The following is a 115,343-nucleotide window of genomic DNA, read 5'->3' as shown; positions in this document are numbered from 1 at the left end:
AGCGGGGACGGGATATCTGTACTGGTATCGACGCCTTACATGGATGAAGCCCGGTTGTGTGACCGTATCGGTTTGATTTTCCACGGGGGTATGTTGGCGGTGGATACGCCGGATCGGTTGAGCCGGAAACACGATAAAAAGCTGGTCGCCTTCCGGGCACGGGATATGTACCGCTTATTGCGGGACATCCGGGAAGAACCGGGGGTTTATTCCTGTTTCACGTTCGGGGATTCGCTTCACACCACGTTCAAGGAGAACGATTATCCCGTGGAACGGTTCGCGGCTTCCTTGAGAGGCGCGGGGCATACCGGGGTGGAATGGAACGAGATCGAGGCGGGTATAGAAGATTATTTCATGATGTTAACAAATGATACTAGCGATGGAACGGGTTATTGAAGTAGAGCGGCTGGCGAAGAAATTCGGGAGTTTCACAGCGGTGGACCATATCAGTTTTCACGTAGAGCGTGGAGAGATATTCGGGTTCCTCGGGGCGAACGGCGCGGGCAAGACCACTGCCATGCGGATGTTATGCGGGTTGAGCAAACCGACTTTCGGGACGGGACGGGTGGTGGGATTCGATATTGCCCGGGAGTCGGAAAAGATAAAGAGCAGAATCGGTTACATGAGCCAGAAATTCTCGTTATACGAGAGTTTGACGGTGCGGGAGAATATACGCTTGTACGGGGGAATTTACGGGATGCAACGTTCGGAGATTCGGGATAAAATGGATAAGGTGCTGGGGAATCTCGGTCTTTTGAAGGAACGGAACACGCCGGTACGTTTGTTGCCGCAAGGGGTAAAGCAACGTCTGGCGTTTTCGGTGGCGGCATTCCACGAGCCCCAGATCGTGTTTTTGGACGAACCCACCGGTGGGGTGGACCCCGCCGTGCGCCGGATGTTCTGGGAATTAATCTATCAGGCGGCAGCGGACGGGATTACCGTGTTTGTTACCACCCACTACATGGACGAGGCGGAGTATTGTGACCGGGTGTCGATCATGGTGGACGGGCGTATCGAGGCATTGGGTACTCCTGCTGTGTTGAAGCAACAACATGGTGTTCCGGGGATGCAGGAGGTTTTTTATTTGTTGGCACGGAGGGCTCAAAGAAAGGACGGATGAGATGAAGATAAAGACATTTATAGATCAGTTTTTCGCTTTCACGCGGAAGGAGTTTTATCATATTCTTCGGGATCGGAAGACTCTATTGGTATTGGTGGTTTTGCCGATCTCGCAGTTATTGATTTTCGGTTTCGCGTTGAATAGCAGTTTGACAGAAATGCCCACGGCTGTGCTGGATATGTCGAATGACGCGATGAGCAGGCAGATCGTGGCGGAGATTGACGCGAGTTCCACGTTTAAAGTGGTAGAACATGTGCGTTCAATGGATGAGGTGGATGAACTGTTCAAGGGGGGACGCTTATCCCAAGTGTTCGTCTTTATGCCCGGTTTCGAGAAAGAGATCAAGCGGACGGGAGTGGGAAATATGCAGGTAATTATGGACGCGAGTTTACAGATCAATGCATCCACGTTGGAATCCTATATATTGGCAACATTATTGAGCTATCAACAGAAAATCAATGCCGGAAGGGAATTGCCGATACAGATTATTCCGGAAGTAAAGATGCGGTACAATCCCCGGTTGGACAGTGCTTTTCATTTCGTGCCGGGAGTGATCGGAATCGTGTTGATGCTGGTATGCTCGATGATGGCTTCTCTCGCTATCGTGAAGGAGAAAGAATCGGGTACGATGGAGGTGTTGCTGGTGTCGCCGGTGCGCCCGCCCGTGATTATTCTGGCAAAGCTGGTACCGTACTTGTTGGTCGGGATGATTAACATCGTGGTGATCCTGTTGATTTCGGTCACTATATTGAAAGTCCCGATAACGGGAAATATCTTCTTACTGTTTTTTGTCGGGACTATTTTTACCCTGTCTTCGTTGGCATTGGGGATTATGGTGTCGGTGTTGACAAAGACACAGCGGAGTGCCATTATCATTTCTATCGCGGGATTGATGCTTCCGGCTATCACGTTATCCGGGTTTATCTTCCCGTTGGATTCATTGTCTTTGGGGATGAAAGCGATAGTGCACATGATGCCGGTGACCTTGTTTATCTCGGCAGCGAGAAATATTATGATCAAAGGATTGGGGATGGATGCCGTTTACCCGGAATTGTTCGGGTTGGTGGCGATCACGGTGGTTTTGATTGTTATTAGTATCAAATGTTTTAAAAATCGGTTGTCATGAGGATGCTGGGATTTTTGTTACAGAAGGAGTTTATCCAGATATTCAGGGATAAAACGATATTGCTGATTCTGTTTCTGATCACGTCGATACTGTTGTTTATTCTTCCCCCGGCAGCGAAGGTAAGGACATCCACGATCTCTTTGAGCGTGGTGGATCATGATCGCACGAGTACCTCTGCCAATTTTTTGCGGAAGTTGACGAGTTCGAACCAATTTCGGATAGGGGCTTATGCGGACACCTACGAGGAGGGATTGAAAGTGCTGGAGAAGAATAAGACCTCAGGAATACTGGAGATACCGAAAGGTTTCGAGAAAAATGTCATGGAGCGTACAAAAGCCCCGATTATGCTGGAAATAGATGCCGTGAACGGCGTGACGGCAGGGCTTTCTTCATTTTATTTTTTGCAGATACTGGAGCGGTATATATGGGAGTACGTGGACGGGTTCGGTTTTCAGCCGGGTTTTCGGATGGAGTCACAGGAAGAGATCATGGCTCGGGTGGAAGCGGAAGCGCAAGCCGAAATGACGAAACGGGCTAAAGCGGAAGTCGCGTCACAGGCTCGATTGGCACAAGCGCGACAAATGATGCTGGCACGGGCGGAAGCGGAAACCCGTTTGCAGGAAGGGGTTGAAATGCCGCGAGCGAACCAATCCCCGGAAGCCCGCGTGACGGCAAAGATGAATGAATGGGAGAAAGGAGAAGAAATCACGGTACCCGGATTGATGATTGACGCGGGAGGTGCGGATGTGAATATTCCGCTTATCGAGAAACCGACGGAACCGGGATTCGAACAGATCAATATGGTCGTGAATCACCGTTATAATCCGGACGGGGAGTCCAGTCTATACCAGATACCTTCACTTTTAGCTATTCTGGTGTGTATCATCGGGGCGGTGTTGTCGGCATTGAATATCGTGACGGAAAAGGAGAACGGCACCATAGAGCAGATGAACGTGAGCCCGGTGAAACGGAGTGCCTTTATCTTCTCGAAGATTATTCCCTCGTGGGTAATCGGGATGGCGATTCTTACGCTTGGATTGATTATCGTGTGGGCGTTGTACGGGATTGTGCCCCAGAGTAGTTACTGGAGCATTTACTTGGTTTCGTTCCTTTTTCTCGTGTCGATGGTCGGGTTTGGCGTGTTGATCTCCACGGCTTGTCGGAATCAACAGCAGGCAATGTTGCTTTGTTTCTTCTTTTTGTTGATTATCTGTTTGTTGTGCGGGATGTGGACGCCGATTGACAGTATGCCGGGATGGGCTAGGGTGATAGCGGATATTAACCCGTTGCGCTATTACATCGAGGTCATGCGTCTGTTTTTCGCCTACGGCAGCGAGTTAAGGCATGTATTACCCCAGATTGGCGCTTTGTGCGTTTTTATTGTCGTGTTTAATGGTTGGGCGATTTGGAACTTCCGGAAAGCCAGATAGATATTTGTAATGTTTAAATATTGTATGTATGAAAAAGAGTATTGTATTTTTATTGGTGTCTTTGCTTTTGTTCTCTTTTTGTGAAGTGACGTCGGGTGCCGGACAATCGAAAAATGAGAAGGAGAAAAAAAAGGGCAAGGTTGAAGCGGTATCGACAAAAAAAACGCCGGACAAGCCTAAGGCAAAGCCGGTAAGCAAGTATGATAAATTGTTCAAAACCAAGGGGCATGTTGCCACGAAGGGAGGTTTCATGACCTTGCATAAAGTGGACGATAAATTGTACATGGAGATTCCGTTGAAATACATGGGGCGCGAGATGTTGTTAGGGTCCACGGCATCGGAATCCAGTAACCCGATGTTCTGCACGAACGGTTTCAAGACCAACACACCCCGGCATATTAAATTTACCTTTGAAAAAGATACAACCGTGTACATGCGCAGTGTCAACGCGGCGTTGGATTTACAGGTAGATAAGGAGCGCGGGGAATTGTTGAAGCAAAGGAATTTTATAGACCCGATGCTGAAAGCCTACAAGGTGGAGGCATTCAATAAAGACCGTTCCGCCGTGGTGATCAACGTGACTTCCTTGTTCACGGGCAACGAGTCGGATTTATCGCCGGTAAATGAAGGCGGGGGACAAATTACGATTAGCGCGTCGCCTTTAAAGGAGGGAACAAAATTGGATGAGATAAAAGCATTCGAGGATAACGTTATGGTCTCCACGTGGTATGCTTATAACGTGACGGTAAAGAGAGGGCGTTCCACTTTGGTAAGTAATGCTCCGTTGTCGGTAAAAGCTACCCGCTCGTTGTTATTGTTACCGGAAAAGAGAATGCGTCCGAGATACCCGGATTTCAGGTTAGGTATTTTCCAAACAGGAAAACATTGTATCACGGAAGCCGAGGACCAATTACTCAATTATTCTCTCGTGAATCGTTGGAGATTAGAACCCAAGGACCCGGAGGCTTACAAAAAAGGTAAATTGGTAGAACCCGTGAAACCGATCGTGTGGTACGTTGACGATGCTTTTCCCGAGTCGTGGAAAGAACCGATCAAGAAAGCCGTTTTGCGCTGGAATCAGGCCTTCGAGAAAATTGGCTTTAAAAATGTAATGCAAGTACATGATTTCCCGAAAAATGACCCGAATTTTGATCCCGACAACTTGAAATATTCTTGCATACGGTATATTCCCTCGAACACGCAGAATGCCATGGGACCCTCTTGGGTTGATCCGGTGACGGGTGAAATTATGACCGCTTCGGTGATTATTTACAACGATATAGTTAAGTTGATTAATCATTGGCGTTTTGTTCAAACGGCACAAGTGGATCCTCGCGTGCGGGCTAAAAAGATGCCGAAGGACGTGATGGACGAGTCAATTACTTACGTGGTGGCTCACGAAATCGGACACACGCTGGGATTGATGCACAACATGGGTGCTTCCAGTACTTACCCGGTGGATTCTTTGCGCTCGGCAAGTTTCACTCGAAAATATGGAACTACGCCTTCTATCATGGATTACGCCCGGTTTAATTACGTGGCTCAGCCCGGGGACAAAGGGGTGAAATTGACTCCGCCGGATTTAGGCCCGTACGACGAATTTGCCATCAAATGGTTGTACACCTATTTCCCCGGGGCAAAAAATTCGAAGGAAGAATTTAAAATACTGGAAGGTTGGGTAGACGAGAAAGTCGGGGATCCGATTTACCGTTTCCGCAAACAACAGGTGGCTTTACGCATCGATCCTTCGGCATTGGAGGAAGATTTGGGTGACGATCCGATGAAAGCGGGTGAATACGGGATTAAGAATCTGAAATATATTATGAACCATTTGAACGAATGGATCAAGGATGACCCGGAGGCTACTCACCGGAGAGCGTTGTACCAGAATATTGCCAACCAGTATGCCCGTTACTTGATGAATGTGGTTTATAATGTCGGTGGCATTTATTTGACGGACGTGAAAGACGGAACTTCCGGGAAACGGGTAGAGCCGGTTAGCCGCGAGAAACAACAGGCTTCTTTGAAATGGGTATTGAAGCAATTGAATGATTGCGATTGGTTGGATAACAAAGAGGTGACGGAAAAATTCGGCTTGGATGTGGCAACTTCTGCACGCCTTCAAAATATGGCAGTTATGGCGTTGTTCAATGCGAGCCGGAATGTCGTGTTGTCATCGCATATCTCTAAAAACCCGTACACGTTGCAAGCCTATTTCGATGATTTGTACAACGGGGTATGGGAGAGTGCAATTTCTAACCGGGAAGTGACTCAAGCCGATAAGATTATGCAAAATGGCATGTTGGCCTTCATGAAACAATTGTTGAAACCGTCACCCGGTCTGGCAGGACTTTTAGGAGGGATCACGAGTGAGGCGGGAACTCCTTCCTTAGACGAAATGAAATTGTACGGGTTGGATGAAATGATGGTAGTGGAATCGGAACAAGAATCCGCTTACGATGAGGAAGATTGTGAAATACTGAACAGCTTCGGTTTAGGATACGGCTACGGTTGGCAACGTCCGGTGAACACCTCTCTTATCGATGAAACTGTAGCCAACTGTTGTGGAATCGGTTTGAAATTGAGAACCTTATTAATGAGCAGAGCGATGGATGCCCCGGATCAGGCTTCCAAGCAGCACTATCAAGCCATGTTATTTATGTTGATGCAAATGACAGAAGGTATAAAAATCTAGTATAATATGAAAAGGATCATAATGTTGTTATTTGTCGTGATGTCGTTGGGCATCACGGCAAATGCCCAAGAAGGGGTTAAGTTTGAGGAACTAACGTTTAAAGAAGCGTTGGCTAAGGCAAAAGCGGAGAATAAACTCGTGTTTATGGATTGCTACACCTCGTGGTGTGCTCCATGCAAGAGAATGTTGAACACGGTTTTTGTGACGAAGGAAGCGGGAGATTTTTTTAATCCCCGGTTCGTGAGCGTGAAATATGATATGGAAAAAGGGGAAGGGATTGAATTGGCAAAACAATTTAGCGTGAAGAGTTTCCCGACATTTTTTATATTCCGTCCCGACGGTAGTATTCAACACAAGATCGGCGGGGCAGGCTCGTTGAAATCTTTTATCGCTTGGGTAGAAAGAGGTTTGAACGAAGAAACCTCTTTTGATTACTTGAATAAGCAGTACGACAAGGGTGCGATCACGAAAGATCAGTTATTGACTTACTATTGGGTACTTATTTGTGCCGGGGAACAGGCAAAAGCGAACAAGATTCTGGAAGAATTGAAAAAGCAAGTTGTCGATAGCGACAAGTTGAAAGCCGACTATTGGTTTTTGATAGAAGGGACGTCCTATGGCTCTGCCGATTTTAATTTTATTTTGAACAACTTCTCCAAATTGAAAGAGAGTGTGGGATTGGAAAAATTGGACAAATATTTGGCAGAAAATTACAATAAGACTATAAATGAGGCCATTCAAAAGAAAACGGTAAAGGATGAGAATGGCATGAAGAAATTATTCAGTCAAATTTCTAAAGAATGGGCTTCTTGCAGTTGGACTCCGGACAAGAGATTGCAGAATAAATTGAAATTATTGGAGGCTTGTGCCGCTCAAGATTCAAAGCGCATTATTTCTTGTATGGACTCCGGCTTGAATAAGCAGGAAAACACGAAATGGAACTTCGATTTGTGGGTGATTTTGTCTGCCTTGGATTTCGTTAACGTGAGTGGGGAGAAAGTGGATAACGCGAAGGTATTGGCTTTGGAAACGAGGATTAACGGGTATTTCGCTTCTTCCGAGAGCATGAAAAAAAGACTTGAACCATACTTTGAAAAATTCAGATAATCTCAGAAAGGCTTCTTCTGATCAATTTGTTATGTGAACGAGAGTTAGGTGTTTAGGCACCTAGCTCTTTTTTATTCATGATATCCGTTTGTCGGTCGATAGAAGCTTGGTGAATGGCTTTGAACACCCGTTCCACGAGTTCCACGGGGAGATTATTTTCACGTGCTTCTTCCGTGACGCGGGAGAGAATGCTTTCCCAGCGGTCGGGTTGGAGAATGGTGATGTTGTTTTCCTTTTTGTAAAGACCGATTTCCTCGATAATTTTCATGCGATTCGTGAGGGCTTCCATGATGGAAGAGTCAAGGGTATCTATTTTTTCCCGGAGTTCCTCGATGATTAAATGATTGGCAGAGTTGTTCGGGTGTGCTTCCCGGATAACCAGATGCTCTAGAATTTCCTTTAATTGCACCGGGGTAATTTGTTGTGCTGCATCACTTAGTGCGCAATCCGGATGAACGTGCGATTCCACGATCAGACCATCGAAACCGAGATCCATGGCTTTTTGAGATATCTCTTGAATGTATTCCCGGTGCCCGCCGATGTGACTGGGATCACAAAAGAGGGGCAATTGTTTAACGCGTCGCTTTAACTCGATAGGGATTTGCCACTGTGGTGTATTGCGATAGCGAGCGCTATTGTAGGAAGAAAAGCCGCGGTGTATGGCTCCCATTTTTTTGATCCCGCGCAAATAAAGGCGTTCAAAAGCCCCAATCCAAAGTTCTATATCCGGGTTGACGGGATTTTTGACGAAAACGGGAATATCCACACCTCGAAGAGCTTCGGCAATCTCTTGAACGGCAAATGGATTAGCGGTCGAGCGTGCCCCTATCCAAAGCATATCTATGTCGTGTTTCAAAGCGGCCTCGACATGGTGGGCGTTGGCAACTTCGGTGGATATCTTCAACCCTAAAGTTTTTTGGATATGCTGTAACCAAGGTAATCCTTTCATTCCGATTCCCTCGAAACAATTCGGGCGGGTACGCGGTTTCCATATGCCGGCACGCAGGACTTCTATCCCGTTGTTTTTCAATAGGGTTGCTGTTTCAAAAAGTTGTTCTTCACTTTCCGCACTACAAGGTCCGGCAATGACTAGCGGACGCTGTAATCGCGTGAACAAATTCCATTCCGGACAAGGTTGTATATCCAATTGATAGGTCATTTAATCTTTTCTTTCTTTGTTTGCGAGTTCAAAGATATTCTTTTCTTTTAAAAGAGGAACGTGATTTCGGATTTTAGACATGGCAACCACATCAAAATAGAATTGAAGGAAAAATTACCTCCTTTTTTCTCTTGAATTTAGGATAAGATAAGTTAAATAATATATAAATATAAGGTATCTACTTTATACTTGATTTATATCAACTCCTATTCATCTCCCATTCATCTCCTATTCAACTCCTATTTCAAAGGTAAAATAATAGTATTTTAATTGAAATTGAATAAAATTTGATAATATAAAAGTACATGGTATATTCATTATTTGTTATAGTAAAATAACTGAATATACCGAAACCTCATCTCGAGAAAGGGAGGATAACAGCAAAAAATATTTTGACACGATTGTCATGGATTTTGGATGAAAGACTCCACGACAGTCGGAACTATCATGGAGTGTGCGTTTGTAGGGAGGGCTGTAGACTTTGATATTACGCGTTTCGCGTTACGCGAAACGCGTAATTTTGATGTCTTTTTTTCAAAGTAGCTATCCGTGTAAAAGAAAAAGGCTAACTTTGTAAGAAATAATTTGAAAAGGAAAGATGATGACTAACGAGGAGAAAAAATTATACTTGCTGGATGCTTTTGCACTGATTTACCGTTCGTATTACGCGTTTATAAACAATCCCCGGATTACTACCACGGGAATAAATACATCGGCTACTTTCGGTTTTTTTAATTTTTTGCTGGAAATTCTGGAGTTGGAGAAGCCGACACATCTGGCTGTTGTTTTTGATCCGGAGGGACCGACATTCCGTCACGAGATGTTCCCGCAGTATAAGGCACAGCGTCCGCCCATGCCGGAGGACCTGAAAAAGTCTATTCCTTATATCAAAAAAATTATCGAGGGGTTGGGGATAGCTTGTGTCACCGTGGACGGATTCGAGGCGGATGACGTGGTGGGAACTTTGGCAAAACGAGGGGAAAAGGAGGGTTTTCAAGTGTATATGATCACGCCGGATAAGGATTATGCGCAGTTGGTGAGCGAGAAAGTTTTCATGTATAAACCGGGAAGATCGGGGAATAAATCGGAAGTGTGGGGTATCCCGGAGGTGCTTGACCATTTCGGGATAGAGCGGGTGGAACAGGTGATAGATATCCTTGGTTTGATGGGAGATACTGCCGATAACGTGCCGGGATGTGCCGGTATAGGACCGAAGAGCGCGGCGACCTTGATTTATAAATACGGGAGTATCGAGGGGGTGTACCGGCATATCGAGGAATTGAAAGGAAAACAGAAAGAGAGTCTGTTGTGTTGTCAAAATACCGTGTTTCTGTCGAAAGAACTGGTGACGATCAACACGGAAGTGCCGACAGACGTGAATGTTGCAGATTTATTCTTGGGCGAGATAAAAGACGATGTTTTAAAACCGATTTTCAATGAATTGGAATTATTCTCTCTGGCGAAGCGAGTTTTCGCGATAGAGCATGAGGAGAAATTAGTCGATACGATACATCCCGAGGAGGTGGAATACCGGGAATTGACGACGAAAGAGGAACGGGAAGAGTTATTGCAGACATTGAAAGAAGCCCCGGAATTTGTGTTGAACGCGATCTTCGGGGACGGGACAATTTATAATTCTTACCCGGATTACCTGTGTTTTTCCACGGCATCGAATAGTGCCTGTTATTTCCGGCTTCCGTCCGGGAAAGCGGAGGCGGAATGGGTGATACGGTCGCTCTCCCCGGTTTTTGAAGATGAAGGGAAGATTTTGATTTCCAATGACGTGAAAGACGATATTATTTGGTTGAGAAGGGTAGGGATCGAGGTGAAGAACCGGATTTTCGATATCAAGATAGCGCATTACGTGTTGCAGCCGGACAGTTCGCACGAGTTGGAGCGGGTGGCTTTGGAGTTATTGAATTATCGTTTGATTAAAGGTGATAATACCGAGAACCCGCAATTGTCTTTATTCCCGGAAGAAGGAAGCAAAAAAGACAAGGATTACGCGGAGAGAACGGATATTCTTTTCCGCTTGAAGAGTAAGTTGGAGGAGGCTTTGAAGGATGTCGGGCTCTACAAATTGTTTGAAGAGTTGGAGATGCCGCTTGTCGGGGTGTTGGCGGATATGGAGTACGAGGGTGTGTCTATCGACAAAGGTGCATTAAAAGAATTGTCGGAAGAATTGAAAGAGAAAATCGCGGAGTCTGAAAAGATTATATACGAGATAGCGGGGGAGGAATTTAATATCAGTTCACCCAAACAACTCGGGGAGGTATTGTTTGACCGGATGAATATAGACCCCGGGAATAAAAAGACAAAAACGGGGCAGTACAGTACTTCCGAGCAAGTGCTCTCGAAATTGGAAGAGGCTCATCCTATCGTGGGGCATATTTTGAATTACAGGGGATTGAAAAAGTTACTGACGACTTATGCCGAGGCTCTGCCTACATACATAGACCCGGGAACCGGAAAAATCCACACGCATTTTAATCAGGCAGAGGCTGCCACGGGACGATTGAGCAGCTTGAACCCGAATTTGCAGAATATCCCGATCCGGACGGAAGAGGGACGGAATATCCGGAAAGCGTTCATCACGGGTGATCCCGATTATGGCTTTTTCTCTGCCGATTATTCGCAGGTTGAATTAAGGTTAATGGCTCACTTGAGCGGGGCTCCCGGGTTGATTGATGCTTTCCTGAACGGGGAGGATATTCACGCGGAAACGGCGTCTAAAATATATCATGTACCCTTGAACGAGGTGACTCCCGAGATGAGACGGAGGGCTAAAACGGCGAACTTCGGGATTATTTACGGTATCTCGGCATGGGGATTGGCAGAACGGTTGAAAATCTCCCGAAAAGAGGGAAAAGAATTGATTGACGGGTATTTTAATTTGTACCCGGGGGTGAAACGTTACATGGAGGAATCCGTGGAAAAAGCCCGCAAGCAAGGGTACGTGGAAACGATCATGGGGCGTCGCCGTTACTTGAGGGATATTAATTCCAGAAATGCCGTGGTACGCGGAGTAGCGGAGAGGAATGCCGTGAATGCCCCGATACAGGGGTCCGCGGCTGATATTATCAAGAAAGCTATGATTTGTATTCATCAGAAAATCAAAGAGCGGGGGTTGCGTTCCAAGATGATATTGCAGGTACATGACGAGTTGAATTTTAAATGCCACCACGAGGAGATCGAGGAGTTGAAGCAATTGGTTATAGATTGCATGGAGCACGTGGTGAGTCTGGCGGTTCCCTTGACCGTGGGCACCGGGTACGGGAAAAGTTGGTACGAGGCACACTAAATGATGGTTGAATATGTTAGAACAAGTCGCGGATAGTGTGGTGCGGGATTCGAGCGTGTTTCCGGCTTTTTTATTGGAAGAATCGGTTTCCCGGATGCCGGCACCACCGATGGATACCTTGACGAATTACATCGGGTTGGTGGATGCAACCCCGCTGGAAGGATGGGATTTTCATCTTACCACTGGGATTTTAACATACATGGTAGTTTTTCTTGTTCTTGTCGCTTTACTTCGTTTACAGGGACGAGGATTTTTGTTGGCGGTATATTTCTATTTCTTCAGCAGGAAAAGGGATGTGGCGTTGATATCAGAGGGTACCCGTCAGAATTATTCCTTTGTACTTTTATCTATTTGCCTGTCTTTCTCGTCTTTGGCAATGTTGATTGCTTTTATGACGAGTGAGCCTTTCGTTTTTTCGAATGCGTTGTTTTATTTTCTGATCATATTCGGGTATTATATCGTGTTGCTGGGAACGGTGCGTCTTCTGGGCTGGACGTTTAACAGTCGGCATTGTGCTTCGGATATTATACTGAATTTGCGAGTTAGCGGTATCGTGTTGGGATTGTCTGTTTCACCTTTGGTCTTGGCTTTGTTTTTCGTGAAATCTTCTGCTGTAACAACCCTGTTTCACGTGATATTCGCCTTGTTTGTCATCCTCTTGATTTTTAGATTTATAAGATTGATTAAAATATTATATGGTTACAAAGTTTCAATTTTGTATATGATTTTGTACCTTTGTGGGCTCGAAATTGTGCCGATGCTTGTGTTATACAAGCTGTTGGTGTAATCGAGAAAGTTTGGTTAAATTTAAAAACAGAAAGTCTTGAAAATTAAGAAGATATTAGTTTCGCAGCCCAAGCCGACAACTGACAAGTCTCCGTATTTTGATCTGGCTGAAGAACTCGGTTTGAAATTAGAATTCAAGTCATTTATAAAGGTTGAAGGCGTAACAGCAAAGGAATTCCGACAAGAAAGAATTAATATATTGGATTTTACCGGAATCGTTTTCACGAGTCGTACTGCTATTGACCACTTCTTCAGAATTTGTACGGAAATGCGGGTAACTGTTCCCGATACAATGAAATATTTCTGTATTTCAGAGGCGATAGCGTTTTATTTGCAGAAGTATATCGTGTACCGTAAACGGAAGATTTTCTACGGGGATAAGAAAGTGGAGGATATGACGAAAATCTTGTTAAAGCATAAAACCGAGAATTTCCTTGTTCCGGTTTCTGATGTTCACAAGGAGAATATTCCCGCTTTAATGGACGAGTTAAAGCTGAAATACACGAAAGTCGTGTTTTACAGGACGGTAGCTAATGAAGTGGCAAATGATATCCCGGACTTGAAGGAGTTTGATATTATCGCTTTCTACACGCCTGCCGGAATCAAGTCTTTATTCCAGAATTATCCTGATTTTGAACAGGGTCAAACGATTATCGCGGCCTTTGGAGAGGCGACAGCCGAGGCTGCCACTGAATCCGGGTTAAGGCTGGATATAAAAGCCCCGACGGAGAAAGCTCCCTCGATGACGATGGCTTTGGAACAGTTTATTAAGGCTTACAACAAAGAAAATAAATCAAAATAGGAGGGTGTGTCAAACATACCCTCTCGTCTATAAGGTCCATAACGTCCGTAAGGTCATAAGGTCAAATCACGTCTATTATTTCATAATCATATCCACCGACTTTATAAACTTTATGAACCTTATAAACCGGGGTGTTTTACACCCCTTATCACATGGAAGAAACGATCAAATACACGTTTAGCAAAGAGGAACGCTTGTGTCACAAGGCAGGTTTCGAGGCATTGTTAGCCTCGGGACAAAGTTTCGTGAGTTATCCTTTGCGCGTTGTATACCGTTTCTACGCGAGGGATGAGAAAGATGCCCCGGCACGCGTGGCAATCAGTGTTTCGAAGAAACGTTTCAAACGGGCGGTAAAACGTAATCGGGTAAAACGTTTGGTGCGTGAGGGGTATAGATTGAACAAACAAACATTGTATTCCGCTATCCCGGAAGGTAAAACAATCGACATCTTGTTTATATATTTGCAGGATGATATCTTTGAATTTCATAAAATAGAAAAAGCAATCACCGGTGCTATTAAAAAAATTCTGGTCTATATTGAAAAAGATAATGGTAGGAATATTGCTGATTCCGATTAAGTTCTATCAGCTTTGTATCTCACCATGGACGCCCCCGAGCTGTCGTTATACCCCGACTTGTTCGCAATATGCAGTGGAGGCGTTACGCAAGCACGGACCAATAAAAGGATTGTATCTGGCAATAAAACGGATATGTTCCTGTCACCCTTGGGGTGGTTCCGGTTACGATCCGGTGCCTTAAAATTTGCTATTTTGTCGGATATATACTAATTTCGCTAGATTTTGATATTAAAATAAGGTTATGAGAAAAAATACACGCGTTATTATTATCATCTCGGGAGTGTTGTTATTGGCTTTCGGGATGTTGGGATTGAAGGAGGATAACAAAAGATTCCAGATTAGCAAGGGATTGGATATTTTTGCCACGCTTTTCAGGGATGTGAATCTTTTTTACGTGGATGATGTTCAGCCGGAGAAAATGGTGAAGGACGGTATTGACGCTATGTTGAAGAAATTAGACCCTTATACCGAGTTTTACCCGGAGTCCAGAATAGATGAATTTAAGATGATGACTACCGGAGAATATGCCGGAATCGGTTCTATTATCGGGATAAAAGGAGATTACGTGGTTATCCGTGAACCTTATCGGAATTCACCTTCCCATAAGGCAGGCTTGCTACCGGGTGATTTGATTTTATCCATCGACGGGGAAAACATGAAAGGAAAAACCGTTGAATACGTGAGTTCCCGCTTGAAAGGGCAACCGGGTAAAGAGGTCGTTTTGAAAGTTCAGCGGGTGGGTGAAGACAAACCCATGGAAAAGAGGGTGTTGCGCGAAATCGTGCAAATGCCGAGTGTGCCTTACTACGGGATGTTGAATGATCAGACCGGGTATATCTATTTCACCAGTTTCACGGATAAGGCTGCCGATGATGTACGGAAAGCGATCATGGAGTTGAAAAATAAAGGGGCACAGTCTTTGGTACTTGATCTCCGGGGTAACGGGGGCGGATTGCTTGATCAAGCGGTAGAGATCGCCAATTTCTTTTTGCCGAGAGGTTCTCTGATCGTGAGCACCAAGGGCAAGATGAAGCAGTGGGATAAAGAATATACCACGAGCAAGAACCCGTTATTGCCCGACATGAAGCTTGCCGTGTTGATAGACCGGGCTTCAGCTTCGGCTGCCGAGATATTATCCGGCTCTTTGCAGGATTATGACCGGGCTGTCGTTCTGGGAGAGCGTTCTTTCGGGAAAGGCTTGGTTCAGACCACTCGTGACCTCGTGTACAACACGAAATTGAAAGTCACCACGGCAAAATATTACATCCCTAGCGGACGTTGTATTCAAGCGGTGGATTACGCGCATCGTAACCCGGACGGAAGCGTGGGCGTGATTCCCGATTCTTTGATAAAACCGTTTAAGACAAAAGCCGGACGCACCGTGTATGACGGTGGGGGTATCACGCCGGATATCAAGATCGAGCCGGAGAAATACGCCCGGGTTTCACAGGAATTGGTGATGCAGGATATGGTGTTTGATTTCGTGAACGAATACGCGGCAAAACATCCTACATTGCCTGCTCCCTCGGAATTTGAATTGACCGATGAATTGTTCAACGAGTTCAAGGAATACTTGAAAACGAAGAAATTCGAGTATGAAACAGCCACTCAAGCCATGTTGGATAAACTGGTAAAGACCGCACGGGATGAGAAATATTACGATCAGATATCCGGTCAGATTGAAGCGTTGAGAAATGACCTCGGGCATTCTATAGATCGGGATCTGGATTCGTTTAAGAATGAGATTTCCGATATATTGGCCGATCAACTTATGGAGCGTTATTATATGCAGGAAGGAGTGCTGGAATATCATATCCGTAAAGACAAACATATCGCCAAGGCGTTGGAAGTGTTGGCTAATGACGACGAGTATCAAAAAATATTGAAGTGAAATGAAAAAATAGATAGTAGTTTTTTGAAATCCCAAAAAACTACTATCTTTGCACCGCAATAAAACAATTGCCCTATTGTGTAATGGTAGCACTACAGATTCTGGTTCTGTCTGTCTGGGTTCGAATCCTAGTGGGGCAACAAAATGGAACAAAGCCTTGTGACGATAAAGTCATGAGGCTTTTTTATTTGAAGTATTGTTACTATTTTTGCCTTCATGAAGGAGGCGTCATTATATTCACGTAAAACGTTTAAGGAAAAGGAACTTTTCGAAGAATATTTTTCTTTATATCTGCAATTTGCTTTAAAATATATTGCGGACGAAGATGTATGTAAAGATATTGTTCAGGAGGCATTTATTAATTACTGGAAGCAGGAGAACAGTTTTAACGATGAGGTTGCCTTAAAAGCTTATTTGTACAAGAGTATTCATCATGGTTGTTTAAATCAGTTGCGGCACAAAAGTATTCGGGAGAAATATTTTGAATCTTTGCCGGAAGATTGGGAGTCCGAGGATTATTTCATGGAAAATGTGCTAAAGGAGGAAGTTGCGAGTATTGTCCTTAAAGAGATAAATAATCTTTCGGAAACAAGTCGGGATATTCTGTTACGGTCATTAGAAGGTTATTCTAACGAAGAGATAGCCAATGAATTGAGTGTGTCTATCAACACGGTAAAAACCCATAAAGCAAGAAGCTACATAATACTTCGCCGAAATTTAGGACATTTGCGAGCTCTGTTGTTTTTCTTGTTTATCTGATATTTTTTCAAAAAAAATAATTGTTACTGTCATTCTTATTTTCTTGAGAAGTGTTTTATATATGAAAACACAAGATAATAGGAATGAAATCGAAGGTACAAACATGGATTCGGCTGGCTCGAAAAATCGGAAAGCAGGTTTTGGCTTCTTCAGAAGAGCGTACGGATGAGGGGGTGGAAGAATGGATGAATCAATCTTCAAGGAATGAAAGAATCTTTAAAGAATTGAAAGAGCCCGGGTTTTACTTGGAGAAGATGGCTAAGAAAAAAGAAATAGAGCAACGTTACACGTGGGACGAATTTGTGAAATGGAGGGGGCAACGAGAACGTCGGCAGAAGTTGTTTATCGTGCGTTACGTGGCTGCCGCGGTTATTCTATTTTCTTTAGGGACGTTTGTATGGGGACTGAATAGCCGGTTCGAAAAGCAACAAGTGACCTTAACATCGGGTATAAAACCGGGAGGTCCCCGGGCATCATTGATATTGAATAACGGGCAAGAGGTCTTGCTGGACAAACAAATGTGCATGGTAGAGGCTGATAGTTCCGTCGTGCTGAATAATAAGGAAGGGGAGTTATCTTACCGGAATATACGGGAAAATCAACGAGAAACGGGTTTTAACACGCTAAAGGTGCCGTGTGGCGGGGAGTACCAGTTGATTCTGGCCGACGGGACAATGGTACGGGTAAACTCCGGGTCGGAGTTAATTTTCCCGACACGATTCAACGGGGAAAAACGAGAGATTTTTTTGAAGGGAGAGGCTTATTTTCAAGTGGCATATGACTCGAAGAAACCTTTTTACGTCCGGGTACATGATTACGCGGTTAGAGTGACGGGAACGGCTTTTAACGTGACGTCGTACTCGGATGAATCACGCGTGATGACGACTCTGGTTGAAGGGAGTATTTCTGTTATCGGTAATGATTCCGCGTGGAATTATGATTTAACCCCGGGACATATATTGTCATTTGACAGGGAAACGTCACGGGTGACAACAGAAACGTGTGACCCGAGGATTTATACCTCGTGGGTGGACGGGGAGTTTAAGTTCCGTGATATGAGGCTGGAGGATATCATGAAGAAATTGAACCGTTGGTATAATTTTCAAGTAGAATTTGAAGACGAAGCGTTGAGAGACTTTCGTTTTAGCGGGGCCGCGGAAAAATATAATCCGCTTGAGTATTTTTTAAAGATGATAGAATCTATTACTAAAGTAAAATTTGATATTAAAGGAGAGAAGATAGTGATTAAAAATAACAAGAACAGGGAAGACTAAACTTCCCTGTTCCGGAAAATAATTTCATAACAGCAGTAATGTTTGCCGCATCTTCTGTTATGAGCATTATTAATAATAATAACAAATGTATGGAGAAAAAACGGAAAATTAAAATCCGGGGACAACTACATGGTGTGTTCCTGTTGATTTTGCTTTCTATCTCGGTTTTTCACGCGAATGAGGCTTATGCTCAAGAAAAGCGTTACACGCTGGAGATGGAAAATGCGACGTTGGGGCAGATTTTCGAGAAGATTTGCCAGCAACAGAATGTTGAGTTTGTGTACAAGACGGATGTCGTCGACGTGAGTGAACGAATGTCCGTGTCCCTGCAAAATCGTACGCTAAAAGAGATGCTGGATGTCATTCTGGCAAAGAAGTACTCGTACACGATTCAAGGACGGTACGTGTTGATTCGCAAGGTGGACGAGAAGGGGAATCAGGAAACGGTCGTCTATGTCGAGTTGAAGGGGGTGGTGAAAGACGAGAACGGGGAACCTTTGCCGGGAGTATCGATTGTTCTGAAGGGTACGACTATCGGGGTTACGACAGATGTAAACGGTACATTTAAATTATTGGCTCCTAAAAATGTGACTCCTGTACTGAAGTTTTCCTTTATAGGAATGCAGGCTGTCGAGTGTGAATGGTCGAAGGAGAAGAAAGAACTCGTGATGCACGAGGATGCCACTGCGTTGGAGGAGGTGACGGTTACAACGGGATACCAGACGATAGAGAGGAAAAGAATGACGGGAGCCGTGGATGTTATCACCGCGAGAGAAATCGAAAATAAGGGGTATGCATCCGTGGGAGATGTGCTTCGGGGTGCGATGGCAGGGGTTTCTACACGGAATATTTCCGGTAAACCCGGAGTTCTGCCCGAAATACGTATCCGGGGATTAAATTCTTTATACGGCTCGATGCAGCCGATGTGGATCGTGGACGGAACCCCGTTCTACGGGAGTCTGAATGATATAGAGCCGGAAGATATCGAGAGCATAACCGTGTTGAAGGATGCGGCGGCAACGGCGATTTATGGCTCTCAAGCTGCCAACGGGGTGATTGTGATCAAACGGAAAAGAGGACAGGAAGGGAGTGGTTCTATCCGAATTACATCTAATTTTTCAATGGATGAAGCCCCCAAGAATAAATTGGATCTCATGAATTCGGAGGAGAAAATAGCTTTTGAACGTAGTGTATACGAGGATTTTCCTAATTTCACTTCCGGGGGACGGGTGATCACGTTATTGAGGAACGCGGATATCGGTAAGATTTCCCGGGAGGAAGCGGAGGCTGAAATCGAGCGGTTAAGTAAAATCAACACGAATTGGTACGATGAGATTTTTCGGACCGCTTTTTCACAAAATCATGCTGTTGCTCTTTCCGGAGGTTCGGAAAAGAGTCAATACTACGCTTCTTTGAGTTACCGTAGAACAGAAGGGGTTGTACCCTCGAATGTTTACTCGAATTGGAGTGGGGTTTTGCGATTGAGCTATCAATTCAACCCGTTTCTTGGTGTAAATTTCGATATGTCTTCTGCCGTACGGAATGACAAGGATTCCGAAATGTCCGTGTCCCCCTTGCGTTATGCTACTTACGCTAATCCTTATGAACGACCTTATGATGACGAGGGAAATTTAGAATACGATCGTTCCTATACTTCCGAGTTGAGTTCGTTGAAAGACGGTTACAAGTATGATTTCAATATTCTGGATGAGATGAAACGAAATACATCTACCCAAAAATCAACGGATAATAATATTTCATTGGAATTGAATTTTCAGATTATGAAAAATCTGAAATTTACGACAAGGGGAAGTGTGTTTAATAATTCTCACGAAACTCGTACTATTTGGGAGCCGGGTTCTTATTCCTCTAAAGTAAATAATTGGATTGCACGTGTTTATACGGAATTGCCCGATGAATTGAATAATGGCGGGTTGGCAGAAAGTAATTCCCGGTCGCAAGGTTGGACGTGGCGCAATAACATTGAATTTAAAGATGGTTTCGGGGAAAAACATTTTGTGAGTCTTTACTTCGGTCATGAAGTTTCCGAGTACAAGTCCAATAGTAATTACGTGAAGTATCCGGAATACGATCCGGAGAAAGGATTGATAGGGGTACCGGAATTGGACGGAGTGCTTAGTGTTAATTCAATGGTTATGAATTTATTGGATGGGGTGTCGGAATCAAAGAGTCGTAGCGTTTCATTTTTTGTTTCGGGTTCGTATAGCTATTTGGATAAATATGTCGTTTCGGGAAGTGCCCGTATGGACGGTGCGAATATTATCGGTACCGCTAATCGTTTTTCCCCGTTATGGAACGCTAGCTTCAAGTATAATATGCATTCGGAGGAATTCATGAAAAAACGGTCATGGATAAATGAACTGGCCTTTCGATTTTCTTACGGGTATACCGGAAGTATAGATAAGAATGCTTTACCTTTTGGTGTGATGACTTTTAGTTCTACGGCCAAATATTTCGGGTATGATATTCCGACCTATATTCAACCGAAGAATCCGTCTGTGAAGTGGCAGAAAAAGGAAGACCGGAGTCTTGGGATGGATATTGCGTTACTGAGTAACCGGATTCGGGCGACGATTAATTATTATAATAACGTGACTCGCAATTTGTTGGATACGAAGGAACTTCCTATTTCGGTAGGGGTGAGTAGCATAAAGTATAATAGTTCGTCGGTGAGAAATTACGGTTGGGAGTTTTCCATGAATTCACAGATTATTCGGGTAAAGGAACTCATGTGGTCGGTTGGTTTCAATATGGGAATAAACAAAAGTAAGGTCATCGACACTTATTACAAGGATATCTCGGAGGTGCCGAAGGGATTTGATAGAACTACTCCTATTGAGGGAAGCTCCACGAGTGCTTGGTTCGGTTATCGTTTTGCCGGAGTGGATCCTCGGACCGGTCATACTTTGGCCTACGTGGACAATAGCAAGCGGGAGGAACCTATCGGTTTCCAACGGGAGGATGGTAAATGGGTTTTGGATATGGATGATTTGTATAATACGGATAAAGAGAATATCAAGGAAGAGTTGGGGGATAGCTATCCGTCTATAGCGGGAGGATTCCAGACCAATTTATCGTGGAAGAGGTTCACGTTGAGTTCGACATTCTCGTTTATGGCAGGGCATAAGATTACTGCTGCTTATTACGCGACATCCGTGGGTGGTTCGGTTTCTGCCGCTAAACAAAATGTATTGAAAAAAGAAGCATCCCGTTGGCGTAAGCCGGGGGATATAACTGATGTCCCGGGGTATTCTTCTGAAGGAACATTCTCTTCACTTTACAGCGAGTGGTATGATTTGAAACTGGAACGCGGGGATTTCTTGAAATGCACGAGTATTTCATTGGGATATCAAGTGCCGTCTAAAATATGCCATAAGGTTTTATTGACCTCGTTGCGGGTGAATTTGAATATTCGGGATGTGTTCACGATCTCCAGTTACACGGGACTAGACCCGGAGAATTTCGGCGGGTTTAGTTATCCGAACTCAAGGAAGTATATGATTTCTCTGAATATTGGGATTTAATGATTGTATGTTATGAAAAAAGGACTGATTGTAATATGGATACTGCTATTGATAAGTAGTGTCAGTTGTAAGGATTTTTTAAATCTGGTACCGAAGAACAAGAGGATTGTGGCAAACGTGGAGGATGTGAAAACAGAAATGTTGACTTACCTTGCCGCGATAACTTATTCGGCAGGGCTAATTCAGCCGTCTTACGGGGGATCTGTATTTCGTTTCCCTTTGTACAACGATATGGCTACCCGGTTGTGTTTGTACGAGGACGATATTGATATGTCTTATTATTCCGATCATACGGATATTGACGAGAAGAGCATGGGTGTGTATACCGAGTGTATTGACTGGAAAGGGATCTCTATAGCTAATGTTTTGTGGGAAAAGTGTTACGGCGCTATCGGTTTTATGAATGTGATTATCGACGATTTGGAAAAAGCGGGTGGATACACGGAAGCCGAGTATGAAACTATCGTGGGAGAGGCGAAGACCATTCGCGCTTATTATATCTTTAAGCTAATTCAATTTTTCGCTCCTTATCAGAATGACCGGTTGGGAATACCTTTGAATCTGGATTCGGAAAATGTGACTCCCGGTGATCGTTTGTCCCAGAAAGAAGTGTATAAGATTATCATCCGGGAGTTGGAAGAAGTGTTAGGCTACCGGACGGCGAGGGAGGATTGGAATATGTTCTATCATCCCGGAATCATGAAAGCTATTTTGGCACAAGTATACATGTTTAAGGCGGGTTCGGCTGCCGCGGAGAAGAATGATTGGGCGAACGCTGAAAAATATTCAGGAGAATTGATAGAAGGATACGAGCCGGAGAGTCTGTCGGAACAGCTTGCGGGGATGTTTTCCGGGAGTGTGCGGGAATATCAGGTAGGTGCTTCTAATTATCAATTAAGAATGACTTACCGGAGACAATTTGATTTCGGGAATATTTTTACAGGTATTTGGGCGGAGGGTAAGGCTCAACGGGTTGCAAACGAATTGCTTACCATGTATGATGATGATGATATTCGTTTGGCTGCATGGTTTAAGACAAGTGATGAAGAAGGAAGAACAATACATTATATCAATAAACCGGGTTACACGAGTTCAATAAATGAAGTGACCGTTCTTTTCCGTACTGCTGAAATGTATTTGATTAATGCCGAGGCGAAATGTAGACAGGATAGGGTACCGGAAGCAAAGGTTATGCTCGAGAAGTTCAAGAAAGCCCGGATACCCGGTTGGAGCGAATACACGGGAGCGAACGTGTTGGATGAAATTTTGAACGAGAGACGGAGAGAATTTTGTTACGAGGCGGGAACACGCTGGCTGGACATGAAGCGTTTGGGCGTAGAAACCAGTAGAGTCGGCGCGAGCAAGGAAGGACAGGGTGTCGAGACTTATACGCTAAAGAAAGATGATTACCGGTACGCGTTGCCTATCCCGACAGATATAGAACTGAACTTAAACAAAATGGAACAAAATCCCGGTTGGGGAAACTTGAAATAACTATCGTGAATAAAATAAGTATTTATGAATAGACTATTATTATTTATTATATCGCTCGTTTTGTTCGCGTCGTGTGACGAAGACGAGAAATATTACGAGAATCCCTTTTCATTGGGCGATATTAAATTGTTGAAAATCCGGGCGGATCATAAAACATTGCTCCCGGATGGGAATGCGAAGATGCAGTTTTATATTACTGCTTTCGGGATAAAGGAATTGCCTAATTACACGACGGAATACACGGGCGAAAATCAAGATACGGCGGTATATAACCCCAAGGTTGTCTGTGATACATTCGAGATTCCGGGAGATGCTATTCCTGCCGGGGTTATCAAATTATATGACGCCTCGGGGAAAGAGGTTTCCGATGCCGTTTATTCCACCACGGATGCAACGGAAAGGACGATCTATTTTTATGCCGGAGCGGGAGAATTGGAAAGTGAGAAAATAGGCGTTCAGATTCGTAAACTACCGGAGCAGGAGTACGAAGAACTGGTATTTCCTGTTATCTTCCACGTGCTAAATCCGGCAAAGAAGGTAGGTACTCCCTCGTTTGAAATAACGGCAGAAGCGGTAAACAAGAATATCGAAAGGTTGAATAACGTGTTCAATCGTTTGGTCACGACCGATCCTAACGGGGGAAACGCGAAGATTAAATTCGTTGCCGCGCAATATGACATTTCCGGGATAAAATTAAAGGTTGCGGGAATTCACCGTTGGGATATTAACGAATCGGAAGAGTTTGAGGATATTGGCGATTATGAGGCTTATATCCTGAAAAATCAATTGAATTTAATATATGATTACCGACATTATTTGAATATATGGTTGATAAATTATCCGCAAGGAGCTAATTTTTCAGTCATGGTACCGACGGTGATACTGGCAGGGGAAAGTATACCGGGATTGACAGCTGAGGAATGGCCATTAACAATATTCCCGAAAAAGCCAAGAGATGTCGGATTTTTTATTAACATGTCGGCATTCCTTAACCCGATGAGTTCTGCGGATTTCTTCGAGATATCCAATCCTTTCGCCCAGTTCTTCGGGTTGTTGACAACTCAGGCGACCGAGGATAAAACAACAACTAATTTGATTGATGGGGATACGGATTATTGTCCCGATACGTACTATTATTGGAATGACGGGCGGTCTGTTTTCAAGAACACGAGTAAGGAAGAAGACTCCGTGGATGAAGATACCGAGTATTTTACCTCTTATAATATTATGGATCGGTATAGCCGGAAAAATTCGGTCACAGTAGATCAGGTTGCCAGAATCCGGGAGCATATAAAAAAATGTCCTTCCCGTTGGATGTATAAATCGAAATACGCGTTGACGGGACTTCGGGAAGATTGGGATGCAGTTAAGTAAAATGAAAATAAAATAGAAGAATTATGAGAAAAATGTTATTTCTAGCAATTTGCTTGCTAATGTTCGAATGTGTGGTTTTTGCCGGAGAAAAAGGGATGAAATTAACGGTGAATCTGAAAAATGCCTTGATTATCGACAGGGCGTACGTGATGATGGGTGACACGAAAGAAGAGATCGTGCTGGGGGAAGATAAAACGGGAAGTCTTGAAATCGCGCTCGACGAGGGGCAGTACGCCACGTTGAAAATAGGATACGCTAAAAATTTACTTTATATTGAACCGGGGAAGAATCTGACCTTGACCTTGATCGCGAATAAAGACGGTTCTTTTTCTTTTCAAAAGAATGTTTTTGAATACGAGGGAGAAAAGGAGAATGAGAGGATTAATAAATATTTGAATGAGAATGGACTAAAATTTCTAGAAACTATTGATTTCGTGTTGGATGAAGATGAATTTTTAAACAAGTTGGCTGAATTCGATAAGGAGAATAGTAAATTAATCAAGAAGGCTAAATTCCCGAAAGAGTTTGAGGAGCAAGAGTTATTGCGGGTAAAATATCTGGTGTACGATCCGTTGGTACGTTATCCGGTTCAACATTTTTGGAAAAATGGTGGCGAGTGGTCCGGGATGGAACAATACGAGGAAACCCCAAAAGTGAAAGCACTTATACCCCAATTGTTTATGGACAGTGAACAAGCTTGGAATATTTATTCTTACCGAGGATATTTACAGGGAGGAATCGGAATCATCGCACAATCGGAATTTATGAGTAATGACAAGAAAAAAGCTACACTGGAACAGTTAAGCTATCTGACGGAACATTTTAAGACACCGATAATACTAGAGGATATTACTCAGGATTTGACATTGCGATATATTGAAGTCACGGAAGGAAAACCGTTGGGAGAGATAGAAACGTATTATAATCGTAACGTGAAAAGTGAGGCTTGTCGTCAGGAATTGGAGCGGGCTCTAAAGATGTGGGCGAAATTTTCCAAGGGAACGGAAGTGATGTCTTCTGACTATAAATATCAAGATATTAACGGGAAAATGGTTTCTTTGGACGACTTGAAGGGGAAATATGTTTACATTGATGTTTGGGCGACGTGGTGCGGACCTTGTAAAGCAGAATTACCATACTTGAAGGAATTGGAAAAGAAGTTTGAGGGAAAGAATATCCATTTCGTGAGCATATCTGTTGATGCCAATAAAGCGGCGTGGGTTAAAATGGTGCAGGCGGAGCAATTGGGAGGAATACAACTCCATGGAGGAAGTAAGGCTCAGATCATGAAAGATTATATGATCAAGGGTATTCCCCGTTTTATTTTATTGGACAGGGAAGGAAAAGTGATCGAGAAAGAAATGACTCGTCCCTCGAATCCGGACACGGAAAAGACGTTGAATGCATTGGAAGGTATTTAAATCAGAAATTATGAAGGCAAAAATTTATATATGTTTCACGTGGGTTTGTCTTGCGGTTTGTGTCGCCTGTCATTCCGGGAGCGAGAATGACGGGACGGAAGAGGGACAAACTAGAGAGGTGAGTTTTGCCGTTTCGCGATCCGACGATCTGTTTGCCCGGTCGGTGTCTTCGGGTTTTGAGGTGGGGGATTCAATAGGGATATATGCTGTAAAGCGGGATGTATCCGGGGAGATCGGTATCCCCGGCAAAACAGGAAATCAAGCTCATAATGCCAAATGGATAAAAACTTTAGAGGGTTGGACACCGGCATCCTTGAAGGATAAGATCGTTTACCCGCAAGATGGGGCGGAATTGGACTTTTACGCTTACTATCCTTATGACCGGAATGCAACTGCTCCCGACGAGATCTCTATGGCTGTGCAGACAGAGCAAGGGACGGAAGAGAACTTAAAGAAATCTGATTGGATGCGTGCAAGCAACACCGAAGGGATAAGCGAGGGTGAAGTCGAACTGAAATTTCAACATGTATTGTCATGTGCGGAAGTGCAGGTACAGACGGGAGGTGTTGCTCCGGATGCAGGTTTGGAAGTACACGTGACGGGAGTGAACACGGTATGTACTTATAATCTGGGGGCAGGTACGTTTCTTGGAGAGAGTGAAGTGGGAACAATCGTTATGCAGCGTTTGGATGCACCGGGGGAAAGTGGTTCTCTTACTTTTAAAGCGTTATTGCCCGCGCAGGCAATTGCGGCGGAAACACCTTTATTCCGTTGTTTACAAAACGGGAAAATATATATCTACCGGAGCGAAGGGATTGAGTTTACCGAGGGGAATCGTACCCGTTTTATTTTTACCTTGAAAGGCGGGGGAGAATAAATGTATCATGAAGAATGAATATTATGAAAAGATTATTATTGATTTCAATAGGAATTATTTTACTTCTTGTCACGGCTTGTGATGATGATGACAAGGGAGTAAAATTGTCCGGTACCCCCATTCGTTTATCCGGTAAAATAAGCGGCATGGATAACGCGAGTACCGAAACACGTTTCCGCGGAGGTGCCGGTGTGGGTGTTTATATTGCAGATAGAATAGCAGAACAGAGCGGTGATCTGACCGGAGCCCGTGTCAGAAACGGGAAATTCATGCAGAGTGCGGATGGTCTGGTAGGCGACCCTCTTGTTTACTGGGAACGGGCGACCCGGATAGATGTCGCGGCTTACTATCCTTATGCACGAGGCGGGGAGGATACCCCGGAAGCTTACTTGTTTCAAGTCGCGGAACGTCAGGACTCAATGCTGGACGGTCTTTCGAGATACGATGAAAGTGACTTCCTGTGGGCAAGAAAGAGTGCCGATTATCAGGAAGAACATATCGCCCTTTCTTTTCAACATTTGATGAGCAAAGTGATCATTAATCTGAAAAGTGATGCAATGATTCCGGGTGATATGGTCGGGAGTGAGGTGAATATACTCGGAATGTTGACAAGCGCATCGATTGATTTGAACACGGGTGTTGTAGCTGCTGTCGGGCAACCGGGTAGAGTGGTGGCGATACAGGATGATGTGGTGAAAAGCGGGTTTGAAGTTGCCATGAAAGTTATTCTCGTGCCACAGACCGTGGAAAAGGGGATAACGTGGTTGGAAATTAAAACCTTGGGAGGGTATTCTTATTTTTACGAATTACCTGAAAGCTTCACGTTTCAGTCCAGTAAACAAGTGACTTTGGACGTGAGTATAGAGAGTGGTGAGTGTCACGTGACGGTTGGAGAGATCGAGGATTGGACGGAAACGGGGAATCCTGTTTTGGGCGAGGCTGTCGAGGATTTGCCCGTGTTCGAATTGTACGACTTTTATAACTTGAACGGTGTGCAGGGAATTGTGATAGCCTTGGATGAAACCGGTAAACACGGGACATTAGTCTCTCTTGACGAAACGATTGAGCAATGGTGTACCGATCCGTCATTAATGGCACAGGCGTATAGTGATGATCCGATGGAGAATTTGGAGGAGGTGTTGAAATGTGATCCGACACTGGAGTATTTTCCGGCAATGAAATGGTGTATGGATAAGAACAAAGATGGTATTTCCGGTTGGTATATGCCTGCTTTACCCGAGTTGAAGAATTTCTGGAATCTGTTGAACACGGATTCGGAATTGATAAATGGCAAGATTCTGGCAACGGGAGTCCCCGGGGCTGTCGCTATTGAAACAGATCCTTTCGAAACTGATGGTTATTTCTCTTCAACATTGTCATTCTCAGACAATGTTCGGACAATGAATTTTTCTTGGTTTGGAGGAATCAGTACGGTTTTAATGGAACAAACGGATTATTGTAGCGTCAGAGCTTTTTACAAGTTTTAGATGGAGAAGATTGTCTGAAACTTGAGCAAGATGAAGAGGTTGTCCTAAAGAATTTTTGGGACAACCTTTTTACATTTCCATGTATCTTCCGTGGTGTTTTAGTTTAGACAGGTATTATCTTTACCCTAGACAAAATCCGGTGAAATAAACAGGGAAATAGGGGGAAGTAAGGGATTAAGTTCGATATGCTATCTATATACAGACTTGATACAGCTATCGGTGGACGGTTATAGTACAGGAATAATTTGAAAGCAAAACAGGCGTGTTCGCTTATCATTCTCTTGTTTCAGCCTTATTTTAAGGGGACATCACCGGGTGGAAATTTATCTATCAGGGGAGAATAATGAATATAAATTCTGTTATCTTTGTGAAAACGTGTGTAGGTAAGATGTTAAATGAATGATAGATATATGATGAACGACAGCGTGCTCCGGGTATCCGGTTTAAAGAAAAGTTTTCGGAAGGGGAAAGAGGAACTGCAGGTCTTGAAGGGAATAGACATGGAGATTTGCGCGGGAGAGGTGATTGGTTACCTTGGGAGTAACGGGGCGGGTAAATCCACCACGGTGAAGATCATGTGTGGGCTGATGGAGGAATATGCCGGAGAGGTTAATGTATTGGGATACGACTTGAGGAAGAACGATATAGAAATCAAGAAGCGGATTGGTTATATTCCGGAGAACGCGATCATGTACGAGCATTTGACTCCGATGGAATATCTCGAATTTATAGGTACGTTGTACGGGTTGGAGCGGGCGGATGTGGTTAAGAAGGTGGAAGAATTACTTTTATTGTTCGAGATGCGGGATAATGCAAACGAACGGATGTTGAGTTTTTCCAAGGGGATGAAACAAAAGATACATATTATTTCCGGCTTGTTGCATAACCCGGAGGTTATTTTTATGGATGAGCCGTTGAATGGTCTGGATGCCAATGCCGTTATTATCGTGAAGGAGATGATTGCCCGACTGGCGAAAGAGGGGAAGACGATTTTTTACTGTTCTCATCTGATGGATGTCGTGGAGAAGATCGCGACACGGGTGATTTTGCTCAACGAGGGGAAAATTATAGCTAATGGAACTGTTCATGAATTGATGGAACAAGCGGGTGTCGGTTCTTTGGAGAGCCTTTTCACGAGTCTGATCGGGGCATCAGGGCAGGTGGTTCAAGCGGAACGGATGGTTGATGTGTTTGAAAATAAAGAACAATGATTAAGGCTGTAATTTGGATTTTGCGACTTTTCCGTGGAGTGTTCACGCGTATGGGTGTTGACTTTGACAGGATGGTGGCTATCGTGACAGTGAAACTCACGGAATATGATCGTATCGACAGGTCTAAACGGAAAAAGGAAAGCTCGAATACGTTATTGCGGCAAGGTATCGCGTTCGGGATATACGGTACCGTGTTTTTCCTGTTCGGGGTCATGTCCGGGACGTTTGAAGTGTCGCTTTTGTTGTTTCATTCCTACTTGATGATCATGTTTATGATGAGTTTTATGATGGAATACTCACGGTTGCTTTTCGACCGGAATGATAATCAGATTCTACAACGTTTGCCCGTAAATTCCAAGACAATCCTGACTGCCCGTCTGGTGACGATGTTATCATATATGTTTTTTCTATCGGGTTGTATGTCTTTGATTCCTGCTATTGTTGTCTTTTTTTGGCAGGGAGTGTTGACGGGTGGACTCTTTATTATATCTGTTTTCTTGAATACGCTTTTTACTTTATTACTGGCGAACGTGATTTATCTCGGGGTGATGCGTTTTATTGCGGTAGATAAATTTGCACGGGTGATGAGTTATGCTCAGGTTATTCTGGTCGTCTCCGTCGCGTTGAGCTATCAATTGGTGGGAACGGTGATTCGGGAGATACAACTGGATATGTTTCATCCGTCAACGTGGATGTATTTTACCCCTTCCTGTTATTTTATGGCGTTCACGTTGATTATACAGCACTTTACTATTCCTGTTTTGGTGATGGCGTTATCCGGGGTAACAGGGGTGTTGTTGTTCGGTTGGATCGCAGTGGTTTATCTGGCACCCTATTTTTCGAGAAAAATGGGAATAATTGATGAATATGCCGCGATCGCGGGTAAGGGACGGAAAAAAGGCAAGGACGGTTGGCTTTACTCGCTGGCCCGGCTATTCGCGTGGAGTCCCGTGCAGGTTTCCGGTTTCGTGCTGGGATGGCGGTTGACGCAGGGGAATCTGAAATTCCGTCAGGCAGTGCTCCCGATGATTATCTACACGGTGTTTCTGGCGGTATTCTTTATTTACAAAGGACGCGACACCGGGGGGATTGGGTTTTATATCCCGTTTTACATGACATCGATGGTGAGTATCGGGATATTGATGGCTATGTCGATCATGGAGAAAGGGGATTTGCTGTGGTTGTATCGTTCAAGACCGCTTGCCCGCCCGGGGGCGTTGATCCTCGGCAGTTACAAGGCGTTGTACGTGAAGTATTATCTTCCCGTGTATGTCGCATTGTCTGCTGTTCTCGTCGTGAGGTTGCATTGGGTGATTATTCCGGATTTGCTGATGATTCTTGCCGTGAATACGCTTGTGAGTTACGTGTATCTTTGGTTTTCCGGGTTGCTTTTTCCTTTTTCCAAGGAGAAGGGAACGACCGATTCGGGACGAAATATATTGCGGATGCTGGCATTGATCTTCGTGTGGCTCGTGATAGGGGGAGTACATACCCTGTCCCAGCGCTTGTCGTGGTATGGCATTTGGATAGCTATCGCGAGCATGTGGGTATTGGCGGTGTTGATGGAATATGTTATTTGTCGTGTGGCTTGGAAAAAGGTGTTGGCTAATTACTAATTGATTTATTTACAATAAATAAAGGATGCCTTTTGTTAGACATCCTTTATTTATGTGTAAGGGACTTTTTATTATAGTCCGAGGACTTTTGTTCCTTGCTTGAAGAAAATATCTTTCGGGATACCTGCTCCGGCGATGCGGTCAAGGTCTTTTTGCAGTGTCGGGGGTACAACGCCTTTCTCTGCAACGAGTTTCGTGGCAGTTGCGATATCTCCGTTACCCTCGATCGTGATGTATTCCCCGGCGATGACTTCGATGTCTTTTTTCATCTTTTCGAAGTCGATCGTGTAGTATCCGGTCGTTTCGTCTTTCGTGATGGCTCCGCTTTCCATGAAATGGTTGAATTGCATCATGTTCGCTTTGCCATGTGCGCTGGCAGCACCGAAACGTACGGAACGGAAGATACCGGCGATAAAGGTCACGTAATTATCCATGAGGTCTTTGTTTTCAAGAATACCCCATTCCGCTAATTTCGTCACGCAGAATAACCCGAGGATATCCGCTTTCCCTTCCTCGATGGAAGTGTAGTAGTTTTGTAGGGCAGAACGCACGTCTTTTTTATCTTTAATCGTGTAATTCACTCCAAGACCGTGGGCAACTTCGTGGAACATTACGTTCTCGAAGAAGGCGTCGAAATTCACGTATTTCTGTTGCTCGGGTGCGATAACCAATTTAGAGATAGGAACAACCATTTTCTCGAACTTTGCCTGCATGGAGTTTTTCAATTGCAATTTGCGGCTTCCCTTGGCAGCGTGTACTCTCGGGTCGTTCGGCAGGTTGATGGCGATATTCTTGCTTCCGGCATTGCAATCTCCACCATAGTAAATCACGTCGTACGCGTTCATGTCCGGGTTGGCGTTCGCTTTCTCTTTCTTGTAAGCGGCGGGCACGGGAAGGTTGTTTTGTAGCTTGGGCAAGTATTGAGCGTATTCTGACAGGCGTTTACTCCATTCTTTATCTTTCACGAGGATTTGTCCGGAATGGGATGCCTTGTACCCGTAAAGTTGGTCTTCGTAAGTTTCGATAGGACCAACCACGAAATCCAGCGTGTTGTCTTGCATATCCATCCAAGCGAGGTCACTGGCAAGATAATCGTCATCAAGAAGGGCTTGTGCTCTTAATGACAAGTATTTCTTCAAGCCGGGATCTTCTGCCAACTCGGAGGCTTGTTTCAATAACTCGGAGGCTTTGGCAACTTCTCGCGGGTATGCTTCATGGAAAGGGATCACGACGAGATTCCCTTTGTCATCCCGGCGGATGATACTGTACCAATCCGTCTTGCGAGGGTCTTTCAAAGCGTCGAATTCTTCTCTTGTCATATCCGTCGGGTAGAAGTTCGCTCCCAGCGGTTTCGCTCCCACGCCGTCAATGAAAGGCTTGTTGGCATTCAAACGATCCCACGGTCCGTAATTAATAGAAAGATATTTCAAGGCTGCCGAGTCTTGCGCGAATGGTTTCATCAACGCAGCCTTGTCGCCATAAGCGTTTTGCCAGAAAATATTCTCCATGATGTCCGCCACTTCGATAAGGATGGGAATCATCTTTTTCTCGTTTTCCGTTAGTTTGCTAACGTCAGTTGTCAAGGTGAACTCCGCGTATTGGTCAGCAAGTGGCTGATAGGGACTGGGTTGTTTGGTTTCTTTCTTTGCCTCTTTGCAAGAGAACAAGAAAATACCTAAGGATAAGAATAGGAATAGTTTTCTCATTTTTATAAAATTTGTGTTGAGTATTTGAGGGACGAATTTATAAAAACAAGCGGACTATTGAAAATATTTGGAATTAAAGATTATGATTCTGTGATTTCGATGGGGGCGATTGAAGGTAAATTAAAAATTCATGAGGTCAATAGATACATCTATTGACCTCATGAATTTTCAAAACAGAATGGCAGCACCGAAACTTACTTGATGTAATTCCGGACCTTTATTTTTCTCGAATAGAGGGGTTATTCCGTAGCGGGCCCATACGGCAAAGTGATTACCACCCATTTGTGCCATGAGGTCAAAATTGAAACGGGGCATATTCAGGTTTCCCCGGTTACTGATCGTTTTGCTTTTGTGAGGAAATTTATTCTCTGTAATTTTTACCTTGGTTTGTGTGATGAAATTGTATGAACCCACGACTCCCATGTTGAAATGGAAACGGCTTGTTTTATTGGACGGGGATTGAAATTCGAGCATTAACGGGATGTTTGCAGAGAGTACTCTCAATCTGCTGGAAGAGATGGAGCCCTCGTCATAGGTGAAAGGTTCTATGATGCCTTTTTTATTTTTATGGATAGCGATTTTGTTGTCGAACTCCATGTTTTGGAATTCGGCCCCGATGCCTGCCACGATACCAACAGTGTTTTTTTGTTTTTGTAGCCCGATGTTGATTTCAATGATGTTGAGAGCCACGGTGTAGGAGGTTTGTAGCTTTAGTTTCATGAAATCTTTGTTCTTGTAAGCGGAATAATCGCTTTTACCAAAGGTGATGAATCCACCGTAAATCCCTGCCACGTGTCCGTTGAAACGGACTTTCTCTTCTTTCTCATTTTTGAAGACACTGTCTTGACGGACGTTGGATGCCGATGTGGACGAGTTGGCATCCTGAGCCTTCAAGCCGTTTATGCCGAAAAGGCATATAAACAGCGCTAATAGTATTGTTTTCATCTCTTTATGTATATTTATATAACGTATAAGTTCCGATCTTTAGAACGGGCGAACCGTTGGTCGAATGGAGGGTACTTTTTGGAGTATCCCGGAAGTAATAGTTTTTACGTCACAACGTATGAAATGTTGTGACACAGTGATTTAAAAAGGTGAAAAACAACTCAATAAAGATTATTAATTCTGTGATTTAATGATAACTCTAAATTTTAACTTTAAACGTTCTTAGAAGTTTACCCCGAACCCGATAACATACGGGTGTAAATCAGGAGCTTTGCCTGATTTCATCATACGGTTGAGGGTATAGCTGCCCCACAGTGCCAGTTTGTCGTATCCTACACGGGCAACAATGTCTGCTTTTACCGGGTTCATGCTGTAATTTCCCGCTTTTTTGTAGCGACGTTTGTCCCCGTTCTCGTTTTTGTACACGACTTTGGTTTTCGTGTGTAATCTTAACCCGCCCATGATTCCGGCTCCCACGTATGCCCGGCGGTGATTTTTCGCGGGGAATTGCCATTCACAGATCAAGGGAACGGTGAGATAAAGGTTTTTCAATGAACTCTTCTTTACATGATCTATTTCCAACGGATATATTTTCCCGTTTTCTCCCCGTTGAATACTGTTTTTGTGCTCGAAACGGAAGCGTTGGTATTCTAATCCCAGTCCGGTAACAAGCCCGAAATTATTCAATTTATTCAGACGCATACTGTATTGGAACATGTTGAATTGCATTACCAGTGAATTCTTGCGTTGCAAGTCCATGAATGGAGAGCCGCCCGGAACAATATCATAATCCCCGAAATCGGCAAATCCAAGATTAAATCCGCTCCAGTGTCCCCGGAACCGTGGATTTTGGCTCCGTTGGTATATGTGTCGGTGGATGGGAGCGCTTAATATTTCCGATTTCTTGACTTGTCTGCTTGTTTCTCTATCCTGCAAGTGTATTTCTTTGACGTCACGTCTTAGAGTGTCGCTCGTGCCTGTCCCGTTGTCCCGCGCCATAACGGGAATCGACAGCAATAATGCCAAGGGAATGATAATACTTTTCATGGTGATTTATTTTTTGTTGGTTGTGTTTCTTATTTATTGGAGTTGTCCAAAAAAGTAATAGAATTGAAGAATTTATTTTTCTGCGGGATGAGTTCTTCCAAGTCTTTCGTATTCGCACCTATAGATACTTGATACATACAATTATCTCTGAAAATAAATCTTTTATAGTACGTCATCTCTTCAAGCTCTTTCATTATCGTGTAGGTAATCTCCCATATCTCGACATTTTTTGATGGTATACGCTTTTCGCTGGTGAGTTTAGCGGTCGGCATTGAAACTGATTCTTTCTTCATGGCGAGATATAGCTGGTTGACCGTGTAAGCATCGAGGATGCCTTTTTCTTTCGTCAATTGCGTGCATACAACCCCGAAAACACAGGTTACGTTTTTCGTTTGGTATATCCATGAACGGATGTCATTCACGTCTTTTTTCAGACGTTCGCCCCGGCTAGGGAAAAGGAACGTGATTTGGTAGTCGCCTCTTATTTTTACCCATTCCTCTTTCTGTGGGGCGAAAGTTGCAAGTAATCCGATAAGAATAAATTTTATTATAGCCATATCCGTGCTGTTTATTTCGTGTGTTAAAGATAGAAATTATTATTTTTGTGGCAAAACTTATTTGATTGAAGATGATAGTCGGAGGAAAAGACGTAGGTGAGCGGCCGTTGATTTTGGCGCCGATGGAAGAGGTTACAAATCCCCCTTTCCGGAAATTCTGTAAGCGATACGGGGCGGATTGGCTCTACTCGGAATTTGTATCGGCGGATGCGTTGGTGCGTTCCATAAACAAGACCGTGAAGAAGTTGACGATAGAGGAGTCCGAACGTCCGGTAACCATTCAGATATACGGTCGCTTTATTGATTCGATGGTCGAGGCGGCAAAGATTGTTGAAGAAGTGCAGCCTGATTTTATAGATATAAATTTTGGGTGTCCCGTGAAAAGGGTTGCCGCGAAAGGGGCGGGAGCAGGAATGCTTCGGGATGTACCTTTAATGGTGGAAATGGCAAAGCAGATCGTGCAGGCCGTGAAGATCCCCGTTACGGCAAAGACTCGTTTGGGTTGGGATTGCGAGAATATTATCATTGACGATGTGGCAGAACGATTGCAGGATGTCGGGATTAGTGCTTTGGCTATTCACGGGCGCACCCGTTCCCAGATGTACAAGGGTGAGGCAGATTGGGAGCCTATCGCCGGAGTGAAGCGAAATCCCCGGATAAAGATCCCGATCATCGGAAACGGTGATATCGACACCCCGGAAAAGGTAAAAGAAGCTTTCGAGCGTTACGGTGTGGACGGGGTAATGATCGGGCGTGCCACGATCGGTAAGCCGTGGATATTTCAACAGATCAAACATTATATGAAAACGGGGGAGATTCTACCCGAATTGCCCCTGCACGAACAAATAGAGATTATCAAGGAACAAATACTGTTATCCCAAGAATGGTTGGATGAAGTGCGGGGATTATTCCACATGCGTCGGCACATGGCTTGTATGTTCAAAGGATTGCCCCATTTCCGTGATTTGCGGATTCAAATGCTGCAAGCCCCGACCATAGAAACGTTGTGGGAAGTGTTTGATAAGATTGAGGAGCGATACAAGGGAGAGGGGCTATAAAACCCCTCTATACAATCATATAAATTACTGCTGCCACAAGTGAGCCGGCTAATGGCCCTAAGATAGGAATCCACGCGTAATCCCATTGACTGCTTCCTTTTCCCGGAAGCGGGAGGATGGCATGCATTACACGGGGTGCGAAATCTCGGGCGGGATTGATGGCATATCCGGTGACTCCGCCTAAAGAAAGTCCGATTACCCATACGATAAAGGATACGGGAATTGCACCGACTGAACCCAATCCGATAGGGGTGGTTGTATCGACATCGGCTATCAGTTCAGCCCCGGTAATATAGAATATCGAGAACATCAATACGAAGGTGGCGATAAGCTCACCCCCGAAGTTTACCACGTTATGTCGGATTTCGGGAGCCGTGCAGAATACACCGAGTTTTGCCCCGGGGTCGTCCGTGACCTTAAAGTGGTCATGGTAGACAATCCACACGAGGAACGCACCCATGGCGGCACCCAGCATTTGAGCGATCACGTAAGAAGGTACACTTGCCCACGGGAATTTTTCCGCGATGGCGAAACCTATTGTAATGGCGGGATTCAAGTGGGCCCCGCTATATGGACCGGCGATGACGACTCCTGCAAAAACAGCAAGTGCCCATGCCGTGGTGATGGTAATCCAACCACCTTGAAATCCTTTGGTCTTTTTTAGCACGACGTTGGCTACTACGCCGTCACCCAAGAGGATCATCGTCATTGTTCCGAGTAGCTCTGCTATAAATGGTGACATGGAGAATTTATGATTTTAGATTCATGATTATCGTTTTACAGTTCTTCCCAGTTACGGGCTCTTTCGATAGCTTTATGCCACATGTGAAGGAGTTTGTCGACCTCTTCTTCTGTCGCAACAGGGGAGAACTCCTTGTTGATGTTCCATTGTTTGCGCAGTTCTTCCGTGTCACGCCAGAAACCGATTGCCAATCCGGCGAGATAAGCCGCACCGAGAGCTGTTGTTTCCAGAATCTGGGGGCGAACCACGTGTGTTCTGTTGATGTCACTTTGGAATTGCATCAGGAAATTGTTGGCAACAGCACCTCCGTCTACCCGTAATTCGAGAGATTGGCGGTGAGTGTCATGCTCCATGGCTTTTAAAATATCGTACACTTGGAATGCAATTCCTTCCAGTGTTGCCCGGGCAATATGTGCGGGAGTTGTTCCTCGTGTGATTCCGAGAATGGCACCTCTGGCGTATTGATCCCAGTAAGGGGCACCCATTCCCGTGAGAGCGGGAACAAAATAAACTCCCCCGTTATCTTGAACGGATGTCGCGAGAGCCTCGCTTTCCGAGGCAGTCCTGAGCAGTTGCATCCCGTCCCGTAGCCATTGGATGGCTGCTCCCCCCACGAATACACTTCCTTCCAAGGCGTAAGTAACGGAGTCACCGATTTTCCACGCGATGGTGCTTAACAGGTTGTTTTCCGATTTTACGACTTCGCTTCCGGTATTCATGACCATAAAACATCCGGTACCGTATGTCGTTTTCGTCATTCCCGGTTCAAGGCAGAGTTGCCCGAAGAGGGCGGACTGTTGGTCGCCGGCTATTCCGGAGATCGGGATTTTCGTCGAGAACAAAGTTGTACTGGTTTCCGAATAGACTTCGCTGCTGCTTTTTACTTCCGGAAGTATAGCTTCGGGAATGTCGAAAAGTTCCAGTAACTCTTTATCCCATTGCAACGTGTGAATATTGAACAGCATCGTGCGGGAAGCATTGCTGACATCCGTCACGTGTACCCGTCCGTGCGTGAACTTCCACACGAGCCAACTGTCTACCGTACCGAAACACAACTTTCCTTTTTCAGCCCGTTCACGTACACCTTCGACATTATCGAGAATCCATTTGATTTTTGTGGCGGAGAAATAAGCATCAATCAGTAATCCCGTTTTCTCCCGGATCATTTCAGTATATCCGTTTTCTTGCAATTCCCGGCAGATATCGGCAGTACGCCTGTCTTGCCATATGATGGCGCGATAGACGGGCATAGAGGTTTCCCTGTCCCAAATGATCGTGGTTTCACGTTGGTTTGTGATACCTATACAAGCCACGTCCAGTCCCGTGAGGTCTGCTTTGGCGATAACTTCGGCGGCCACGGAGGATTGCGTGTACCAGATTTCGCTAGGATCGTGTTCCACCCAACCCGGGTGAGGGAAGTGTTGTTCGATTGGTTTCTGTGACATGGCAACAATATTTCCGTCATGGTTGAAAAGCACGGCGCGGGAGGAGGTTGTCCCTTGGTCTAGTGCAAGTACGTATTTCGCTGTCTTCATGATAATGTAATATTATATGTTTTTCATTTGTTGTGACAATAAATGCTATATTTCTTACGTAATTTTTAAAATTCGGTTACATTTATAAAAATGAATAGTCGTTTAACCGGAAACATTCCCGATATTGAATTTAAATATGGATTTGCAAGTATCTTTTATTTTGTAAGAAGTTTAAGGGGGGAAACCGTTTTTTTCGTATATTCGAAGTTGCAAACTGTAAATTAAGCTTATGAAAACAATTGTATTAATACTTGCGGTTATTTTTTCCGCGGGTGCTTTAAATGCAGAGAAAATGGAAAAAGCAAAGAATTCAGGAAATGTAGTGATCTTGTTGGCTCACCCGAATTTCAAGGAGTCACAGGCGAATAAGGCATTGATTGATGCCGTGAAAGATATTCCGGGAGTGGTAATTCTGGATTTGTACGCCAAGCCTTTTGACGCCGAGGCGCACAAGAAAATTTTATCGGAGGCGAAAGCGGTTGTGTTTCAATTCCCGTTTTATTGGGCGAGTGCGCCTTCACAGTTGAAAAAGTGGTTGGATGAGATTTTCACGCCCTTGGCACAAACCGAGGTGGTGAAAGGGAAACCGTTAATGGTGGCCACGACAACGGGTTCGGAATACGAGGCGTATCGTTCCGGAGGTAGGAATCATTTTACGATGGACGAGTTATTGCGTCCTTATCAGTTGACGGCTAATCATTCGGGTATGGTCTGGCAAACGCCTCACGTGGTCTATGGCGTGGCGACACCTGCCGGAGCCGAGAACGTGAAAGAAGGTGCAAAGGCTTATCGTCAGCGGATAGAAGCGTTATTGAAAAAATAAATGAAGAAAAAAATGAAGAAATTTAATACCTTTTACGTTCTGCTTGCCGTAGTATTGGTGATTGTATTTTTAAAAACATCATGTATGGGAGACGCGAAACAACAAGATGATCCGGCTTTGAAGACCAAGGCTGTTTTGGAAAATATCGCGGCACGCAAGAGTGTACGCAAGTATTTGAAGAAAGAAGTAGAGGAAGAGAAGGTTACCGCTATGTTGAAGGCGGGGATGGCTGCACCTTCGGGAATGGACAGACGTCCGTGGGAATTTGTCGTGGTGACGGATCGGGCTGCGCTTGATTCGATGGCTGCAAGCCTGCCTTATGCCAAAATGTTGGCACAAGCACCGATGGCTATTGTCGTTTGTGGTGATTCTACCCGTTCTTCTTATTGGTACGTGGACTGTTCGGCAGTAACGCAGAATATTCTCTTGGCTGCTGAGGCTCTCGGGTTGGGAGCCGTATGGACGGCGGCTTATCCTTACGAGGATCGCATCGGGGTTGTCCGGAAATACACGGCTATGCCCGAACAATTTGTGCCGCTTTGTATCATTCCTGTCGGTTATCCCGATGGTCCGCAAAAAGCGAAAGATAAATACGATGAAAGTAAAATTCATCGGAATAAATTCTAAAGATAAAGGCTCGGTTAAATCGAGCCTTTATCTTTAGAACAGTAACAGGCTAAAAGCCATAAGCCCCATTCCGGTAACGAGTCCGTAAATAGACAAATGATGTGCGCCGTATTCTTTGGCGGTAGGGAGAAGTTCGTCAAGAGAGATGAATACCATGATGCCTGCTACAAGGGCAAACAGAACGCCAAGGACAACGGCATTAATCCCGATGAAGAAATAGATTAGAACGAAGCCGATAATAGCTCCGAGGGGCTCGGACAAGCCGGAAAGAAAAGACAGTTTGAATGCTTTTTTTCGGTTGCCCGTGGCAAAGAATATGGGAACCGATACGGCAATCCCTTCCGGGATATTGTGAATGGCGATAGCGAATGCGATCGGGTATGCTATTTCCGGGTTAGACAGTCCGGCAATAAAAGTAGCCAGACCTTCCGGGAAGTTGTGGATACCGATGGCGAGAGCCGAGAATATCCCCATGCGCATTAATTTCTTGTCATGAGGTTGTTGCGCCATGCTCTCGACGGATTTTACCTCGTGCGGGTTCTCGTAGGAAGGAATCAATTTGTCGATAACGGCAATAAGTCCCATGCCGCAAAAGAAAGCGATAGCCGTGATAATATCGGCAATCTTGCCGTCGTACACTTCCTCGATGGATTCTTTAGCGGTAGGAAACAACTCCACGAAAGAGACGTATATCATCACTCCTGCGCTGAATCCCAGCGAGAGGGACAGGAATTTCTTGTTCGTTTTCTTCGTCAGAAAAGCAATGGCACTACCAATTCCGGTCGATAGTCCGGCAAATAAAGTTAGCGTGAAAGCCAGCAACACGTTATTCCAAGAGATATCCATGCGTTTCGGTATTAAAAACTAAAAGTTAGAAAGGGTCAGTGTGATCTTTTCCAACTTTTAGTTTTTGGTTTTTGTTTAATAGAGTTATCGCAATATATCTATAATACGGTGAAGTCGTGTTAAAGTTTCTTCTTTCCCTAAAATTTCAATAATGTCAAATAAATGAGGACCATCGGCGGCACCGATAATAGCCAATCGGAACGGACTCATAACCTTACCGAAACCCATTTCTTTTGCCGTAACCCATTCCCTCACGGCTTCTTCCGTGTTGGGGGAGGTAAAGTCTTGTACGTTTTCCAGTACTCCGACTAGCTCTTGCATCAGCGCGGGTGTTCCTTCTTTCCAGAATTTTTTCACCCCTTTTTCGTCATAACTTTGCGGGGCTTTGTAGAAATACTGTGACGAATTGTAAATATCTGCCACGAAGTTTGCTCTTTCTTTCAGTAAATGGCAAATCTTCTCCAGTTTCTTCATATCGTAAGAAATACCGTCCTTTGCAAGTAATTCATTTAACATGACAGCCAAATCGGCATCGCTCTTTTCCACGAGGTACTTGTGATTAAACCATTTTGCCTTATCCGGGTTGAAGCGGGCGCCTGATTTATTTACGCGTTCCAGCGTGAACTGCTCGCACAATTCGGACAGAGAAAATATCTCTTGCTCCGTGCCGGGATTCCAGCCCAATAGGGCAAGCATATTGATAAAGGCATCGGGCAGATAACCGTCTTCCTTGTAGCCGTGCCATTTTTCACCGGTTTCCGGATCGGTAAATTCCATGGGGAACACGGGGAAGCCCATTTTGTTACCGTCACGTTTGCTGAGTTTCCCGTTGCCGACGGGTTTCAGGATCAACGGTAGATGTGCGAACTCCGGCATGGTATCTTCCCAACCGAAAGCCCGGTACAGGAGTACGTGTAGCGGGAGGGAGGGTAACCATTCTTCACCGCGGATCACGTGCGAAATCTTCATCAGATGATCGTCCACGATGTTTGCCAAATGGTATGTGGGCATTCCGTCTGCTTTAAACAGTACTTTGTCGTCCAGAAGAGAGGTATTGAAATGTACTTCTCCCCGGATAATATCGTGTAATAGCAAATCTTCGTTTTCCGGCATCTTGAAGCGAATCACGTAATTTGCACCGCTATCCAAAAGGGCTTTTACTTCGTCCGCGCTCATGTTGAGTGAATTCTTCATGTGCTTGCGGGTGGCGGCATTATACATGAATGTTTCCCCTTTTGCCTCATGTGCTGCACGTTGCGCGTTCAACTCGTCGGCACTGTCGAACGAATAGTACGCGTTGCCCGACTCCACGAGTTGGAGGGCATATTGTTTGTAAAGCGGTTTACGCTCGCTTTGGCGATAAGGTCCATATTCTCCCCCTGCACCTACACCCTCGTCCACGGTCAATCCGCACCATTTCAATGATTCGATGATGTATTCTTCGGCTCCCGGTACGTAGCGGGTTTGGTCAGTATCCTCGATTCTTAACAGGAAATCACCCCCGTTATGGCGGGCAAAAAGGTAATTAAAGAGGGCTGTTCTTACACCACCCAAGTGAAGGGCTCCGGTGGGGCTGGGAGCAAATCTTACTCTGACTTTTCTATCGGAAATCATATCTTTAATATTATAATAGCTCGTTTTCTCCTTCTTGTGCTTTTTTTTCTTCTTTTTCCCGTTCGATGAGTTGTGTCAGAAGGTTTTTGGCATAGGTAATCGCGTAACGTTCGGCTTCCTTTTTGGATGGGATGCCGCTCTTGATAGGCTCTGCATAGCTAAAAGGCTTATCAGGACCTTCCGTGAGAACGTAAAGAGTAAAATTACTATGTTGATTGCGGCTTTTACTGGTCAACCCGAACCACATTTCCACCGAGCGGTCTTTGAGATGTATATTGCGTTTGAACTTGTACATTACATGTTATTTCTCGGGGTATTCTTGAAATTGATGACTCCGACGGCAACAGCGAGTGCTGCCATGGCGCCCACGTTCACATACACGGCAGTACGACTATTTTGCGGGGCAAAAAGACTAATCGTACTGGATATCATAATAAGGAATGCTGCTAGTATCAGCAAATATCTGGCTATTCGCATATATGTCTTTCTAAAGCGTTTTTAACCGGGTTAGCGTAGATTTCAAGGAAAATGTTGTTCAGCACGGAACGGTTTCCCTCGAGTTTATCCAACTTTTCAGTCATCACGCGGATGAAATTATCTTTTTCCTTCTCGCTGTATTTGGAGGTGAACTTGTTCGTGCCGTGAAGTAAGTCGTAAGCGACGTAATTATTCTCCCACAATTTGAAGTTACCTTGTATTCTGGAATCAATAAGCGTTGCCAGTTCAGCGATACGGTCGCCGTTATTGTCCTTGGCGTCAATTTCTTCCAGTTCATGGTCAATCGGGGGGGTGATGGCAAAATGCACCCGTCCCTTGTATCCGGACAGACCTTGTTGCATACTTCTCATATCTGCGGCGGGAGTCTTGATATATTCACCGACAGTCTTTTGATATAATTCGTCGGTTTTCAGATCGTCACAAGGTTCCCACTCGTAGGAGATGGATACAGGCACAACCCGTAATTCACTGAAATTCTCCACGAAACCTTTCGGACCACTCATGCGGAACATTTTCAGCAAACTGTGTTGCGTGCGGTCATCCCCGTTTTTGGTTCTTCCTTCTTTTTGAGCAATCCACACGGAATCCTCATTCTCGTGAATGACGTCACGCAAATAATGAGAACGCATATTCGCGCTGGTAATCATGTCACGCACGGGAAGTCCCCGCTCTATGATAAAGCAGGCATCCAGCTTCACGAGATCGGTCACCCATTTGTTGATTAACAAGTTGCTGCCGATAGCCGCTTCGCAATAGTGGCAGCCCCGCTCTGATAGCAATACGTTGAGTATTGCCGAGTCGAGGATAATATCCCGATGATTTGAAACGAAGAGATAACTTTTACCCGGTTCGATATATTCTAACCCCGTTGCTGTCACCCCGTCGGTCGTTCCTGCTATCAAACGCTTCATCGTGGGACCGAAAAAACGTTCCTGAAACTCTTTTCTGGTAGTGATACCTTTCAGTTGCTCTTGTATTTTAGTCTTATCAATCCTTGTCATTTGGGAAAAAAGTGCCAAAAACTCTTCTGCTTGGCTCAGTCGCTCCACGGCGGCTGGAATCTCTTCCCCCATGTAGGGTCTGATACTATTAAATTGGGAATCCGATGTCATGTCGTAATTTTAAAATTAGAAATCACGTGGCAAATATAGATAAAATGTTTTATAAAAGTGTGTCTGATAAGCTTATATTCGGTCTAAATGAGTGAAACGCCTTATTTTCTGTAAAGTTATGGTCGAAAAATGAGTCTTTAAAGTCGTTTTGCCGGATGCAGTTTATGAAGTCTGTAAGGTCCATAAAGTCTATAAGGTCTGTAAGGTCACAGAACAAGGGTCTAAGGACCTTTGACTTTATAGACTTTACAGACCTTATGAACTAGAAGGTGTGCCAAAGCACGCCTTGCTTATTTTCTACCGGGATAAACTTCAAGAGCCTTTGCCAATGTTTCCATGGCACCCTTGAGGTCTTCAATCTTCAACACGTAAGCAATTCTTACCTCGTCTTTACCGAGTCCCGGGGTAGAGTAGAATCCGCTCGCGGGAGCTACCATAACGGTTTGCTTGTTGTACTCGAAATCCTCGAGCAACCATTGTGCGAATTTGTCTGCATCGTCAACGGGTAATTTTACCACGGCATAGAAAGCTCCTCTCGGTTTCGGGCAAATAACTCCCGGCATTTTATTGAGGGCTTCAACCATGAAATCACGTCTTTCGATGTATTCGTTATACACGCTTTCAAAATATTCGGCGGGGGTATCAAGTGATGCTTCGGCAATGATCTGACCGATTGCCGGGGCGCACAAACGAGCCATACCGAATTTCAAGGCAGCCGTCATAACGTCTTTGTTGCGGGTAACCAATGCACCCACGCGAAGACCGCACTCGCTGTATCTCTTGGAAACAGAATCCAACAGGATCACGTTCTGTTCGATGCCTTGCAATTGCATCGTGGAGAAATGTTTGTATCCGTCATAGCAGAATTCACGATACACCTCGTCAGCGTACAGGTAAAGATCATGTTTCTTCACGATGGTAGCGAGTTGTTCCAGTTCTTCCTTGGAATACAAGTATCCCGTCGGGTTATTCGGGTTCACGATCACGATACCTTTCGTGCGGGGAGTAATTACTTTCTCGATCTCTGCAATCGGGGGCAAAGCGAAGTTTGTTTCGATAGAAGAGGTAACCGTTTTTACCTTTACGCCGCACATAAGAGCAAAAGCGTTATAATTGGCGTAGAACGGTTCGGGGATAATCACCTCATCACCCGGGTTCAACGTGGACATGAAAGCGATCGTGATAGCCTCGGAACCTCCGGTAGTTATCATGATATTCGTTTCGTCGATATTGATACCGATATTCTGGTAATATTTGGCTAATTTTTTTCTGTAGGAAAGATTTCCGGCAGAATGGGTATATTCAATCACCTTCTCGTTACAGTGTTTTAAAGCTTCTAAAGCGACCTCCGGGGTTTGAATATCCGGTTGACCGATATTCAAGTGGTACACTTTAATCCCTCTTTCTTTTGCTTTATCCGCGAACGGAACCAATTTGCGAATCGGCGAAGAAGGCATCGCCATCCCTTTTTCTGAAATCTGTGGCATAAGTTATTCGAGTTTAAATTTATCTTGCACAAAGATAGACATATTGAATGATTTTAAATCAATCAGCCAATCTTTTTAATTTATCATGATCTAATAATTTTATTTTCCTTCCTTTGGCTTCTACCAGTCCCTCGTTCTTCAAATCGGAGAGCAGTCGGATCAGTGTTTCGGTAGCGGTTCCCACGAAATTACTCAAGTCTTCGCGAGTGATATTCAGTCGTAAAGTCCCGTCTTCTTCAACACCGAAATCGGAAGCGATAAGCAAGAGTATTTCTGCCAGCCGGGCTTTTACCGATTTCTGAGCGATATCACGGATATGACGATTGGCTTCTTCCAGTTCCTTGCAGGCGATTTGCATCATTTCATAAGCGAAATCCGAACTGTGTTTCATCATGTGTGTCAACGATGTATAAGAGATATAACACAATATACAGTCGGATAAAGTTTCCACCGAGGTACAAGCTAATTCATTACGGATGACAGAACGAAATCCGAACATTTCGCTCTCTTTCCCGAAACGAATAATTTGCTCTTTTCCGGTAATTCCGGTTTGGAAGATTTTCACGACACCTGAAAAAAGAAAATAACATCCTTTAATGCGAGAACCTTCTTTATAGATGTATTCGCCTTTTTTATAGAATTTTACCGTGTCATCCGTGAATAATGTTTCGAGGTACTCGTCAGGCACACCTTTGAATGTTAGCTTGAATTTGCTAATACATTCCGATAATTTTGGTATTGGAGCCTCTTCTTTCATGCTTTCCTTTTATATCGAACAAATTGCCCGGAATATAGATTCGCAATCATAACCACATTCACGGTATAACTGTTGTTGTGTACCGTGTTCCACGAACTGATCCGGAACACCCAAGCGCACAACCTTGGCGGAATACCCGAGATCAGACATAAATTCAAGCACGGCACTACCCAGTCCGCCCACGATTGTTCCGTCCTCTAAGGTAATGATTTTTTTGAATTTATGAAATATTGAATGGAGTAATTTTTCATCCAGAGGTTTGAGGAATCGCATATCATAGAAGGCAACCGAACGCCCCGTTCCCTTTTCAATAGCTTTGAGAGCCTCGTTCCCGATAGCTCCGATGGATACGATGGCAACATCCTCGCCTTCAATAATACAACGTCCTTGCCCGATAGGCAATTCCTTGAACGGAGTACGCCACTTGATCATTGTCCCGTTACCTCGCGGGTAGCGAATGGAGAAAGGTCCTTTGTCCGGCAATTGAGCCGTGTACATCATATCGCGTAATTCTTCCTCGTTGAGGGGAGAGGCTATTGTCAGGTTCGGGATGCAACGGAAGCTGGCAAGGTCAAAAACGCCGTGGTGTGTAGCCCCGTCAGCCCCGACCAATCCTCCCCGGTCAAGACAGAAAACGACGTTGAGTTTTTGCAATGCCACGTCGTGTATTACTTGATCGTATGCTCGTTGCATGAAAGAAGAATAGATATTACAGAAAGGCACGTACCCCTGTGCCGCCAATCCTGCAGAGAACGTAACGGCATGTTGTTCGGCGATGCCGACATCAAAACAGCGATCGGGCATCTCTTTCATCATGATATTTAACGAGCAACCCGATGGCATGGCGGGAGTAATTCCCACGATTTTGGGATTGGTATGAGCCAATTCCAGTATGGTATGACCGAAAACATCCTGAAATTTAGGCGGAGTATTTTCCTTGCATTCTTTGATGATTTCCCCGGTTTCTTTATTGAATTTCCCCGGTGCGTGCCAAGTCGTTTGGTCTATCTCGGCTTGTTTGAACCCTTTCCCCTTGACTGTGATACAGTGGAGAAGTTTAGGGCCTTTGATTTGTTTCAGGTCACGGAGAACCTTGACCAAGTGGTTGACATCATGCCCGTCCACGGGGCCGAAATACCGGAATCCCAGAGCCTCGAACAAGTTGCTCTGGCGTAGCATCAATGATTTGACACTATTATCTATTTTCTGGATGAAGTTTCGGGCTCCCGGGCTGATTTTATTGATGCGCCCGAGAATATTCCAGATATCTTCTTTCAGTTTGTTATATGTTTTGGAAGTCGTGATATCGAGAAGGTATTCATTCATTCCGCCCACGTTGGGGTCAATTGCCATGTTGTTGTCGTTGAGAATAACCAGCAGGTTGGCATTATTAATACCCGCGTTATTCAATCCCTCGAAAGCCAGTCCCCCGGTCATCGCCCCGTCCCCGATAATTGCCACCGATAGGCGGTCTTCCTCCCCGTTCATTTTTGCCGCCACGGCCATTCCCAGTGCGGCGGAAATCGAGGTCGAGGAGTGTCCCGTCCCGAAAGCGTCATATTCGCTTTCGCTTCTTTTGGGAAACCCGCTGAGTCCCTTGTACTGCCGATTCGTGCAGAAGTTGTCCCTTCTCCCGGTAAGAATCTTGTGGGGGTAAGCCTGATGTCCCACGTCCCACACGATATTATCGTACGGGGTATCGAACACGTAGTGCAATGCCACGGTAAGCTCGACAACCCCCAATCCGGCCCCGAAATGTCCGGGGTGTTCCGAACACTCGTCAATGATTTTCTCGCGTAATTCCCGACACAATTGAATCAGGTCGTCTTCCGGCACCTTCTTCAAATCATCGGGAGAGTTTATCGTATCTAATATTCTTTTTTCTTCGTTCATAATTAACCATTGAAAAAAGTCTGAAGGTTTTCTCCCTTCATTTCCAATTTTTCAATTTTCAATTTTCAATTATTAATACACGATTGTTCCGATATTTTCCCCTGAAATGACTTTTTTCAAGTTACCCGGTTGGTCCATGTTGAAAACGATAATCGGTAAATGATTTTCTTTACACATGGTCGTTGCCGTCAGGTCCATCACCTTTAGTCCCCGGTTGTATATCTCGTCATAGGTAATTTTGTCGAATTTGGTTGCTGTGGGGTCTTTCTCCGGGTCGGCAGTATAAATACCGTCCACGCGGGTACCTTTGAACATGGCATCCGCCTCTATCTCGATGGCACGCAGGCTGCTCGCCGTGTCGGTTGTGAAATACGGGTTACCCGTTCCGGCACTCATGATAGTGACATACCCTTCTTTCAAATATTCCATGGCTTTTGCTTTCGAGTAGAATTCCCCGATAGGTTCCATGCGGATAGCCGTGAGTACTTTGTTTTTACATCCCTCGTTGTCTAAAGCTGAACTTAAAGCCAGACTGTTGATAACGGTTGCCAACATACCCATACTATCGCCTTTTACCCGGTCGAAACCCTTATTTGTACCACTCAGTCCCCTGAAAATATTGCCGCCACCGATAACAATCCCTACTTGGACTCCCATTTTTGCAATTTCATGTATTTGACGGGCATAACTCTCCAAACACGTGGTGTCGATACCATATTTTTGACCGCCCATTAAAGATTCTCCGCTGAGTTTTAACAAAATTCGGTTATATTGCATATCTTTGTTTGTTTAAATTTTATAACAAAAAACTTAGTTTCTTCGCTAAAACGCAACAACAAAACTAATGAATTTTTGTTATAACTATAATTTAATTTGAGAATATAAATTTCACCGCAGATGAACAGAACCGCTAATTACGATCTAACAGTCATAGTGCCAGTGTATAACGAGGAGGGGAACATCCTAAGATTAGAGAAAGAGTTGGGGGAGTTTTTAAAGACAGCCAAGGCTACTTCTTGTGTATTGTTTGTAAACGACGGCTCGATAGATGATAGTGAACGCCTTATCCGGGAGGTTTGCGGTAGAAACGAGGGATTTTTCTTTTTGAATCTCGCTAAAAACGGGGGATTGAGTGCTGCCATGAAAGCGGGGATAGACAATTCTTTTTCCAAGTGGGTGGGATACATCGATGCCGATTTGCAAACGACACCCGAGGATTTTAATAGCCTGTTGGAACACGCGGACGAGTTCGAGATGGTGATGGGCATCCGTACCGGACGGAAAGACAGTTTCGTCAAAAATATGTCTTCCCGTATCGCCAACGGGTTCCGCCGAATGATGACGCATGACGGGGTGGAGGATACCGGATGCCCGTTGAAAGTGTTGCGCACCGATTACGCGAAACGGATTCCTTTCTTTACCGGGATGCATCGTTTCCTGCCGGCATTGATACAGTTACAGCACGGGCGGGTAAAACAAGTTCCCGTGCGCCATTTCCCGCGTATCGCCGGAAAATCAAAATATAACTTGGCTAACCGCTTGGTCGGTCCTTTCAAAGATTGTTTTGCTTACCGTTGGATGAGGAAACGTTATATTAACTATCAAGTGGCTGAAAACAATCTATGATTTACGTTGTCGGATTTCTCGCTCAAATTTTCTTTTCCGCCCGGATATTACTGCAATGGATATTGTCTGAGCGGGCTAAAAAAGTAATCTCCCCGGCGATATTCTGGCAATTGAGCATATTGGGTTCTTATCTGTTATTCATCTATGGCTGGTTGAGGGATGACTTCGCTATTATTTTCGGACAAATCATATCCTATTATATTTACATCTGGAACTTGAACAAAAAACACCAGTGGAAATGGTTGCCTTTGGTTTTGCGTACCGTGCTTTTGCTTACGCCTGTTGCGGCAATCATTTACATGATAGAAGACGCGAGCGCATTTGTCGACCAGTTCTTCCGGAACGAGAAAATTCCTTTGTGGTTATTGCTCTACGGTTCGATGGGGCAGATTATATTTACCCTTCGTTTCGTTTACCAGTGGATTTATTCCAAGCGCAAAGACGAATCCCTACTCCCGCTTGGTTTCTGGGTAATCAGCTTATTTGGTTCATTGATTATTGTTTCATACGCCATTTATCGACACGACCCGGTCTTGATACTTGGGCAATCCACGGGTTTACTGGCTTACGGTCGCAACATTTGGCTCTCCCGCAAGGGTAGTTGCTAATTGTTCGCCTTGTGACGGGTGTACCAGATAAAAGATTCCTATTTTCTCGTAATGTACGGTTTCAAGCCATGTCATTATAGCTTCCGAACGAGCCACATCCCGTTCTTTTAGGAAAATCATGCAATCCCCTTGCTCGTACACCTTGAACAAAGAATCCTCGTCCGATATCTTTATCGGGTCTTCATGTAGATAAACATCCATATTTTCCCCGCTACGGAAACGATAGTAATAATAGTGGTCGATATCTTCCTCTTCGCAAATTTCATGAGCTTTTTCAGCCATTTCGGATAATCCTATATTTGAATTGAGCCGCGGCAGGGCAAAGCCCCCGACAAACAATGTCCCCAATATCCCTAGAGCGGCAGTGTTTATCGCTTGGTATAATTTTTTCTTCAGTAGCAGCGAGAAAGCGAATAGACTGAAGACGAAAAGTACACCTATCGCCATGAAAATGAATATGGAGTGCGGGTACTCGAACTTGTTATGGATTGCCAAAGCGACAACGGGGGCAATCATGAATGCGACGACCGGGATATATACCGCGAAAGCAATCCGTTTTTCTTTTATTTTAGGGAGCAACAATACAGTCAGATAAGTGAAAAACGGGAACAAGGGTAACATATAAATATCGAGCTTCGCGCTGAACATGGATAAAAGCACGAAAGACGAAACGATTACGGTCAGGAAAAACTTCTCCTTGTCCGTGGTGAGCAGTTTTTTACGGAGGGCAATAATGATGGTCGCTATATATAAAAGTGACCAAGGGGCAATGGAGTACCAAATCGTGATTCCGTAATACCAGAATGCCTCTTTATGGTGGAATGAATCAATAGCCCGGTTGACGGTCTGGTTAAAAAGCAGGTTATTGAGATAGTCGTTTCCGCCTTCAATATACACGCACCCGAACCATATGGCACATAATCCCAGAAGAATACCCCATGCGCTCCATCCCAGATAACGCCCGAACTGCCGGATTTCTTTTTTCACGATTAGGAATACCGTGATTGAAACGACAGGAACGATAAACCCGACAGGCCCTTTCGAGAAAATAGCCAAGAAGATATAAACTGGTAGTAAAAAACGGTCAAGCGGTCGTCCTTTGCCGGAATATTGTTTATAGAACGTGTACAAAGCCAGCAGGATAAACATGCACATCAGCATATCCATGCGCAACACAAGCCCGGAGCCGATAAAGAATGCGCTCGTGTAAAGCATCAATGAAGCGTTCCACCTTGACCGGGGGGTAGTATCCTCTTCCACCCATTTGTTCATCACGTGAATGGAAACCAGTGCCGGGATGATTGAAAACAGGGAAAGCACCAGCATGTGATATTCGCCGAAAATCCATTTACACAGCATGATAAACCAGAAATACAAGGGTGGTTTATCCGCGTATACTTCTCCTTGGTTATAGAAAGTGAAGAAATGCCCCTCTCGTAAAGCCTCGTCCGCGATGCTCAAGTATTTTAACTCGTTGTTGGGCGTAAAATCCCGAAACAACAACACGGGTAAAACCAAGGCGAATAACAAAAAATATGGATACGGCTTTATATTTTTCATGTCTGTTCGCGTAAGTAATATACGTGTTACGGGAAAGCTAACGAAAAGGTTCTCACAACCTTTTCGTTAGCTTTTCATATTACAATAATTGGAAAAGTACATAAACCCAATGCGCGATAACACCGGCAACAAGTCCGCCGATAGTGTGTGCGACGATGGCCTTTGATGTTAATTGGCGGAATCCCAGGGAATCCAGCATAGCGGTATGGGTACTTAAATAACCGCTCCAGCACATACCGATAGCGGTAAACACGGCAATAGCGTTACCGTCAATCCAGCCTTGAGCCGCGAAATTAGGTACAAGACCTAAGGCTGCGCCCACCGCTCCAAGGGCTGTGATGGGGAATGCAACAAGGTGTGGGTCCTCGAAACCGAAAAGCCACTCGAAAAGAATATTTACTTTACCCGCCAGATAGGGAAGAAGTTCCGTTCCTTGATAAGCGGCTCCGGTATATCCTTCTGCGGACGGTCCGAAAGTTAATATCATCACGAACGTGGAGATAACCAATACCCCCGGGATAATGGCGATACCGATATCTACTCCTGAGCGTCCCCCGTCAAGCAAGGCGTCCAAAATACGCAAGAAAAGAGTTTTATTCGAATTATCCGTATTTTCCTCCACTTCCACGATTTCAGTTATCGCGCTTTCATCTTTGAAATGGGGATGCGATTTCAGGATGAAACGTTGCATAAGGCGGGTGGAAACGATACAACCGCAAAACGCCCCGAACAAACCGATGAAAGGTGCGGAGTAATACCCTTGACCAATCATGAAAACGATAACAAGCAATCCCATGCCGAAAGCGGTTCCGAAATTGGTAAGAGATATCAATTGGTATTTCTTGAAGTAACTGCCGAAACGAACATCTTTTGCCAGAGAAATAATAGCGGGATTATCCGACAAGAATGTCAACACGGCGCCCAACGAGGCAGTTCCCGGTAAATTGAACAAAGGCTTCATCAAAGGACGCAAGATTTTTTCCAAAAGTTTCACGACACCGAACTCCACGAAAATACGTCCCAGGGCACCCGTGATGACACAGATTCCCATTAAATAGAAGACCGTATTCAATAATAAATCATGAGCGGTATTCATGATTGTGTTGAGCATATTCGGGATTTCCATCACGGACGCGATGTAATAAAAAATTCCAACCACGATAATTAGGCATGGAATCCCGGTGGGAATAAATTTCTTCATGTTTTTACAGGATTAATAAATAGAGGGTTGAGTTATTTTTTAATGAAATTAATTCTCCAAGTTAAACCCACGCTAAGCTGCATGTCATCGGGTTGTAAAGTCCCGGAAGCGTTACGGCCTGCGTAATAGGAATAATAAGCGTGCAACCGTACATCGCGGGTACGTGCGGGAAATACCTCGATACCGCCGCCCACGTTCGTGATTTCCGTACCGGGAAGCACGCACAAATCACCTGCACTCTTGTTCTTGTTCACATCGTGAGAGGCATTTACCCGTAAAATCACGTGTTCCCCAATCTCTCGCGTGATACTCCCTATAATAGAGAAATCCTTGAATAAATCACCGTCTTTCACTTGTGCGCCCGTGGTGCGACCCATCAAATCGATATTGAAAGTGGTTTTGCCCGATTTGAATTGGTTTCCTAGAGCGAGATAACCGATAAACTTGTGAGGTAAATACTCGACCAAGTTCGCGGAATAAATCGTGTTCCAGCAATCCCGGTTCCCGTACCACACGAAATTTAAAGCGTAAATATCCCGGTTCCCTTCAATCTGGAATGGAGATTGGCACAATTGAAGCGTGAACAAATCCTTGTTATTGTCAAGCGCGTAGGATGCACTCGCCCCGAATTGATAACAGGAAATATTGTTACAAAACTCGGATAAAGTATAAATATCGATAGGGGCAAGGTCATACTCGTATCCGCCGATACCCACGATTTGTTTTCCTGCGGAAAGACTCCAGTTTTTATTAATCGCGTAATTGAGATAAACGTAATCGATAGAATTAAAAAAAGAACTTTCCGTGTTAGCCTTGTTCAATCGTTGGCGGTAAGCGTAGGAAAATCCCTCGCCGAACGAGCCGTTTATTTTCAAATTAACCATACTTCCCCGGAAACCGTTCTCGGATGCAGGGGCGGAACCCAAGTTATGGTGATAATCAACTCGTGCTTCTCCCGATAAATTAATCGTGTTTTTTTCTTGAGCACACACACTCAATATACCTGATACAGAGAGTAAAAAGAATACAAATATTTTTTTCATAAACTAAATTGATTTTAGGCGGCAAAGATAAATCAACTTTATCGTAAAAGCAATATTAGATTTTGAATTATCTGTGCAAAAAGCGTTTTGCCCCCTTTGTTTGATAATTTAGGTAGGATACAATATAAAATAATTTTATTGTTATAAATTTGCGTCTTAAACGCAAGTGTAATTCAAAAAGATTATGCAGAGAAACTATATACATTACCTCTTTATTCTTATCGTTTGTTGTTTCGCTTTTTTCGTGAATAATGGGGCTGTTTATGAAGATATTATGGAGTCCCGTAACTTGGTTACGGCTCACGAGATGATAGAGTACGACAATTGGTTGGTACCCACCATGAACGGGGAATTGCGTTTGGAGAAACCGCCTCTGCCCACTTGGGTGGCCGCGGGAATAGAATATCTTCAGCCGGACAACATCTCTATGCAACGTGCTGCTGCCGGAATCATGGCAACTTTGATGGTATTTTTCCTTTATTTCTTCGCTTCCGCGTTAAGCGGCAATCGGATGTTGGGATTACTCTCCGCGGTGGTATTGGCGACGTGCTTCAATGTCATCATGGCGGGACGCGTGGCGACATGGGACATCTATTGCCATAGTTTTATGCTGGGAGCGATACTCTTCTTTTATAAAGGAATTGTCAGTCGGCGAACAAGCTGGGGTATGTTTATATGGGCGGGAACATTCCTCGGGTTGTCCTTCCTCGGGAAAGGTCCGGTAGCCTTTTACGCCTTATTGCTTCCTTTCCTGATTAGCTATATTGCCGTGTACCGTCCGTCGTTCAAGAGAAAGGGATTGCCGATAGTGGTCATGCTGCTGGTCTTTGCCGCGGTTAGCTTCTGGTGGTACTTGTATCTGATTATATTCCACAAGGACATGACCATGTTCGTGTGGGCAAAAGAATCGACGGCATGGATGGAGAGAAATGTCCGCCCGTGGTATTATTATTGGCAATTCTTCGCGGAATCCGGTATATGGTCGTTATTCCTGTTGACCGGATTGTGTTGGCCTTGGCTGAAACGGAAAGTGACAATGAAAAAGGAATACGCCTTTGCCGTGGTATGGACCTTAGTGACCTTGGTATTGCTCTCCCTTTTCCCGGAGAAGAAAACCCGTTATCTCCTGCCGATACTCATCCCTGCCTCCATGGTCGTGGCGCATTACGTGGTGTATATATTTGTAGCCACGAAAGAGAAAAAGCTTACCGCCGGCGACCGTGTCGTCTTCCGGGTAAACGCGTTCCTTCCGGCATTGATAGCCCTCGGGATGCCCGTGGCGATATACTTTTTGTTTTACACCAAAGGGCAGATGGGACTGACACTCTTTATCATTGTTACCCTCCTTTTCCTTGTTGCCGCTTATTCTATTTTCGCGGGAGGGGTAAGGATGAAATCGATGAAAGTCTTCACGGGAGTCGTCTTATTGCTGATTTTAGTGGAAACACTGCTTATGCCTCGTGTCGCCAATATGTTCAATAACACCGAAATCAAGAGCATCTCCGCGGTGCGGGAAATCGAGGAAGTGAATCATATCCCTTTTTATTACCCGTCGGACGAGGAATTGCGGATTGAATTGGTGTACGAGGCGGGACGTCGCATCTTACCTTGGGACATCGAGAACGACACCACCCTGCTGGACTCCCTCCCTATCGTGTTGGTTTCCGGCAAACCCGCCGCGGAAATATTACCTCCCGGCATGGCAGAACGGGTAAACCTGCATTTTATCGACATGTACGACAACAACACCCGCCCCAAATCGGACAAGAAACGTTATTCCCCGAAATTCGTGCGCTACGTGACGATTCTGGAAAAGAAAGCGGATTGAAATTGCTGCCTTTTCCGGGCGATGTTCTTATTTGAGTGTCTTGTTTGAAAGCGCGTACAGCGGTACGACTTTTATCTTCTCGTAAGTGGAGAATGGTTCAAGGCTAGTTCGTATCCCATAATCGCAATTTTTCAATTCAATGAATTTGTACATGCTTTGCATAGAGCCGGAATTACTGGCTTTCACTTCGACGGGATAGATTTTGCCTTTTCGGCTAATCACGTAATCGACTTCTGCCTGCGCGTTTCGTTCTTGACGTTGCCAATAATATAGCTCGCTCTTTTTCAAGTAATCGGCATATTTAATCAATTCCAATCCGGCAAACACTTCCGATAATCCACCCTTGTTAATGAAATCGGCATCTTCGCCAACAAGAATATCGACTGCCTGCATTCCCAGCAAGGATTGCATTAGCCCGATATCCAAAAAGAGAAATTTACGGAATTTCGGGTTGCTTTCAGCCCCTAGCGGGATACCATTAGCTGCGGAGTGAGTGACAGGAGTAATCAAACCGGCCAACGAGAGTAACGATAAGGCTTCTTTCACGGAGGGACCGTTCACTGTTTCACTCACTTGCGTGTAAACAAACTTTTGTCCCGCTTGAAGGGCAACAGCCTTCAGTGTTTGTGAAAGTAACAACGGCGATATGCGCGTTTTGTATTTTTTGAAATCATCCTGATAAGTATCCAGTATGTCGTTGTGTACCGCGAAACATTCGTTATAATTCGAATTTTCGACCCATCTTTTTACCGCTTCAGGCATACCACCAACCAAGTAAAAACTACGTAGTTGTGATACCATCTCTTCGTGTAGAGCCAGAGGAAGGGGATGTTCGCAATCTGCTTCATTTTGCTTATAATTTACCTGAATATCAAGTCCTTGTGCCGTGAGAAATTCGTCGAAAGAAAAAGGGTACATGTACATGGAGCGAACCCTTCCAACGCCAAACGAGGGTAGTTCTTTTAACGAGAATTCCAGTAATGAACCGGCTGCAATCACGTGCAATTCCGGGTAATCTTCATAAAAATAACGTAACGAGGAAATCGCGCGCTGGGATTCTTGTATTTCATCAATAAAAAGTAATGTTTCTCCGGGGATTATCGGGATATTGAAGATAGCACTTAGTTGGTTGCATATCTTTTTCACATCGATATTTTCTCCGAACAACGGTTTTATATTTCCTTGGCGTTCAAGATTGATTTCGACAAAGTACTTGAAACTCTCGCCAAGATGGCGGATGGCAAATGATTTTCCTACTTGTCGAGCTCCTCTCACGAGTAAAGGTTTCCTGTTACTACTATTTTTCCATGCTTCCAAGTACGTGTCTATATGTCTTTTGAAATAGTTGCTCATGTTTTGTTGCTTAGTTATTGAATTACACAAAGATATGACTTAGTTATTGAAAATCCAAACCGAAAATCAACCTGAACTATCGAAAATCCAAACCGAAAATCACCATAAACCATCGAAAATCCAAACCGAACGCGCGGGAATCATGCCACGATAAGGGTAAAAAAAACAGGCTTATCGCTAAGCCTGTTTTCTATTTCGAGTGATTTGTCGCTTATCAAACATTCAGCGTGTAACGCAAGAATGAAGTAACGGTCAAATCTTTGTCAACACTCTTCAAGTAATCTCTTACAGACATTTTACCGTCTTGCTCGAAAACTTGGTTCAGCAAAGTAGACTCTTGGAAGAATTTGTTCAAGCGACCTTGAGCGATTTTCTCCAACATGTTTTCCGGTTTACCCTCTTCACGAGCTTTCTCGCGACCGATTTCGAATTCATGGTCAATGATATTCTGTGGGATACCGTCTTTGTCTACAGCAACAGGAGCCATAGCCGCTACTTGCATGGCGATGTTTTTCATCACTTGGGCGTCAGCCGTTTTGTTGAAACCGACAACGGTAGCCAACATGTTTCCCGGGTGAATGTAAACAACACAATCTTCTGCTTTCAAGCAACCGTAGTAGCTTAATTCCAGTTTCTCGCCGATAACTCCGGTTTGTTCAGCAATCTGGTCAGCGATGCTTCTACCGTCCAGTTGGATAGCTAACAAATCCTCCGTGGTGGCGGGCATATTGGCTAAAGCGGCGTCAAGGATGCGAGTCGTGAAACCGATAAATCCTTCATTTTTGGCAACGAAGTCGGTTTCGCAGTTTAATGAAACCATAACTGCATTCTTCCCGTCGGTTTTGGCTAAAACGCAACCTTCTTTTGCATCTCTGTCTGCACGTTTGCTTGCCACAACAAGACCTTTCTTGCGGATGATATCAACGGCTTTGTCGAAATCACCTTCGGCCTCTTGGAGCGCGTGCTTGCAGTCCATCATTCCGGCGTTTGTTGCTTTACGCAACTTCATCACGTCTGCTGCTTTTATTTCCATATTCTTATAAATTTCAATTGTTCGTTGAAGATTTTAGATTATGGAGTTTGAATCAAAAACTTGGAATGATTTCAATCTAAAATCCAAAATCTAAAATCTAAAATTAATTTATTCTTCAGTAGCGGCCTTTTCCTCTACCACTTCCTCTTGAGCTTCCGCTCTGTCGGCGCCTTTCTTGTCACCTTCTTTCTCTCGCTCCGCTTTTCTTTCGCTCAAGCCTTCTTTGATGGCTCCCGCTACTTTGTCGATAATCAAAGAGATAGAAGTAGAAGCGTCGTCATTTGCCGGGATTACGAAATCAATTCCCTCGGGGCTTGAGTTCGTGTCCACGATAGCGAATACCGGGATACCAAGCGTGTTGGCTTCTTTTACCGCAATATATTCCTTCATCACGTCAACCACGAAAAGAGCGGCCGGAAGACGGGTCAGGTCAGCGATGCTGCCCAAGTTCTTTTCCAATTTTGCTCTTTGACGAGATATCTGGAGTCTTTCCCGTTTTGAAAGGTGAGAGAAAGTACCGTCTTTTTCCATTTTGTCAATGGTGGTCATTTTCTTCACGGCCTTACGGATAGTCGGGAAGTTGGTCAACATTCCGCCCGGCCATCTTTCAGTCACGAACGGCATATTGATATTTGAAATTTTTTCAGCAACAATGTCCTTAGCCTGTTTCTTTGTTGCAACAAACAGAATTCTTCTGCCTGACTTGGCTATTTGTTTCAAGGCTGCACTTGCCTTGTCCAACATGATAGCGGTTTTGTTCAGGTCAATAATGTGGATATCATTACGCTCCATGAAGATATACGGAGCCATTTTAGGATTCCATTTACGGGTAAGGTGTCCGAAGTGACAACCTGCATTTAATAATTCGTCGAAATTCGTATTTGACATTTGTGTCATTTTTAAAGTTTACATTCTTAAATTTTATCAATCGCCGGGTAGTTCTCTCGAGAAGTCCCGCCAATTTAGATACTAAACTCTGATTAACGTTTAGAGAACTGGAATCTCTTACGTGCGCCCGGACGTCCCGGTTTCTTACGCTCAACTTCGCGCGGGTCTCTGGTCATGAAGCCTGCCGCTCTCAGTTTGGATTTGTCTTCCGCGTTGATTTTCACCAATGCTCTGGCAATTCCCAAACGTAAAGCTTCTGCCTGTCCGTTAAAACCGCCTCCAACAAGGTTTACTTTGATATCGTATTGTCCGGCAACGCCTAATAATTCAAGCGGTTGTTTCACTACATACTGGAGGGTAGGCAACGTGAAATACTCTTCCAAGCTCTTTTTGTTGATTGTAATATTGCCTTTTCCTTCGTTAAGATAGACGCGGGCTACCGCTGTTTTTCTTCTACCTACTGCATTTACTACTTCCATACCTTGTTATTTAAGTGTGTTTATATCAATTACTTTAGGCTGTTGTGACTCATGATTGTGCTCCGGTCCCACGAACAGGTGCATGTTCTTGAATACAGCTCTACCAAGGCGGTTTTTGGGGAGCATACCTCTTACCGCATGCTCGAGTATTCTCTCGGGGAAACGAACCATCTCTTGTGCGGGAGTTGAAATACGTTGTCCTCCGGGATACTGCGTGTGTCTCCGATATTCTTTATCGGTCATTTTCTTTCCGGTGAAGATTACTTTCTCCACGTTTACAATGATAACATTGTCACCGCAATCCACGTGCGGGGTGTAGCTGGGTTTGTATTTGCCTCTCAATAGTTTCGCAACTTTAGCGGCAAGACGACCCACAACTTGATTCTCAGCGTCAATCACAATCCACTCTTTTTGTGCGGTGGCTTTGTTGACGAAAGTTGTTTTGTAACTAATCTGATCCACTTCTTTTTAAATTATTAATTAAACTTCTGTTTGTATTTCTTCATGGACGCTCTGGCGTTCTTTTTTCCGGTTGAAAATAACGAGGTTTATCGGGCAAACTTTTAGTTTTCAACGGAATCCGAAGCTTCACGGGGAGCATGGCTAAGGTATTCCTCGCGAATTTTCGAGCATTCCACTCCAAAATGAGGGGCAAAATTACACAAAAAACTTTGAACTCCAAAACATTCCGTGAAAATTCGAGAGCGGGAAGGGAATCCGGAGAAGTACTTTATGTCGAGAACGGGATGAGGTTCTCCCCAAAAACTATATAAATTCAGTTTGAATCCCGTATCAATTCCGGTTTACTTCCGGTTATAAAGTTTTTACTAAGCTTTTAGTAAGCTATTAAAACGCTATTATAGTATAGGGTTTTAATAGGGTTTTAATAGGGAACTAATAGCGTTTTACACGGGAGTGAACCGGAATTCATACGGGAATGATACAGTATTCGGGTAGGATTTTTTACTGTTTATCAGTCTTATTAGTACTGAAGTCTTCAGTCGTTAATTGAATTTCTCTTTTGGAATGTATTTGTTGTCTTTCGTGTAGCACGTGAAGATGCCCAAAGCTCCTTGTATGTTACCGACGAGGGGAACGGGAGTGGTGATACTTCCTTGGTTGGCGCTGTTCGCCTCGTAAAGGGAAATCTGGTAATTATAGCATGCCTCGGTGATACGCATCAACGTGATAAAAACAGCGTCGGCTTGCTCTATCTGCGGGCATTTTATCGTTTTTTCGATGGATGTTCCCGGGGTATGGTCGGACAGATCCATGTAGATGGTTTCTTTTTTCAATATCGGATCATCCTGATCGCTCTTTCGGGCTTGTATACTGAAAATATAGTAGTTTTGCCTCGGGTTCCGGGATGTCGGGAATGTAATTGACACGGAATTGGTTGTTTGGGAAACCGTGTAAGAAGAAATTTCAATAGCCTCGGGAACGGCTGTTTTAGCTGTAATGTGTTCGTTCTCGGGTGTAAGGATGCTCAGGAAGAGAGAGTCTATCCCGTAATTCTCCATGCGGGTCATGTGTTGGTAATTGCCTAGAAAGGAAGGGGCTCCCGGCACGGGTACCAGTTGAATGACGCTGTCGGCTTTGATAGATACATCCAAGTCGACGACGGCTCCCGGGTCAATCATTTCGGTAAGAGGTAAAATCTTTGCCGCGTTTAGAATATAAGGTTCTCCGGGGATGCAATAACATTCGATAAAGTATCCGGAGATGGCTCCCATGTCTTTGATCGGGAGTTCCTCTTCGGGCATACAGGAGAACAGACCTGTCAATATGAATATGGAGATGATTTTCCTCATTCGTTTTTACCAATTAATGCGCAGTGAAAGGTAAGGAATAAATGGTAACATTACCTTGGATTTCGGGATAATTTTTGTTAAGTTACGGGTGGTTTCCGCTTGAAAATAAACAAACGAGGGGTTGGATTGGTTGTACACGTTGTATGCCCCGATGCTTAATTTGTAAAAGGTTTTCTTGCCGCTGAATTTGTAATCCAGACTGGCGTCCAGCCTGTGGTTGTCCGGTAATTTGTAATTATAACGGTCCGTGTACACGGGAATCAGAACCGGATTTTCCCCTGTCTGGATTTCCGTGATGTTTTGTGCCACGACCATCCCTTTCGGGAATGTCGTGTACACGCCCGACGAGAATGTCCATAGCGTGTTCAGCAGGAAACGGGGTGAAATTTCATAAGACAGGTTCAGTACGACGTTGTGTTTCACGTCATACGGGGGAAAAAAGGATCGCCCGTTGTTGATTTCGGCAAACTTGCGTTTGGATTCCGAGAGCGTGTAGTTGGCACGTGCATACAGGGCATGGTGGTTTAACGTGAGGTCAAACTCCATGCCTTTGGCATGTCCCTTGCCTTGAATCAGGTTGTCGGTCAAGGCGGAGTATTCCGTCTGAATATCCGAGGCGAAGTCTTTCACGTTACGCATGTCTTTATAAAACAGTCCGGCATAAAAAGAAAGAGTTTGTCCGATCTCTTGGTTTACGCCGATCGAGTACTGGTGGCAGATCGCGGGTTTCGTGTTTTTTGCCAGCGGGTACCAGATGTCGATAGGGGTTTTTACCGTGAAATAAGGGTACAGGCTCAGATACTGCACCGTTTTCGCGTAGTCAGCCCACAGGGTGGTTTTGTTATTTGTATAGCAGATCTTTGCCCGGGGGGAGAACGTGTGAGCTCGGGTATCCCCGTGGTAATACTGGTAATTGCCCCCGATATTTAACGTGAAGTTGTGATTTAACCGGTAGTTTATATCCATGTAAATCTCGTATAGATTGAAGTCCCTGTCGGAACTTTTTATCAGAAGGTTTTCACGTTCATTTGATTTGTTCGCCGTTTCGAAACGCGAATATTCAAATTTGCTCCCTGTGTTTATATTTATTTTGTCGGAGAGTTTACGGTTGTAGGAAATTTGTCCCAGTAAAGCGTAATGGCGGTTGCCGCCGCCCATGGGGATGCTGCCGAAGGCGTCGCCCTCGCTGTACGTGTTTTTGCCGCCGAACTGGAAATCCCATTGTTCCTTGGAGTTGGGGGTATAGGACGCGTTGATGTTGCCGGAAAACGTGTGCCAGTCGAATATGTATTGCACGTGTTCGCTGATCTTCATTTTCATGTGGTCGATGGAGAAGAGCCCGAATGCGGAGGCTTTCCACTTGTCCGAAAGACGTGAATCTATACTCGCGGTAATATCACTGAAAGAGTACTCCGGCATATAGTTAGGATTTTGTTCGTTGTCCATTGACCGGTTGTAGAGTTTGGAGATATGTTGCAAATAAGAGGTACGGGCGGAAACGGCAAACGAGGTGTGATTCTTTACGATCGGTCCTTTGGCTTTAAGAGCGGATGACACGAGTCCTATGGTGACTTCCCCCTCGTGTTTGTATTTGTTGCCCGGATCGGGACGCATGTTTATATAAGAGGAGAGAAAGCTGTTGTAGCGGGCGGGGAAGCCGCTTTTGAAAAGGGTGGAATTTCCCAGAATGTAAGGGTCGAAAGTGGAAAGTACCCCGGTAAGGTGATCCGGGTAGGCTATCACCATGTTGTTGATTAAAAAGCCGTTCTCGTTACTGTTTCCCCCGCGGACGTAAATGCCGGAGTTCAGTGCGTTGGTGGTCACGATGCCCGGCATCGTGGCAAGGTATTTCAAAACGTCTTGTTCTCCCAGTATTGCGGGTATCCGTTCAATATTTTTTATGGACGAGAGGATACGCCCGCTTGCCGGTACGGCTCTTACCACTACTTCTTTCAGGTTGTTTTGCTTGTTTCGTAACGTGACGACGAAGGGGGCATCGCTTTTCGTTAGTTTGTAAGTTTCGCTCTTGTAGTTGACATGCGAAAATTCCAAGGTACAGGGGATCGTGCATTCCAGTTGGAAAAAGCCTAGCGAGTCGGTGGTGGTGCCGTTTTTATTCTCCATGCAATAGATATTTACCCCACTCACGGGTTCTCCCGAGTTTGCGATGACTTTTCCCATGACAAGCGTTTGCGCGTCAAGGGAAAAAGAGATTAGGGTGAACAAGATAATGAACCATCTAGCCATGCATGCAACCATTTGTATTTCCGAAACATTACAAATGTAGTAAACAAATTAACAGGATCATGGTTGAGCGTGTGAATAAATGTTGTTATTTTGCAGATTAACAGTAAAACTCATGTCATGGGAATATATGTACACGTGCCTTTTTGCCGGAGTAAGTGTTTTTATTGCGGTTTTTATTCGGTTGCTTCTCTGAAATTGAAAGAGGCTTATCTGGACGCGATTGAGCGGGAGATAGCGTCGCGGCGGGGGTATTTGCCGGGTAAGGATGTGAGTACGGTTTATTTCGGCGGGGGAACTCCGTCTTATCTGGAGCGGGGGGAGTTGCAACGGATAGTGGATGCGCTGGAAATGCATTATGATATTTTGCCGGGAGCGGAACGGACTATCGAGTTGAACCCGGAGGATTTGACAAGGGAGCGGTTGGCGGGTATCCGGGAGATGGATTTTAATCGTTTAAGCATTGGTGTACAGTCGTTTTCTGACGTTCATTTGAAGCGAATAAACCGGACGCACACGGGGCGGCAGGCAATCGAGGGGGTGCGATTGGCGGCATCTTTGGGGTTTGATAATATCAGTGTGGATTTAATTATCGGGTTGCCCGGACAGATGGACGAGGAGTTGATGCATGATGTTGATATTGTAAATAGTTTGCCTGTAAAGCATTTGTCCGTTTACATGTTAAGTGTTGATTCAAATACGGTTTTCGAGGTGATGGTGAGGCAGGGGAAGTTTAAGCCGGAGGATGAGGAGGTGATGGCTTGTCGTTATGACAGGGTGTGCAAGCGTTTGAAAAGTATTGGTTTCGAGCATTATGAAATATCTAATTTCGCACGGGAGGGGAGATATTCGATTCATAACACGTCCTATTGGCAGCAAAAGCCTTATATCGGTTTCGGTCCTTCGGCTCACTCGTATGATTTGCATTCCAGACAATGGAACACGGCGAATTTGAAAACCTATATAGAGAGTTTAAATAATGGATTGTTATCTTTTGAAAAAGAGGAATTAACGGATGTGGATTTGTATAACGAGTACGTGATGACGAATTTACGGACGATGTGGGGGATAGATTTGCGGGAAATGGAGCGGTTGTATGGTTCATGCTGGAGTCGAGTGCAAGAGCGGGTAAGTTGTTATTTGGCTAGCGGTGATTTGGTGAAGAGTGGCTGTAGGTTGAAAATCAGTGAAAAAGGGTGGATGATTTCCGACGCGATTATGAGTGATTTGTTTTTTGTTTAATTTTTTCAAGAATTGACTCACCCGCTTTTCAGGTTCATCCGTATTTAAATTAGTTTACGATAGTTACTAATTTTAAATTACGGATTTATGAAAAAAATGATTTGTTTTGTATTGGTGTCCTTTTTAGGAGTGATGTTTTCTTTGGGAAGTGCATCTAGGGAAGAAAGAGTGAGTGTTCGAGCGACGGAAACTATTTATGAAGTTATCTATTTTGGAAAGGTATATGACAATTCTGCGGTACAGCATTTACAAAATGTGTTGCGCCAACGATTAGAAGTTTATCGAGATGCTTTCGAGCAGAGGGGATATAGTTTGAGGTATGAGAGGGATAGTTGGGAATATAGGCATCCATCTTACAGGTTTACTATATTTTTAGGACATGCAGATCCAGAATATGCGAGGTTGACTATAAAGGGGCTAGTACGTGGTTTCGGGAAACGACTTATAGAAGAGGCTCAGGTAAATGTTAGTATGGATGCGAAAATAGCAGATATTGGAGAACTTGAGATTTAAAATGGATTTAATGTATGGATAAATTTATGATTTCTCACATTACCCGGAAGCAATTCCGGGTGATTGTTCGCGGAGGCTTGTTTCGCTTCTCGTTGTTTTTTACCTGTTTTGTTGTTTTTGGATTGCAATTGTTTTTTCAGGGTGATTATTTTGAACATTCTTTGACAGGATTAAGCACGATGGCTTCATTCATTCCTTACGAGAATCAGTATCTTTACGTGATTATTTCTGTTTTTTTGTTGTTTTTTCTTGTCGGAGGTTTTTTGGGCGCAGAACGCAAGTTGGATTCGACAGCGGCGATTTATTCTCGGGCGGAGAGTAATGGAGAGTTGTTGTGCGGGTATTTTTTCGCTTTTATTGGAGTTGCTTTGCTGGAAGCTTTTGTTGTTGTTGGGGTTGGTATGTTTGTGCACGTTTTTTTTAGTTTGGCGCCGTTTTTTTTGTTGCCCTATTTGTTTTATGTGTTCACGTTGACATTGCCGGCTCTCGTTTTTTACACGGGATTGACATTTTTGTTTTTGGTGGTGGTGCGTGAGCAGTTTCTCGCATTGGTGTTTTTGTTGGGAATTTTGGTATTGAACTTGTGTTGTACGGATGGTGTTGCCAGTGGAGGATGCGATCCGTTGGGGATATATCTTTCAAATGCTTTTTCCAATATAACGGGACATCCGAATTTGTTGCCTTATCTGGTGCAGCGAGTGGGGTGGTTTCTTGTTGGGATGGGGTGTTTCGGGGTGGCTGTTCGTTTTTTTGACCGTTTGCCGAATTGCCCGAGGAGGAGGTTGGCGTTGCCTGTGATGTTTGTCGTGGCGGGAGGTGCGTGTATTTTTTCTTTTTACATGAATCACGTGCGGGATTCCAACCTTCGGGAAGTTTACAAGGACACGTATGCCCGTTATGCGGGGAAGGAGTGTTTGACGCTGGAGAAGTGTGATGTCGATTTACGGTTCGAGGGGGATGAGATGAATTGCGAGAGTCGATTGGTGTTAAGGAATGAAACAGGTGGGAGGTTGGATGAGGTATTATTTTATTTGAACCCGTCGTTGAAGGTTTTGTCCGTGAAGAGCGGGGAAAAAGAAATTCATGTTATAAGGGATAATCAGGTGGTGTGGTTGGAACAGGAGGTCGGGGTGAATGAGCGTTTGGAGATTACGGTTGTTTACGCCGGGGGAATTGATGAGCGGGTGTGTTATTTGGATGTGCCGGATGAGCATCAACGGGAAAAGCAATTCCTGACGTGCCGTTTCGGGAAACATCATGTTTTTTTAGATAGGAATTACGCTTTGTTGTTGCCAGCGTGTTTGTGGTACCCAGTCGTGAACCCAATGGTGAACCCGAAAGCTCCCAATGATGTTGTTTTTCCGTTTGCGGATTATACCTTGACGGTGTCGGGGGTCGGGAAGAAAAAGGTGATTTCGCAAGGGAAACGGGTGGATGCAGGTGAGCGTATTAAATTCGTGCCAGAATACCCGTTGCAGGGACTTTCTCTTTGTATGGGGGATTACGTGCAATTTAGCGTGGTGGTTGATAGTGTGCAATATGGGATACACGTGTTTCGGAAAAATATAGATGCCTTGAAAGGTTTGTCGCATGTTAATATGAAGGAACCGATTCGAGAACTGAGGTATTTGCTGAATGAGCGTTTGGCGTGCACGTACCCGTATCATCGTTTAATGGTAGTGGAGACACCTTTGTCTTTCGCATCGTATTACCGGGAACAACGGGGCGGTTACGAGTATGTGCAGCCGGAGGTGTTGTTTGTGCCGGAGCGGGGAGTCGGTTATTGGAAAAATGTTCGTTGGCAGAAGCAATATGAGATTGAGCGAGAACGGGAGTTTATGGATGCTTTGCAACGGGATGGGTGGGGCAGGGGAACGATTGACGATTTGCAATTTAGTCGGTTGTCCCCGGAAAAACAAGAGAATTCTATCGTGATGAATTTTTTTAAACAATTTTTTTTTGAAAAGTATGAAACTTCAAGAGGAGTTTTAAGTGATGCTGAATTTAAATTGTGGCAACCGGATTGGAAAAGATGGGAATTTGTGGAGAGAGAGTATTCATTGAATCCATATTCGTTGTTCCCGATGTTGCGGGAGCGTTTGTACTCTATTGATGGTCAAGATAAAGGGGTGATAAGTTCTGTGTTATATTATGTCGTGAAAATTGAAATGGAACATTTGTGGCGAGTGGGAGGGGATGCAAGGTATTCTGATAGGGAGGCTATATCTTACCTGAAAAATTATAGTTTAGAGGATGCACTGAATGATGTCTTGTTGTCGGCAAATGTTAGAGAGAAGATTCTAGCTTTGAAAGTGGATGAATTGTTTCAACTTTTTGCGGCAAGGGGTGTTCAACCTCCTCAATTGTTCCGGTATATTGATTCGACTTTTCGCCAATCGATGTTTCAAACGATTGATGTCGGACGTTTGAAACGTGATTTTGTTTCTCGTTACGGGGTGGATTGGGATTCTATTTTACCGGGATGGCATAGGCAAAAGGAGTTGCCGACATATTTGCTTAAGAGTTTTTGTGCAACCAAAATAGATAATAAGCGAGTAAAAAGTGTAGATCCGATGGATGTTTCTTTGGACAAGTTATTTTGCGACCTGAAACAGAGGAAGTTTCGTTATCGGATTAATCTTGAGATATATAATGATAGTGATGTGGATGGTTGTGTCATGTTAAAGGATCAAGGGGACGGGTATGGGAAATATTCGGGAGATTGTCATTATGAATTGGTGCAATTGAGAGCGAGGGAGGGGAAGATTATCAAGAGGGAATATGAAGGATTTGCCCCGTATTTGGATTTAGGACTTTGTTGTAATGAACCTAGGGTGTTTCGGAGCGGGGATGAGGAGGCTATCGGTTCAGGAGATACGGTTTGTTACGTGGAACGGGCATATTTCACGGGGGAAGGGAATCCGTATGAAATAGTGGTAGATAACGAGAGTCCTGTTTTTCATGTGGAAGAGAAACGTTCTTGGCGTTTGCAGGATCTTTTTGGTAAGAAGGATAAAGTGAGCGAGGATGTATTTATTTATCCGGATGAGCAGATTTGGAAAAAGGCGGTTCAATGTCAAGATAATAGGGGGGATAATTTGTTCGGGACTCCTGTCGCTTCGGCGATGTACAAGCTTGCGGGAGAGGGGAATGCGGCAGTCTCGTGGAAAGCGGAAATTAGTAAAGAAGGCAAATACGAGATTTGCGTGTACGTGAAACATTTGCCGGTTCGGGGTAATCACAAAGAAATTGAACGGTCGCAAAACGCAAGAAGAGATTTACCCAATAGGCAGTATTACACGGTACGGAATGGAGAAGATGAGTATCAAGCGGATACGGATACGCAAGATTTTTGGGGGCAACTCATGGGAGCGGATAATTGGTTCTCCTTGGGAACATTCACGTTAAAGCCGGGTACGGTGGAGGTGATTCTTTGGGACAAGGGGGAAGAAGTTGATCAGGTGATTGTGGCGGATGCAGTAAAGTTTGTTTTTATTGAAAAATAATGAAAAACTACTCCGGTGAAGTAGTACTTGGAGATTTTGTGTATATTTGCGGTGTAAGTTTAATATTTAAATGTTTTTTAGATGAAAACAAGTAGAATGTCAGTCAAAGAACTGTTGCAATCAACGGATTGCGGTATTGAGGTTGAGGTTAAAGGATGGGTAAGAACCAAGCGCGGTAATAAACAAGTGAATTTTATCGCGTTGAATGACGGCTCTACGATAAATAATATACAGGTGGTGGTTGATATGGAGAAGACCCCGGAGGAGGTGATGAAGAAGGTGACGACGGGTGCGGCTGTTCACGTGAAGGGGGTGCTCGTGGAGAGTACCGGGAGCGGACAGGCTCGTGAGATTCAGGCTTCGGAGGTGATCGTGATGGGAGAGGCCGATCCGGATAAGTACCCGATTCAACCGAAAAAGCATAGCTTGGAGTTCTTGCGGGAAGTGGCGCATTTGCGTTTCCGCACGAATATTTTCGGTGCGGTGTTCCGTATCCGCCACGCGATGGCTTACGCTATCCACAAGTATTTTAACGATCATGGTTTTTATTATTTGCATACGCCGTTGATCACGGCTTCCGATTGCGAGGGGGCGGGAGAGATGTTCCGGGTGACAACGCTTGACCCGAAGAATCCGCCATTGTTGGAAGACGGAAGTGTTGATTTTAGACAGGATTTCTTCGGGAAGTCAACGAACTTGACGGTGAGCGGACAGTTGGAAGGAGAGTTGGGAGCTATGTCCTTGGGACGTATTTACACGTTCGGACCTACTTTCCGGGCTGAAAATTCCAACACGACGCGGCATTTGTCGGAGTTCTGGATGATCGAGCCGGAAGTGGCTTTCTATGATATCAACGATAACATGGATTTGGCGGAGGATTTCTTGAAGTACTTGATCCGTTACGCTTTGGATAACTGCATGGATGACTTGCAATTCTTGAGCAAGCGTTTACAGGAGGAAGAGAAGGACAAGAAGGCGGAAGACCGTTCCATGGAGTTGATCGAGAAGTTGCAATTTGTGCTGACTCATGATTTCGAGCGGGTGACTTACACGGAGGCTATCGATATATTGATGAATAGCAAGCCGAACAAAAACGGTAAGTTCCAGTATCCGGTGACAGGCTGGGGTGTGGATTTGCAAAGTGAGCACGAGCGCTATCTGGTGGAGAAGCACTTCAAGAAGCCAGTGATTTTGACGGGATACCCGAAGGAGATCAAGGCTTTCTACATGAAGCAAAACCCGGACGGCAAGACCGTGGCGGCGATGGACGTGCTTTTCCCGCAGATTGGGGAGATTATCGGTGGGTCGCAACGCGAGGAGAATTACGATAAATTGGTTACCCGTATGCAGGAAGTCGGGATTCCGGTGTCCAGCATGTGGTGGTATTTGGATACAAGACGTTTCGGTTCGGCGGAGCATAGTGGTTTCGGGCTTGGATTCGAGCGATTGTTGCTGTTCGTGACCGGAATGGGAAATATCCGTGACGTGATCCCGTTCCCGCGTGCGCCGAAGAATGCTGAATTTTAATTTTTAGGATAAAGGGATGCTCAAGCAGAGTTTACAACAGAAGTTGGGGTTGAAAATCAATCCGTTGCAAATCCAGCTGATAAAGCTGCTTGAGCTTCCCACGTATCAATTGGAACAACGGATAAAGGAGGAGTTGGAGTCGAATCCTCTTTTGGAAGAGGGAGAAGAGAAGCCGGAACCGGAGGTGGATTTCAAAGAGGGGGATGATGAGGTGGATTACGAAGAGAATGCGCATGAAGAAGAGGAATATAATTCCGCGGATGATGAATTTTCTTTGGATGATTATATTAGTGACGATGATGATATTCCGGATTACAGGCTGAGTTCCTCGAATGCATCCAAGGATGATGATGCCCGCGAGTTCGTGCTTTCGGGTGGGATTTCGTTCCGCGAGAATCTGGTGCAACAGTTGGGCACGCAGCATTTGCGTGAGCTGGATCGAAAAATTTGCGAGTATATTATCGGTAATATTGACGACGACGGTTATTTGCGCCGGGACGTGGAGAATATCGTGGATGATTTGGCTTTCGGCGCGGGTATCGAGGTGGACGATGCGAAGATCGAATCCCTGTTGAAGGTCGTGCAGCAATTTGACCCGCCGGGTGTAGGGGCGAGGGATTTGCGCGAGTGTCTGTTGTTGCAGGTGAAACGCCGTTTGTCGGAAGGGGCTTCCCCCGCGTTGGTGGATGCCCGTATTATTCTGGAGGATTATTTCGAGGAATTTTCCAAGAAGCATTACGAGAAGATTTCCAAGCGGATGAAGATTTCGGATGCCGAGCTGAAAGAGGCGGTGGACGAGATATTGAAATTGAACCCGAAACCGGGTGGACAGATTTCCGATTCGTCCGTGCCGGGTGCGGAAAAGATTATACCGGATTTTAATCTGGATATCGTGGACGGGGAGTTACAACTTAGTTTGAACACGGGAGATATTCCCGAGTTGCGGTTGAATAAGTCTTACGTCAATATGCTGGAGGATTACCAGAAGCATTCCAATTCACGGGAGAAAAAAGATGTGGTTTCTTTCGTGAAATACAAGTTGAGTTCAGCCCGTTCGTTTATCGATGCCGTGCAGCAGCGGAATAACACGTTGATGCTGACGATGACGGCTATCGTGCAGTTTCAGAAACAATTTTTCATGACGGGGGACGAGAGTAAGTTGAAACCGATGATCTTGCGGGATATTGCTGATATCACGGGATTGGATGTTTCGACGATATCGCGTGTTTCCAATTCAAAATATATACAGACATGGTTTGGTATATATTCTTTGAAACAGTTCTTTTCAGGGAGTATGCCGACGAGTAGCGGAGAGGAAGTGAGTACAGGGGAAATTAAAAATGTGCTTAAGGATATTGTAGAAAGTGAGGATAAGCGTAAGCCGTACACGGATGACGAATTGGTGGATATGATGAAAGACAAGGGATACCAGATCGCCCGAAGGACGATCGCCAAGTACCGCCAATTGCTGGATATTCCGGTTGCCCGACTTCGTCGAGAAGTTTAAAATGAATGTTTTTTTTATATGAGAATTTTTGCATGGTGTGTGTCGGTACTTTTTCACCCGTTGTTGTTGCCGATGTATATGTTATTTATCACGTTTAATTCGGACACGATTTTCTCGGGGATTCCGGTTTACACGCAACGTATGTCTTATATGTTGACTTTACTGGGAGTGACGATGCTGCCGTTGTTGAGCCTTCCGTTGTTGAAATGGCTTGGGTTAATAGGTAATTATCGGTTAATACATAAGCAAGACAGGGTGTTTCCCGTGTTGGCTACTGTCGTGGGGGCTTTTTTGGTGTTTTATCTGTCCCGGAATCTGCCGTTTTCCAATATCGTGCGGGAGTTGTACTTGATTATGGTGATTCTGCTTTCCGGGTTTATGATCGTGACGATGCGCTGGAAGATGAGTATGCATATGACCGCGATAGGGGCTTTGTGTGCTTTTGTCTTTACGTTGGGGACGAAGTATTTCGGGGAGGTGGTAAACCTGTTGCCTTTTCTGATTCTGATTGCCGGGGTTCTGGCTTTTTCAAGGCTGTACTTGAAACGACACACTCCCGCCCAGATTTATGCCGGGTTCTTTTATGGCGTAATCGTGGTGAGCGTACTGTTTAATAAAGGGTAATCCAGATATCATCCTGTTTCAAGCGGCGAGCCAGTTCGTCCCTTTGCCTTGTGGCTTCCTGTTTGTCGGGATTGTTCGCTATACTTACCCGGTAGCGTTGGTCTTTCGTGATGATTTGCGCATCGGTGTATCCCTGTGCTTTTAACCGGGCGACATCTTCCCGTGCGAGGCTCTCGCGGGGATGGCTTGCCACGATGATGTGGTAGCTTTTTGTCGGTGTTGCAGGTTTTTTCGTTGTTGTCGTTTGAGGCGTTGCGGAAGGTTGTGCTTCCGCCGGCGGCACGGGAGTTTTTTCGGTACTCTTGGCGGTGGCTGTTGCCTTGGCGGGAGTCACGCTCAGTTCTCGCTTGACATTAACGGTTGTCAGGTTTTTAGGATTCATTTTATCGCGTTGACAACCGACGAGGGTGAGCAACGCAATAAATGACAGGAATAACACGAATTTCATAGTCGTTCAATTATTTGACAGGATGTATCCATGCTTCTTCATTGCCGGGAATCTTGTGGAGTTGCCGGGCAGCGGCAACGGCCTCTTTGTGAGTGGCGTATCCCTCGTAAGCGACCAGATACAGGTTTTCAAAATAGGGCATGACTAATGCGTTTGGGTATCCTTCTTTTTGAAGTTTCTCGCGTAGGCGGTCCGCGTTGCTTTTGTATTCAAAACATCCGGCAATAAGGAAATAAGCGGGAGCTTCTTTTACGGAGGTCGTTTTTGGCTCTTCCTTGTTTATGTAAACAGTGTCCCGGATGATAACCGTTTCTTTCTGAACAGTCTGAACGGTTTCTTTTTTAGTGGTTTTCTCCGTGCATGAGGAGAAAAAAGCGGCTAGAACAGCAATCGTGAGAAATAAATACGCTTTCATACTTCGTGAAATTTATAATTTATCATGCCAAGATACGAACAAATTTATTGTTAATAAAGTATTTTCCTCTATTTTTGCGTGGAAAGTAAGAATTTCTAATTTAACTACCGATTATGAATAAGATTATTGGCGTTTTGTTGCTTTTGGTGATGGTTTCTTCCTGTAAGGAGGAGGCTGAACCTGTCGTGAAAATTTCCACGAATTATGGTGATATCCGGATTCGTTTGTACGAGAATACTCCCAAACACCGGGATAATTTTTTGAAGTTGGTGAAAGAGAATTTCTATGACAGTTTGTTGTTTCACAGGGTGATAAACCACTTTATGATTCAAGGTGGTGACCCCACGTCCAAGAATGCAGCGCCGGACGTGATGTTGGGCGAGGGGGATGTCGGCTATCGGGTGGATGCGGAATTCCGTGTGCCGGAATATTTTCACAAGAAGGGAGCGCTTGCCGCGGCTCGTGAAGGCGACCAAGTAAACCCGGAACGCGGTTCCAGCGGGGCACAATTCTATATCGTTCAAGGGCGGGTTTATGAACCGGAAGAGTTGGAAACCATGGTGCAAAGTATTAACGGAAGACGTAAACTGGCATTGTATAACCAATTAAAGATGAAATATGTAAGCGAATTGGAGCGTTTGCAGGAAGCGAACGACACTGCCGGTCTTGCTACCTTGTCGGAGAAATTGACGCAAGAGTGTGACAGTCTGTTCGCCGACGAGGAATTGGTATTGTCCGAAGAACAGAAAAAGGCTTACACGACGGTTGGCGGTACGCCGCATTTGGACGGGCAATACACGGTTTTCGGGGAGGTGATCGAGGGATTGGACGTGGTAGATAAAATTGCAGCCGTGAAAACGGGAAGTGCCGATCGTCCGGAGAAGGATGTGGTGATTTATAGCGTGAGGAAGGAGTAAGAATAGATTATATAATATAATGGATTAAGGAGGGCGTGTCAAAACACGCCCTCTCGTCCATAAAGTCTGAAAGTGTCAAAAGTCATTTTTAACTCCCTCCCCCCTTCGGGGTATTGAGCCCGGAAACCGGTCTCGAGGTGGCTGCGAAGCAGACGGAGGAGTTTTAGAAAGGAATGGACTTTTGACACATTCTTTTATCTCTTTTAGATACCCGTGATTTTCTTGATTTCGTTCAGTTTGTTCAAGGCTTCCAAGGGGGTTAAGCTGTTGATGTCGAGTCCCGCGATTTCGTCACGGATTTGGAGTAACACCGGGTCTTCCAGCTGGAAGAAACTTAATTGAATACCTTCCCGTTCGTTGCCGATGTTGGCTACATTTTTTTGTATGTTTCCGTTGGAATTACGATCATTTTCAAGTTGTTTCAGTATCTCGGACGAGCGTTTGATAACGGATTGGGGCAGTCCTGCCATTTTACCGACTTGGATACCGAAGGAGTGGTTGGAGCCGCCCTTGACTAACTTGCGGAGAAATACGATCTTGTTGCTGATTTCTTTCACCGACACGTTGAAGTTCTTGATCTTGGGGAAGGAACTTTCCATTTCGTTCAGTTCGTGATAGTGGGTGGCAAATAGTGTTTTAGCTCTATTTTTGGGATTCTCGTGCAGGAATTCCACGATAGCCCAAGCGATGGAAATTCCGTCGTAGGTAGAGGTACCCCGTCCCAGTTCGTCGAAGAGGACAAGACTGCGGTCGGAGATGTTGTTTAGTATGTTTGCCGCCTCGTTCATCTCGACCATGAAGGTGGATTCCCCGAGGGAAATATTGTCAGAGGCTCCTACACGGGTGAAAATCTTGTCAACATACCCGATTTTGGCAGATGCGGCGGGGACGAAACATCCGGCTTGTGCCATGATGACGATGAGTGCCGTTTGCCGCAAGAGGGCGGATTTACCTGCCATGTTGGGTCCGGTGATGATAATGATTTGTTGTTTCTCGTTATCCAGATAAAGATCGTTGTCGATGTAATTTTCTCCCGGGGGTAATTGTTTCTCGATCACGGGGTGGCGTCCGGCTTTGATGTCGATAACGAATGATTCGTTGATTTCCGGGCGATGGTAGTCGTTGGTTATGGCAACGTTGGCAAACGAGATTAAAGCATCAATATGCGATATGATCCGGGCATCCTGTTGGATAGGGCGGATATATGTCGTTGCCTTTGCCATGAGTTCGTTGTAGATGTCGCTTTCCAGTGTTTGAATCCGTTCTTCGGCACCCAGTATCTTTTCCTCGTATTCTTTTAATTCCGGGGTGATGTAACGTTCGGCATTGACGAGCGTCTGTTTGCGGATCCATGTTTCGGGAACTTTGTGCGTGTGGATTCTGGTGACCTCGATATAGTACCCGAACACGTTGTTGAAGCTGATTTTCAGCGTGGGGATTCCGGTATTTTCGATTTCCCGTTGCTGCATTTTCAACAAGAGTTCTTTCCCGTGGGAAGAGATATTCCGCAATTCGTCCAGTTCCGCGTTCACGCCTTCGGCGATCACGTTGCCCTTGCTTAGTAAAGCGGGGGCGTCTTCCCGGATGTCTTTTTCTATTCTTTGGTATAATTCTTCGCAATCATCCAGTCGTTCCACCCATTTGCATAGAATCTCGTTTCCCGTAGCCAAGGCTTGTTCTTTTAACGGTTTAATCGCTTGTAATGCAACTTTTAGTTGAACTATTTCCCGGGGGGAGATACGTCCGACGGCAATTTTAGAAGCAAGACGTTCCAGATCGCCGATGGTGCGAAGTATTTGTTCCAGTTCCAAGCGTTCGTTCTCGTGGTTCACGAAACATTCCACGATGTCAAGACGTTCGTTGATCTCTGCCGGATTTTTCAAGGGCATACACAGCCAGCGGCGTAATGTACGTCCGCCCATGGGGGTGATGGTTCTGTCGATAATGTCTGCCAAGGAGCGTCCGCCCTCGTGAAGCGTGTCCAGAATTTCGAGATTGCGCAACGTGAACCGGTCGAGCAATACGCAGGTCGATTCGTCAATACGGGAGATCGAGGTGATATGTCCGACAAGTTCGTGTTTGGTTGCATCAAGATAGTAAAGTACGGCTCCGGCGGCAGAGATACCGCAATCCATTTTGTCGATCCCGAATCCTTTCAGGGTGGTGACCTCGAAATGTTTTTTCAATCGGTCGGCTGAAGATTCGGTTTCAAAGAACCATTCTTCTATGGGGTACGTGTAATATTTAGAACCGAAGATTTCGTTGAAACGGGTTTCCGAGCCTTTGGGGTAAAGAACTTCCTTGGGCTGGAAACTGTTTAGTATCTTGTCCATGGTTGCCGGGGTGCCTTCCGTCGTGAGAAATTCTCCCGTGGAAAGATCCAGAAGGGAGAGGCCGGCTTTGGTTTTAGTAAAATAAACGGCAGCGAGAAAAACGTTATTTTTGTTGTCAATGGTGTTCTCGTTGTAGGAAACACCGGGTGTTACCAATTCGATAACGCCTCTTTTCACGAGTTTCTTGGTTTTCTTGGGATCTTCCAATTGTTCGCAAATGGCTACACGTTGCCCCGCACGCACGAGTTTCGGGAGGTAGTTGTCTATGGCGTGATACGGGAAGCCTGCCAGTTCGACGTCACCGGGAGAGCCGTGGGAACGTTTCGTCAGGGTGATGCCTAGAATTTTAGCAGTGAGCTTGGCGTCTTCGCCGAAGGTTTCGTAAAAGTCACCCATACGATATAACAGGATCGCGTCGGGATATTTTGCCTTTGCCGAATAATATTGCTGCATTAACGGGGTCGTTTGTTCTTCTGTTTTGGTTGCCATATATTTTATTATCTTTAGCTTATAGATTACGGTTGAATTTCACCTTCCAAAATTAATTATTTTGGACGAGATTTACTTTAAAACCTCACAAACATTGTGTAAATTTGCCTTGGCTTTAGGAAACGAACAAGGGTTATTGCCATAACCCGGTGGTGTTTTTTTTCGTATGAAGGAAGACGGAGGTAGGGGAGGAGCCTAAGTAATAAATTAAAGTATATGGAGAATATAGTGGAAACATTGGCGGCTTACGGGTATTCAAATTTGGAAGATCGTATCGAATTTGAGTTGGACGGCGTGATTGAAAAAGAAATCGCTCCGGCTTATTGCAACGAGAATTTCGAGTTGTGCGTTTCTTGTATGGATTACACGACGTTGAAAGTGACTGACTCCGAAAAGTCCGTGACTGCTTTTGTGACAGAACTTTTAAAGAAAATCAAGAAGAATACGTTGCCGGACGTGGCTTCTGTTTGCGTTTTTCCCCGTTTCGCTCCAGTCGTGAAAGCAGGGTTGGCGGGTACGCCGATCAAAACGACCGTGGTAGGGGCTTGTTTTCCTGCCGCGCAGACATTTCTCGATGTGAAGTTGGCCGAATGTAAGGAGGCTATTGCCGCCGGGGCAGACGAGATTGACGTGGTTATTTCCGTGGGGGAAGTGCTGGAACGCAATTACGAACAAGTTTATAAAGAGCTGGTTGCTATTCGGGAAGCGTGTGCCGGAGTCGTGCTGAAAGTGATTCTCGAAACAGGAGAATTGAAGACGATAGAAAGTATATTCAATGCTTCTTTGCTCGGGGCATACGCCGGGGCGGATTTTATCAAGACGTCAACGGGAAAGGTGCCCATGAATGCTACCCCGGAGGCGGTTTACGTGATCTGTGAGGCTTTGCGCCAATTTCATGTTCAAACAGGGAAAATGGTCGGAATAAAGGTAGCCGGGGGTATCACGAAAGTGCAAAACGCTATTCGTTATTTGACAATCGTGAAACACGTGCTGGGTGAAGCATGGATTAGTCCGAAGTATTTCAGAATAGGAACGTCACAATTATTGGAAGACGTACTGAAAGAGATAAAGACAGTAGCGGCTAAAGACGCGAGTCTTTAGTCATTGCCATTTGCCAAGCGCGTGTAATCTTTTAAAATGGTTTTTACAAAGTCGAGAGGTACCATATCGGTTTCAATACCTGTTACCTCTTTAATTTTTTTTGCCAAAGGGGCAAGTAGGTTGTAATTTTTGTTTCTGTTTACTTCACGGAGTACGTCTTTGATGATTTTGATATCCTTGTCGGAAAGGAGAGCGGCTTGTTGAAACACGACCTCGTATTCTTCCGGGGCATCGTACTGGCTCATCTGTTTTAACGTGACGCTTCTCTCGTGACGGATTACGGTTGTCCCCGCAGCCAGATCTCCAAGACGTTGCGTGTGTTTGGAAACAATGATGGATATAAGGGCAACGGCTCCGCTGGAAATGGTGATGTCAATCAAACGGAATATCCAACGGAGCATACAATCCCAGAATGTGAGTTTTTTACCGTTTAGTTTGACTACTTGAAGACGCATGGTAAATTTTCCGAGGCTACGCCCGTTGAACGCGTATTCACAAATTAAATGATAGAGAGATAATAGAAATACAAGAATGAACATTAACCAGTCCATGTCTATGAAAGTACTCAATGCGCCTAACACGATAGCGCTCATGAATAGCAACCCGAATAGGAATGCAAAGTCTATAATGGTGGCTAAAACACGGTCTATAACTCCCGCGGGAGTGTAATTGATAGCTACATTATGGGCGGTATTGATAGAGATGTTCATGTTTTATGGAAATATTTTCACAAAAATACAGTTTTTCTCTCGAAATGCATTAATTTTAGCACAGTAAAAAACGTGTGGAAAACGGATTATGAAAGAATCGCGGTTTGTAAATAGGAATAAATCAAAATGGGCGGAAATGGAGAACGTGGGACGTTTGAACACGGATACGCTTGCCTCTAATTATGTGATTTTGTCTGATGATCTTTCTTATGCCAAAACTTTTTACCCGGGAAGCGACGTGGAGAAGTATCTGAATCAGTTAATATCTGTTTACCAGATTAATATATACGGCAAGGGTGAGCAGTCCGAGAGGAGAGGGATGTTGACATTCTGGGGACACGAGTTTCCCTTGTTGCTTTACCGGGAACGACGGACTTTATTGTTCGCGTTGCTTCTCTTCTTGTTCTCGGCATTAATCGGGGTGTTTTCCACGGCACATGACGAGAGTTTCGTGCGTTCTATTCTGGGGGATGCTTACGTGGAAAGAACGATCAGTAATATTGAGAACGGGACGCCAATGGGTATTTATGCTTCCGGGGACGAGTTGGATATGTTCGTGATGATTACCACGAACAATATAAAAGTGTCGTTTGTCGCCTTTGTTTTCGGTATTCTTTTCTCGGCGGGGACTTTGTGGATTCTTTTCACGAATGGTTTGATGGTCGGGGCTTTCCAGTATTTTTTCTTCCAACAGGGATTGCTGTTACATTCGGTTCTTTCGGTCTGGGCACACGGGACATTTGAAATCACCTCTATTATTATAGCTGGGGGAGCCGGGTTGGTTATGGGGAATAGTTTCTTGTTTCCGGGCACTTACCGACGGATGTATTCATTTAAAGAGGGTGCGTTGCGGGGTATAAAGATTGTCACGGGATTGATTCCTTTCTTCGTGATTGCCGGATGGATTGAAAGTTTTATCACGAGATATGCCGATAGTTATCCTGTCGTGGGAGCCGCGGCGATTATCCTTTCGCTGGGTGGCGTGATCGGTTATTTTATTGTTTATCCTTATTACTTACATAAAAACGAATTGCATGGAAAAGATTAATTTGAGCGTGGAACGTTCTTTTTCGGACTTGATAACAGCAACTATAAATTTTATGAAACAGGAGTTTGTGCCTTTTATTCGGGCTTTCGCGGTGATCGGGTTTCCGGTAATTCTGTTGGTTGTGTTTTTAATGAAGGATTTGTTATTGGGTGCGCTTGATATGACTTATAACCCGCAACAATATCTGGGAACGACGGATGCTTTCGGGAATGTGATGATTAATTCCATGATGACGGGACTTTTTGCCATGATTATGGTGGCGTGGGTGCAGCTGTTCTCCATTTGTTATCTTCGGGTATATTGGGATCATTACCGGGGAGGGGTGGAGGAACGGATCACGATTAGCGAGGTATTTGCCATGATGATGAGAAAACTAGGAATCTTTATCGTATGGTCGCTTTTTTATATGATTATCGTGGTTGTGGGATGTCTTTTTCTGATTGTACCGGGGATTTATTTTGGGGTGGCTTTGACTTTCGGGACTTATTTGATTATTATCAAGGACAACGGCTTTGATGCCTTGATGTCTAGGGCTATGGCGATCACGAAGGGGAACTGGTGGCGAACTGTCGGTTATGCCGTGGTTTTGCAGTTATTGGTGGGAGTTGTTGCTTATGTATTCAGTATACCTTATATGGCATTGACCGTAACTTCAGCGTTTACGGGGGAAATGCCGGGAATTTACGAGGTGACGTTCACGCTGTTACTTTCTTACTTGGGAAAATACACGCTACACACGATTGTGTTTATCGGGCTGGGGATGTTCTTCTTCTCCCGGTCGGAAGAGATGGAACACACGACATTGTTGAGCCGGATAGATGAATTGGGAACTCGACCTGAAAATAAAACGGATGAGATGGCTGACTAGATATATTATTCTGTTTGTACTGGTTTGCTGCCGGGGAACGATGTTGGCGGAAGAGGTGACGCGTTCCCCCGGTGCCGATTTTCTGGAAAAATATAGAAATGACGCTAATTTCGATTACGAGAGGGATATGTCTGCCGCTCCCGGGTTGTGGGATTGGATTAAACGTTGGATTTTGGAACGGTTGTTCCGGATGAAATGGTCTGATTCTTCTTCACAGGTCATGGATATCGTGTTATATATTATCTTGATTCTTTTGGCGGGCGGTTTGATCATTTTACTTATAAAATATCGGAAGAGTTTGGTTTTCAGAAAGAGGGGAGAGGGACTTTTTGCCGCGGATACGGGAGATTATAACGGGGAGCAGGACGGGGATACTTTTTCCCGGATGTTGGTAAAGGCAGAGCAGGAAAAAGATTACACGCTCGCTGTCCGGGTAAGTTATTCCGGGTTGCTTCAAATTTTAGATGAGAAGCAGGTGATTCGTTGGGAAGCTTCCAAAACCAATCGGGACTATGTTTACGAGATACGTGACCGGGAATGGAGCCGGACTTTTGAAGATCTAAGCCGTATATTCGATCACGTTTGTTACGGGGAATTTCCGGTCGACGAAGAGGCATACCGGAATATCCGGCAATATTTTATAGACTTCAGAAAGGAGGTGGAGAAATGAAGCGTAGGCAGAATTTGTGGATCATCCTTCTCGTGGTAGCGCTAATGACGATCTACACGATTTACGAGGCAAATAAGCCGCAACCCGTGGATTGGAGTATGAATTTCTCGGTGGATAAGAAAGGACCTTTCGGGACTTATATCATGAAAGACGCTTTGCCGTATATGTTCCCAGAAGGAAAGACAACGGTTTCACGGGTTTCCCCGCGAGAGAGATTGCGTCTGAAAGATAGTGATGAACCGGAAGTATATTTCTTCGTGAACCGATATTTTAAAAACGCGAATGGAGAGGCTGATATCCTGTTGGATTACGTGGGAGGGGGAAACACGCTTTTTCTTTCGGCAGAATATATACCGGACACGTTGTTATCTGTTGCGGGAGTAAAAGAAGTACAGGATTTTCGGGAAGGGAATGATTATATCCGCGGGTTTGGAAAGGCATATCCTTTCCGGGTAAAACACCGGTATTTTAAATTGGAAAAATCATTTGCCGGGGAAATACTGGGATACGTGGATACGGTAACGATGCCGAATTTTATCCGTCTGCCTTACGGTGAAGGGGTTCTTTACCTGCACACGAATCCGATCGCTTTCACGAATTTTTATTTGTTGGATTCTTTGGCGGGCGATTATTACCAGAAGGCACTGTCTTTTCTCCCTGCCGATTTGAACGCGGTTTGGGACGAGTACCAGAAAAACGAGCGCAAGGGACAGGCTACTCCTTTCCGGGTACTTCTTCAGTATCCGGCATTGAAATGGGCGTATATATTATTGTTGCTGGGTGGCATTTTGTACGTGTTGTTCCGTTCAAAGCGGGAGCAACGGTACATTCCTGTCATTCGTCCCCCGGAGAACAGAACGTTAGAATTTGTCGGGGTGGTGAGTTCCCTGTATTATAAACACCGGGATCACGTGGCGATTGCTAATAAACGGATAGATTGTTTCTTGGAGGAAATCCGGTATTACTATAAGTTACGGACAGATGAATTAAACGCCGAGTTCGCGGTATTATTGGCGGAACGTTCGGGAGTACCGAAAGAGGAAACGGAGAAGTTGGTGAACTTGATTCTGTTGATCCGGAAGACAGAACACGTGAACGAAGAGAAGTTACGAGAATTAGTGAAATATATAGAGTTGTTTAAAACTAAAAGATAAAAGCATGGAAGACCAGATAAATTTTGAGTCCAGAATTGACTTCACGAGTCTGCACGAGAAGGTTGCCCGGATTCGGGAACAAATGGGCAAAGTGATTGTCGGACAGCGGGAAGTGGCGGATTTGTTGTTGACGGCGATGTTGGCTGACGGACATATTCTGATCGAGGGGGTACCCGGTATCGCCAAAACATTCATGGCGAAGGTCATGTCCCGGATGCTGGACGTGAATTTTAACCGGATACAGTTTACGCCGGATTTGATGCCGAGCGATATTCTGGGGACCTCGGTATTTATTCCCGCGACAGGACGTTTCGAGTACCGGAAAGGACCGATATTTACCAATCTTGTTCTCGTGGACGAGATTAACCGTGCCCCGGCAAAGACTCAAGCGGCTTTGTTCGAGGTGATGGAAGAGCGGCAGATCACGAATGACGGGGTAGAATACAAGATGGACTACCCGTTTATCGTGGTCGGTACCCAGAATCCGATCGAGCACGAGGGGACCTATCGGTTGCCGGAAGCACAATTAGACCGTTTCCTGTTCAAGATAAACGTGACTTACCCGTCCGCGGAGGAAGAGGTTGAGGTGCTTGAATTGCATGACCGTGGAGCAATCAAGGATTGGAACACGCTGGAACCCGTGCTGAATGTCAATATGTTGCGGGAGTTGAGGGAATCCGTGTCTCAAGTGGTGGTTGATCCGAAGATCAAAACGTTTATCGTGAATATCGTTTACGCTACCCGCAAGAGTGGCTGGTTGTATTTGGGGGCTTCTCCGCGTGCTTCTATCGCTTTGATGAATGGAGCAAAGGCTTTCGCGGCCATCCAAGGAAGAGATTTTGTGACCCCGGATGACGTGTTGCAACTGGTGGCTCCCGTGTTGCGGCACAGGGTGCAGCTGTCTTCCGAGAAAGAGTTGGAAGGTGTGACAGTCGATCAGGTTATACAACAAATCGTTTCTAAAATAGAAGTACCAAGATAGTGCGAGTATTTAAAGATACATATCTGACCGGGCGTTTTTTCACCTGTTTGCTGTTGGGCATTTTTGCCCTCGTGATGGCTTATGTCTTTCCTTTACTATTGATATGGGTGGCGGGGGCTTTGCTCATGTACGCGGTGATGGTGTTATTGGAGTTGATAGCCTTGTACCGTTATAAACAAGGATTCGAGGCTTCCCGTGTTGTTTCGGACAAGCTTTCCAACGGGGAGGAAAATCCCGTTCGTGTCGAGGTTCGGAATCGTTATCCCGTGGGGGTGCATTGCCGTTTGATAGACGAGATTCCTGTGGAGTTCCAGAATCGGCATATTTCTTTCTCTTTAAATATGATGCCCGGCGAACAGCAGGGAATAAATTATACTTTGCGCCCTACCAAACGGGGCGCATACGGGTTCGGCAAGGTTCGGGCTTTTATATCTACCCGTTTGTCGCTGGTGGAAAGGCGTTACTCTTTTGATTTGGAACGGGAGGTTGCCGTTTACCCGTCGTTTATGATGATGCACCGGTACGAGCTAATGGCTTACGGGAATTATCACCCGGAGAACGGTGCAATACGTACCCGTGCGTTGGGGGGAAATATGGCGTTCGAACAGATCAAGCCTTACGTGGTGGGGGATGATCCCCGTACCGTGAACTGGAAAGCCACGGCAAAGCATAACCATTTAATGGTAAATACTTACACGGAGGAACGCTCGCAACAGATTTATTGTCTCGTGGATAAAGGTCGTACCATGCAATCCCCCTTTAACGGGATGACGATGCTGGATCATGCAATCAATACCATACTGACATTGTCCAACGTGATATTGAAAAAAGGTGATCGGGCAGGATTAATCACGTTTTCCAATACTTCCCGGAATTGTGTGAAAGCGGATAATCGGGTGGGACAATTGAATAGAATCAGTGAATTCCTTTATCGGTTGGAAACACATTATCAAGAGTCGGATTTCGAGAAATTATATATTTCGGTTGTCCGACAAATCCCGACACGTAGTCTGTTAATCCTTTTTACCAATTTCGACACCGTAACCGGAATGCAGCGTCATCTTTCGGCTTTGCGACGACTGGCGAGCCGACATTTGGTATTGATTGTTTTATTTGAAAACTCGGAGCTGAATAAAGCTTTGGAACGTCCTGTACGTGGTGTCAAAGATGTCTATTTCGAAACCATTGCCGCCGGATTTGCCATGGAGAAACGACAAATGGTGCGGGAATTGAGCCAAATGGGTATCCGAGTGATTCTTTCCAAACCGGAAGCCCTCACCGTGAACAGTATCAATAGTTATTTGGATTTGAAGGAGCGGAAGCTGATATGATGCTTCCGCATTCTCTATTTTTCTTTCGTTTCCTCTTCCGAGAAGATATCAATTTTTGGGTCTTGGAATGTTTTGTTCGTGGTGTGTTTATCCAGCGTCAGCAAGAGTGACGGGAGGAGAATCAGGTTGGAAAGCATGGCGGCGAGCAAGGTGATCGATACTAGGATTCCCAGTGCGACGGTTCCCCCGAAATCGGAAAGGGCGAAGATGCCGAAGCCGAAGAACAGGATGATAGCGTTGTATATCATACTTTGTCCCGCTTCTTTCAAGGCCAACACTGCGGAGGAACGGATACTCCAGTTCGTTCCCTGCAATTCCTGACGGTATTTGGCCAGATAGTGAATGGTTCCGTCTACCGAGATTCCAAAGGCAATACTGAATACCAGTATCGTGGATGCTTTGATGGGGATTCCGAAATACCCCATGATGGCAGCCGTGATGATTTGCGGGATAATATTGGGGAGCAATGCCACGAGTACCATACGTTTGCTCTTGAACATCCACGCCATAAAGAGGGCAATCAGAAGAATGGCCAAGGCAAGTGAGGTAAAAAGGTTGAATACAAGATATTGGGTTCCTTTAAAGAAAATGATACTTGAACCTGTCACTTTCACCGTGTAACGATCACTTGGAAAATACTTCTCCGCGATTTCATACAGTTTAATTTCTTTTTCCTGCATTTTCTTGGTGCCGATGTCTTTAATCCGGAAACTTAACCGCGTTCGCTGGAGAGTGGAGTCAATAAATGAATTGGCTTGGTTACCAAGTTCTCCCGTGGATTGTGAAGCGTATTTCAGGATGAAATTCTTCGTCATATTGGTCGGAAGTTTGTAATAAGTCGGTTTACCGTTATAAAAGGCTTGATTGGCAAACTTGATTACTTCCACGATAGAAATAGGCTTGGATACATCTTCATCTTCGGCTAATTCTTTGGAGAGTCTATCCAGTTTTTCGAGATTAGGTAAATTTAAAACCTGCTTTGGTTTTTTGAAATCGACAGTTACTTCCAACGGCATCAGTCCGTCAAAATTCTTTTCAAAAAAGGAAAGGTCTTGACGAATAGGATCTGTTTCTTTCAAATCATCCACCATATAGCCGGTAGATTTTATCATGGATATCCCTATTCCACCTAGAATGACTATCACGATAGCTATGGCGTAAACTACATTCCGGCGATTTAGAATAAGTTGGATGACACGATCTATTGTATTATTTACTAATTTGTTATGCAGATGTTTGATTTGTTTGCTATCCGGGGCAGGCATAAAACTGAATCCACAGGGAATCATGATGAGGCACACGAAGTAAACAAAGGCGATACCGATAGATGCCGTGATACCGAACTCTACCAGAATTTGGCTGGAAGTCACGATAAACGTGGCAAATCCGGCAGCCGTTGTCAAGTTACTCAAGAAAGAAGCGTTTCCGATTCTTTGAATCATGCGTTGCAATGCCTTGATTTTGTTACCGTGTCGATCGTATTCTGCATGGAATTTGTTAATCATGAATACCAGATTCGGTATACAGATCACGATTAATAATGGTGGAAGCATGGCGGTCAGCAGAGTAATTTTAATCCCCAGCATAGCCATGACGCCGACCGTCCAACTCACGCAAATCAGTACAATCAACAAGCAGAAGCCGATAATCCGGAACGACCGGAAAAACAGGTACAAGATGCACGTGGTAATCAGCAAGGACAAGAAAATGAACATGTACATTTCTCCCTTGATATTCTCGGCATTGATTACCCGGATGTAAGGCATCCCCGAATAATGCATCTGTATGTTATATTTCTTTGAATACTCTTCCGTGATTTCCAACACATCCTTTACCAGTCCTACCCGTGCCGGAGAATTCATCACATCGGCGGAAACCGAAATCATCATCCCGTAAATATCTTTCGCCTTGTTAAAAAGCGTCCCGTCGTAGAAGGGTAAGTTTTCAATAATATTGACAAGGCTGTCCAGTTCCTTCTGATCTTTGATACGATCCGGAAAAATGGGATGAATCTCGAATTTTTTGTTGAGAGTGTCCTTTTGCAAGTTATATGAATGCGTAATATCCACTAGGGCAATGACTCCATGCAAAGCCTTTAAACTATCACACATGGCAATCCAGTCATTCAACTTATCCAACTGGTAGAAGTTCGAATCTTGAACAGCAAAAACCATTACATTGCCTTCTTGACCGAATTTCTCGTGAAAATCAACGTAATCCAGATAGGCGCTATCTGTGGCTGGTAGCAAATTGGCATATTCGTAAGACATTTCCACTTTTGGAATTTGGAATCCCATGAAGATGGTTATGATCAAGATCCCTGTAATAAAGGCAATCCGGTTACGAAGAAGAATCCCTGCTATCTTAGTCCACATGATATATTTTATTGTTTACGCATTTGTAGGCAAAAGTAGGATAAATGTGGTTAATCTTTAAAGAGTTTGGGATTTTTTTTGTGCCGATTAGCATCTCTTGCCGTTTTTTTGGCAAAATTATTGTTTATGGCCTCGTTCAAATCCACCCCTGTTTGATTTGCCAGACACACCAAGACCCACAACACGTCGCTTAGTTCTTCGGCCAAATTATCTACTTCTCCTTCTTTATAGGATTGTTCCCCGTACTTCCTTGCTATCACCCGGGCTAATTCCCCGACTTCTTCCACGAGAATCGTCATGTTCGTCAACTCGCTGAAGTATCTGACTCCATGCGTCTTGATCCATGCGTCTACTGCTGTTTGTAATTCTGCGACATCCAAAGTGTTATAATTTTAAAAGTGAATTAATTTGAAAGTCCCAAAAATAGTCATTTCATTTTTAAATTTTGGTTTTGCTATCAATAATAATAGTCACCGGACCATCATTGACGAGTTCTACTTTCATTTCTGCACCGAATTGACCGGTTTGCACCGGTTTATGAAGTTCTTGGCTTAGTACGGAGACAAATTTTTCGTACAAGGGAATCGAGATTGCCGGTGGAGCGGCGTCAATATACGATGGACGATTGCCTTTTTTCGTGCGAGCCATCAGTGTGAATTGGCTGACAGCAAGGATTTCACCACTCGTTTCTAAGATGGATTTGTTCATTACTCCGTTTTCGTCATCGAAAATACGAAGGTTCACTATTTTGGAAGAGAGCCACGCGATGTCTTCATCCGTGTCGTCAGCTTGAATGCCCACCAATATAAGCATCCCTTTTCCTATGGAAGAAAACAATTGTTGCTCGATCGTGACGCTGGCACGTGTAACTCTTTGAATAACTATTTTCATTTAAATTTGAGTTTTAAAATTTAGAGTGAAATATATGAATTTTGTTCATATACTCCACTCTAAACTTTAAATTTTAAATTCTAAATTATTTATGTCTTGCGTACAATTCTTTGATAGATTCGGCAAGTCTTCTCACACCTTCGATGTTCATTTCCTCGCTCATGTACGAGAAGTTGATACGCATGGTGTTTTTGCCTTTACCGTTCACGAAGAACACGGTTCCGAGAACGAATGCCACGTTTTTCTCGATGGCGATCTGGAACAATTCTTCTGCGTCGTATCCTTCCGGCAAGTTCAAGAACAAGAACAAACCACCTTCCGGACGAGTCCATGTAACACCTTCCGGCATGTATTTTTCGAAAGCACCTAACATGGCCTCCAGTTTCTTGCGATACATTTCAACGATATTCTTCACGTTGGCATCGAAGTAGTTCTTCTGGAAGAATTTCACCGTGATTTTTTGCAAGAACGCGGAAGTACAAAGGTCTGTATTTTGTTTTGCTTTCACGAAGTTGTCGATTACCATCGGGTGAGCGAGAACCCAACCCATACGGAATCCCGGTAAGAAAATTTTAGAGAAAGTTCCCAACGTGATCACGTTACCTTCACCCTTGTCCAGATCATACAACATACGTTGCGGTTTACCCGTGAAGCGTAATTCGCGGTAAGGGCTATCCTCGATAATCAAGATGTCGTATTTCTTGGCAATGCTCAGGATTTCCATTCTTCTGGCCTCCGGCATAGTCATACCGGCGGGATTCTGGAAGTCCGGAATCAGATAAATAAATTTCGGTTTTTCACCTTTAGCCTTCATTTCAGCCAAAGTTTTTTCCAATTCCACGGCACTCATACCTTGTTCATCTTGAGGGATTCCTACGCCAACGCCGCCGTAAGAGTTGAATGCACCTAAAGCACCAAGATAAGAGGGCAATTCGCAAATATATTTATCTCCGCGATTCAAGAAAAGTTTACCAACAGAGTCCAATCCTTGTTGAGAAGAAGTGGTCATCGTGATATTTTCTTTGGTAACAAAACTTAATCCTTGGTCACGATAACGTTGAGCCAGAATTTCCAATAATTCCGGAACACCTTCGGTTGAACCGTATTGACAAGCGGCAGCACCATCCGTGGCGATTACTTCCGCGGAAATCTCCTGTAATTGTTCTAACGGGAAAGATTCTTTGGCGGGAAGTCCCCCGGCGAAAGAAATGATTTCCGGTTTTTGAGTTAACTTTAATAACTCCCTGATAGCAGAGCGCTTCATTCCTTTGGCGCTGTCTGATAGAATTTCTTTGTAGTCGCTAACCATGTTTATCTGTTTTAAAGTGAATATACGCTGTTATGTATTTGTGTTGCGAAGTTAATAATAAGTTTTTGAAATAAAATTTTTCATATCAATTTTTTAATAAAATCGATTGCAAAACTTTCAATTTCGATGTTTTAAGGCTGTTTTAGTAATAATTTAATTTTTAGACAAGCGGAGATAACGAGTGATACACACGGGAATAAAGGTTATTTGTGTCAGTTGTGTGTTTTAAGATATAACAAAATAGTGTACTTTTCGACAATTATATCTTAAAAGTGACTCCGGTAAAGAAATAAAATTCATACCTTTGTCTCAGGTAATTAATTAAAAAGGTGTGTATGAGAAAAGTTTTATCTGTTTTGGTAGCCGGAGTAATGTTCGGAGCCTGTTCCGACGGCTTAAAAAGTGACCTTACAAAGGAGGATGTTTCTCGTTTTATTACAACGGAAGAATTTAATGTTCCGGTGAAGGACGGGAAAGTAACTATAGTAACCGTGGGAGAAGATACGGTAGCCATTGGGTATTCGGAGTTTCCGATACTTGTTCCTAAAGGCGTGCAGGCAAAAGTTTCTTACGCGGATAAGAATGAAGATCTTGGGGGAAGAAGTTTGTCCAGAGGTTTTGATGATAAATTCCCGAATATTGTAGGAGAAAATCAATTCCGATTGTTTCAAGTGATTTGTTTCGAGGATTCTTGGGTGGGTGACTATGATTATAATGATCTCGTGATTCACGTGAAATACCAGCAATCGGGAAACATCTTTGGCTTCGGGGTACAACCGGTTGCGTTAGGTTCTACAAAAGAGATAAAGTTGGGATGTGACGTTTATAAAGGAAGTAAGCAAATCTTCAGTGGCCTGATCACGAAAGACAAGACTTGCCGAAAACAAATGTTCAATTACGGGAAAGAGCAGGATGACAAAGAGTATGAGGGGTTTCTTAATGTCATGTTCAATGAAGTAAATTTTGACCGGAATAGAACCTTTCTCGGTTCCACGATAAGAAGTTGGGATATATCCAAGATTAACGGGGAAGGGGCTATGAGAGTAGAATGGTTTATTGAAGTGGACGGTGGGACTCGAATATACGCTTTATCCGTGAATCACTTGAAAGAATCTTTGGATAAGGATAAATTGCCTTACGGTTTGGTGATTACCGAAACGGGAATGCAATATAAAGACAAAAACAATCAAGTGTGTGGTAAAGATTGGTTTAATTACCCGCAAGAGATGAAACATATAAAAGACGTGTATCCCGAAATTTGGGAATGGATGAACGGGAAGGGTGAATTTGACGGGAAGATTTATGAAAACGGACGAGAGATTTGTCCGGAAGGTGCTTTTAATGCTAATGAACTGGGAGTGTACGTGATAGAAGATGATTCCGGTGTATTGAACAACGGACGGCAGAATTAGGGGAGATTTGTCGGAAAATGATTACACGATGATGGAGAACTTGGTGAGGTTCTTTTTTCATAGCAAAGCTATCGGCTATTTGGCTGGTAGCTTTTTTTATACTTGAACGGATTTATATATGTATTTGAGGCTTTTCGAAAAAAATGACTTGAAAAGTTGTATTGGAGAGTTGAATCTGCGGATTTGTGAATTGAAAAATATTATTTGGAACTAACGTTTTTTTCGATTAGTTTTGCAGTTCGATTAGGAGCCCCTGTAGTTCAACGGATAGAACGGAAGTTTCCTAAACTTTAAATGGCAGTTCGATTCTGCCCGGGGGTACGGTTAGACTTGATGGTGTTTTGCTGTCAAGTCTTTCTTTTTAAAATCCAAAGATGATAAATTGTAAGTTTTTGCGCAGGATTGCGATAGCCCGTTTATAATGTGTTTTTGCGGTTGATTCGGCGATATCCAGCTCTTTGGCGATAGAAGGGAGAGTCTTGTGTTCTACTGCGTGTTTTAATAGCACCTCTTTTTGTTTTTCCGGTAATTGGGTGAGGATTTGATTCAAACGGCGATGCAGATTTTCGTCCGGTTCTTCGTCCGGGAGGTTAGAAAAGAGAATGGCTTCGATCATCTTGTCTTGGTTATTGTCGTGAATTTTAAGATCACGGATATATTTCAGACAAGCGTTTTTGACAATCGTGAGCAAGTAAGCGATGATATTACGGTTTTCATTGTATTTGTCCAAGTTGCACCATAACGTGAAGAAGGCTTCTTGTACAAGATTTTCCGCTTCATCCCAGTCGTAAAGGTAACGCATGGCGTAATGTTGGAATTTTGAGAAATATTCCAAGTACATGACACGAAAGGCTTCTTCATCTCGCCTTTTGATTCTTTTTCCAAGTTCATTGATATTTATTTCTTCGTTCATGTGAAATGGATTTTGATTACAAATTTATTTATATTCTCGATTCTTTGACAAAAAAGATAAAAATATTGTCCCCCGTTTTGGAGTTGTGTGGATATTATACTTGAAAATGGAAATATAAAGTATATGAAGCAGGATGAATATATAGATTGGAATTTACTTATGCGGGGCATGAACGGGGAGCTGTCAGAAGAGGAAAAAGCATCTTTTGAAGAATGGATGACAGACTGGAAGCATCGGGAGTATTATGAACGGATGGTTGCCGAATGGAATGAGGATGTGGTACACGAAACGAATATGCCGAGAGTCATGTTGCGATTGGATAGCATGTTGAAAGAGCAGAAACGACAACGGCGTTTGACTTTACGTCGGAAATGGTTAGGTTGGAGTGCTGCGGCTGTGTTATTACTGGGTATCGGGGGAATATTTATGATAGAGAATCGGGCAATAGAGGAGGAAAATGTAACGGTTGCAGAGATTACCCCGGGGGAGAGCAAAGCAATTCTAGTACTGGCTGACGGGACGAATGTAAACTTGGATAAAACGACAGACACGGCTCGATTGGCGATAGGGGTGGCGGAAATTATACGAAACGAGGGAAAAATCACTTTCATGGGGGATGGGGAGGCAGGTGAGTTGGCGTACAACACGGTTATTATTCCCAAGGGGGGTGAGTATCATGTGGTATTGAGTGACAAGAGTGAGATTTGGCTGAATGCGGATTCGGAATTAAAATTCCCCGTGAATCTTAAGGGACGGGAACGTCGGGTGATTCTTTCGGGAGAAGCGTATTTTAAGGTGGCGCATGATACGGAACGTCCGTTTGTGGTGGAAACAGATTTGGGAAATGTAAGGGTTTACGGGACGGAATTCAATGTGAAGAGGTACATGGGGGAAAAGGAGATAAAAACTACTTTGGTGGAGGGAAGCGTGGGATTTTGCAAGAAAGACGACAAGGAGAATTATATAAAAATCAAACCGGGGTTCCAGATCAGTTATGAAAATGGCGGGAATCCGGTTGTTCAGGAAGTGAAGGTTGATAACGAGATTGCTTGGAAAAGTAAACAATTCCGTTTCGAACGTTGTCCTTTGAATGAGATCATGAATGATGTCATGCGTTGGTACAACGTGGATATCTCGTTTAGTGATGAGACGTTGAAAAAGTTGTATTTCACGGGGACATTGAATCGTTATGCCAAAATTGAAACTTTATTACGCTTTTTTGAAGAAGGGTGTGATATTAAGTTTGAGATAAAAGGCCGGAGTATTGTGGTTATGAAAAGATAAAAAAGTACGAGTCGTAAGTTTGGCGACCTAAACTCGTACCTCTAACAAGTTTCACATTAATGTTAACATGTAAACAATCAAAAGTATGAAAAAAAATCGGTTTGACAGGCAAGGTATTCCTGTTAATTTAAGAAAAATGTTTTCGGGCATGAAATTACGCGTTGTTTTCATTCTGTTATTAACGTTTACTGTTTCGAGTGCCATTTGGGCGCAATCGAAAACAGTAACGTTGAACGTGAAATCGGAACCGCTGAGTGATGTTCTGATTTATATTAAGGATGCGACGGGAGTACAGATTATTTTTAACGAGAATCAATTGGAAAAAGTGATGTGCGGTCCTGTGTCATTGAAAGATGTTTCGGTAAAAGAGGCTATTGATGCTGTGTTGAAAGGGAAGGGTTTCTTTTGCGAGGTGCTTGACGGAGTTTATGTTATAAAACGAGAAACGAAAAAAGAAGAGGTGAAGAAGTTGACGATTACCGGGAAGGTGGTCGACGTGCAGAATAATCCGCTTCCGGGAGTGACCGTGCGTATCAAGGGTACGACGTTGGGTGTTGCCACGGATGTTGATGGAAATTATTCTATCACGTTGACGGCCGGACAGGAGAAACCGGTGCTGGTCTTTTCGTTTGTCGGCATGACTTCGAAAGAGGTCGTATATGCAGACAAGGATGTAATTAACGTGACATTGGAAGATGAGACCTCAGAGATTGATGAGGTCGTGGTTACCGGTATCTTCAAGAAAGCGAAAGAAAGTTATACGGGGGTCGTTTCAAGCATTACTTCAGAGCAATTGAAAATGTACAAGGGACAAAACGTGTTGCAGACATTGAAAAATATTGATGCATCGTTGAATTTTATGGTGAATAATGCGGTCGGAAGTAACCCGAACGCTATTCCTCAAATCAATATCCGGGGTAATTCTTCATTGCCCATGAGCGTGCAGGAGTATAACGAGAGTGCATCTAATGCTGTTAATACTCCCTTGATTATCATGGATGGTTTCGAGATCACGCTGGAGAAATTGATGGACTATAATGATGATGAGATTGAATCGATCAACATATTGAAGGATGCGGCGGCCACGGCTATTTACGGTTCAAGGGGATCGAACGGTGTGATAGTGGTAATTACCAAACAACCGGAGGCAGGTAAATTGAGGATTAACGCGGAGATTGGGATGGATATCGAGGCGCCGGATTTGAGTTCTTATGACCTGTTAAATGCTGCAGAGAAGCTTCAGTTGGAAAAGATGTCCGGGTTGTACGAGTCTTCTTTACCGGGAAATGACGTGAGATACACGGAAAGATATAACAAGCGTTTGAAGGCTGTACTTGCAGGGGTTGACACGGATTGGTTGAGTAAGCCTTTACACACGGGCGTGGGATCTCATTATAATTTGCGAATGGAAGGGGGAAGTGAACAATTTCGGTGGAGCGGTTCTTTGGCGTATAAAAATGTAGTCGGGGCGATGAAAGGTTCTTCCCGGCGTAATTTCAATGGTTCGATCACGTTGATGTATACGATTGATAATTTGATTTTCAAGAATTACACGTCTTACGGGATGAATCGGGGACGCGAAAGCAGGTATGGTTCGTTCAGTACTTATGCAGAACAACAGCCGTATGATGCGCCATATGATGAGAACGGTAATCTCGTGCGTTATTTTGACGGTTTTCGTTATAGTGATCTGGATAGGCAGAATCCGTTGTATGATGCCTCGTTAAATTCTTTTGATAAAACGGGATATCAATCATTGACTAATAATTTCTCGATCGAGTGGAATATTATGGAAGGATTGATGCTGAGGGGGCAATTAGGTATTTCCAGCACGGATAATAGTAGTGATTATTTCTTACCGGCAGAGCATTCTTATTTCACAACCGGGGATAAAAAAGCGGAATATGCCACGGATGAAGGTTTTTTTCGTAGAGGGTTATATCGCTACGGAACCGGGAAAGAGTATAGTTACAGCGGAAATGTCACGATGACGTATAATAGAACTTTTGCGGAAAAACATCTTTTGTCCGTGGGTATTGATTGGTCATTGGCGGAGACTCAATCTCGTTCGTATAGTTTTGAGTTGGAAGGATTCTCGAGTGAAGATATGAGTTTTCTGGGGAATGCCCGACAATATATGAAAGACGGGATTCCTAACGGATTGAAAACAAGTACCCGCCGTTTCGGGTTGACCGGGAACGTGAATTATATTTATGACGGTCGTTATTACGTGGATTTGGCTTACCGGGTTGACGGTAGTTCCACGTTCGGGAGTGACAAGAAGTATGCCCCGTTCTGGAGTTCCGGTATCGGATGGAATTTGCATAACGAGTCTTTCTTGCAAGGTCATCCGGTAATAACCATGCTGAGGTTGAAGGGGTCTTACGGTGAAACAGGTTCGCAGCAGGGGTCATCTACCGGGGCATCGACAACTTACAAGTATTCCACGGATAACAAGTATATGAATTGGAACGGGGCGATTCTGCAAGGATGGGGAAATCCGAGGTTAACGTGGCAAAAAACGAACGAGTTGAATGTAGGTATGGAAGTTGGTTTGTGGGCAGGGCGTTTGAAAGGTGAATTGAACGTGTACACGAAAAAGACTGCAAATCTTCTTTCCAGTATGGATTTGCCATTGTCCATGGGTTACTCTTCTTATATCGCGAATGTCGGGGAGGTGAAGAATAATGGTTGGGAGTTGGCTTTGAGCGGGTATGCTATTCGTGATTATGAGCGGGAGGTTACTTTGATGTTTAGCGGGCAATTGGTATATAATAAGAATCGTATCACGAAACTTTCGGAGGCGATTAAGGCGCAGAATGAATTGTATTTACAAGAGGACGTGGACGTGAGCAACTTGTTCTACGAGGGACGCCCGCAAAACGCTATTTATGCTGTTCGTTCTTTGGGGATTGACCCAAGTACGGGTAACGAGATTTTTCTTGATAAGGACGGAAATATCACGGATACTTGGAAGCCGTCGGATAAGGTGTATTTGGGTGCGAAAGAGCAGAAATACCGGGGGAACGGTAGTATCCTGTTCATGTGGAAGGGGTTGACGGTGAATGTTGCCTGTTCTTATTACTGGGGAGGTAAAGCGTATAATGAAACTTTGTTGAACAAGGTGGAGGTGACAAAAAATACCTTGACTAGCCAAAATGTGGACGCCCGTGTGCTAAAAGCCCGGTGGTTTCAAGCGGGTGACGTGACGTTCTTCAAGCAACTGAGTAATACCCAAACTCGTGCGACATCCCGTTTCGTGATGAATGATAACGTGTTCGAGATATCTTCTGTCGGGATACAATATCGTTGGGATTCTCCTTGGGTTCAGAAATATACTCGTGCCGGTTCTATCACTTTTGGCGTGAATATGTCTGATATTCTGCATTTGTCATCCATTAAAATGGAGCGCGGAACCAGTTACCCGTATGCTCGTAATATTCAAGGATATATTAAGTTCTTATTCTAACATGTAATATTAAAAACTGTATTTATGAAAAGATTATATATCATAACGGTAGTCATGGCTTTGTTTTCCGTTTCCTGTAATGATTGGTTGGATGTGCGGCCGGACACGGAACAGAAAGACAAAGACTTGTTTACCACGTACAAGGGATTTCAGGATGCTCTCACGGGTTGTTACATGAGTTTAGCCGGTCAAGATATTTACGGGGAGAGATTGACAATGTCTAATATCGAATCATTGGCAAATCTTTGGTATCAATTCCGTAATTCGACTCGTTACGAGGATAATGATTTGATGGAACATAATTACACGAGTGATTATTCTAAGGCCGCGATCAAAACGATATATGCCGGGTTGTTTAACGTGATTGCTCAGGCTAATATGATTATTAAGTACGCCGAGAAAAATGGTGATGTCATCGAAGATCCGGCGGCTCGTGCCGTGATTACGGGAGAGGCTTACGCCATCCGTGCTTTTTGTCAGTTGGATGTGCTTCGCTTGTTCGGGCAGATGCCGCAAGGAGCAAGCCAACAAGTTGAATTACCCTATTCTGAAACTACCTCTATTGACGAAATGCCTGCTTACTATGGTTTCGATGCTTACGTGGCAAAACTAGAAAGCGATTTGGTTAAAGCGGAATCTTTCTTGAAAGATAGTGATCCGGTGTTTCAATATACTTTCTCCAACTTGAATTCTGTAAGCGGGAATGAATTGAATGACAGTTATATGTATTATCGTCAAGCTAGAATGAACTATTGGGCGGTGAAAGCAATTCAAGCCAGAATGTACCTTTATTTGGGAAAAAAAGAAAAGGCTTACGCGTTGGCGAAAGGAATTATAGACGCCAAAGGTGTGGATGGAAAACCTGTCATGACAATGAGTGGCGAAACGGATATCGCAAAAGGGTATAAGACTTGCCCGTCCGAATGCCTGTTGTATCTCAGTAAATATAACGTGAAAACCTACTCGACGGAATTTTTGCTTGGAAATCAGACAGACGTGCAGGTTGGTTCGGGACATTTGGTTGTCTCCCATTCGATGTTGACAGATTTGTACGCGGGACAGAATACGGGTTCGCATAACAGATATTTGAATTGCTGGAACCGGAACGTGAAAGATGCGTCGGCTAGCCTATATGCGGCGATCACGAAGTATTATTTCGCGGATGATGCTGAAAATCAAATGCTGTATTATCAGATTATTCCGATGTTGCGTATGTCCGAAGTTTATTTGATTGCTATGGAAACATCTTCCGATTTGGATGAGATAAACGGGTGGTATACGGATTACATGTTGGCTCATAACGTGGTGTTGAATGAAGCGGGATTTTCTTCCTTGAACGATGTTCCCAAGGAGATCGTGAACGAGTATCGCCGGGAGTTTTATGGAGAGGGGCAGATGTTCTATACCTACAAGAGAACCGGAACGGCAAGTATGCTTTGGGGTAATGGGACGGCTGACGAGAAAGTATATATTCTTCCTTTGCCGGAAACCGAATATAATCCTAATTCTCAAATAAAGTAAATGATTATGAAACAGTTGATAAATATAATGATCGGTTGTATCCTACTTTTGGGGATGAGTTCTTGCGAAAAAGATTTGCCGGTGTATAGTACGTCGGATTGCTGGTTAAATTTCGTTTATTACAATTATGACGGAACTATCGTGGAAACGGAAAAGGTTACGGACGAGATGAGATACGCCTCGTATTCATTCGTGTATGCCGGGGAAGATGTGGACGTTGATACGGTTTGGTTCAAAATATCAACGATGGGTTTCGTGTCGGATGAAGATCGACCGTTGGAGTTGGAGCAGGTTCTTACCGGGCAGAATGATGCGAAAGCGGATGTACATTATGTCGCCTTCACGAATGAAGAGTTGAAAGCGAAATACTACATCATCCCTGCTCGTAAAACGATAACGGAAATTCCGGTGGTTGTAAAAAAGGATCCTTCATTGGAGAATGGAGATGTCACGTTACAATTTACATTCAAGGATAACGGTTATTTTAAACCGGGATATGCGGGATTGACTGTCCGTGTGCTGTCAATCTCTGCAAAATTGACGAAACCTTCGGTATGGGAGGAATATTATTGTGATTATTTATTTGGCCTTTACGGAACAGAAAAACATCGTTTGATGATAGAATGGACAGACGAGAAATGGGATGACGAGTATATCAAGGAACTGATGGAGGGTGACAGTGCTTATGTCGATTATCTGGCAGGATGGTTTGCTCGGAAGTTAGAGGAAGAGAATGCCAAAAGGATAGCGGAAAATAAGGAACCTTACAAAGAAGAAGACGGTACCCCGGTAAGTTTTGAACCGAAATCTTGGAATTGATAATTTAATGGATGATAGTATGAAAAAATATATTTTATTAGCCGTATTGTTTACATTGTTCGGGCTAGTTGCCTGTTACGATGATGATAGTAGTTTGGCAACCAGAGAGATTGGCGATATTGCGATTGATACATTGAAAGATGCTTCAATTATCTCTTATAGTGGAAATAAATTGGAACGGGAACCGAAAATCGAGACGAAATATTCGGAAGAGCAGTTAGCTTACGCGTGGTATATTTATAAAGAGGATCAACAAGAGGGATTCCGGACGAATAAAATCGATTCCGTGAAGAATTTATCGTACGAGATAAATTTGGCGGCCGGGAATTACACGGTTGTGTTTGAAGTGACGGCTAAAGAGAACGGTTATTCAGTTGCGGAAGAGATGAAATTAGCTGTTTCCACGACTTTTTCTCAAGGTTTTTACATCTTGAAAGAAACGGCGGAAGGGAACTCGGAATTGGACGTATATACACAAGACGGTCTTGTTCCAGATCTTTTGACGAACTCGCAAGGGGAACCGTTGATTGGGGCTCCTCGTAATTTGTCCGTGTGTTTCGGGCAGGCTTTTATTGATACGGAAGAGAACGTAATGGCAACGGGCAACACGGTATGTGTTACCACGGAACAGAATAAATTTGCCTGTTTCCGTACGGTGGATATGTTGAAAGTTTTTGATAATTCGAATTTACTTTTCGAGGAAATGGAGGCCGATGAGTCCCCTTATTGTATGGTTAGAAGTCTTTCGAGAATATTTTATTTTTCCAGTAAAGGCATCCGTTCTGCTTCTACCGATGAAAATAGCGGTAAAATGGGCTTCCCCTTGGATAGTGAAAGCAGTAAGCATGTGCAAATAGTGAACGGGGGATTCGGAGGTCATGTATACTGGAATAATAGTAAACATCGTGTCATGACGGTGGATTATAATTGTTCCGGTGTATCGGAAGTTGAGTTCAATACGGAAGTGAATCAAGATAATTTGGAATGCCTGTCGAGTGGACTTAATTACGTGGGAGGAAGTGAGATGATCTATTTCCTGTGTCAGGATAAAACTTCGGGAGTCCGGTATTTGTATTTGCTTTCCGGGGGAAATATCGTGGAGATTAGGCCTTTAAAATCTAATTTGCATTTGGCTCAAGGGGATATTATTGCGGGCAACGGTTTGACGGGAACATTGATTTATTGTGTGCATGATAATAAATTATACGGTTATAATTTTGATGCCGAGAGTGAAATGGAGATTCCGATAACCGGCATCCCGGAAGGAGCTACAATTTCTTATTTCTCCAATCAATATTGGAACATGGGGTTATTCGGGGATACATCGTTGAATTTTGACAACATAGTGGTCGGGACACAGGAAGGTGATAATTATACCGTGTATTTGTATAATATACGCGGAGGACAACCTTACGGGGAACCTATAACAGTTTTCTCCGGCGAAGGCAAACTGAGAAGTGTGCGGTATGTTTGTCAGGCGGCTGTGAATATGACTGCCATGCTGGGACCTATGTATGGATTTGGTCCATGTTTCCCTTATTGATTATAACGTGTAAATAAAAAGACGAATATAATGAAAAAGATTGTTTTGTTGTTGTTTGTTTCTTTGTTGGTCATTTCTGCAACGGCGCAAACGAATTTCCGGGATATTACTTATAAAGAAGCCCTCGCTGCCGCGAAAGACGAGAAAAAACTGGTATTTATCGATTTTTATACCTCTTGGTGTGGTCCGTGTAAAATGATGATGAAAAATATCTTCCCGTTGAAAGAGGTTGGGGATTATTTGAATGATAAGTTCGTGTGTATTAAGATTGATGCTGAAAAAGGAGAGGGACCGGAATTGGCAAAAAAGTACAAGGTAAAAGCGTATCCTACTTTTGTAGCCATAGATGTGGTTGAGAGAGTATTAATGATTAAAGAGGGAGGTTCGGTGGATGGAACTGCTTTTATCACGAGTATTGACCGTCAAATAGACCCCGATAAAACTCCCGAACGAATGCAACAACGTTATGAAAGCGGCGAGCGTACAGCCGAGTTGATTTCTGCCTACGCGGGAATGAAATTGGAACAAGTATACCGGAATCGTCGTCCGGATATGTCTAAAAAAGAAGAGGCTTTTAAAATCGTGCAAGATTATTTTAGCGGGTTGAATGATAAACAAAAGCTGGCCGATGAAAACTTGTTTGTGTATATTTCTTTTACCGAAAGTCCTATGGATGCAATCGCCCGCTATATGATAACTTGTCGGGATAAATTTGCTCCTGCCGTGAAGGATAAAATCTCGGAACAAATCGGGAATTTGTATAAAGTGGAAATGCAAAAATATCTGATAGCTCAAATACCTTTTGAACAACAGCAATATGATGTAGTGAAAAGGGAGATTATTGATTTGGGATTGAATAAGGATAATTATTACACGGAAGCATTTCGTTTCATAGAATGCCACGGGAAAGGTGATTTGAATGCTTTTATGACTCTGTGTGAGAAGGAGTATGCTCAGTTGAATGATGACTATAAAGCGTATATCATGTATAATTTTGCGGCTTTGTTTGTGAACGGGGATGAGGTCGTGAAAAAGCGTGCGGCGAAATTCGTGCGTCGGTTATTCATGGAAATGGATGCGACAATGATTATGTTTGTTGCCCAGCAATTAATGCAATTGGAAGGCGGCGGACATTAAGAAGATGCTCTCGAAATCGTTTTTCGTGTATCCCGGTTTTCCTTGTCGGAAGCCGGGATATTTCTGTTAAAAAGATATTTCTGCTTGTTAATGATGCGTTGTTTGCTCTTTTTTTATACTTTAGCGGAACAAATTTGTAAAACGTGAAAGAGATGTACACACTAAATGACTTAAGGGAGATTATAACGAAAGAGTTAGAGAAAAAAGAGTATATGCAAGAGCCGTATTCGTTGTTTGAGCCGATACAGTATATACTGGAAGACGGTGGAAAACGGTTACGTCCGATGCTTACTTTAATGGCTTATAATCTCTACCGGGAGGACATCGAGAAGGTGTTGAAATCGGCTATCGGGATAGAAATCTTTCACAATTACACGCTTTTGCACGATGACGTGATGGATGATGCCGAATTGAGAAGAGGACGTCCGACGGTTCACAAGAAGTGGAACAGTAACGTGGCGATATTAAGTGGTGATGCGGCTGCCATTATGGCTTACAAGAGTATAGAGCATTGCGAGGATAAATACTTGCGTCGGGCAATTGACTTTTTCAATCAGGTAGCACTGGACGTGTGCAAGGGACAGCAGTATGATATGGTGTTCGAAACGAGAAATGACGTGACCGAGGAAGAATATATCCACATGATTTATTTGAAGACAGCTGTTTTGCTTGCCGGTAGTTTGCGGCACGGGGCGTTGCTTGCCGGAGCTCCGGAACACGAGTACAAAGCGTTGTATGATTTCGGGGGATATCTTGGGTTAGCTTTCCAGTTACAGGATGATTACCTTGACGTGTACGGGGATGTTGCCGAATTCGGGAAAAACATAGGTGGAGATATCGTGGCAAACAAGAAAACTTATATGCTTATCAAGGCGTTGGAGTTGGCTGATCCGGCGACAAAGGAGGAGTTGTGGGGATGGATAGAGAAGAAGGATTTTGATCACAAGGAAAAAGTGGAAGCCGTTACACGGATATATGATCGTTTAGGGATAAAAGAAGTCGCTTTCGCGGCAATAGATAAATATTTGGAAAAGAGTCGGGAGATATTGGATAAGATTGAAGTTCCGGCAGAACGAAAAGTCGATTTCTACGAGATGTTGGACGAGATAGGAAGTCGGAAGAAATAAAATAGTGCATTAAATGGAGAAATCTAAACAGCGATTGTTAGACGAGCGTTATTTGAGAATGGCCCGGATATGGGCGGAAAATTCGTATTGCACACGTCGTCAGGTAGGAGCCTTGATCGTGAGAGGCGATGCCATTATTTCGGACGGGTATAACGGGACTCCTTCCGGATTCGAGAATATCTGTGAAGACGAGGACAATAGAACAAAGCCTTACGTGTTGCATGCCGAGGCGAACGCTATCACGAAAGTGGCGAAATCGAATAACAGTAGTTTCGGGGCAACGTTGTACGTGACGGCTTCTCCTTGTATCGAATGCTCGAAGCTGATTATTCAGGCGGGCATCCGACGGGTGGTATATTCGGAACATTACAGGAGCGCGGATGGAATCGAATTACTGCAAAAAGCGGGAATAGAAGTGGAGTATATAGGGTTCGCGGATGATAAAGAGATAAAAGATTAAATATGAACAAGAGTAATTTAAGAGCGTTATTGACACCGATCGTGTTGGCTTTGGCTATCGTGCTCGGTATGATGATAAACAGGTTTTTGCCGGATCGCGGACAAATGTCTGTTGCCGCGGGAGTGTACCCGCAGATGGGCAATAAATTGGATGTGATTTTGGGAATGATACAACACTCGTACGTGGATACGGTGAACATGACAGAGTTGATAGAGAATTCAATCCCGATCATATTGAATGATTTGGATCCTCACACGATATATATTCCCGCGAAAGATATGCAGCGGGCAAATGAAGGAATTATCGGTAATTTCGGGGGTGTAGGCGTGCAGTTCTATAAATATCTGGACACGGTTACGGTCGTGAAAGTCGTTCCCGGCGGACCTTCCGAGAAAGCGGGGATATTGGATGGTGACCGGATTATCCGGGTAGGCGATTCTGTGGTAGCCGGGGTAAACAAGAACACCGACCAGATTATGGCAATGATGAGGGGAGAGTTCGGTTCGAAAGTAGATTTGACCATCGTGAGAAGGGGTGAACCGAAGCCGATCAAGAAGACGGTTACCCGCGGCAGTATCCCGGTAAAAAGTGTTGATGTGGCGTATATGCTCAATGATACAACGGGTTATTTGAAAACCAATACCTTCGGTATGGTTACCTATATGGAGTTTATGAATGCCATGGAGAGCTTGAAGCAGGCGGGGATGAAAAAGATAATCATCGACTTGCGGGAGAACGAGGGCGGTGTGCTGGAAACGGCAATCAAGATGATAAATGAATTTCTGGACGCGGACAAGCTGATTTTGTACACGCAGGGAAACGCCAGAGCCCGTATGGATTTCACGTCCAACGGTCAGGGACGTTACAAGGATATCCGTGTGGATGTACTGATTAGTGAGTTTAGTGCGTCTGCCAGTGAGATTTTCGCGGGTGCAATACAGGATAACGACCGGGGATTAATTATCGGACGTCGTTCTTTCGGAAAGGGATTGGTACAGGAACAACGCCCGCTATCCGACGGTTCTGCCGTACGGTTGACGGTAGCCCGTTATTATACGCCTTCGGGACGTTCTATTCAGAAACCTTATGACCAAGGGAAAGAGAAATATTACAGCGATATTTACAACCGTATGATGCACGGGGAGTTTTCTCAAAGGGATAGCATCACGTTTGACGAGAATTTGAAATATCAGACTGTTGGCGGACGTACCGTGTATGGCGGTGGCGGAATTATGCCGGATGTCTTTGTGCCGGCTGACACGACCGGGGCTACCCGTTATCTGGCAGCGGTGACGAGAACTCAGTTCTTGTATGATTATACTTTTGATTTCATGGATAGACACCGGAATGAGATGAAGGATTTAAAAGATTACAAGGCTATCCAGCGATACTTGAAGCAGTTCGATCTGGTAAACGAAATGGCGAATTATGCTGCCCGCCGCGGATTGAAGCGGAATGACAAGGAGATAAAAGAGTCTTACCAGATTTTGAGAACACGGATAGAGGCTTATATCGGTCGTCACGCTTTGGATGATATCGGTTTCTACCCGATAATCGGTCAGATTGATAATACCTTACAGGAAGCGATTAAACAATAGACAATGATGAATATTTTACACGGGAGGCTGATAGGCCTCCTGTTTCTGTTTTGCACGCTGGGTGGTTTCGCGCAAAACCGTTATATTCCCTCGGGGGAGGGAATGTTGGTTGAATATACCTATTATTGTTTGGGTTTTGACAAAGAGCATAAACAGGCGAATTGGGTGCATTACGAGTTGGAAGCCAAGAATCTCACGGGGAAGGCGAGCCGGAAAGATAATTTTCGGGTAGACCCGAAACTAGATACATGGAGTGCCACGTTAGCCGATTACAAGGGAAGCGGGTATGACCGGGGGCATTTGTGTCCTGCCGCTGATATGTCGTTTAACGCGAAAGCGATGAGCGAAACGTTTTACATGTCGAATATGTCGCCGCAAGTACCGATGTTTAACCGGGGTATCTGGAAGAAGTTGGAGGAACACGTTCGGGAACGGGCAAAGCGGGAAAAACTGTACGTGGTAACCGGACCGATTTTCAAGAGTAACAAGGGGAAGATAGGCAAAGGAAAAGTGACCGTTCCCGGTTACTATTACAAATTATTTTACTCCCCGTCGAAGCAGCAGATGATAGCTTACGTGTTGCCGAACGAGGAGAGTCGGCGCCCGATAAACAGTTTTGCGGTACCCGTGTCGAAAGTGGAGAAAATGACCGGTATTGATTTCTTCCCGCAACTACCGGATGATCTGGAAAAGCTGTTGGAAGCGGATACCCTTTCGCATCTGGAACATATGCCCAAGCAACCCGGTAAATCATATCCCCCGACCCGGAAAGAACAAATTATCGCCGTGGCGGGAGCCGTGCTCTTGTTCTTGCTCGTGTATTTCCTGATCAAACACCGGGGTGGGAAAAAGAAGAAAAAGAAAAAAGCCAAGAAACCTCTCAAGAAAAAGAAATAAGCCTTTCGGGCTTATTTCTTTTTCAACAAATCATCAATCACTTTTGTCATTTCCTCGAACTCTTTCGGTTCGTACAGGCGGGTGAGATAGACAATCTTCCCCTCTTTGTCTATGATAACGTTCCGGGTGACGCCTGCGCCTTTCGCGGCAAAAGAATAAAAGGCTTTACCTTCCAGATCGAGCAGGAGAGGGTAAGTGATACCTGTTTCTTTGGCAAATTTTTTGACCACTTCTTTCGATTCCTTAAGATCAATGCCGTATAAAACGAAGTCGGGATTATCCTTGTGTTTCAGCCAGATATCTTTTTCGATAAAGGGCATTTCTTTTCGGCATACGCCACACCAGCTGGCAGTGAATTGAAGCATAACGATTTTCCCTTTTAGGTCTTTCAGTTGTTTCTTTGTGCCGTCGGGAAAGATTAATTCGATATCAGGTGCTTTGTCGCCTACTTTCACGATGTATCCTCTATCGTCTTCCGGGGCTTGAACCCAAGCGCAGGTCATGAATAATAATAAAATTAGAGTCAGGTGTTTCATATTGGATTATGTTTGATTAATATCGTTTCAGGCTTTTCGGGCTACCGCTCCATGAGCATCCCAAGCAATAGAGAATTGTCGTGTCGAATCCCTCCAGAGAGTCATTTTCATTTACCGGAACAACCTCGTGATCGGTTGTCACTTGCACCAGACATAGATTGCCTTGTGCGTCTTTCACGTGAAAACGGCGTATGCCGCATTGTGGACAAAGTAAAAATCGCATATTCTAAAATTTGAGACATAGTTACTGATTATTATTGATAGTTGTACGGGGTACGAGGGAAAAATTGTTACTTTTATCAGATTCTTTTCATATACGGGAAGAAAGACTGTATATTTGTCGTAACAAGATGATAGTAGTTAGTGGGTTTTGATATGGAAAAACAGAAGAAATATAAAATACATTTTGCACCCGTGCAGGGGCATACCGATTGGACGTACCGGAACCTGCACGAGAAATACTTCGGGGGAGTGGACGCCTATTATACCCCGTTTATCCGGGTTGAAAAAGGGGATAGTTTCCGGTCGAGAGATATGAAGGATTGTGATCCCGAATTAAATACCGTGCAGAGATTGATCCCGCAAGTGTTGGGGGGTGATCCGATGGAACTGGATGTATCTCTGGAGATGTTGGAAGAGAGAGGCTACACGGGGGTGGATATCAACATGGGATGTCCTTTCCCGATGATCGCGAGGCGGGGGAAAGGAGCGGGTGTGTTGTCCGAACCGGAACGGGTACGGGAGTTGATGGAGGTTGTGAAGGAATACCCGGGGATGCAGTGTTCCGTGAAGATGCGTTTGGGATGGGAGAATCCTGAAGAATGTTTGTCATTGCTTCCTGTTTTGAATGACACCCCTTTAACTGCCGTTATCCTGCACGCTCGTGTCGGTACGCAGGAATACAAGGGAGAGGTAAACCCGGATGCGTTTGAGGCATTTTATAATCAATGTAAACATCCCTTGTATTACAACGGGGATGTGTTGACCCTAGAGGATATTCAACGGGTGACGGCACGCTTTCCCCGTTTGGAAGGCGTCATGATCGGTCGGGGATTGTTAGCGAACCCCGCGTTGGCAATGGAATACTTGAATGGTAAAGAATTGACCTCGGAGGAGAAGTACAGGAAATTCAAACTCTTTCATGCCGAACTTCTGGCCGCTTATGCCGAACGTTTGCAGGGTGAGCATCAATTAGTAATGAAAATGAAAACTTTCTGGGAATATTTCATGCCGATGACCGACCGGAAAATATTGAAGAAGATTCACAAGAGTAACAAACTATCCCAGTATAACGAAGCGCTTGCGCGTGCCTTCGTGCCGGGACAGGAGGAAGGGTGATAGCGGATGAAGAAAGCGATATATATCATTATAGGCTGTATTTCCGTGGTGTTGGGTATAATCGGTATTTTCGTGCCCGGTTTGCCGACAACACCTTTTCTTTTATTGAGTTCATGGCTTTTTTACAATAGTTCCAAGCGATTGCATGATGCCTTGCATCGTTCCAAGTGGTTGGGGCCTTATATCCAGCGTTTTCAAGAGAAAAAAGGAGTGGGTTGGAAGACAAAAGCGGTATCCATTATTTGTATGTGGACGATGATCAGTATTTCCGCTTTCGGGATTATCGAGAATTTGCATGTGAGGATATTATTATTGATATTGGGTGTGGTTGGGACATGCAGCGTGCTGTTTATCGTACCGAATCCCAAAAAGAAATAAAAGAGAGCACGCTCTCTTTTATTATTACCCTATCACCACGTTCACGATTTTTTTCGGTACGATAATCATTTTCTTGATTTCCTTCCCGTCCATCCATTTCGCGAAGTCCGGAGTGGCTTTTACGGCTGTTTCAATCTCCGCGTTGGTTGCTGTCGTGGGCATGGCGAGTTTGAAACGTACCTTGCCGTTGAAGGAAACCGGGTATTCGAACTCGTCTTCCACGAGGTATTTTTCTTCCCATTTCGGGAAGGCTTCTTTCGTGATGCTTCTCGTGTGGCCTAGCAGGCTCCACAGTTCTTCCGCCATGTGGGGGGCAAAAGGAGCGAGGGTAATCACGAGGGGTTCGAGGATAGCCCGTTTATTACATTTCAGGGCTGTCAGTTCGTTCGTGCAGATCATGAAAGCGGGAATGGACGTGTTGAACGAGAAGTTCTCGATATCGTATTCCACCTTCTTGATCGTTTTATGCAGTACTTTCAATTCTTCTTTGGTCGGCATCTCGTCGCTCACGCTGAAATCTTCGCCGTTTTGGAACAGGCGCCAGAATTTACGCAGGAATTTGTACACCCCGTCGATACCTTGCGTGTCCCACGGTTTGCTGAATTCCAGCGGTCCGAGGAACATCTCGTACAGGCGCAACGTGTCAGCCCCGTATTCTTCGATAATCGTGTCGGGGTTCACCACGTTGAACATGGACTTGGACATCTTCTCGATAGCCCAGCCACAGATGTATTTCCCGTTTTCGAGGATAAACTCGGCATTGGCGAATTCCGGTCGCCATGCACGGAACGCATCCACGTCTAACACGTCATTCTTCACGATATTCACGTCCACGTGTAACTCCGTGGTCTTATGCTGATCCTTCAACCCGAGGGAAACAAACGTATTCGTGCCTTGTATCCGGTACACGAAATTCGAACGTCCTTGAATCATACCTTGGTTGATTAGTTTCTTGAAAGGCTCTTCTTCGGTGGCAACACCGATATCATGCAAGAACATGTTCCAGAAACGGGAATAAATCAAATGTCCCGTGGCGTGTTCTGTCCCGCCCAAGTAAAGATCCACGTTTTTCCAGTAATTGCAGACGTCCTTATCTACTAGAGCCTTGTCATTGTGCGGGTCCATGTAGCGTAAAAAATACGCCGAGGAACCCGCGAAGCCGGGCATCGTGTTTAATTCGAGAGGATAACCCTCTTCCGTTTTCCAGTCTTGTACACGACCTAGAGGCGGTTCTCCTGTTTCTGTCGGCAAGTATTTATCTACCTCCGGCAACTCCAGCGGCAATTTTGACTTGTCGAGCATATATGGCATACCGTCTTTATAATACACCGGAAATGGTTCGCCCCAGTATCGTTGACGACTAAAAATGGCATCCCGCAGGCGGTAATTGATCTTGCTTTTACCGATTCCTCTTTTCTCGACTTCTTGCGAGATATACGCGATGGCATCTTTTACTTCCATGCCGTTGATAATACCGCTGTTAATCATCTTGCCGACTTTCGTGTCGTATGATCCTTCGGACATATCGTGTCCTTCCCCGTCGTCAATCACGGGAACAATCGGGAGATTGAAATGACGTGCGAAAGCGTAGTCGCGGCTGTCGTGTCCCGGTACTGCCATGATTGCTCCGGTTCCGTAGCCGGAAAGCACGTATTCGCTGATCCACACGGGTATCGCCTCGTTCGTGAACGGGTTAATAGCATATGAACCGGTAAATACTCCGGTCACTTTTTTCACTTCCGTCTGGCGCTCCCGTTCCGTGCGTTTCGACACGTAGTCCAAGTACTCGGCAACGGCGTCCGCCTGTTCCGGGGTGGTCAGCTGTTTCACGTAATCCGATTCGGGAGCCAGCACCATGAATGACACCCCGAATATCGTGTCCGGGCGAGTGGTGAAGATTTCCAGTTTCACGTCCGAATCTTTCACGTCGAAAATCACGTCGGCACCTTGCGAGCGACCTATCCAGTTGCGTTGAATATCCTTCAGTGAATCCGACCATTCCACTTTATCCAATCCGTCCAATAGCCGTTGGGCATAGGCGGATACGCGGAGCGACCATTGGCGCATTTTCTTCTGTACCACGGGATAACCGCCTCGTTCGGACAGCCCGTCTTTCACCTCGTCGTTGGCAAGCACGGTTCCCAGTTCCGGGCACCAGTTCACCATCGTGTCGGCAAGGTAAGCGATGCGGTAATTCAATAATATCTCTTGTTTCTCCTTCTCCGATTTGGCTTTCCATTCTTCGGCAGTGAAATGCAGTTCTTCGCCGCATGCCGCGTTCAGTCCTTCCGTACCCACCGTTTCAAAAGCTTTTACCAGATCGCTGATCGGCATGGCTTTTTGCTCGTCGTAACAGAAATAGCTGTTGAACATCCGGATGAAAGTCCATTGTGTCCATTTGTAATATCCCGGGTCGCAGGTACGGATTTCTCTGTCCCAATCGTACGAGAAGCCGATCTTGTCCATTTGTTCCCGGTAGCGGTTGATATTTTTCTCCGTCGTGATAGCCGGGTGTTGCCCTGTCTGGATGGCGTATTGCTCTGCCGGCAGTCCGTAGGCATCATACCCCATGGGATGCAACACGTTAAAACCTTTCAAATGCTTGTAACGGGAATAGATATCGGAAGCGATGTAGCCTAGCGGGTGTCCGACGTGTAACCCTGCCCCGGAGGGATAAGGGAACATGTCCAGCACGTAATATTTGGGTTTGGAAGGATCCATTTCAACCCGGTAAGTTTTGTTCTCTTGCCAGTAGCTTTGCCACTTTTTCTCGACTTCCTTGAAATTGTATTCCATGTTATTCTTTTTTTAGTTCTCGTAATGAATGACAAAGGTAATAAAAATACAGAAGTCGGAAACTCTTTTATTATTTTATGTCATAGGGGTGATTACCTAATATTGTAAGAGGATGTACTCTTTTCCTATATAAATCCGGTATGAATTCCGTATGATTTCCGGTTCAATTCCGCTTATAAAGTTTTTACTAAGCTTTTAGTAAGCTATTAAAACGCTATTACTATATAGGGTTTTAATAGGGTTTTAATAGGGAACTAATAGCGTTTTACACGGAAGTGATGCGGAATTTATATGGAATTGATATGTATTTTATTATTGTAATCCAGATGTTTAGTGACTGACGTGATATCTTATTTGTACCGTGGTGAAATTTAAGGAAGAATCCCTAATATAGATGAAATGGAGTCTGTTTTTCCTCATTTTTGGGGATTGTGAGGGGATGTTCGGGGATATACTTTTGTAGCGATAAATAGTCTGTTAAATTAAAATTTTTATATAATGAAAAAGATGAATCAGTTTATTGCGTGGGGGCTGATGTTGTGTGTTGCCTGTTTTACAGCTTGTTCTGATGACGATAACGGTAGTGGTTGGGATGGTGAATCCACCGTGGTTGCTGCCGCCGATTATGACGCGTGGACGTATTTTGATTTTAAGACGGGTACCGTGAAGACGCTTAGCGTGAAATCCCAAGAAGGTGGTATCACCGGGATATACAAGGGTGATTTAGATATCTCCGTTATGGGGAGTTCTTACGGGAATCAAGAGGGCGTGAAGTTGATTATTTCTACAATTGCCGAGGATTCGGTATTGCTTTCTCTGGATAGTTTGATGCTCAGCATGAGTGGTGATGTGGAGCCTTATTCTTTATCGGCGAAAGCGGCAATAGCGCGGGACGGGGAAGAGTGGGTGTTGACGGGAGTACCGACAAGTGTCGATGTGGTCAACGGAGAAACAACCACGGTGTACAAGGAAGTAACTTTCAGCGGAAGAATAGGTGCGGCAGCCGGAAGTGCGGCAAGTATAAAGGTGACTTTTAAGCCGGGCGCTATGCCTATGGCGATCACTGGGACTTATACCGTGAAAGAGAGGGATAACAAGGTCTATATGTTGAATGGGGACGAAACCTCTTTTGACTGGGATATTGCTTTCCACAAGTATGATGTCAAGACGAACGGCGGGGGTGCGGTGAAATTGAACACGTTCGACCTTGATGCGGTAACCTTGTCTTCCGTAACCGGGGAGAATTTCACGGCTGACACGGACGATCACCAAGTAATGGTGGATATGACGAACATGATGGAAGGTTTCGTGGGGTATCAGTCCACGAAATTGAATGAAGTATTGTGTGGTTGGGTGACGGCAACCCCGACAGGTTCGATGCCGCCTTATACTTACGAGATCAATAAGAATGTATTCGTGTTGAAAACGGCAGCCGGGGAGTATGCTAAAATAAGATTCACGGATTATTCCAATGATAAGAACGAGAAGGTATATGCCGCGTTTGATTACGAATATCCTCTAAAGTAACGCGCGGAAGCCGTGCTTGGTTCAATGGAGAAGCAGATGAGAAACGGATTGTTGATATTGTTTTTGATATTTTTGTCCCCGTGTTTAATGGCGGATGAACACGAGAATGAGGCTCCCTCTTTTAAGGTAAAAGGAGTAGTCGTGGACGAGAAAGGGGAACCGCTGGCAGGGGCTTCCGTGTGGGTGAAAGGGACTGTTGTCGGTGCGGGAACGAACGCGAAGGGGGAGTTCACGGTAAAACTGACGTCGAGGGAGAAATGTGTGTTAAGAGTTAGTTTCACGGGTTATGCCCCGAAGGAACGGGAAGTAGTTCCCGGTCTGGATAGTTTGTTTCACTTCGCGCTGGCTCCGGGTGATAACGCGCTGAACGAGGTGGTGATCACGGGAACCCGCACGATGAAACCGTTGAAGGATGTACCCGTGCTGACCCGTGTCATCTCACGAGAGGATATAGCACAAATCAATCCTTTGGATTTGCAGAGTCTGTTGGAGTACGAGATGCCGGGATTGCAGTTCGGGTTGGCTCACGGTTCGGGTTTGCCGGAATTGAAATTCCAAGGCTCGGCGGGGGGATACGTGTTGTTCTTGATTGACGGGGAACGCGTATCGGGGGAAGGTTCCAGTAATAATATAGATTATAGTTTGATTGATGTTGATAATATCGAGCGGATAGAGGTGGTGAAAGGACCTATGTCGACGTTGTACGGTTCGCAGGCGATGGGGGGCGTGGTGAATATTATCACGAAGGATGCCGATCGTCCCTTCACGGGAAACGCTTCCGTCCGTTACGGTAATAACGACGAGAGTAAGTATTCGCTGTCATTGGGTACGAAGCAAGGGCGATTCTCCGCGTTGACGTCGCTTTCTTATCGCACGCGGGATGCTTACGCGCTGAAAGACGAGGTCGGGCAAATTCAATACACGCACTACAAGGATATGTATGACCGGGATTCGGTCGTCGCGGATACTTCGACCAAAGGGATGACGAGCGTTAAGGGGTTCGAGATTTGGCAAGTGAACCAGAAATTGAGTTTCACGTTTAACGATCGCTTCCGTGTATCGTTGGACGGAACGTATTATAACAATCATATTCTGGAATATATACAGGAAAAGGAACAGGATGTGTTTTCGACTTACAAGCTCAACCCGAAGATGTTTTACGCGATAAATGATAGGCATATTCTGGATTTGTCGTACGTGTTCGAGAATTACGAGAAGAAAATAGAGTATAAAAAATCTCCCGCGGAAAAGAGGCTTGGGGATATGACCCATAACATGCGGTTGAATTACACGGGATATCTCCATGACAGACACACGCTGACTGCGGGGATCGAGATGAACACGCAGCGGTTGCAGCATTACTGGTTTGATAACGGGTCGGGAAAAAAGTTTGACGCGCAGACTTACGTGTTGTATTTGCAGGAGGATTGGAAAGTGAGTGATTCGTTTAGTATTCTGGCGGGTGTGCGGTCGGATTGCCATTCGGAATACGGTTTCCATGCGAGTCCGAAAATATCGTTGATGTACAGGTACGGGGTGTTGGCTTTGCGTGGCGGTTACGGGATGGGATTCCGTATACCTTCGTTGAAAGAGTTGCACAGCGAGTATGATATGGGCGGACAAGGTTTCTTTATGATTTACGGTAACGAGGATTTGGAACCGGAGATCAGTCACCAAGGGACGTTGTCGGCGGAGGTGACGAGGGGGATTTTTAACGGTTCGGTATCCGGGTACTACACGAGGTATTTCGACGAGATCGGTTTGGGGTTGTCTTCGGACGGGAAGAACCAGCAATATTATAACGCGGATAACGCGACAAGGACGGGGGTGGATGTGATGGCGCAATTCCGTTTCAGGAACGGGTTGACGTTGCGCGGCGCGTACGCCTATATTGACGCACATTCCGAGGTTGACGGGTATAATATGGCGAGTGACCGTCCGCATAGCGTGACGTTCACGGCGAATTATTCCAAGACGTTCGGGAAGGTGACGCTGTCGGTGGCACTGAACGGGCGTTGGATGTCCTCGGTGGAAACGTGGTACAAGAATAGCGCGGGTGGTTACGTGCAGAATGAATATGACAGCCGGACGTTTTGCGCGTTGAATCTTAGCGGGCGTTTCCCGCGAGGGTTCCGTTTTACGGCGGGACTGGATAACCTGTTTAATTTCAAGGATAAAAACGTGACTGCCGATCAATCGGTTACCCCGCAACGAGGAATAGGGGTGCTCGGGACGTTGTCCGTGAATTTGGCGGATTTGTTTAAATTATAATCAGATAAAAAGAAAACGGATGAAAAAGAAATGGCTTAAATGGGGATGTCTTTTGGTCGTGATCTTGTTGGGAGTGTGGGGGTATCGTGTATGGTTCGGGACCACGAGGATTGCTTTCGTGAATTTCCAGACGATGACGATGGGGAGTATCGCGAAGGCGAATGACAATTCATTTATTCAATTGCAGGAAGTTCCCGTCGAGGAGTTGGGGCGTTTGTCCGGCTTCGATATGGTGTTCGTGAACGGGATGGGGTTGCGTGTCGTGGAAGAACAGCGGCAGCAGATACAAAACGCGGCGGACAAGGGTGTACCGGTGTTCACGACGATGGCGACGAACCCGGCGAATAATATATGCACGATAGATTCGGTCGATCAGGCTGCCT

94 protein-coding genes, 2 tRNA genes and 1 pseudogene (2 of these 97 cut by a window edge) are annotated in these 115,343 nt (G+C 44.6%); 59 read left to right on the top strand and 38 right to left on the bottom strand.

All coding sequences use genetic code 11. From position 1 onward, the window contains the following. The 5 genes and pseudogenes from H8S64_RS22885 to H8S64_RS03150 form a co-directional block, all read left to right on the top strand. Window positions 1-1,120: pseudogene (locus H8S64_RS22885) on the top strand (ATP-binding cassette domain-containing protein); it begins 540 nt to the left of the window's first position. A 1-nt stretch (window position 1,121) separates the two neighbouring features. Next, on the top strand, window positions 1,122-2,246 hold the full coding sequence (locus H8S64_RS03165; protein ID WP_099291359.1) for an ABC transporter permease: 1,125 nt from the start codon (window positions 1,122-1,124) through the stop codon (window positions 2,244-2,246). Continuing rightward, entirely contained in the window at window positions 2,243-3,676 is a 1,434-nt protein-coding gene (locus tag H8S64_RS03160; protein WP_186974903.1) for an ABC transporter permease, read from the top strand. Before H8S64_RS03165 ends, H8S64_RS03160 begins: the two co-directional genes overlap by 4 nt. A gap of 28 nt (window positions 3,677-3,704) precedes the next feature. After that, window positions 3,705-6,371, top strand: coding sequence for a zinc-dependent metalloprotease (locus H8S64_RS03155; RefSeq protein WP_186974902.1), 2,667 nt, complete (start codon window positions 3,705-3,707; stop codon window positions 6,369-6,371). Window positions 6,372-6,377: 6 nt separating this feature from the next. Then, window positions 6,378-7,478 (top strand): thioredoxin family protein, encoded by a 1,101-nt coding sequence (locus tag H8S64_RS03150; RefSeq protein ID WP_186974901.1) that lies wholly within the window; start codon window positions 6,378-6,380, stop codon window positions 7,476-7,478. Window positions 7,479-7,530: 52 nt separating this feature from the next. Here H8S64_RS03150 and H8S64_RS03145 read toward each other — a convergent pair whose 3' ends face one another. After that, the gene (locus tag H8S64_RS03145) at window positions 7,531-8,637 is read right to left on the bottom strand and encodes a bifunctional 3-deoxy-7-phosphoheptulonate synthase/chorismate mutase type II (RefSeq protein ID WP_186974900.1); all 1,107 of its coding nucleotides are present in this window, start codon (window positions 8,635-8,637) and stop codon (window positions 7,531-7,533) included. Between the two features lie 598 nt (window positions 8,638-9,235). Between H8S64_RS03145 and polA the strand changes: the two genes are divergently transcribed. From polA to H8S64_RS03060, 17 genes are all read left to right on the top strand, one after another. After that, window positions 9,236-11,938 carry a DNA polymerase I gene (gene polA / locus H8S64_RS03140; RefSeq protein ID WP_436231457.1) on the top strand — a complete coding sequence of 901 codons (2,703 nt, stop codon included), beginning with the start codon at window positions 9,236-9,238 and terminating at the stop codon, window positions 11,936-11,938. Window positions 11,939-11,951: 13 nt separating this feature from the next. Beyond that, a complete protein-coding gene (locus tag H8S64_RS03135) occupies window positions 11,952-12,725 on the top strand; it encodes a DUF4271 domain-containing protein (RefSeq protein ID WP_186974899.1) in 774 nt (257 codons plus the stop codon). Window positions 12,726-12,761: 36 nt separating this feature from the next. Beyond that, the gene (locus H8S64_RS03130; protein ID WP_186974898.1) at window positions 12,762-13,526 is read left to right on the top strand and encodes a uroporphyrinogen-III synthase; all 765 of its coding nucleotides are present in this window, start codon (window positions 12,762-12,764) and stop codon (window positions 13,524-13,526) included. Between the two features lie 152 nt (window positions 13,527-13,678). Then, complete coding sequence (rnpA, locus tag H8S64_RS03125; RefSeq protein ID WP_186974897.1) at window positions 13,679-14,104, top strand: ribonuclease P protein component; 426 nt, start codon at window positions 13,679-13,681, stop codon at window positions 14,102-14,104. Then, window positions 14,076-14,285, top strand: coding sequence for a membrane protein insertion efficiency factor YidD (gene yidD / locus H8S64_RS03120; RefSeq protein WP_369861146.1), 210 nt, complete (start codon window positions 14,076-14,078; stop codon window positions 14,283-14,285). The genes rnpA and yidD overlap by 29 nt, the downstream gene beginning before the upstream one ends. A 60-nt stretch (window positions 14,286-14,345) precedes the next feature. Then, window positions 14,346-15,995, top strand: coding sequence for a S41 family peptidase (locus H8S64_RS03115; protein ID WP_186974896.1), 1,650 nt, complete (start codon window positions 14,346-14,348; stop codon window positions 15,993-15,995). 69 nt (window positions 15,996-16,064) lie between these two features. Continuing rightward, window positions 16,065-16,135 (top strand) — tRNA-Gln (locus H8S64_RS03110). Between the two features lie 76 nt (window positions 16,136-16,211). Then, complete coding sequence (locus tag H8S64_RS03105; RefSeq protein WP_186974895.1) at window positions 16,212-16,754, top strand: sigma-70 family RNA polymerase sigma factor; 543 nt, start codon at window positions 16,212-16,214, stop codon at window positions 16,752-16,754. Between the two features lie 83 nt (window positions 16,755-16,837). Then, window positions 16,838-18,028: a FecR family protein gene (locus H8S64_RS03100; protein ID WP_186974894.1), complete on the top strand. Its 1,191-nt coding sequence runs from the start codon at window positions 16,838-16,840 to the stop codon at window positions 18,026-18,028. An 89-nt stretch (window positions 18,029-18,117) separates the two neighbouring features. Continuing rightward, a complete protein-coding gene (locus H8S64_RS03095; RefSeq protein ID WP_186974893.1) occupies window positions 18,118-21,573 on the top strand; it encodes a SusC/RagA family TonB-linked outer membrane protein in 3,456 nt (1,151 codons plus the stop codon). A 12-nt stretch (window positions 21,574-21,585) separates the two neighbouring features. Continuing rightward, on the top strand, window positions 21,586-23,067 hold the full coding sequence (locus tag H8S64_RS03090) for a RagB/SusD family nutrient uptake outer membrane protein (protein ID WP_186974892.1): 1,482 nt from the start codon (window positions 21,586-21,588) through the stop codon (window positions 23,065-23,067). Between the two features lie 24 nt (window positions 23,068-23,091). Further along, window positions 23,092-24,441: a hypothetical protein gene (locus tag H8S64_RS03085; protein WP_186974891.1), complete on the top strand. Its 1,350-nt coding sequence runs from the start codon at window positions 23,092-23,094 to the stop codon at window positions 24,439-24,441. Between the two features lie 23 nt (window positions 24,442-24,464). Beyond that, on the top strand, window positions 24,465-25,862 hold the full coding sequence (locus H8S64_RS22475; protein WP_255469401.1) for a TlpA family protein disulfide reductase: 1,398 nt from the start codon (window positions 24,465-24,467) through the stop codon (window positions 25,860-25,862). Between the two features lie 10 nt (window positions 25,863-25,872). Further along, the gene (locus H8S64_RS03075; protein WP_186974890.1) at window positions 25,873-26,739 is read left to right on the top strand and encodes a fimbrillin family protein; all 867 of its coding nucleotides are present in this window, start codon (window positions 25,873-25,875) and stop codon (window positions 26,737-26,739) included. 23 nt (window positions 26,740-26,762) lie between these two features. Further along, window positions 26,763-28,226, top strand: a complete 1,464-nt coding sequence (locus H8S64_RS03070; RefSeq protein ID WP_186974889.1) for a fimbrillin family protein — start codon at window positions 26,763-26,765, stop codon at window positions 28,224-28,226. Between the two features lie 410 nt (window positions 28,227-28,636). Next, entirely contained in the window at window positions 28,637-29,437 is an 801-nt protein-coding gene (locus tag H8S64_RS03065; protein ID WP_255469400.1) for an ABC transporter ATP-binding protein, read from the top strand. Next, window positions 29,434-31,053 (top strand): hypothetical protein, encoded by a 1,620-nt coding sequence (locus tag H8S64_RS03060; RefSeq protein ID WP_186974888.1) that lies wholly within the window; start codon window positions 29,434-29,436, stop codon window positions 31,051-31,053. Before H8S64_RS03065 ends, H8S64_RS03060 begins: the two co-directional genes overlap by 4 nt. A gap of 71 nt (window positions 31,054-31,124) precedes the next feature. On the opposite strand, the gene H8S64_RS03055 is transcribed toward H8S64_RS03060, so the two are convergent. The 4 genes from H8S64_RS03055 to H8S64_RS03040 all read right to left on the bottom strand — a co-directional run bounded on the left by H8S64_RS03055 (window position 31,125) and on the right by H8S64_RS03040 (window position 35,308). Beyond that, the gene (locus H8S64_RS03055) at window positions 31,125-32,759 is read right to left on the bottom strand and encodes a DUF8614 domain-containing protein (protein ID WP_099291347.1); all 1,635 of its coding nucleotides are present in this window, start codon (window positions 32,757-32,759) and stop codon (window positions 31,125-31,127) included. Window positions 32,760-32,927: 168 nt separating this feature from the next. Next, complete coding sequence (locus tag H8S64_RS03050) at window positions 32,928-33,704, bottom strand: hypothetical protein (RefSeq protein ID WP_186974887.1); 777 nt, start codon at window positions 33,702-33,704, stop codon at window positions 32,928-32,930. A gap of 222 nt (window positions 33,705-33,926) precedes the next feature. After that, window positions 33,927-34,751 carry an outer membrane beta-barrel protein gene (locus H8S64_RS03045; RefSeq protein ID WP_186974886.1) on the bottom strand — a complete coding sequence of 275 codons (825 nt, stop codon included), beginning with the start codon at window positions 34,749-34,751 and terminating at the stop codon, window positions 33,927-33,929. A 29-nt stretch (window positions 34,752-34,780) separates the two neighbouring features. Continuing rightward, entirely contained in the window at window positions 34,781-35,308 is a 528-nt protein-coding gene (locus H8S64_RS03040) for a hypothetical protein (protein WP_099291344.1), read from the bottom strand. 71 nt (window positions 35,309-35,379) lie between these two features. Between H8S64_RS03040 and dusB the strand changes: the two genes are divergently transcribed. After that, on the top strand, window positions 35,380-36,366 hold the full coding sequence (gene dusB / locus H8S64_RS03035; protein ID WP_186974885.1) for a tRNA dihydrouridine synthase DusB: 987 nt from the start codon (window positions 35,380-35,382) through the stop codon (window positions 36,364-36,366). Between the two features lie 7 nt (window positions 36,367-36,373). On the opposite strand, the gene H8S64_RS03030 is transcribed toward dusB, so the two are convergent. Together H8S64_RS03030 and glpK are read right to left on the bottom strand one after the other, a co-directional pair. Continuing rightward, entirely contained in the window at window positions 36,374-37,108 is a 735-nt protein-coding gene (locus H8S64_RS03030; RefSeq protein ID WP_186974884.1) for an MIP/aquaporin family protein, read from the bottom strand. Window positions 37,109-37,143: 35 nt separating this feature from the next. Continuing rightward, window positions 37,144-38,643, bottom strand: coding sequence for a glycerol kinase GlpK (gene glpK / locus H8S64_RS03025; protein ID WP_186974883.1), 1,500 nt, complete (start codon window positions 38,641-38,643; stop codon window positions 37,144-37,146). A 292-nt stretch (window positions 38,644-38,935) separates the two neighbouring features. Between glpK and H8S64_RS03020 the strand changes: the two genes are divergently transcribed. Both H8S64_RS03020 and H8S64_RS03015 read left to right on the top strand, forming a co-directional pair. Next, window positions 38,936-39,466 carry an NAD(P)H-dependent oxidoreductase gene (locus tag H8S64_RS03020; RefSeq protein WP_186975003.1) on the top strand — a complete coding sequence of 177 codons (531 nt, stop codon included), beginning with the start codon at window positions 38,936-38,938 and terminating at the stop codon, window positions 39,464-39,466. 12 nt (window positions 39,467-39,478) lie between these two features. Then, on the top strand, window positions 39,479-40,093 hold the full coding sequence (locus H8S64_RS03015) for a nitroreductase family protein (protein ID WP_186974882.1): 615 nt from the start codon (window positions 39,479-39,481) through the stop codon (window positions 40,091-40,093). A gap of 33 nt (window positions 40,094-40,126) precedes the next feature. Here H8S64_RS03015 and zupT read toward each other — a convergent pair whose 3' ends face one another. From zupT to pyrH, 9 genes are all read right to left on the bottom strand, one after another. Then, a complete protein-coding gene (zupT, locus tag H8S64_RS03010) occupies window positions 40,127-40,939 on the bottom strand; it encodes a zinc transporter ZupT (protein WP_186974881.1) in 813 nt (270 codons plus the stop codon). Between the two features lie 84 nt (window positions 40,940-41,023). After that, window positions 41,024-42,553: a glutamate--tRNA ligase gene (gene gltX / locus H8S64_RS03005; protein ID WP_186974880.1), complete on the bottom strand. Its 1,530-nt coding sequence runs from the start codon at window positions 42,551-42,553 to the stop codon at window positions 41,024-41,026. Between the two features lie 10 nt (window positions 42,554-42,563). After that, window positions 42,564-42,848 (bottom strand): hypothetical protein, encoded by a 285-nt coding sequence (locus tag H8S64_RS03000; RefSeq protein ID WP_186974879.1) that lies wholly within the window; start codon window positions 42,846-42,848, stop codon window positions 42,564-42,566. After that, entirely contained in the window at window positions 42,848-43,030 is a 183-nt protein-coding gene (locus tag H8S64_RS02995; protein ID WP_099291336.1) for a hypothetical protein, read from the bottom strand. Before H8S64_RS02995 ends, H8S64_RS03000 begins: the two co-directional genes overlap by 1 nt. Continuing rightward, window positions 43,021-44,163 carry a 1-acyl-sn-glycerol-3-phosphate acyltransferase gene (locus H8S64_RS02990; protein ID WP_186974878.1) on the bottom strand — a complete coding sequence of 381 codons (1,143 nt, stop codon included), beginning with the start codon at window positions 44,161-44,163 and terminating at the stop codon, window positions 43,021-43,023. Before H8S64_RS02990 ends, H8S64_RS02995 begins: the two co-directional genes overlap by 10 nt. A gap of 290 nt (window positions 44,164-44,453) precedes the next feature. Continuing rightward, on the bottom strand, window positions 44,454-45,650 hold the full coding sequence (locus H8S64_RS02985) for a pyridoxal phosphate-dependent aminotransferase (RefSeq protein WP_186974877.1): 1,197 nt from the start codon (window positions 45,648-45,650) through the stop codon (window positions 44,454-44,456). A gap of 58 nt (window positions 45,651-45,708) precedes the next feature. Continuing rightward, a complete protein-coding gene (locus H8S64_RS02980) occupies window positions 45,709-46,407 on the bottom strand; it encodes a Crp/Fnr family transcriptional regulator (RefSeq protein ID WP_099291333.1) in 699 nt (232 codons plus the stop codon). Window positions 46,408-46,416: 9 nt separating this feature from the next. Then, entirely contained in the window at window positions 46,417-48,300 is a 1,884-nt protein-coding gene (gene dxs, locus H8S64_RS02975) for a 1-deoxy-D-xylulose-5-phosphate synthase (protein ID WP_186974876.1), read from the bottom strand. Between the two features lie 72 nt (window positions 48,301-48,372). After that, window positions 48,373-49,077 carry a UMP kinase gene (pyrH, locus tag H8S64_RS02970; protein ID WP_099291331.1) on the bottom strand — a complete coding sequence of 235 codons (705 nt, stop codon included), beginning with the start codon at window positions 49,075-49,077 and terminating at the stop codon, window positions 48,373-48,375. A 120-nt stretch (window positions 49,078-49,197) separates the two neighbouring features. On the opposite strand from pyrH, the gene H8S64_RS02965 reads away from it, so the two are divergent. Both H8S64_RS02965 and H8S64_RS02960 read left to right on the top strand, forming a co-directional pair. Further along, window positions 49,198-49,926, top strand: coding sequence for a glycosyltransferase (locus tag H8S64_RS02965; protein WP_186974875.1), 729 nt, complete (start codon window positions 49,198-49,200; stop codon window positions 49,924-49,926). Beyond that, complete coding sequence (locus H8S64_RS02960) at window positions 49,923-50,534, top strand: lipid-A-disaccharide synthase N-terminal domain-containing protein (RefSeq protein WP_186974874.1); 612 nt, start codon at window positions 49,923-49,925, stop codon at window positions 50,532-50,534. Before H8S64_RS02965 ends, H8S64_RS02960 begins: the two co-directional genes overlap by 4 nt. Here the strand turns inward: H8S64_RS02960 and H8S64_RS02955 are convergent. The 3 genes from H8S64_RS02955 to H8S64_RS02945 all read right to left on the bottom strand — a co-directional run bounded on the left by H8S64_RS02955 (window position 50,484) and on the right by H8S64_RS02945 (window position 54,338). Continuing rightward, on the bottom strand, window positions 50,484-52,094 hold the full coding sequence (locus H8S64_RS02955) for an ArnT family glycosyltransferase (protein WP_186974873.1): 1,611 nt from the start codon (window positions 52,092-52,094) through the stop codon (window positions 50,484-50,486). The two genes, H8S64_RS02960 and H8S64_RS02955, sit on opposite strands and share 51 nt — an antisense overlap. 79 nt (window positions 52,095-52,173) lie before the next feature. After that, window positions 52,174-53,295: a nucleoside recognition domain-containing protein gene (locus tag H8S64_RS02950; protein ID WP_186974872.1), complete on the bottom strand. Its 1,122-nt coding sequence runs from the start codon at window positions 53,293-53,295 to the stop codon at window positions 52,174-52,176. Between the two features lie 32 nt (window positions 53,296-53,327). Beyond that, on the bottom strand, window positions 53,328-54,338 hold the full coding sequence (locus H8S64_RS02945; protein ID WP_186974871.1) for a porin: 1,011 nt from the start codon (window positions 54,336-54,338) through the stop codon (window positions 53,328-53,330). A 184-nt stretch (window positions 54,339-54,522) separates the two neighbouring features. Here H8S64_RS02945 and H8S64_RS02940 point away from each other — a divergent pair, with 184 nt between their 5' ends. Then, window positions 54,523-56,166: an ArnT family glycosyltransferase gene (locus tag H8S64_RS02940; protein ID WP_186974870.1), complete on the top strand. Its 1,644-nt coding sequence runs from the start codon at window positions 54,523-54,525 to the stop codon at window positions 56,164-56,166. Window positions 56,167-56,193: 27 nt separating this feature from the next. On the opposite strand, the gene H8S64_RS02935 is transcribed toward H8S64_RS02940, so the two are convergent. From H8S64_RS02935 to H8S64_RS02905, 7 genes are all read right to left on the bottom strand, one after another. Beyond that, window positions 56,194-57,519, bottom strand: a complete 1,326-nt coding sequence (locus tag H8S64_RS02935) for an ATP-binding protein (protein WP_186974869.1) — start codon at window positions 57,517-57,519, stop codon at window positions 56,194-56,196. A 214-nt stretch (window positions 57,520-57,733) separates the two neighbouring features. Beyond that, window positions 57,734-58,552 carry a translation elongation factor Ts gene (tsf, locus tag H8S64_RS02930; protein WP_099291323.1) on the bottom strand — a complete coding sequence of 273 codons (819 nt, stop codon included), beginning with the start codon at window positions 58,550-58,552 and terminating at the stop codon, window positions 57,734-57,736. Between the two features lie 108 nt (window positions 58,553-58,660). Beyond that, complete coding sequence (rpsB, locus tag H8S64_RS02925) at window positions 58,661-59,440, bottom strand: 30S ribosomal protein S2 (RefSeq protein ID WP_099291322.1); 780 nt, start codon at window positions 59,438-59,440, stop codon at window positions 58,661-58,663. A gap of 92 nt (window positions 59,441-59,532) precedes the next feature. Continuing rightward, window positions 59,533-59,919: a 30S ribosomal protein S9 gene (rpsI, locus tag H8S64_RS02920; RefSeq protein ID WP_099291321.1), complete on the bottom strand. Its 387-nt coding sequence runs from the start codon at window positions 59,917-59,919 to the stop codon at window positions 59,533-59,535. Between the two features lie 6 nt (window positions 59,920-59,925). Then, window positions 59,926-60,381 carry a 50S ribosomal protein L13 gene (rplM, locus tag H8S64_RS02915; protein WP_099291320.1) on the bottom strand — a complete coding sequence of 152 codons (456 nt, stop codon included), beginning with the start codon at window positions 60,379-60,381 and terminating at the stop codon, window positions 59,926-59,928. 542 nt (window positions 60,382-60,923) lie between these two features. Then, window positions 60,924-61,730 (bottom strand): DUF4249 family protein, encoded by an 807-nt coding sequence (locus H8S64_RS02910; RefSeq protein WP_186974868.1) that lies wholly within the window; start codon window positions 61,728-61,730, stop codon window positions 60,924-60,926. Between the two features lie 6 nt (window positions 61,731-61,736). After that, window positions 61,737-63,977, bottom strand: a complete 2,241-nt coding sequence (locus tag H8S64_RS02905; RefSeq protein WP_255469399.1) for a TonB-dependent receptor — start codon at window positions 63,975-63,977, stop codon at window positions 61,737-61,739. Between the two features lie 117 nt (window positions 63,978-64,094). On the opposite strand from H8S64_RS02905, the gene hemW reads away from it, so the two are divergent. The 6 genes from hemW (at window position 64,095) to H8S64_RS02875 (ending at window position 72,893) form a co-directional block, all read left to right on the top strand. Then, window positions 64,095-65,216, top strand: coding sequence for a radical SAM family heme chaperone HemW (gene hemW / locus H8S64_RS02900; protein WP_186974866.1), 1,122 nt, complete (start codon window positions 64,095-64,097; stop codon window positions 65,214-65,216). Window positions 65,217-65,303: 87 nt separating this feature from the next. Then, complete coding sequence (locus tag H8S64_RS02895; protein ID WP_186974865.1) at window positions 65,304-65,729, top strand: hypothetical protein; 426 nt, start codon at window positions 65,304-65,306, stop codon at window positions 65,727-65,729. 14 nt (window positions 65,730-65,743) lie between these two features. Beyond that, complete coding sequence (locus H8S64_RS02890) at window positions 65,744-69,235, top strand: golvesin C-terminal-like domain-containing protein (RefSeq protein ID WP_186974864.1); 3,492 nt, start codon at window positions 65,744-65,746, stop codon at window positions 69,233-69,235. Window positions 69,236-69,316: 81 nt separating this feature from the next. Then, window positions 69,317-70,762: an asparagine--tRNA ligase gene (asnS, locus tag H8S64_RS02885; protein ID WP_222621128.1), complete on the top strand. Its 1,446-nt coding sequence runs from the start codon at window positions 69,317-69,319 to the stop codon at window positions 70,760-70,762. A 16-nt stretch (window positions 70,763-70,778) separates the two neighbouring features. After that, a complete protein-coding gene (gene rpoN / locus H8S64_RS02880) occupies window positions 70,779-72,269 on the top strand; it encodes an RNA polymerase factor sigma-54 (protein ID WP_099291313.1) in 1,491 nt (496 codons plus the stop codon). A gap of 18 nt (window positions 72,270-72,287) precedes the next feature. Continuing rightward, window positions 72,288-72,893 carry a phosphatase PAP2 family protein gene (locus tag H8S64_RS02875; protein WP_222621127.1) on the top strand — a complete coding sequence of 202 codons (606 nt, stop codon included), beginning with the start codon at window positions 72,288-72,290 and terminating at the stop codon, window positions 72,891-72,893. On the opposite strand, the gene H8S64_RS02870 is transcribed toward H8S64_RS02875, so the two are convergent. Both H8S64_RS02870 and H8S64_RS02865 read right to left on the bottom strand, forming a co-directional pair. Continuing rightward, window positions 72,880-73,341: an SPOR domain-containing protein gene (locus H8S64_RS02870; protein WP_186974863.1), complete on the bottom strand. Its 462-nt coding sequence runs from the start codon at window positions 73,339-73,341 to the stop codon at window positions 72,880-72,882. The two genes, H8S64_RS02875 and H8S64_RS02870, sit on opposite strands and share 14 nt — an antisense overlap. A gap of 10 nt (window positions 73,342-73,351) precedes the next feature. After that, entirely contained in the window at window positions 73,352-73,756 is a 405-nt protein-coding gene (locus tag H8S64_RS02865) for an SPOR domain-containing protein (protein WP_099291311.1), read from the bottom strand. A gap of 113 nt (window positions 73,757-73,869) precedes the next feature. On the opposite strand from H8S64_RS02865, the gene H8S64_RS02860 reads away from it, so the two are divergent. After that, window positions 73,870-74,673, top strand: a complete 804-nt coding sequence (locus tag H8S64_RS02860) for a peptidylprolyl isomerase (RefSeq protein ID WP_099291310.1) — start codon at window positions 73,870-73,872, stop codon at window positions 74,671-74,673. A 203-nt stretch (window positions 74,674-74,876) separates the two neighbouring features. Here the strand turns inward: H8S64_RS02860 and mutS are convergent, their stop codons facing one another. Beyond that, complete coding sequence (mutS, locus tag H8S64_RS02855; protein WP_186974862.1) at window positions 74,877-77,495, bottom strand: DNA mismatch repair protein MutS; 2,619 nt, start codon at window positions 77,493-77,495, stop codon at window positions 74,877-74,879. 216 nt (window positions 77,496-77,711) lie between these two features. Between mutS and deoC the strand changes: the two genes are divergently transcribed. Then, window positions 77,712-78,596, top strand: coding sequence for a deoxyribose-phosphate aldolase (gene deoC, locus H8S64_RS02850; RefSeq protein ID WP_099291307.1), 885 nt, complete (start codon window positions 77,712-77,714; stop codon window positions 78,594-78,596). On the opposite strand, the gene H8S64_RS02845 is transcribed toward deoC, so the two are convergent. Continuing rightward, a complete protein-coding gene (locus H8S64_RS02845; protein ID WP_099291306.1) occupies window positions 78,593-79,306 on the bottom strand; it encodes an RDD family protein in 714 nt (237 codons plus the stop codon). The genes deoC and H8S64_RS02845 overlap by 4 nt on opposite strands. A gap of 88 nt (window positions 79,307-79,394) precedes the next feature. On the opposite strand from H8S64_RS02845, the gene H8S64_RS02840 reads away from it, so the two are divergent. The 6 genes from H8S64_RS02840 to H8S64_RS02815 are packed head-to-tail and all read left to right on the top strand — an operon-like array spanning window position 79,395 to window position 85,359. Further along, window positions 79,395-80,354 (top strand): stage II sporulation protein M, encoded by a 960-nt coding sequence (locus H8S64_RS02840; RefSeq protein ID WP_186974861.1) that lies wholly within the window; start codon window positions 79,395-79,397, stop codon window positions 80,352-80,354. Further along, window positions 80,341-81,222: a hypothetical protein gene (locus H8S64_RS02835; RefSeq protein ID WP_099291304.1), complete on the top strand. Its 882-nt coding sequence runs from the start codon at window positions 80,341-80,343 to the stop codon at window positions 81,220-81,222. The genes H8S64_RS02840 and H8S64_RS02835 overlap by 14 nt, the downstream gene beginning before the upstream one ends. Continuing rightward, window positions 81,206-81,892, top strand: coding sequence for a DUF4129 domain-containing protein (locus tag H8S64_RS02830; protein WP_176554984.1), 687 nt, complete (start codon window positions 81,206-81,208; stop codon window positions 81,890-81,892). Before H8S64_RS02835 ends, H8S64_RS02830 begins: the two co-directional genes overlap by 17 nt. Beyond that, window positions 81,889-83,046 (top strand): DUF4350 domain-containing protein, encoded by a 1,158-nt coding sequence (locus tag H8S64_RS02825; protein WP_186974860.1) that lies wholly within the window; start codon window positions 81,889-81,891, stop codon window positions 83,044-83,046. Before H8S64_RS02830 ends, H8S64_RS02825 begins: the two co-directional genes overlap by 4 nt. 4 nt (window positions 83,047-83,050) lie before the next feature. Next, entirely contained in the window at window positions 83,051-84,028 is a 978-nt protein-coding gene (locus tag H8S64_RS02820) for an AAA family ATPase (RefSeq protein WP_186974859.1), read from the top strand. Further along, window positions 84,028-85,359: a DUF58 domain-containing protein gene (locus tag H8S64_RS02815; RefSeq protein ID WP_186974858.1), complete on the top strand. Its 1,332-nt coding sequence runs from the start codon at window positions 84,028-84,030 to the stop codon at window positions 85,357-85,359. The genes H8S64_RS02820 and H8S64_RS02815 overlap by 1 nt, the downstream gene beginning before the upstream one ends. 14 nt (window positions 85,360-85,373) lie before the next feature. On the opposite strand, the gene H8S64_RS02810 is transcribed toward H8S64_RS02815, so the two are convergent. From H8S64_RS02810 to H8S64_RS02795, 4 genes are all read right to left on the bottom strand, one after another. Beyond that, window positions 85,374-87,734, bottom strand: coding sequence for an efflux RND transporter permease subunit (locus H8S64_RS02810; protein ID WP_186974857.1), 2,361 nt, complete (start codon window positions 87,732-87,734; stop codon window positions 85,374-85,376). A 50-nt stretch (window positions 87,735-87,784) separates the two neighbouring features. Continuing rightward, window positions 87,785-88,114, bottom strand: coding sequence for a nucleotide pyrophosphohydrolase (locus tag H8S64_RS02805; RefSeq protein WP_186974856.1), 330 nt, complete (start codon window positions 88,112-88,114; stop codon window positions 87,785-87,787). Between the two features lie 58 nt (window positions 88,115-88,172). Next, window positions 88,173-88,625: a D-aminoacyl-tRNA deacylase gene (dtd, locus tag H8S64_RS02800; protein WP_186974855.1), complete on the bottom strand. Its 453-nt coding sequence runs from the start codon at window positions 88,623-88,625 to the stop codon at window positions 88,173-88,175. Window positions 88,626-88,710: 85 nt separating this feature from the next. After that, window positions 88,711-89,934: an aminotransferase-like domain-containing protein gene (locus H8S64_RS02795; RefSeq protein WP_099291296.1), complete on the bottom strand. Its 1,224-nt coding sequence runs from the start codon at window positions 89,932-89,934 to the stop codon at window positions 88,711-88,713. A gap of 335 nt (window positions 89,935-90,269) precedes the next feature. Between H8S64_RS02795 and H8S64_RS02790 the strand changes: the two genes are divergently transcribed. Both H8S64_RS02790 and H8S64_RS02785 read left to right on the top strand, forming a co-directional pair. Beyond that, window positions 90,270-91,346, top strand: a complete 1,077-nt coding sequence (locus H8S64_RS02790) for a hypothetical protein (protein ID WP_099291295.1) — start codon at window positions 90,270-90,272, stop codon at window positions 91,344-91,346. 249 nt (window positions 91,347-91,595) lie between these two features. Beyond that, window positions 91,596-91,667, top strand: a tRNA-Arg gene (locus H8S64_RS02785). A gap of 40 nt (window positions 91,668-91,707) precedes the next feature. On the opposite strand, the gene H8S64_RS02780 is transcribed toward H8S64_RS02785, so the two are convergent. Continuing rightward, the gene (locus H8S64_RS02780; protein WP_099291294.1) at window positions 91,708-92,259 is read right to left on the bottom strand and encodes an RNA polymerase sigma factor; all 552 of its coding nucleotides are present in this window, start codon (window positions 92,257-92,259) and stop codon (window positions 91,708-91,710) included. A 123-nt stretch (window positions 92,260-92,382) separates the two neighbouring features. Here H8S64_RS02780 and H8S64_RS02775 point away from each other — a divergent pair, with 123 nt between their 5' ends. The 10 genes from H8S64_RS02775 (at window position 92,383) to H8S64_RS02730 (ending at window position 106,114) form a co-directional block, all read left to right on the top strand. Then, a complete protein-coding gene (locus H8S64_RS02775) occupies window positions 92,383-93,543 on the top strand; it encodes a FecR family protein (protein WP_186974854.1) in 1,161 nt (386 codons plus the stop codon). A gap of 85 nt (window positions 93,544-93,628) precedes the next feature. Next, window positions 93,629-97,012: a SusC/RagA family TonB-linked outer membrane protein gene (locus H8S64_RS02770; protein WP_186974853.1), complete on the top strand. Its 3,384-nt coding sequence runs from the start codon at window positions 93,629-93,631 to the stop codon at window positions 97,010-97,012. Between the two features lie 24 nt (window positions 97,013-97,036). Continuing rightward, window positions 97,037-98,533 (top strand): RagB/SusD family nutrient uptake outer membrane protein, encoded by a 1,497-nt coding sequence (locus H8S64_RS02765; RefSeq protein WP_186974852.1) that lies wholly within the window; start codon window positions 97,037-97,039, stop codon window positions 98,531-98,533. Window positions 98,534-98,539: 6 nt separating this feature from the next. Continuing rightward, window positions 98,540-99,352, top strand: coding sequence for a DUF4843 domain-containing protein (locus H8S64_RS02760; protein WP_186974851.1), 813 nt, complete (start codon window positions 98,540-98,542; stop codon window positions 99,350-99,352). Between the two features lie 19 nt (window positions 99,353-99,371). Continuing rightward, a complete protein-coding gene (locus tag H8S64_RS02755) occupies window positions 99,372-100,895 on the top strand; it encodes a PKD-like family lipoprotein (RefSeq protein ID WP_186974850.1) in 1,524 nt (507 codons plus the stop codon). Between the two features lie 30 nt (window positions 100,896-100,925). After that, window positions 100,926-102,032, top strand: a complete 1,107-nt coding sequence (locus tag H8S64_RS02750; RefSeq protein ID WP_099291288.1) for a thioredoxin domain-containing protein — start codon at window positions 100,926-100,928, stop codon at window positions 102,030-102,032. Between the two features lie 152 nt (window positions 102,033-102,184). Beyond that, complete coding sequence (locus H8S64_RS02745) at window positions 102,185-103,159, top strand: polyprenyl synthetase family protein (RefSeq protein WP_099291287.1); 975 nt, start codon at window positions 102,185-102,187, stop codon at window positions 103,157-103,159. 13 nt (window positions 103,160-103,172) lie between these two features. After that, window positions 103,173-103,619, top strand: coding sequence for a dCMP deaminase family protein (locus H8S64_RS02740; protein ID WP_186974849.1), 447 nt, complete (start codon window positions 103,173-103,175; stop codon window positions 103,617-103,619). Between the two features lie 2 nt (window positions 103,620-103,621). After that, complete coding sequence (locus tag H8S64_RS02735) at window positions 103,622-105,217, top strand: S41 family peptidase (protein WP_099291285.1); 1,596 nt, start codon at window positions 103,622-103,624, stop codon at window positions 105,215-105,217. A gap of 3 nt (window positions 105,218-105,220) precedes the next feature. Further along, window positions 105,221-106,114 (top strand): DNA/RNA non-specific endonuclease, encoded by an 894-nt coding sequence (locus H8S64_RS02730; RefSeq protein ID WP_186974848.1) that lies wholly within the window; start codon window positions 105,221-105,223, stop codon window positions 106,112-106,114. A gap of 11 nt (window positions 106,115-106,125) precedes the next feature. On the opposite strand, the gene H8S64_RS02725 is transcribed toward H8S64_RS02730, so the two are convergent. Beyond that, on the bottom strand, window positions 106,126-106,650 hold the full coding sequence (locus tag H8S64_RS02725) for a TlpA family protein disulfide reductase (protein ID WP_436231456.1): 525 nt from the start codon (window positions 106,648-106,650) through the stop codon (window positions 106,126-106,128). 16 nt (window positions 106,651-106,666) lie between these two features. Then, a complete protein-coding gene (locus H8S64_RS02720) occupies window positions 106,667-106,873 on the bottom strand; it encodes a hypothetical protein (protein WP_186974847.1) in 207 nt (68 codons plus the stop codon). Between the two features lie 152 nt (window positions 106,874-107,025). Between H8S64_RS02720 and H8S64_RS02715 the strand changes: the two genes are divergently transcribed. Beyond that, complete coding sequence (locus tag H8S64_RS02715; protein WP_186974846.1) at window positions 107,026-107,988, top strand: tRNA-dihydrouridine synthase family protein; 963 nt, start codon at window positions 107,026-107,028, stop codon at window positions 107,986-107,988. Window positions 107,989-107,994: 6 nt separating this feature from the next. Next, window positions 107,995-108,366, top strand: coding sequence for a YbaN family protein (locus H8S64_RS02710; protein WP_186974845.1), 372 nt, complete (start codon window positions 107,995-107,997; stop codon window positions 108,364-108,366). A gap of 24 nt (window positions 108,367-108,390) precedes the next feature. On the opposite strand, the gene leuS is transcribed toward H8S64_RS02710, so the two are convergent. Beyond that, complete coding sequence (gene leuS, locus H8S64_RS02705; RefSeq protein ID WP_186974844.1) at window positions 108,391-111,162, bottom strand: leucine--tRNA ligase; 2,772 nt, start codon at window positions 111,160-111,162, stop codon at window positions 108,391-108,393. Window positions 111,163-111,660: 498 nt separating this feature from the next. Here leuS and H8S64_RS02700 point away from each other — a divergent pair, with 498 nt between their 5' ends. The 3 genes in view from H8S64_RS02700 to H8S64_RS02690 are tightly spaced (at most 36 nt apart) and all read left to right on the top strand, a layout consistent with a single transcriptional unit that may run on beyond the window. Next, the gene (locus tag H8S64_RS02700) at window positions 111,661-112,689 is read left to right on the top strand and encodes an HmuY family protein (protein ID WP_099291278.1); all 1,029 of its coding nucleotides are present in this window, start codon (window positions 111,661-111,663) and stop codon (window positions 112,687-112,689) included. Between the two features lie 36 nt (window positions 112,690-112,725). Further along, window positions 112,726-114,960 carry a TonB-dependent receptor gene (locus H8S64_RS02695; RefSeq protein ID WP_186974843.1) on the top strand — a complete coding sequence of 745 codons (2,235 nt, stop codon included), beginning with the start codon at window positions 112,726-112,728 and terminating at the stop codon, window positions 114,958-114,960. Between the two features lie 19 nt (window positions 114,961-114,979). Continuing rightward, window positions 114,980-115,343: the beginning of a cobaltochelatase subunit CobN gene (locus H8S64_RS02690; RefSeq protein ID WP_186974842.1), read on the top strand. The gene runs 3,956 nt beyond the window's last position; only the first 364 of its 4,320 coding nucleotides appear in the window; the start codon lies at window positions 114,980-114,982; its stop codon lies off the right edge, out of view.

The sequence above is a fragment of the Butyricimonas hominis genome (assembly GCF_014287455.1).
In the GTDB taxonomy this organism is placed as follows: domain Bacteria; phylum Bacteroidota; class Bacteroidia; order Bacteroidales; family Marinifilaceae; genus Butyricimonas; species Butyricimonas muris.
This window is presented reverse-complemented; position numbering and strand designations above follow the sequence as displayed.

Bases quoted from the DNA above. Each gene is read 5' to 3' on its own strand.
- H8S64_RS03165 (WP_099291359.1), top strand. From the start codon at position 1,122: ATGAAGATAAAGACATTTATAGATCAGTTTTTCGCTTTCACGCGGAAG.
- H8S64_RS03160 (WP_186974903.1), top strand. From the start codon at position 2,243: ATGAGGATGCTGGGATTTTTGTTACAGAAGGAGTTTATCCAGATATTC.
- H8S64_RS03155 (WP_186974902.1), top strand. From the start codon at position 3,705: ATGAAAAAGAGTATTGTATTTTTATTGGTGTCTTTGCTTTTGTTCTCT.
- H8S64_RS03150 (WP_186974901.1), top strand. From the start codon at position 6,378: ATGAAAAGGATCATAATGTTGTTATTTGTCGTGATGTCGTTGGGCATC.
- H8S64_RS03145 (WP_186974900.1), bottom strand. From the start codon at position 8,637: ATGACCTATCAATTGGATATACAACCTTGTCCGGAATGGAATTTGTTC.
- polA (WP_436231457.1), top strand. From the start codon at position 9,236: ATGATGACTAACGAGGAGAAAAAATTATACTTGCTGGATGCTTTTGCA.
- H8S64_RS03135 (WP_186974899.1), top strand. From the start codon at position 11,952: ATGTTAGAACAAGTCGCGGATAGTGTGGTGCGGGATTCGAGCGTGTTT.
- rnpA (WP_186974897.1), top strand. From the start codon at position 13,679: ATGGAAGAAACGATCAAATACACGTTTAGCAAAGAGGAACGCTTGTGT.
- yidD (WP_369861146.1), top strand. From the start codon at position 14,076: ATGGTAGGAATATTGCTGATTCCGATTAAGTTCTATCAGCTTTGTATC.
- H8S64_RS03115 (WP_186974896.1), top strand. From the start codon at position 14,346: ATGAGAAAAAATACACGCGTTATTATTATCATCTCGGGAGTGTTGTTA.
- H8S64_RS03105 (WP_186974895.1), top strand. From the start codon at position 16,212: ATGAAGGAGGCGTCATTATATTCACGTAAAACGTTTAAGGAAAAGGAA.
- H8S64_RS03100 (WP_186974894.1), top strand. From the start codon at position 16,838: ATGAAATCGAAGGTACAAACATGGATTCGGCTGGCTCGAAAAATCGGA.
- H8S64_RS03095 (WP_186974893.1), top strand. From the start codon at position 18,118: ATGGAGAAAAAACGGAAAATTAAAATCCGGGGACAACTACATGGTGTG.
- H8S64_RS03090 (WP_186974892.1), top strand. From the start codon at position 21,586: ATGAAAAAAGGACTGATTGTAATATGGATACTGCTATTGATAAGTAGT.
- H8S64_RS03085 (WP_186974891.1), top strand. From the start codon at position 23,092: ATGAATAGACTATTATTATTTATTATATCGCTCGTTTTGTTCGCGTCG.
- H8S64_RS22475 (WP_255469401.1), top strand. From the start codon at position 24,465: ATGAGAAAAATGTTATTTCTAGCAATTTGCTTGCTAATGTTCGAATGT.
- H8S64_RS03075 (WP_186974890.1), top strand. From the start codon at position 25,873: ATGAAGGCAAAAATTTATATATGTTTCACGTGGGTTTGTCTTGCGGTT.
- H8S64_RS03070 (WP_186974889.1), top strand. From the start codon at position 26,763: ATGAAAAGATTATTATTGATTTCAATAGGAATTATTTTACTTCTTGTC.
- H8S64_RS03065 (WP_255469400.1), top strand. From the start codon at position 28,637: ATGATGAACGACAGCGTGCTCCGGGTATCCGGTTTAAAGAAAAGTTTT.
- H8S64_RS03060 (WP_186974888.1), top strand. From the start codon at position 29,434: ATGATTAAGGCTGTAATTTGGATTTTGCGACTTTTCCGTGGAGTGTTC.
- H8S64_RS03055 (WP_099291347.1), bottom strand. From the start codon at position 32,759: ATGAGAAAACTATTCCTATTCTTATCCTTAGGTATTTTCTTGTTCTCT.
- H8S64_RS03050 (WP_186974887.1), bottom strand. From the start codon at position 33,704: ATGAAAACAATACTATTAGCGCTGTTTATATGCCTTTTCGGCATAAAC.
- H8S64_RS03045 (WP_186974886.1), bottom strand. From the start codon at position 34,751: ATGAAAAGTATTATCATTCCCTTGGCATTATTGCTGTCGATTCCCGTT.
- H8S64_RS03040 (WP_099291344.1), bottom strand. From the start codon at position 35,308: ATGGCTATAATAAAATTTATTCTTATCGGATTACTTGCAACTTTCGCC.
- dusB (WP_186974885.1), top strand. From the start codon at position 35,380: ATGATAGTCGGAGGAAAAGACGTAGGTGAGCGGCCGTTGATTTTGGCG.
- H8S64_RS03030 (WP_186974884.1), bottom strand. From the start codon at position 37,108: ATGTCACCATTTATAGCAGAGCTACTCGGAACAATGACGATGATCCTC.
- glpK (WP_186974883.1), bottom strand. From the start codon at position 38,643: ATGAAGACAGCGAAATACGTACTTGCACTAGACCAAGGGACAACCTCC.
- H8S64_RS03020 (WP_186975003.1), top strand. From the start codon at position 38,936: ATGGAAAAAGCAAAGAATTCAGGAAATGTAGTGATCTTGTTGGCTCAC.
- H8S64_RS03015 (WP_186974882.1), top strand. From the start codon at position 39,479: ATGAAGAAATTTAATACCTTTTACGTTCTGCTTGCCGTAGTATTGGTG.
- zupT (WP_186974881.1), bottom strand. From the start codon at position 40,939: ATGGATATCTCTTGGAATAACGTGTTGCTGGCTTTCACGCTAACTTTA.
- gltX (WP_186974880.1), bottom strand. From the start codon at position 42,553: ATGATTTCCGATAGAAAAGTCAGAGTAAGATTTGCTCCCAGCCCCACC.
- H8S64_RS03000 (WP_186974879.1), bottom strand. From the start codon at position 42,848: ATGTACAAGTTCAAACGCAATATACATCTCAAAGACCGCTCGGTGGAA.
- H8S64_RS02995 (WP_099291336.1), bottom strand. From the start codon at position 43,030: ATGCGAATAGCCAGATATTTGCTGATACTAGCAGCATTCCTTATTATG.
- H8S64_RS02990 (WP_186974878.1), bottom strand. From the start codon at position 44,163: ATGACATCGGATTCCCAATTTAATAGTATCAGACCCTACATGGGGGAA.
- H8S64_RS02985 (WP_186974877.1), bottom strand. From the start codon at position 45,650: ATGCCACAGATTTCAGAAAAAGGGATGGCGATGCCTTCTTCGCCGATT.
- H8S64_RS02980 (WP_099291333.1), bottom strand. From the start codon at position 46,407: ATGAAAGAAGAGGCTCCAATACCAAAATTATCGGAATGTATTAGCAAA.
- dxs (WP_186974876.1), bottom strand. From the start codon at position 48,300: ATGAACGAAGAAAAAAGAATATTAGATACGATAAACTCTCCCGATGAT.
- pyrH (WP_099291331.1), bottom strand. From the start codon at position 49,077: ATGCAATATAACCGAATTTTGTTAAAACTCAGCGGAGAATCTTTAATG.
- H8S64_RS02965 (WP_186974875.1), top strand. From the start codon at position 49,198: ATGAACAGAACCGCTAATTACGATCTAACAGTCATAGTGCCAGTGTAT.
- H8S64_RS02960 (WP_186974874.1), top strand. From the start codon at position 49,923: ATGATTTACGTTGTCGGATTTCTCGCTCAAATTTTCTTTTCCGCCCGG.
- H8S64_RS02955 (WP_186974873.1), bottom strand. From the start codon at position 52,094: ATGAAAAATATAAAGCCGTATCCATATTTTTTGTTATTCGCCTTGGTT.
- H8S64_RS02950 (WP_186974872.1), bottom strand. From the start codon at position 53,295: ATGAAGAAATTTATTCCCACCGGGATTCCATGCCTAATTATCGTGGTT.
- H8S64_RS02945 (WP_186974871.1), bottom strand. From the start codon at position 54,338: ATGAAAAAAATATTTGTATTCTTTTTACTCTCTGTATCAGGTATATTG.
- H8S64_RS02940 (WP_186974870.1), top strand. From the start codon at position 54,523: ATGCAGAGAAACTATATACATTACCTCTTTATTCTTATCGTTTGTTGT.
- H8S64_RS02935 (WP_186974869.1), bottom strand. From the start codon at position 57,519: ATGAGCAACTATTTCAAAAGACATATAGACACGTACTTGGAAGCATGG.
- tsf (WP_099291323.1), bottom strand. From the start codon at position 58,552: ATGGAAATAAAAGCAGCAGACGTGATGAAGTTGCGTAAAGCAACAAAC.
- rpsB (WP_099291322.1), bottom strand. From the start codon at position 59,440: ATGTCAAATACGAATTTCGACGAATTATTAAATGCAGGTTGTCACTTC.
- rpsI (WP_099291321.1), bottom strand. From the start codon at position 59,919: ATGGAAGTAGTAAATGCAGTAGGTAGAAGAAAAACAGCGGTAGCCCGC.
- H8S64_RS02910 (WP_186974868.1), bottom strand. From the start codon at position 61,730: ATGAGGAAAATCATCTCCATATTCATATTGACAGGTCTGTTCTCCTGT.
- H8S64_RS02905 (WP_255469399.1), bottom strand. From the start codon at position 63,977: ATGGCTAGATGGTTCATTATCTTGTTCACCCTAATCTCTTTTTCCCTT.
- hemW (WP_186974866.1), top strand. From the start codon at position 64,095: ATGGGAATATATGTACACGTGCCTTTTTGCCGGAGTAAGTGTTTTTAT.
- H8S64_RS02895 (WP_186974865.1), top strand. From the start codon at position 65,304: ATGAAAAAAATGATTTGTTTTGTATTGGTGTCCTTTTTAGGAGTGATG.
- H8S64_RS02890 (WP_186974864.1), top strand. From the start codon at position 65,744: ATGGATAAATTTATGATTTCTCACATTACCCGGAAGCAATTCCGGGTG.
- asnS (WP_222621128.1), top strand. From the start codon at position 69,317: ATGAAAACAAGTAGAATGTCAGTCAAAGAACTGTTGCAATCAACGGAT.
- rpoN (WP_099291313.1), top strand. From the start codon at position 70,779: ATGCTCAAGCAGAGTTTACAACAGAAGTTGGGGTTGAAAATCAATCCG.
- H8S64_RS02875 (WP_222621127.1), top strand. From the start codon at position 72,288: ATGAGAATTTTTGCATGGTGTGTGTCGGTACTTTTTCACCCGTTGTTG.
- H8S64_RS02870 (WP_186974863.1), bottom strand. From the start codon at position 73,341: ATGAAATTCGTGTTATTCCTGTCATTTATTGCGTTGCTCACCCTCGTC.
- H8S64_RS02865 (WP_099291311.1), bottom strand. From the start codon at position 73,756: ATGAAAGCGTATTTATTTCTCACGATTGCTGTTCTAGCCGCTTTTTTC.
- H8S64_RS02860 (WP_099291310.1), top strand. From the start codon at position 73,870: ATGAATAAGATTATTGGCGTTTTGTTGCTTTTGGTGATGGTTTCTTCC.
- mutS (WP_186974862.1), bottom strand. From the start codon at position 77,495: ATGGCAACCAAAACAGAAGAACAAACGACCCCGTTAATGCAGCAATAT.
- deoC (WP_099291307.1), top strand. From the start codon at position 77,712: ATGGAGAATATAGTGGAAACATTGGCGGCTTACGGGTATTCAAATTTG.
- H8S64_RS02845 (WP_099291306.1), bottom strand. From the start codon at position 79,306: ATGAACATCTCTATCAATACCGCCCATAATGTAGCTATCAATTACACT.
- H8S64_RS02840 (WP_186974861.1), top strand. From the start codon at position 79,395: ATGAAAGAATCGCGGTTTGTAAATAGGAATAAATCAAAATGGGCGGAA.
- H8S64_RS02835 (WP_099291304.1), top strand. From the start codon at position 80,341: ATGGAAAAGATTAATTTGAGCGTGGAACGTTCTTTTTCGGACTTGATA.
- H8S64_RS02830 (WP_176554984.1), top strand. From the start codon at position 81,206: ATGAGATGGCTGACTAGATATATTATTCTGTTTGTACTGGTTTGCTGC.
- H8S64_RS02825 (WP_186974860.1), top strand. From the start codon at position 81,889: ATGAAGCGTAGGCAGAATTTGTGGATCATCCTTCTCGTGGTAGCGCTA.
- H8S64_RS02820 (WP_186974859.1), top strand. From the start codon at position 83,051: ATGGAAGACCAGATAAATTTTGAGTCCAGAATTGACTTCACGAGTCTG.
- H8S64_RS02810 (WP_186974857.1), bottom strand. From the start codon at position 87,734: ATGTGGACTAAGATAGCAGGGATTCTTCTTCGTAACCGGATTGCCTTT.
- dtd (WP_186974855.1), bottom strand. From the start codon at position 88,625: ATGAAAATAGTTATTCAAAGAGTTACACGTGCCAGCGTCACGATCGAG.
- H8S64_RS02795 (WP_099291296.1), bottom strand. From the start codon at position 89,934: ATGGTTAGCGACTACAAAGAAATTCTATCAGACAGCGCCAAAGGAATG.
- H8S64_RS02790 (WP_099291295.1), top strand. From the start codon at position 90,270: ATGAGAAAAGTTTTATCTGTTTTGGTAGCCGGAGTAATGTTCGGAGCC.
- H8S64_RS02780 (WP_099291294.1), bottom strand. From the start codon at position 92,259: ATGAACGAAGAAATAAATATCAATGAACTTGGAAAAAGAATCAAAAGG.
- H8S64_RS02775 (WP_186974854.1), top strand. From the start codon at position 92,383: ATGAAGCAGGATGAATATATAGATTGGAATTTACTTATGCGGGGCATG.
- H8S64_RS02770 (WP_186974853.1), top strand. From the start codon at position 93,629: ATGAAAAAAAATCGGTTTGACAGGCAAGGTATTCCTGTTAATTTAAGA.
- H8S64_RS02765 (WP_186974852.1), top strand. From the start codon at position 97,037: ATGAAAAGATTATATATCATAACGGTAGTCATGGCTTTGTTTTCCGTT.
- H8S64_RS02760 (WP_186974851.1), top strand. From the start codon at position 98,540: ATGAAACAGTTGATAAATATAATGATCGGTTGTATCCTACTTTTGGGG.
- H8S64_RS02755 (WP_186974850.1), top strand. From the start codon at position 99,372: ATGAAAAAATATATTTTATTAGCCGTATTGTTTACATTGTTCGGGCTA.
- H8S64_RS02750 (WP_099291288.1), top strand. From the start codon at position 100,926: ATGAAAAAGATTGTTTTGTTGTTGTTTGTTTCTTTGTTGGTCATTTCT.
- H8S64_RS02745 (WP_099291287.1), top strand. From the start codon at position 102,185: ATGTACACACTAAATGACTTAAGGGAGATTATAACGAAAGAGTTAGAG.
- H8S64_RS02740 (WP_186974849.1), top strand. From the start codon at position 103,173: ATGGAGAAATCTAAACAGCGATTGTTAGACGAGCGTTATTTGAGAATG.
- H8S64_RS02735 (WP_099291285.1), top strand. From the start codon at position 103,622: ATGAACAAGAGTAATTTAAGAGCGTTATTGACACCGATCGTGTTGGCT.
- H8S64_RS02730 (WP_186974848.1), top strand. From the start codon at position 105,221: ATGATGAATATTTTACACGGGAGGCTGATAGGCCTCCTGTTTCTGTTT.
- H8S64_RS02725 (WP_436231456.1), bottom strand. From the start codon at position 106,650: ATGAAACACCTGACTCTAATTTTATTATTATTCATGACCTGCGCTTGG.
- H8S64_RS02720 (WP_186974847.1), bottom strand. From the start codon at position 106,873: ATGCGATTTTTACTTTGTCCACAATGCGGCATACGCCGTTTTCACGTG.
- H8S64_RS02715 (WP_186974846.1), top strand. From the start codon at position 107,026: ATGGAAAAACAGAAGAAATATAAAATACATTTTGCACCCGTGCAGGGG.
- H8S64_RS02710 (WP_186974845.1), top strand. From the start codon at position 107,995: ATGAAGAAAGCGATATATATCATTATAGGCTGTATTTCCGTGGTGTTG.
- leuS (WP_186974844.1), bottom strand. From the start codon at position 111,162: ATGGAATACAATTTCAAGGAAGTCGAGAAAAAGTGGCAAAGCTACTGG.
- H8S64_RS02700 (WP_099291278.1), top strand. From the start codon at position 111,661: ATGAAAAAGATGAATCAGTTTATTGCGTGGGGGCTGATGTTGTGTGTT.
- H8S64_RS02695 (WP_186974843.1), top strand. From the start codon at position 112,726: ATGAGAAACGGATTGTTGATATTGTTTTTGATATTTTTGTCCCCGTGT.